The sequence below is a fragment of the Ollibium composti genome, from assembly GCF_004801285.1.
Classification (GTDB): domain Bacteria; phylum Pseudomonadota; class Alphaproteobacteria; order Rhizobiales; family Rhizobiaceae; genus Mesorhizobium; species Mesorhizobium composti.
In genome coordinates, this window is the sequence record NZ_SSNY01000016.1 from 1 (window position 1) to 82,840 (window position 82,840).

The window sequence follows — 82,840 nt, forward strand, 5'->3', positions numbered from 1 at the left end:
GCTCCCCTGCGGTTGTGGCCGGAGGGTGTACGGGCGACTTCGCCAAGCCTCGAACCGGATGGCCATCCGGTTCGAGGCTCAGTCGCTTTCCTCGCACAAATCCTGCCTGCGTGCAGATACAAGGGTGCCGCCCGAAGGGCGGTGGGAGGGGTCGTTGACCGTAGAGTGAGGGCTTTATAGCGATAAAGTCGGAGCGGTTGAGGTGACCCCTCCCGTCAGGCCTGTGGCCTGCCACCCTTCCCTCAAGGGGGAGGGATCAGCCGGCGCTACCGCCCTTCGCTGTCGCTCCGGGTGTTCGAAGCTCAAAAAGCCAAGCAATTGGCTTTTCATCCGATACGCGGACCGCTTCTCCCCCTCAAGGGGAAGTCGGCGCTACTCCGCCGCCACCTTGTCCTGCGTTCTGGTGTCGAAATCGGAAGCGTCGTGGCGCTCGCGAAGCTGGCTCGACGGATCACCGGAGGTGCGGTTGACCTTGCGGCCGCGCGTCACCGCAGGCCGGGCGAAGATCTGGTCGGCCCAGCGATTGACGTTCTTGTACTCGTGGGTGGATAGGAACGTCGCCGAATCGCCGTACTGCCAGCCCTTCACCAGGCCGCCGTACCAGGGCCAGATCGCCATGTCGGCGATGGTGTATTCGCTGCCGGCGATGAATTCGTTGTCGGCGAGGCGCCGGTCGAGCACGTCGAGCTGGCGCTTGGTCTCCATGGCGTAGCGGTCGATGGCGTATTTGATCTTCTCCGGCGCGTAGGCATAGAAATGGCCGAAGCCGCCGCCGAGGAAGGGGGCGGAGCCCATCTGCCAGAACAGCCACGACAGCGTCTCGGCGCGGGCCGGCTGCGAAGTCGGCAGGAAGGCGCCGAATTTTTCGGCCAGATGCATGAGGATCGCGCCGGATTCGAAGACGCGGATCGGCGTCGGCCCGCTGCGGTCGAGCAGCGCCGGGATCTTCGAGTTCGGGTTGACCTCGACGAAGCCGGAACCGAACTGGTCGCCGTCGCCGATCTGGATCAGCCAGGCGTCGTATTCCGCTTGCCTGTGGCCGGCCGCCAGCAGCTCCTCGAACATGATGGTGACCTTCTGGCCGTTCGGCGTGCCCAGCGAATAGAGCTGGAAGGGATGCTTGCCGACGGGCAGCACCTTCTCGTGCGTGGGGCCGGCGACCGGGCGGTTGATGTTGGCGAAGGTGCCGCCGTTGCCCTTTTCCCAGGTCCAGACTTTCGGCGGCATATAGGGGGTGTCGGTCATCGTGCGCTTTCTCCAGCGTGTGACGGAAGAAGTTCCACTGGGCAGATAGGTGGCGTCGGCGCTCTTCGCCACGTCGAGCGTTGCCAATCGACTGGTCCAGCGCGACCGCACCCGCGCGGTGTCGCCGGAGGCTCGGATCGCGAGAAAAAAACCTCGCACCCCCCCTGTCGCAGGCGGCCGGAGCGCTACCTTTCTATTGATCTCATACGAGAGGAGATTGCGATGAAACACCAGATCCCCGACGAGATCATCTCGACCGCCGAACTGATACCGATGATCGACAGGCCCGCGGCAAAGGATTTTGGCGCACGCCTGGACCTGTGGGCCGCCGCGCTTGAGCGCCATGCCGGCCCGCTGAGCGCGCTCTACCGGCTGGAATACCTGCAGCGCGCGGAGTTGCGGGCCTATCGCCGCGACAACACCCCGCTCGCCGTCGCCTTCGCCGACGAGTCCCTGCGCCGGGCCGGCCTTGCCGGCGACAGCCTCGGCGACATCATGGATTTCTTCGGCCTGAGCGAGGGCGCCGCGCACCGCCTGCTCTGTGACTGCCACTACAACGGCGCGATGACGGGAGCGCGGCTAGCCGCAAGCCTGCGGCGGCGGGCGTGGTGGTCACGGCGCCGCGCCGCCTTCGTCAGTGGTTTCCGAGGGCTGCTCGCCCGCGCGGCCTGAGGGGAGCGAACCGGCCGGCGACTTGCGGAAGGCGGATTACTCGGCGTCGGCCATGATCGAACCGCCGCCGCGCCAGGCGCGCCATTGGGATTCCGTGCCGTTGAAGACGTTGAGGTCGATGCGGCCGCTCACCCCATGCGACAGGCCGGAGCCGGAATACTGCCAGAACAGCCAGTCGCGGCCGGGATAGACCTTGGAAGGATGCCGGGCCACCGAGCGCAGCCAGAACGGATGGTTCGGGAAGGCGCCCCTCAGGTTGTCGGCATAGAAGTCCGGCGAGGTGTAGATGACCGGGCGCTGGCCGTAGTGGGCCTCGAGCTTGTCCATGAAGACCTGCATCTTCTCTAGCACCGTGGCGCGCGAGGGCCTGCGCTTGCAGGAGGACTGGTGGTTCCATTCCACGTCGATGACCGGCGGCAGCGCGCCGCGCACCCTCGGCACGTTGCGGATGAACCAGTCGGCCTGCTCGCCCGCCGTGCGGCACCAGTAGAAGAAATGATAGGCGCCGCGCGCAAGGCCCGCCTCGCCGGCGCCCTTCCAGTTGCGGCGGAACATCGGGTCGATGTGGTCGCCGCCGTCGGTCGCCTTGATATAGGCGAAGTTCGCGCCCTGCTCGCGCAGCTTCGACCAATCGATGTCGCCCTGCCAGCGCGAGACGTCGACGCCGTGGACGGCCAGCTTCTTCGGCGAATGGCGGCCGAAGTTGATCGGCTTGGCGTCACGGAAGCGGCGCTCGCGGATGCGGTGGTCCACGGCCGGTTTCGCCCGGTCGGCGGCGCGCACGGCCGGCTTGGGCGCGGGCATGACGGCGGCAAGGCTCACCGGCTGGGGAGTGTCGCCGACCAGCGCGTCGGGCTCCACGTCGGCGCCCATCTGAGGCATCGAGAAGGCAGCGTCAGCAACGGTCCGGCTTTCGACCGAGGCGACCTCGGCCTTCGGCTCGACCGCCCGCACGGGTGCGGCCGGACGCGAGATCGCGCTGGTGGTCTCCATCGACGGACCCGGCACGATATCCTCGATGCCGCGGCTGGACGTGCAACCGGCGGCAAGGCAAGCGAAAAGGACGGCAGCGAAGCCCGGCAGACGCATATCGAACCTGTACGCACAACAAAACAGATCGAACGACACCCATTCGCGGGCGGCGCCAAGGCAATTGCTAACGAGAAATTACCAACAAACCATAAATGCCTGAAAAATTGTCCGCGATGCCGGCCAGCCACAACCGGGAGGCGCGAGGCGGCACGCGGCCGTCACGCCGGCAAGGCGTGCCGCATCGCAGGTCTGAGGGGTATAGGAAAGCCGGCAAACGCCGGCAGCCGCATGGAAGCGGCGGTTCGTCCCGGCCGATCACAAGGCCGGGAGCCTGCGCGCTAGAGGCACAGACGTTGCATCAGGCAGGTCTTGATGACATGCGCCGGCGGGATGATCTCGCGCTCGGCGGCACGGTCGCGCGCCTGTTCCAGCAGGAGCCGGACGTCGTCCGCCTGCCAGCCATCGCGCGCCATTACAAGCTGGATCGTCGGATCGTCCAGCAACTCGTCCAGGGTTCTTGCGCCCTCGGTCATGAATAGACTCCTCGTCGGCCCGCCTCGACCCTTAGATAGGAAGACCATCGTGACACGCCAATGATCGTTTGGCGGCTATCTTGCGGCAAAGACAAGAAAAATGTGCTGCACCGCAGCACTGCGAACCCTCGTGGCCGCGCTTTTTTGCAGCCGCGAAGGGACGCAAAACGCTCAGGACAGGCTTTTCGCAAGCGTCTCCAGTTGCTCGGCGCAGATGCCCCAGCCCTCGTAGAAACCCATCTTCTCGTGCTGCTCGCGATCCTCGACCGTCCAGTGCCGAACGGTCGCGACATAGCGCGTGCGCCCCTCGCCCGCATCCTCGAGGGTGACGATGCCGACCATGAACGGCTTGCCGGACGGCTGCCAGGCCGACGTGAACGCATCGGTGAAAACGAGTTTCTCGTTCGACACGACGTCCAGATAGACACCGGGATTGGGGTACTCGTTGCCATTTGGGTCGGCCATGACGATCAGCGAAGAGCCGCCGGGGCGCACGTCCATCTCGGCACGCGGCACGCTCCAGGGTTTCGGCACGAACCATTGGGTAACGAGTTCAGGCTCCGTCCAGCAGCGCCAGATATTGGCGCGCGGCGCATCGATGATGCGAGCGAGCACCAGTTCACGGTCGGAGGAAGGGGCGATATCGATCGTGGCGGTCATCACAAGTCCTCGTGTTCGGTTTGGGCGTCTTAACCGCCTCAAGGACGGCCGCTCCTGGACGAAACCGACAGCAGCCCGTGAAATTCTTCGCGCCGAGGAAATTTCGCCGGGATGCCAGCGTCTTGGGGCAAGCTGCTCCGAAACCGATTCAATGCCGCCGGGCGTGGACCAGATAGGCGTCTATCGCCTCCTCGCCCAGCCATTTCATCGCCTCCAGCCGGTGCTGTCCTTCGACGAGAACAAAGCGCTTGCCGTCCTCGCGGACCTGGATCGGCGTCTTCAGGCCGTTTTCCACTATGTCTTCGGCGAGAGCGCGCACCGTTTCCGGATGCAGCAGCTTGCGGCGCGCCGTCGGCACGTAGATGTCGGCTATTCTGACCTTCTGGATCCGCAGCATCGTGCCTCCCTCGCAGCGTGGCCGTTACATATAGCGGCTTGCCATGGTTCGGCCAACCGAAGCCCGCGCGCTGGCCCGATGGGTTCGCTTGACGCCCGGCCCGCGCTTGGCCGAAATGACGGCGCATCGTTTCAGGATCACCATGACCGGCCTGCCGACAGAATTTCCGGATTTCGGGTTGACGCACGAGCAGCGCAGGCTCGCCGTACGCAGCCACTATTACGAGCGACCGGGCATGGACGGGACGCGCGGCGAGATCTGGTGCTACAGCGACCGCTTCTCCTACCGCCCCGGCGAGACGGTGCGGTTGCAGGTGAGTTCGACCGCGTCGCGATTCACGCTCGATATCGTGCGCGACAGCGGCAACGAATCGACCGTCTTGACGCAATCGGACATCGCGGCGCGCTGGCAGGACACGCCGGACGATTGCTCCGTCGAAGGCTGCGGCTGGGAGACGAGTTTCGAGTTTCACATCGGCGGAGACTGGCCGTCCGGCGGCTATCGGCTGACGCTGACGGCACAAGGCCGCGACGGTGAGCCGATCCGCTGCCACCATATCCTGATCGTGCTGCCGAAGCCGGGCCGCAAGCAGGGCCGTATCCTGCAAGTCGCGGCAACCGGCACATGGCTCGCCTACAACACCTGGGGCGGCTCGAACCATTACGAGGGCATCACCGGGCCGGAGCGCAATCAATATTCGCCGGTCGTGTCGACGCAGCGCCCATGGTGCCGCGGCTTTGTCGTAAAGCCAACCGACGCGCCGCGCGTGCCGCTGGAGGTGGCGATGCCGCCAGGCACCGTGCCGCGCTATCCGCATATGGAATGGGCCTACGCCACCGGCCATTCCAAGAAATACGCTTCGGCGGGCTGGGCCAGCTACGACAGCCATTTCTTCCGCTTCGCCGAACGCGCCGGCTATAAGGTCGATCTCGTCAGCCAGCACGACCTTCACTTCACCCCGGAAATCCTGCTCGACTACGACTGCGCCGTCTTCGTCGGCCATGACGAATACTGGACCTGGGAGATGCGCGACGCGGTCGACGCCTTTGTAGAGCAGGGCGGGCATGCGGCGCGCTTTGCCGGCAACTTCATGTGGCAGACGCGGCTGGAGGACGAGGGGCGAAAACAGGTCTGCTATAAATATCGTGCGCGCGCCGAAGACCCCGCCTATCGCGGCGGCGACGTGACGCGCGCCACGAACTCCTGGGAAGCGCCGGAAATCGGCCGTGCCGGCTGCAAGACGTTCGGCCTCAATGCCTCGAACGGCATCTACGCCGGCTGGGGCGGCTGCGCGCCGCGCGGCACGCGCGGCTTCCCCGTCTACCGGCCGCAGCACTGGGCCTTCGCCGGCACCGGGCTCTACTACGGCGACATACTGGGCGCCGAAAGCCACGTCTTCGGCTACGAGGTGGACGGGCTGGACTATGAAATCCGCCACGGCCTGCCCTACCCCAGCGCCACCAGCGGCGCGCCGGACGGGCTGGAGATATTGGCGCTCGGCATGGCCTGCCAAGTCGAGGAAAGTCCCGACGTGCCGCTGGAAGACCAGTTCTTCGGCGACGAGGACGGCCGCTTCGTCGCCGAGACGCTGCACGGCGAAGCGAGCGACGAAAACCTTGAGAAAGTGCGCTACTCCAACGGCATGATCGTCAATTTCAAGCGCGGCAAGGGCGAGGTCTTCCACGCCGGCACCTGCGAATGGGTGGCGGGGTTGTTGCGGCGTGACGCCATGGTGGAACAGGTGACGAAGAACGTGCTCGACCGTTATCTCGGCCGTTCGTGAACGAGGATCGAATGAACGTCCAGACCAAGCCCAACCTTTTCCATTTCACCCGCGCGCCGCGCCCGCTGATCGACCGGGCCGACGGCATCTACATGTGGGACGCTACCGGCAAGCGTTACATCGACGGCTCGTCGGGCGCGGTGAACGTCAATATCGGCCACGGCAACCGCACCGTCATCGACGCCATGAAGCGGCAAATGGATCGCGTCTCCTTCGCCTATACCATCCATTTCGAGAACCAGCCGGCGCTCGATCTGGCGCGCGACCTCGCCGCGCGCCTGCCCGGCCTCGACCGCATCTATTTCGTCTCCGGCGGCTCTGAGGCGGTGGAAGCCTGCCTGAAGTTGGCGCGGCAATGGGCGATCGCCACCGGCCAGCCCAACCGCTGGAAGATCATCGGGCGGATGCCGTCCTATCACGGCATCACCATCGGCTCGCTCGGCGTCACCGGCGACGCGGTTCTGACCCCCGCTTTCGAGCAAATGGGCCACGCCATGCCGCTGATCCCCGCGCCCGTCGTCCACCGCGACCGCGACAACCTATCGCTGGAACAGCGCGGCACACGCTACGCCGACATGCTGGAGGAAAAAATCCTCGCCGAAGGGCCGGAAAGCGTGCTGGCTTTCATCATGGAGCCGATCGGGGGTGCCGCGACCGCCGCTCTCGTGCCGCCGGACAGCTACTTCTCCCGCATTCGGGAAATCTGCGACAAGTACGGCATCCTGCTCATCCACGACGAGGTGATGACCGGAATCGGCCGCACCGGCGCCTTCCTCGGCGGCGACCATTGGGGTTGCAAACCGGATATCGTCTCGCTGTCGAAGGGCCTTTCCTCGGGCTACGCCCCACTCGGCGCGCTGGCGGCATCCGAACGCATCGTCGGCCCGGTGCTCGCCATGGGCGGTTTCCTGCACGGCCACACCTATGGCGCCAATCCTGTTGCCTGCGCGGCCGGCGGCGCTGTGCTGGCCGAAACCGACCGGCTTGGCCTGATCGACAACGCCGCGGCCATGGGCGAAGTCCTGAAAGCCGAACTGGAAGGCCTGTCGGCCCGCTTCCCCTTCGTCGCCGACATACGCGGCAAGGGCCTGCTCACCGGCGCTGAACTGTATGCCGATCCGGTCGCCAAGGTGCCGTTGCCGCGCGAGTTGAACGCCAATGTGCGCCTGATCGACCTCGCCTTCGAGCGCGGGCTGATCGTCTATTCGCGCCGCGTGAAGGGCGGGCCGGAAAGCGACAACTTCATGGTCGCCCCGCCGCTGATCGTGACACGCGAGCAGATCGGCGAGATCATGGGCCTGCTCGGCGACACGCTTGAGGCGCTGGCGGCCGAACTCGACCTTCCGGTCAATCACTGACCAAGGCAACCGCTGAGGGACAAATGGCGTCAGCACCGCGCAAAGTCATCATCACCTGCGCCGTCACAGGTTCAGTGCACACGCCGACCATGTCGCCGCACCTGCCGGTGACTCCGGACCAGATCGCATCGGACGCCATAGCGGCCGCCGAGGCCGGCGCCTCGATCCTGCACCTGCACGCCCGCGACCCGGAAAACGGCCGGCCGACCGCCGACCCCGCCGTGTTCATGCAGTTTTTGCCGCGCATCAAGCAGGCGACCGACGCGGTGGTGAACATAACCACCGGCGGCTCCTCGCTGATGACGCTGGAGGAGCGGCTGGCCGCACCCTTGCAGGCACAGCCGGAAATGTGCTCGCTCAACATGGGCTCGATGAATTTCGGCCTGTTTCCCATGCTCGACCGGCCGCGCGAGTGGCAGCACGAGTGGGAACCGAAGCTGCTTGAGGCCACGCGCCACACCATCTTCAAGAACACTTTTGCCGACATGGAGACGATCCTGGACAAACTCGGCAAAGGCTGCGGCACGCGCTTCGAGTTCGAGTGCTACGACGTCGGCCACCTCTATTCGCTGGCGCATTTCCGCGACCGCAAGCTGGTCGAGGGGCCGCTGTTCATCCAGTTCGTGCTGGGCATCCTCGGCGGCATCGGCGCCGATCCGGAAAACCTCATGCACATGAAGCGCATCGCCGACAAACTGTTCGGCGCCGACTACCGCTTCTCGGTGCTGGCCGCCGGTAGGGCGCAGATGCCGCTGATTTCGATGGCCGCAGCCATGGGCGGCAACGTGCGCGTCGGGCTGGAGGATTCGCTCTACAACGGCCGGGGACTGGCGAAGTCCAATGCCGACCAGGTCAAACGCATCCGCGGCATAATCGAAGGCCTGTCGCTGGAGGTCGCGACGCCGACCGAAGCGCGGGAGATGCTGGCGCTGAAGGGCGGCGACCGGGTGGCGTTTTGACCGGCCTCATCATCCGCCCTGCCCGACTGGACGACGCAGACGACATCCATGCCGCTCTCGTCGGTATCGCCGAGACGGTCGGCGAACTGCACAAAATGACGAGCACGCCGGACGACATCCGTCGCGACGGCTTCGGCCGGCATGCCCGTTTCCACACGTTGATCGCGGAAATCGATTCAAGTTTTGCCGGCATGTGCCTGTATTTCCCCATCTATTCCACATGGAGGGGGCAGCCGGGCGCCTACGTGCAGGACCTTTTCGTCAACAAGGACTTTCGCGGCTTGCGGATCGGCGAACGGCTGCTCAGGCATCTGGCGCGCGCGGTTCGCGACCAAGGGGGCGGCTACATCGAATTGCAGGTGGATGCCGGTAACGTTAGGGCGCAACGCTTCTACCAGCGCATCGGCATGGAGCGGGACGCCGACCATGTCTACCAGTTCATGGGCGAGTCGCTGACGGTCTTTGCCGGCAACCAGGATGACGAGGAGACCACATGAAAGCCTTCTACGCCGCCGAGCAGAAACGGCACGACCCGAAGATGTTCCTGTCCAGCGGCGCACAGCAGCCGAATCCGGAGCAGCCGGAACGCGTCGAGCGGCTGCTTTCCGGCGCCAAGGCGGCCGGCTGCACGGTCGAGCGGCCGCGCAATCATGGGCTTGGTCCAGTGGCGGCGGTGCATACGCCGGAATATCTCGATTTCCTCGAGCACATCTTCGTCCGCTGGCAGCGCATCGAGGGTGCATCCCAGGAGGTCATCCCCAATATCCATCCGCTGGCGCGCGACGGCGCCTATCCGGCCTCGGCGGTCGGCCAGGCCGGCTACCACATGGCCGACACCGCCTGCCCGATATCGGCCGAGACCTGGGACAGCGTACTGTGGAGCGCCTGGAGCGCCGTGGAAGCCGCCGAAGCCGTGATGGGTGGCGCGCCTTCCGCCTATGCGCTGTGCCGTCCGCCCGGCCACCATGCCTTCGCCGACCTCGCAGGCGGCTTCTGCTTCGTCAACAATTCGGCGGTCGCGGCGCAGGCGCTGCGCAAACAAGCGGCGCGGGTAGCGATCCTCGACGTCGACCTGCATCACGGCAACGGCACGCAGGGCATCTTCTATGCGCGGGGCGACGTGCTGACAGTGTCGCTCCACGCCGATCCGGTGCGTTTTTACCCCTTCTTCTGGGGCCACGCCGACGAGCGTGGCGAAGGACCGGGCCTCGGCTACAACCTCAACCTGCCGCTGGCGCGGAAATCCGGCGACGCTGCCTTCCTCGAAGCGCTCGAACCCGCCTTCCGACGCATCAGGGCCTTCGCACCGGAGGCGCTGGTGGTGGCGCTGGGGCTGGATGCCTTCGAGGGCGATCCGTTCGGCGGCCTGTCCGTCTCGACACCGGGCTTTTCGCGCATCGGCGAGGCTATCGCCGGCCTCGGCCTGCCGACGGTGATCGTGCAGGAAGGCGGCTATCTGTGCGACGAACTCGGCGACAACCTGACGGCGTTCCTGACGGGGTTCGGCGGGAAGCACCGGGTGGGGTGACGCTTTCCTTTCATCCATCAGCGCCGCCCCTCACCTGCCTGCCGGCATCCTCTCCCCGTAAACGGGGCGAGGAGGGATGGCTGCGCCCTTGCCGCTCGTTCTCCATCGTTGAAAATTGGCGGAAGCGGCGGTGACAGCGCGCCTCTCCCCGTTTACGGGGAGAGGATGCCGGCAGGCAGATGAGGGGCGGCGTAGACGTTGGGAAAGCGAGCGCTAGTACCGATCACCGTTGCTTCACGGACAGGGATTTCCCACCCTTTGGTGCACGGCGTCCACCGCCGTCTGCATCTCGTCGGTCCACTTGACGTCGATGGCCGACAGCGCGGTTTCCAGCTGGCCGAGCGTGGTCGCGCCGACGATGCTTGAGGTCAGGAACGGCCGGTTGAGCACGAAGGCGGCGGCGAAGGAGGCCGGATCGAGCCCGAAAGACCGCGCCAGCGTGTTGTATTCGAGCTGCACCTCGGCGGCATTGGGCGTCTCGTAGCGCTGGCCGCGATTGAAGAGCTGCGTGCGCGACCCTTGCGGGCGGGCGCCATGATCGTACTTGCCGGTGAGATAGCCCTGCCCCAGCGGCGAATAGACCAGCAGCGACACATCCTCGCGCTCGCACACTTCCGCCAGGTTCACCTCGAAGGTGCGGTTCAGGAGATTGTAGGCGTTCTGGATCGAGGCGACACGCGGGCCGACGCCCTTCTCGGCTTCGAACAGGAAGCGCATGACGCCCCATGAGCTTTCGTTCGACAGGCCGAAATGCCGGATCTTGCCCGCCTTCACCAGTTCGTCGAAGACGGCCAGCGTCTCGGCCACGGGCGTTTCCGGATCCGGCACCGCCGCCGCGTCCGCCCGGCGCGGAGCGCCGACGCGGGTCGGATTGGAGCCCCAGGGAATATCGCGATCCGGCCAGTGGATCTGGTAGAGGTCGAGATGGTCGGTCTGCAGCTTCGCCAGCGACTTTTCCACGGCGTCGACAATATCGGCGCGCACCAGCTTTGAAGGACGATCGCCGCGGAACCATTCGTTGGCGGTGCGGCCGACGACCTTGGAGGCCAGCACCACCTTGTCGCGGTTGCCCTTGGCCTTCATCCAGGTGCCGATGATTTTCTCGGTGCGCCCCTGAGTCTCCGCCTTCGGAGGAATGGGATAGAGTTCGGCCGTATCGATGAAGTTGACGCCACGCTCGAAGGCCATGTCCATCTGGGCGTGGCCCTCGGCCTCGGTGTTCTGCTGGCCCCAGGTCATCGAACCCAGGCAGATGCGCGACACAAGAAGGTTCGTGCGGCCGAGACGGCGTTTTTCCATGTCGGGACTCCAATGAAGGGGTCGCACCGATTCAGGCGCGGGAGAGCCCGGCAAAATAGGCAAGAACGCCGCGATCTCCAAGCCCTGCATGCCGCCGGGCCTGCCTGTCAGCGCCCGGTGCCCGTCTTGCGCTGTGCATCGTCGATCAGCATGTTCGCCACCTGCATGCGGATCATCGCCCGCTGGCGCAGATGCGGCGCCACCCGGTCGGGATGGTTGGCGAAGGCGAAGCTGCGGCGCAGTCGCGAAAGGTCGAGCTCGGTAGCCGGCCGGTCGAGGCCCAATTCTGCGGCGATCGCGTCGGGGTCGATGGGCGGCAGCACCTCCTGCGGCAAAGGCTGCTCGTCGGCCAAAGCCGCCCTCGCCTGCTCGAGCAAGGCAGCGAACTCGGCCGCCATGTCGGCGCCTGTCTCGCGATACTCCGCCGCGACGGCCTCGCCGGCAACCCGGATGCGGCCGGAATGCAGTTCATCGGCCACCGCCAGATAATCGAAGGGAATAGACGGCTTGGCGCCCGCCTCCTCGGCCGCGTCGGACGCGGCGAAAAGGTCGTCGAGCAGCGAGGCGAAATCCCGCTTGGCTCCGATAGCGATGGCGACCTCCCCGAAAAGATACGCGAACTTGCCGGCAGCATAGCGGCGGCTCGTTAAAAATGATTGCCCCCGATCGACGGCAATTTAGCCGATATCGGGCTTCGGGCGAGGGGCCGCACAAGGCGACGGGAAAAATTGCCGCACATGGCGATAATGCGAATGCTGCACTGCACAAATCACCATGAATCACCTATATGCGTCTCGGGAGGACCAACTGGAGAGCCTGACCATGGGGTTCTTGACCGAGATGTTCTCCCGCCCGCGCCCGACGGAGCAGTCGCGCTATCGTGCAGCGCTCGCCATTGCTGATACAATCAACAATTCCGACCGCATCGGGACGGCTGCCAAGCCGATCGACTTCCGGCGCATCGCCTGCGAAATGGCGATGCGCTGAGGTTTGGGGCACCTTGCCCTGGCGGCTCGCTCAATGTCCGCGAATGAACAGCACCTTGCCGAGCGGCACGCCGTTGTGGCGCAGGATGTCGTAGGCGGTGGTGACGTGGAAATAGAAGTTCGGCGTGGCGTAGTTGAACAGGTATTGCAGACCGGGCATGGCCATGTCGCGGCCGCCGACCTTCAGGTTGATTGTCCGTTCCTCCGACCCTTGCAGATCCGCCGCCGAGAAGGTCGCCAGATGGTCGAGCGTCTTTGCGATACGGGCCTGGAGGTCGGCAAAGCTCGCCTCGCTGTCCTCGAATTTCGGCACCTCGCGGCCGGCCAGCCGTGACGGCGCGCCTTTGGCGTGGTCGGTGGCGATCTGTACCTGCCGCGTCAGCGTGAACATATCCGGCGCCAGCCGCGCGTTCAGGAACACCGACGGATCGATCTTGCGTTCGGTCGCGTTCTGCTCACCCGCCGCCAGAACTCCGCCCAGCGCCTTCAGCCGCGCCTGGAACACCGCCACGGACGCATCGTACATCGAGATAGGCACGTCATTTCTCCTTGCTGTTGTCGTGACGAACTAACGCCGCGCCCGGCGATTCCACAAGCGCCACGGCAGCGCCGCATTCGGTGCTAGCATTCGTCCAGACAAGGGGAGATTCGTCATGAAGAACGCCCTGATCGCGGCGGCCCTCACCGTCGCCTGCTGCGGCCAGGCCGCAATGGCTGCGGACGGCCCTTATCTGGACGACCGTTCCAGCCCGGAAGCGGTGGTGCGCTCGCTCTACAACGCCATCGACCGGCACGACTATGCCCGCGCCTGGAGCTATTTCGGCGAGGTCAAGCCGGCCAAGGATTTCGACAGCTTCGCCAAGGGCTACGAGAACACCGACAGTATCGAACTCAGGGTCGGCAGCATCTCGGAGGAAGGGGCCGCGGGCTCCATCTACTACGGCGTCCCCGTCGCCATCCTCGCGACGGACAAGAAGGGCGAGCAAAGGGTCTTTGCCGGCTGTTACACGCTGAGACAGGTCAACGCCGATCAGGAACCCCCGTTCAATCCCATCCATATCGACAAGGGTGAATTGAAACCTTCAACGGCCGCACTGGACGAGGCCGTGCCGGAAAGCTGCGGCGACGGCCCGCCACCGCCGAAGAAGGACGCTGTGCTCGAACAGGCCAAGAAGGCATTCCTCACCGCCTATGGCGACCAGTGCGACAAGGAAACGCCGGAGCACAAGCCGATCAGCGAGCCGGCAGCCTATTCCATCCACTACAAGGACAAGGACGCGGCGGAGGGAGAGCCGGACCGCGAGGCGCGGCTGTTCCGCTTCTATTGCCACATGGCAGCCTACAACGAGAGCGCCGTCTACTACGTGGCCGACGCCGTCACAGGGGTGCGGCAATTGCAGTTCGCCGTGCCGGAACTCGACATCCGCTACGAGAACGACGACCACGAGGGCAAGGTGGACTCGATCACCGTCACCGGCTTCCAGACCGAGGACACGGCGATCAATTCCGCCTACGACGAGGCGACCCGGACCATCTCGACGCATGCCCTGTGGCGCGGCGTGGGCGATGCCTCGTCCGCCGGCACCTACCTGTTCCGCAACGGCCGGTTCGCACTGGTGCAATACGACGTGGACGCCTCCTACGACGGCGAGGCCAACCCCGAGACGGTGGTGGACTACAACACGCCGCCTTGAGCGCAGCCTATTTGGCCAGCGACAGCATCCAGTTCAGCGTCTCGCGCCAGTCGGTCATGCGGATCGGCGTGCCGTGCGTGCCCGTCTCGAAGCGTACGAAGCGCGTGGGATAACCCGGCGCCTTCGCCAGGATCGAGCGGAAGAAGGCTTCCTGATTCTGGATTGGAAAGACCGGGTCCTTGCTGCCCTGACCGAAGAAGACCGGGATGCAGCGCTTGAAGGCGGGGCTTGAGAAAAAACTCTCGTCCCACAACGAACCGAGCAGCAGCAGGCCGTTCACGCGCGCGCCGGTGTCCTTGCGGCCGGCCAGCTTCCAGCACAGCGCCCCGCCCATCGAGCCGCAGGCAACGTAGATTTTGGCCTGCGGCGACTGCTCGGCATAGTGCCCGATCAGCGCCGCCACCTGCGCGGCGCCGGTATCGCCGAAATCGGAAAAATCCGGCGACAGGTAAAGCCCGCCATTCGCCGCCATCAGGTTCTTGATGCGGTTGAAGTTGCCGCCGAAGGTGAAATCGTCGACGCCCTGCCGGCGCGAACCGCCCTGCCCGTGCAGGTAAAGCACGATGATCGAAGCCCCTTCGGTCTTGCCGACGGCGAAATGGCGGATCGATCCGGCATCGGTCTTCAGCACGAGATCGCGCTGGATCGAGCGGACGCCGAGCGAGACGTACTGGGAGTGAACGCGCTTTTCCGGCACCTCGTCGCGGCCGTTGATGTCGCGCATCTCGCGGTAGTCGATCACGCGGTAGAGATCGCCCTTTTCGGACGCGAGCTGCGCCGGATAGGCGAACAGATCGTCCTTGTAAGGTTTCAGGGCCTGGGCCGAGGCGGGCGCAACGAGGGCGAACAGCGCGAACGCAGCCAGAAGGGTTTTGGGGAGCGAAAACGGCGAAACCATCCTGCAGGCTTGCTTGCTTCGCCGCGGCCTTGTCAACAGCCGGCGATCAATCCTGAAGCACGCCGCCGGCGATTTCCAACGCCTCGCGCGTATCGACGTCGATGGCGGCACCGGCACCGATGTCGATATCCAGCACCTCCACACCGCCATTCTCGACGAGATGGCGGGCGCCCGTGTCGCCTTCTAGATGTGTCACCGCCTCGAACAACGTCTTCGGCAGAAGCACGGGATTGCCGCGCTTACCCTCATGGGCGGCACGCACGACGGCCCGGTCGCCGGACTTGTGGAACGCCTCGATCAGCCGGTCGAGATCGGCGGCGGATATGCCCGGCATGTCGCCCAGCACCACCAGCGCGCCGGCCGCGGAGGCCGGCAACGCTCCGATGCCGGCCTTCAGCGAGGTGGACAGGCCCTCGGCGAAGGCCGGATTATCGGCAAAGGCGACGGGCAAACCGTCCAGCGCCGCCTTCACCCGCTCGCTTTGGTGGCCGGTTACGACGATGACGCTTTTCGCCTTGGAGGCCAGCGCGCGCTCGACCGTGCGGCGTACCAGCGGCTTGCCGTCGAACAGCGCCATCAGCTTGTTTGGCCCGCCCATGCGGCTGGAGCGGCCGGCGGCCAGAACGACAGCGGTTACCGTACCGGCGGCTGGGGCCGGCGCGGGTTCGCGCGGCTGCGGCCGGGTGGGGATTTCCATCAGGAGACCGCCGACGCCCATGCCGGCGATATCCTCCTTGGTCACGCCGATGCCGGAGACGATGCGGTCCAGCACCCAGTCGAAGCCGTTCAGTCGCGCGCTACGGGCACAGCCCGGCGCGCCGAGCACCGGCTTGCCGTTGCGCTCGCCGAGCACGAACAGGTTGCCCGGGTCGACCGGCATACCGGAGCGGAAGACGGTGCCGCCGGAAGACTGGATCGCCGCCGGGATGACGTCCTCGTCGGGATCGCTCATCGCCGAGGCGCCGAACACCAGCACCATGTCGCTGTCGTCGGCGAGGTCGCGGATCGCCTGCGCCACCTCCGGCGCGGCGTGCGAGGTGCGGATCTCGCCGGACACGGTGCTGCCGGTGCGGCTCAGGCGCTCCTCGGTGACGCGCAGTGTCTTGTCGAGCACGCTCGCCTTGATCGAGGGCAGAACCGTCTGCACCACGCCCACCCGCATCGGCCGGTAGGCGTGCATGGCGAACGCCTCGCGCGTGGCGGCCAGCGCCAGCACTTTTTGCAGCGTCGCTTCCGGCACCGCGAAGGGAATGATCTTGATCGTTGCCACCATCTGGCCCTCGACCATCGGCGCGAAGGCCGGCATGGTGGCCAGCGTGATGTCAGGATCGACAAGGTTGATGGCATCGACCAGCGGCTTGTCCACGGCGAAGATGCCGGTTCGTGTCGCGTGTAAATTCACCCGGCCGGTCGCCGCCGGTCGCGCCTCGATGCCGGAAAAGCGGAGCGCCGCCGCGATGCGGGTGGCCGCCTCGTTTTCCTCGACGTCGTCGGGTGCCAGCGTGGCGACGATGATCTCGTTGAACCCGGCATTGCGCAGGGTTGCCACATCCTCGACGGAAAGCAGCCGCGCCTTCCTGAAGCGCGCCGGCCCGGCGACGGTCGAATGCGCAAGGATCGCGCCCTCGGCTTCCTCCAGCGGAACAGGACCGAATTTCACGCCGCTGCGTCCTTCGCTTCAAGGCCGCGGGTGCGGAAGGCGCGGATGATCTGGGCGAGCACCGCAACGGCGATCTCGGCGGGGCTGGCGGCGCCGATGTCGATACCGATCGGCGCGTGGATACGGCCGATCTCGTCGGCGCTGGCACCCAGCGCCAGCAGGCGCTCGACGCGCTTGGCATGCGTCTTTCGGCTGCCCAGCGCGCCGACATAGAAGCAACCGGCGTCCAGTGCCGCCTTCAGCGCGAAATCGTCGATCTTGGGATCATGGGTGACGGCGGCGAGCGCCGTATAGCTGTCCAGCGGGCGGCGGGCGAGCACGTCCTGCGGCCATTCCGCATCCAGCGCGATGTCCGGGAACCGCTCGGCAGTGGCGAAGGCGGTGCGCGGGTCGATGACCTCGACTGGGAAGCCGGCGACCTTCGCCATCGGCGCCAGCGCCTGACTGATATGGACGGCGCCAATCACCACCAGACGCGGGCTGGGCAGATGCACATTGAGGAAGAGCTTTTTCCCGTCCGCCTCGACGGAGTCGGACCTGCCGGTCCGGAACACCTGACGCACGGCGTCGGCCAGTTCGCCGCCGACCGTATCGTTTTCATGGAGCAAACGGCTGGAGCCGTCATCGAGATCGGTGACCAGCACGGCGGCACGGCGGGCACGGCGGTCGGCATTCAGCTCCCTGAGCGCGGAAAGGTCCATGGGTCAGGCCAGGCGCTCGACATAGACCTTGATGCGGCCGCCACAGGAAAGACCGACGCGCCAGGCGGTCTCGTCGGCGACGCCGAATTCCAGCATGCGAGGCTTTCGGCTCTCCAGCACGTCCATCGCCTCGGTCACCACCGCGCCTTCGACGCAGCCGCCGGAAACGGACCCATGGAAATTGCCTTCGGCGTCGATGACCAGATGGGAGCCTACAGGGCGCGGCGCCGAGCCCCATGTCTCGACCACCGTGGCGAGCGCAACGTCCCTGCCCTCGCCGACCCAATTTTCCGCGATCTGCAACGGGTCGCGGATTTCATCGATTTGCGCTGGGTTGTCCATGACGGAACCTCCTTGCATGCTCGATGGCGGGCATCCCTCGCATCGGGGCATCGTTATATATGGCTACGCAACACGACCGCTTGCAACCCCCGACTTTTGTGCCAGATGCCCCAGCCAGCGGCGCGGATCGACATGGGCGGCGGTGCGGCTGTCGAGCGACGCGACGAGGTCGGCCAGCGCGTCGAGATTGTGCACGGGGCGGAACTCGTCGACATGCGGCAGCATGGCCCTGACCCCCCTGGCGCGCGCCTCGAAACCGTCGAACCGCAGCAGCGGATTCAGCCAGATCAGCCGGCGGCAGGATTTGTGCAGCCGCTCCATCTCCTCGGCGAGGTTGCCGATGTCGTCGCGCTCCAGCCCGTCGGTGATGAGCAGCACGACGGCACCCTGCCCGAGCACGCGGCGCGACCACAGCCGGTTGAACTCGCCGAGCGCCTCGCCGATCCGGGTGCCGCCGGACCAGTCCTGGACGGCGGCCGAGCAGTCGGCCAGCGCCTGATCGGGGTCGCGATGGCGCATCTGGCGCGTCAGGTTGGTCAGCCGCGTGCCGAAGACGAAGGCGTGGACGCGGCGGCGCTTTTCGCTGAGCGCGTGCAGGAAATGCAGGAAGATGCGCGTGTACTGGCTCATCGAGCCGGAAATGTCGGCCAGCACGACCAATGGCGGATGCACTTCGCGCCGGGAGCGGAATTTCGGCAGGATCAGCCCGCCACCGGTGCGGCTCGCCACCCGCATCATGGCGCGCGGATCGATGCGGCTGCCTTGGCGGTCAGGCCGGAAGCGGCGCGTCTCCACGCGGTCGAACGGCAGCTTCAGCTCGGTGATGGCGCGGCGTGCGTCCATCAGCTCCTCGGCGCTCATCTGGGCGAAATCCTTGCCGCGCAGCATCTCGTTGCCGGAGACGGTGAACCGCGCGTCGATCTCGATCTCGGGCACTTCGCTAAGCGGCTGGCTCTTGTCGTGGCCCTCGAACAGCGCCCGGCTGACGCGATGCTCCGCCGCGCGCGGCTTCGCTTTCTCGCGGTTGTCGGGCGCGACCGGCGAGAACATCGCCAGCATCTTCTCGATCAGCTCGCGCGACTTCCAGAACAGCCGGAACGCCTCGTCGAAGGTGGCGTGGTCCTCGCGGCGCGAGACGAGCACCGAATGCAGCGTCCAGTAGAAATCGTCGCGGCTGCCGATGCCGGCCGCCAGCACCGCCTCGATGGCGTCCTTGACCGAAGCCGGACCGACCCGCAAACCCGCCTTGCGCAAGGCACGGGCGAAATAGACGATGTTGTCGGCCATGCGGCCTTCGGAGGTCGCCTGCTTGGGATTTTCGGCCATCGTTGCGGGCTTCATACCCCCCCTAACTCCTCCCCGCAAGGAGGAGGGGAAGCTGCCGCATACCCGCTCCCCCTCCTCCTTGCGGGGAGGGGTTAGGGGTGGGGGTCTTTTCAAGCAAAGCCGGCACGCACCGCCCCTACTCCGCGGCCGCCAGTTCGGCCTTCACCTCGTCGAGGATACGCTTGCCTTCGCCCTGGCCGATGCGGGCGATGTCGTCCTGGTATTTCAACAACACGCCGATGGTGTCCGACACCGTCTCGGGGTCCAGCGCCACCTTGTCCAGCTCGGTCAGCGCACCGGCCCAGTCGATCGTCTCGGCGACGCCCGGCGCCTTGAATAGTTCGATCTGCCTCAGCCGCTGCACGAAGGCCACAACTTCGGCCGACAACCGCCGGTTGGCGCCCGGCACCTTGCGGCCGACGATCTCCAGTTCGCGCTCAGCGTCCGGATAATCCACCCAGTGGTAGAGGCAGCGGCGCTTCAGCGCGTCGTGGATCTCGCGCGTCCGGTTGGTGGTGATGATGACGATGGGCGGCTCTTCCGCCTTGATGGTGCCCAGCTCCGGCACGGTGACCTGGAAATCGGACAGGATTTCCAAAAGATACGCCTCGAACGCCTCGTCGGTACGGTCGAGTTCGTCGATGAGGAAGACGGGCGCGGCACCGGTCTTGCCGGTCAGCGCATCGAGCACCGGGCGACGGATCAGGTATTTTTCGGAAAAGACGTTCTTCTCCATGGCCGAGCGCTCGACCTTGCCCGCCGCTTCCTCCATGCGGATCTCGATCATCTGGGCGGCGTAGTTCCACTCGTAGACGGCCGACGAGACGTCCAGCCCCTCGTAGCATTGCAGGCGGATGAGCCGGCGCCCCAGCGCCGAAGCCAGCACCTTGGCGATCTCGGTCTTGCCGACGCCGGCCTCGCCTTCGAGGAACAGCGGCCGCTGCATGCGCAACGACAGGAACAGCACCGTCGCCAGCGCGCGGTCGGCGACGTAGTCGGCCCCGGTCAGCAGGTCGAGCGTTTCATCGATCGTCCCCGGCAAGGGACGCGGGACAGGTGAAGTCAATTTGTGCTCCGTGCCTGCGGCCGGGCACGTCACAGGATATGATAGCCGCGGTCGTGATAGATCAGCGGATGCAGGTTATCGCCGAGGCGCAGGCCTGTCACCTTGCCAAAAAGCACACGATGCGTGGCCATGTCCTTGGCCTCGACCAGTTCGCAGTCGAAGACGGCCAGCGCATCCTTCAGCGCCGGTGCGCCGGTGGAGATGACGTCCCACTCGGCCAGCGCGAAACGCTCTTCGGGCGACAGGCCGGTCTGGCCGGAAAAGCCGGCCGCCAGATCGTGGTGATGCGAGGCCAGCGTGTTGAGCGCAAAGCGGCCGTTGGCGGCGAAAGGCTCGTTGCGCGGGTTCTCGCGGTTGAGGCAGGCCAGCACCATGGGCGGCGAATCCGACACCGAACAGGCAGCGATCACGGTCGTGCCGCGCCGGCCGGCGGGGCCGTCGGTGGTGATGACGTGCACATGGCCGGCAAAATGGCTCATGGCATCGCGATAGGCCTGAGGCCCTATGTCGTTCATCTTCAGCACGATTGAATTCCGTCGCCTGTTCCCGCCACGCTGACCCCGGATGGCATGGCCTATTCCGCATGTATGAGTGAACACCATAGGCTGCAAGGAAGCGTTAAGGCGGCTTGTGGCCTTTTCGCGAGTTGCGAAGCCAGGGGCAGGCCTATACGACTGGCGCGGAAAACCGGCCTCAGCCGGCGAAGGGAATCTTTTCTGACAGGTATGCGCATAATCGCCGCCAGCCTTGCCGTCGCTGCCGCTCTCGCCTGGAGCGGTCCTGCGGGCGCGCAGGAACTTGCCATCGGCGTGGCAGCGCCCTTGTCGGGACCCTCCGCTCCGTTGGGCCGCCAGGTCGAGGCCGGCGCCGCTGTCGTCGCCAGGGCGCTGGGGGTGCAGGTCAGCACCGCCGACGACGCCTGCACGGCGGAAGGCGGAGCGGCGGCGGCCAAGCAGTTCGCGGCCGAAAAGGTTGCCGCCGTCGTCGGCTTCCTGTGCACGGAATCGATCGAGGCCGCCCTGCCCGTCCTCAAGGACGCCGGCATTCCGGTCATCACCGTCGGTGTACGCACCGAAAGCCTCACCGACCGGCGCGAAAAGACCGGTTGGTCGGTGTTCCGGCTGGCGCCGCGCGGCGACGACGAGCGCAACGCGGCCGCCACGATCCTGACGAGACTCTGGCGCGCGCAGCCCTTCGCCATCGTCGACGACGGCACCATCTACGGCCGCGAACTGGCCGAGACGGTGCGCAACGCGGCCGAGCAGGCGGCGCTGAAACCCGTCTTCATCGACACCTACCGACCCGACATGGACAACCAGATCGGCCTTGCCGGCCGGCTGAAGAAGGCGGGGGCCGAACAGGTTTTCGTCGGCGGCGACGGCGACGACGTTGCGATCCTCGGGCGCGACGCGGCCAAGCTGGACGCCGGCATCACCGTCGCCGGGGGCGAGGCGCTGCGCGCCGCCCCGTCCGACGTGCCCTATGTAGACGGCACGCTGATGATCGCCGAGCCCGAATGGGCCGATATTGCCGATGGTGATACGCTCGCGGCCTTCAGCGCCGCCGGCGTCATCCCGGAAGGCTATGCCCTGCCCGTCTATGCCACCGTGCAGATCGTCAAGGCGGCGGCGGCGCAGGCTGCCGGACGCCCCTTGGCCGATGTGCTCGGCGGCCAGGATTTCGCCACCGCCATCGGGTCGATCCGTTTCGACGCCAAGGGCGACCTGACGCAGAACCCCTACCGCGCCTTTCGCTTCGAAGGCGGGGCTTTTGTGCCGTTGCCGCAACCGGAAAATCAGTAATGTTCCGCACCGGGCCGAAGAACCTCATCACCGACGTCGCGGGCCTCAAGGTCGGCAACGCCGAGGACGCCAGGCTGAAATCCGGTGTCACCGCCGTTCTGTGCGAGACGACGGCCGTCGCTTCCGTGCAGGTTCTCGGCGGCGCGCCGGGCACGCGCGAAACCGACCTTCTGGAGCCGCACAACACGGTGGAAGCCGTCAACGCCGTGGTGCTTTCGGGTGGGTCTGCGTTCGGCCTCGACGCCGCCTCCGGCGTGCAGGCGGCCTTGCGGGAAAAGGGCATAGGCTTCGAGGTCGGCGGCCACCACATCCCCATCGTGCCGGCGGCGATCCTGTTCGACCTCATCAACGGCGGCGACAAGGACTGGGGCCGCTACCCGCCCTATCGCGAACTCGGCTATGCGGCCGTGCAAGCCGCCGCTGCCGACTTTTCGCTGGGCAGCGCCGGCGCCGGGACCGGCGCGCTGGTGGCCGGCCTGAAAGGCGGCCTCGGCTCGGCCTCGACGGCGTTGGCCAGCGGCATAACCCTCGGCGCGCTGGTCGCCGTCAACGCGGTCGGTTCGGCAACGGTCGGATCGAGCCGGCACTTCTGGGCAGCGCCCTTCGAGATCGGCACGGAGTTCGGCGGGCTTGGCCTGCCGGCGGCGCAGCCGGAAGACGCCACGGCGATCCGGCTGAAAATCCGCCAGGAGATGGCCAACACCACCATCGCGGTCATCGCCACCGACGCGGTGCTGACCAAGGCGGCCGCCAAGCGGCTGGCGATTTCGGCGCATGACGGCTTCGCGCGGGCGCTGTGGCCGGCGCACACGCCGATGGACGGCGACCTCGTCTTTGCGTTGGCGACGGGGGCCAGCGGCATCGCCCCCTCGCCCGACCAAGCGATCGACCTCTATGCCGCCGCCGGCGCAACCATGGCGAGGGCCATCGCACGCGGCGTCTTCGCCGCCACGCCGGCTTCCGGCGACCTCACGCCGACGTGGTCGCAGCGCCACGGCTGACCGCCGTTCGGCGTCAGGACCTCACGTAGGGTCGCCCTCTTCCTCCTCGAACTCGTCCACGGCAACATCGGCGTTCGCCGACAGGCGCACCCTGTCGCCCTCGACGCCGGCCACGAGGCTCGCCGGAATGTAATGGTGATGCCCCTTGTGCGAGCCCATGCCGCTATCGGCCTTGGTCAGCTTGATGCGGTCGCCCTCCATCCTGTCGACGGTGCCGATATGCACGCCGTCGGCGCCGATCACTTCCATATGTTCGCGGATATTGCTGTTCATGGCGATTCTCCGTTTGGGCAGGAACGCAAAACGGCCGACCGGCCGTTTGGATGCTTCGCCGCAGCGATATTTCTGGTGCACAGGCGCCCGCCTCCTGCCATCATGAAGGCAAAGCGAGGGATTCCATGGAAATACGACCCGCCCTGTTCGCCGCCGCGCTGGCCGCGCTATCGGCAGCCCCTGCCCTTGCCGGCGATGCCGCGCAGCTGGAAATCCTCGGTTTCTCCAAGGACGGCGGCGTCTTCGCTTTCGAGGAATACGGCGTGCAGGACGGGTCCGGCTTTCCCTATGCCAGCCGCTATTACATCGATACGGCGACCGACACCTTCGTGAAGGGTACGCCGGTCAAGGTGCGGCTGGACGACGAAAGCGCCTCGATGGCCGACGCCCGCAAAGAGGTGCGCGCCAAGGGCGAAGCGATCGTCAAGGAAGACGAACTCGTAGCCAATCGCGGCTTCACGGCCGGGTTCAACGCGATCACCGAACTTTCGGCCGATCCGCACCGCATGGTCGTCAACCCGCGACCGGTCTTTCCCGCCATCGACCCGCCGCTGGAATTCCGACTTGAGGAAATTGCCCTCAACAACCTGCCCGGCATGGAGACCTGCAACAGCCAGGGCGAGATCAACGGCTTCCGACTGCTCAAGATCGATGCCAGCGACGGCGGCCGCACGAAAGTCCTGCACGAGGACAAGACGATCCCGCAAAGCCGTGGTTGTCCGAACGGCTACCGCATCGGCGGCGTGCAGACGTTCTCGAAAGACAAGCTCAGCGCCTACGCCGTCCTGATCTCGGTACGGCAATACGGCTTCGAGGGCCCAGACCATCGCTGGATCGCCGTGACCGGCCGCCTGTGACGATCCTTTCCTCCCAAAACGCACCGCATCCGGGAGTGCGGCTTGTCGCCCGTTTCGCGCTGGCCCTGCCGCCTTGGCGGGTAGCGCTTGCCGGCGCGCTGCTGTGGGGGCTCGCCATGGGCGCCAGCGCGCTTGCGGCCCTCCTCATCGACCGTTGGGAAACGCCGGCGTCGATCCGCACCGTCGTTGTCCTGTTCGCAGGCGGCGGAGCGGTCGGCTTTCCGGTCGCGCTCTATGTCGCCCGGCTGCTCGCCATCGGCGCGCGGGCGGAGCCCGCCTTCGCCGCCGCCTTCGTCTCGCTGGCGGTGGCGACGATCGGCTTCACCGCCCTGTTCTTCGCGCTGTACTATCGCAGCTACTACGCGCAATGGCATGCCGAGACACTAACCCGGTTCTGGGCGATCCAGTTCGTCCATACGGCAGCGGGCGCGGTGTACCAGTTCGCAGTGCTCGGTCTGCGGCTTTATTTCCCCTTCGGCTTCGCCGCCCTGTTCGTCGGCGCGCTGATGAGCCTGCGCTTTGTCCGCCATGCGCGTTGAGGAATCCGCCCGGCTCTGTTAGGAGGCGGCGACAATTCCCACACACGGCAGGACCGCCCGATGATCCCACGCTATTCCCGGCCGGAAATGGTCGCCATCTGGTCGCCGGAGACGCGCTTCCGCATCTGGTTTGAGATCGAGGCGCATGCCTGCGACGCGCTGGCCGAACTCGGCGTCATCCCGAAGGAAGCGGCCAAAACCATCTGGGAAAAGGGCGGCGCTGCGACCTTCGACGTCGAGCGCATCGACGAGATCGAGCGCGTCACCAAGCACGACGTCATCGCCTTCCTCACCCATCTGGCCGAATTCGTCGGGCCGGACGCGCGTTTCATCCATCAGGGCATGACCTCGTCGGACGTGCTGGACACCTGCCTTGCCGTGCAATTGACCCGCGCCAGCGACCTCCTGCTCGCCGACATCGACGGCCTGCTGGCGGCGCTGAAGCGGCGCGCCTTCGAGCACAAGGACACGATCACCATCGGCCGCAGCCACGGCATCCATGCCGAGCCGACCACCTTCGGCGTCAAGCTGGCGGAAGCCTATGCGGAATTTTCCCGCGCCCGCGAGCGGCTGGTGCATGCGCGCGAGGACATCGCCACCTGCGCCATTTCCGGCGCCATCGGCACCTTCGCCAATATCGATCCCTATGTGGAAGAGCATGTAGCGAAAAAGCTCGGCCTGAAGCCGGAGCCGGTCTCGACGCAGGTCATCCCGCGCGACCGCCACGCCATGTTCTTCGCCACGCTCGGCGTCATCGCCTCGTCCATCGAGCGGCTGGCCATCGAGATCCGCCATCTGCAGCGCACCGAGGTGCTGGAAGCGGAGGAATATTTCTCGCCCGGCCAGAAGGGCTCGTCGGCCATGCCGCACAAGCGCAACCCGGTACTGACCGAGAACCTGACCGGCCTTGCCCGCATGGTGCGCTCCTACGCCATGCCGGCGATGGAGAACGTCGCGCTATGGCACGAGCGCGATATCTCGCACTCGTCGGTCGAGCGCATGATCGGCCCGGACGCGACGGTGACGCTGGATTTCGCGCTTGTGCGGCTCACCAGCGTCGTCGACAAGCTGCTGGTCTATCCGGACAATATGCTGAAGAATTTGAATCGCTTCCGCGGGCTTGTTCACTCGCAGCGCGTGCTTCTGGCGCTGACGCAGACCGGCGTGTCGCGCGAGGACGCCTACCGGCTCGTCCAGCGCAACGCCATGAAGGTGTGGGAACAGGGCAAGGACTTCCTGGAAGAACTGCTGGCCGACAAGGACGTCACCGCAGCGCTGCCCGAGGCCGAAATCCGCGAGAAATTCGACCTTGGCTACCACACCAAGCATGTGGATACGATCTTCAGGCGGGTGTTCGGAGAAGCTTGAGGCGGAACCGCCAGCTTCGCATCGGCGTTTAATGGCGAATTTTCGCTGGAGCGCCCATGCCGAAGACGGTGCGAATGCCCGAACCTGAAGAAGTGCCGATCCATACGCAGGAGCCTTCCGGCTGGCACGGCCATATCGGCTGGTTCCTGCGCGGCTTCGTGGCGGCGGCGCTGCTGTTTGGCGCCTTCCTCGTCTATCAGGACTATTCCAGCAGCGCTGTCGCCAGCCATGACGACACGCGCACGATCATCGTCGGGAAATAGACGGCACGGCCGCTCTCAGGCAGCCGTCGCCACGGCCTTGTCCGGCACCAGCCGGATGAGCGTGCCCCATGGGTCCTGCTTCTCGCTTGCCGCCGACGCCTGCGAAGACCGCAACTCGACCCACGACAAGCCGCTGCGGGACGGATCGCGGCGACCGGCGCCGGGGCTCTGCCAGGTGTTGCCGGCGATGTGGTGGTGGTAGCCGCCCGACGACATGAAGGCCGCCTGCGTGCCGTAGCGCGCCACCGTGTCGAAGCCATACGCCTCGTTCCAGAAGCTTTCGGCGGCTCGCGGGTCGCCGACGCGCAGGTGGACATGGCCGACGACAGTGTTTTCCGGCATACCCTGCCAGGGGGCGTCGCCTTCCGGCACCGAGCCGACAACGCCGGGAATATCCATGCGCGCGGTCGCCATCTTGACCATGCCGTTTTCCCACGCCCAGCCTTCATGCGGCCGGTCGGCATAGATCTCGATGCCGTTGCCTTCCGGATCGGTCAGGTAGAGCGCCTCGGAAACGATGTGGTCGGAGGCGCCGTCGATCTGGATACGATCGGCGATGGCATGGTTGATCCAGCGGCCTAGGTCGGCGCGGCTGGGCAAAAGGAAGGCGGTATGGAAAAGACCGGCGGCACGCGGATCGTCCGGCTTGGCGGCGGCATCGCGCTCCAGCACAAGCAGCGGGCGGCCGGGCGAGCCCAGTGTGATCGTCTCGCCGTCGCGCGACAGTTCCTGAAGGCCGACGACGGAACGATAGAAGTCGGCCAGCTTGTCGGCCTCGCGGGCCTTCAGGCCGACGCGGGCGACGCTGATTGGCGTGGTGGCGGCAAAGGGCAGTTCGCTCATCATGAACTCCTTGGGCGGCGCACGTCGCCGCGCTTGTGTGGTGCGCCGCATCCAGATGTGGCGCTTCCTTGCCCTACAGATCGTCCATCGCCATCGTTCACACAAGATAGATAAATGCGAACATCGTGTTCACATTTTTGACTACGTTCCATCGACCGACGCGGTTGCGCGCCACGGTGCGGCTCGCTACATGCCGGCCATGAAAGTCAAGGACGCAGATATCCTCATCGTGCCGGGCTACACCAATTCCGGCCCCGACCACTGGCAAAGCCGCTGGGAGGCGAAGCTCTCCACCGCCCGCCGAGTCGAGCAGGCGGAGTGGTCGAAGCCGGTGCGCGAAGACTGGACGGCGACAGTGGCAAAGGCCGTCAACGAAGCGGAAAAGCCGGTGGTGATCGTGGCGCATTCGCTCGGCGTGCCGAGCGTCGTGCAGGCGTTGCCGCACTTCCGCAACAAGATAGCCGGCGCCTTCTTCGTCGCGCCGCCCGACGTCGCCAATCCCGAGGTCAGGCCGCGCCACCTGATGACGTTCGGGCCCTACCCGCGCGATCCGCTGCCCTTTCCGTCGATCACCATCGCCAGCCGCAACGATCCCTACTGCGCCTTCGAGGTCGCCGAGGATATCGCCTCGGCTTGGGGCTCGCTGTTCATCGACGCTGGCGAGGCCGGCCACCTCAACAGCGAATCCGGCCACGGACCATGGCCGGAAGGCTCGATGACCTTCGCGCAGTTCATGAGCAAGCTGTGAATGGTGAATGGTGAATGGTGAATGGTGAAGTCGGGGTTGAGAATCCTCGACCCGTCAACCTAACACATTCTGTCCATTTACTATTTTACCATTCACCGCTCTACTTCCCGATCGCTTCCCTGATGTTGCCGATCAGGGTCTTGGCGCCGAGCGCGATCAGCGCGTGCTCGGAACATCCGGCCAGCAACCGATAGCCCATCTTGACGGCGCGGCCGGCCATCTTCGGGTCGATGATGTAGATGGCACAGTGCTTGCCGGCCGCGCGCGCCCGGGTCGCTACGGCGCCGACCGTCTCCATCATGTCCTCGAGCGTCGAATCCACCTTGGCGCCCTTCGTCCAGGCAATGGAGAAGTCCGACGGGCCGAGGAAGATGCCGTCGATGCCGGGCGTGGCCAAAATGCCGTCCAGCGCGTCGAGCGCGGCGCGCGTCTCGATCATGGCGAAGGCCAGCGTGCGCTGGTTGCTGGTCGCGAGCCACTCGGCGTGATCGCCCTTGCCGTGCCGCGGAAAGGCGTAGGTAGGCCCCCAGGAGCGCCCGCCCAGCGGAGGATACTTCATCGATTCGGCGAAAGCCTTGGCGTCGGCGACCGAATTGATCATCGGGGCGATGACCGCCTCGGCGCCGAAATCCAGCGCTCGGCTGGCCATGTCGAAGCGGCCGACCGGGATGCGTACGATCGCCGGCTTGTCCGCTGCCAGGACCGGGGCGATGGAGCGCAGCACGCTGTCCTCGTTATGGCCGCCGTGCTGCATGTCGAGCGTGACGCAGTCGAAGCCCTGCCTGGCGACGATCTCCACCGTCAGCGCGTCCGGCACGCCGGACCAAGCGGAAATCAGGGTTTCGTCAGCCTCCAGGCGCGTTCTCAGCGACATCCGTCCATCCTCATTGGCTGAATCCAGTTTCAGCCGGAAATGCCTCGAAAGGCAAAGAAAAACCGCCCGGAAAGCCGGGCGGTCGATTGGTCCACGAGAAGCGTCCGATCAATCGGCGTTCTTCACCTGCTCGGCCGCGGCCGCCATCAACTCGTCCATGGTGCGGCGGATCTGGTGGTCCGACTGGTCGACGCCGGCGGCGTCGAAATCCTTGCGGATCTTGCGGAAAACGTCGTGGTCGCCGGCTTCCTCGAAATCGGAATTGACCACTTCCTTGGCATAGGCGTCGGCGTCGGTGCCGGTCTTGCCGAGTTTTTCCGCAGCCCACAGGCCGAGCGCCTTGTTGCGGCGGGCCACTGCCCGGAATTTCTGTTCCTCATCGAGCGCGAACTTGCGCTCGAAGCCTTCCTGGCGGTCTTTCATGCTGGTCATGGCATTCCCTCCGGTGGAAAAGCGAGTCATCGCCGGTGAATATGTCGTCGCCGAGCACAAACCAAATGGGCGCGGATCGGTCAATATGCAAGCTCCCATGCTGCACCGCGACATTCCGGTTTCAAATCGGTTGATTGGCCGTATTGCTCATTGAGCAAAGGCTGCGATTGAGGTAGGACCGCGATTGAAACCTCCCACGCCGCATCGTGCGCGCAAGAAAGGGACCAGTCGCTTGACGCCTGCCCTTCCAGCCAGAGAAAACACCCCATGAAGTCACGCCGCCGCATCTACGAAGGCAAGGCCAAGATCCTTTACGAAGGACCGGAGCCGGGAACGCTGATCCAGTTCTTCAAGGACGACGCCACCGCCTTCAACAAGAAGAAACACGAAGTGGTGGACGGCAAGGGCGTGCTCAACAACCGCATTTCCGAGCACATCTTCAACCATCTCAACCGCATGGGCATCCCGACCCATTTCATCCGCCGCCTCAACATGCGCGAGCAGTTGATCAAGGAAGTCGAGATCATCCCGCTGGAAGTGGTGGTGCGCAACGTCGCCGCCGGCTCGCTGGCCAAGCGCCTCGGCATGGAGGAAGGCACGGTGCTGCCGCGCTCGATCATCGAATTCTATTACAAGGCCGACGCGCTCGACGACCCGATGGTGTCGGAAGAGCATATCACCGCCTTCGGCTGGGCGAGCCCGCAGGAAATCGACGACATCATGGCGCTGGCCATCCGCGTCAACGACTTCCTCTCCGGCCTGTTCCTCGGCGTCGGCATCCAGCTCGTCGACTTCAAGATCGAATGCGGCCGTCTGTTCGAGGGCGACATGATGCGCATCGTCGTCGCCGACGAGATTTCCCCGGATTCCTGCCGGCTGTGGGACGTCGCCACGCAGGACAAGCTCGACAAGGACCGTTTCCGCCGCGACATGGGCGGGCTGGTCGAAGCCTATCAGGAAGTGGCCCGCCGCCTCGGCATCATGAACGAGAACGAGCCGCCGCGCCCGACCGGCCCGGTGCTGGTCTCCTCCAGCGACCCCAAGACCACCAAGCACTGAGGACCCGCCGCGTGATCAAGGCCCGCGTTACCGTAACCCTCAAGACCGGCGTCCTCGACCCGCAGGGCAAGGCGATCGAGCACGCGCTGACCGGCCTCGGCTTCGGCGGCGTCGGCGCCGTCAGGCAAGGCAAGGTGTTCGACATCGAGATCGACGGCGCCGACAAGGCACAAGCCGAAGCCGACCTCAAGGCCATGTGCGACAAGCTGCTGGCGAATACGGTGATTGAGAACTATAGTGTAGCCATTACCTGAGGTTGTACCGGAGGGTAGGATGGCGGAAGTCGATGGCGATCTGATCTACGAAATCCTCAAAAGCATTCAGGGCAGACTCGACAAGATCGATGCCGGCATCGGTGAGATCCGACATGAAATCGTTTCGCTGCGGCTCAACCAGATGGGCATGCAGAACGATATTCATAACATCTACGGCGTCCTTGCCCGCCACGACGAACGCCTCGAACGCATAGAACATCGCCTCGACCTGCGCGAACTGGCCGAGAAATCCCAGACCCCATACGAGCCGCCCAAATGAAATCCGCCGTCGTCCTCCTTCCCGGCCTCAACCGCGACCGCGACATGATCGCGGCGCTGACCAAGATTTCCGGCGCCGCACCCGCGACCGTGTGGCAGACCGACACGGAAATCCCCGACGTCGACCTGATCGCCATTCCCGGCGGTTTCTCCTTCGGCGACTACCTGCGCTGCGGGGCGATCGCGGCGCGCTCGCCGGTCATGCGCGCGGTGGCGGAGAAGGCGGCCAAGGGCGTCATGGTCGTCGGCGTGTGCAACGGCTTCCAGATCCTCGTCGAGGCCGGCCTGCTGCCCGGCGCGTTGATGCGCAACGCCTCGCTGAAATTCGTCTGCCGTGAAGTGAAGCTTCAGGTCGCCAACGCCAACACGGCGTTCACCCGCGGCTACCGGCAGCATCAGGTCATCCGCTGTCCTGTGGCGCATCACGACGGCAACTATTTCGCCGACGAGGAAACGCTGGCGCGCATCGAGGGTGAAGGCCAGGTGGTGTTCCGCTATGCCGAGGGGACCAACCCGAACGGCTCGGTCAACGACATCGCCGGCATCGTCTCGGCCAAGGGCAACGTGCTCGGCCTGATGCCGCACCCGGAAAACCTGATCGAGGCGGCACACGGCGGCAGCGACGGGCGCGCGCTGTTCGAGGGCGCGCTGGGGCTGGCGGCCTGACACCGCTTCCGAGCCGCTGGCGCGGCGCGGAAAAGTCTGAAATCCTGCTGCAAGCTGAACCCGAATCGACGGATGAGAGCATGACGATCCGCTTTGCCGCCACCTGCGCCCTCATCGCCCTGTCCGGCCTCGCGCTGGGCGCCTGCCAGTCCAAGTCCTACAACGGCGCGTCCGGCGGCGGCGGCAAGAGCGCGTCGCTCAAAGCCATGGAGCAGGTGGCGATCGCCGCGCACAAATGCTGGATCGCCTCGAAGGACCCGGCCTTCAAGCCCTACCAGATGGCCAACGAACTGAACAATTTCGGCGGCACGCCGCGCTTCCTGCTGGTGCCGGCCAAGCACTATGGCGGCAAGCCGCTGCTGGTGGTGCAGGCGAGCGGCAATTCCAGCCGCGTCGACGTTTATGGCCCGCTGATGGACGGCGCGCTCGGCAGCCGCATCGGCGCCGACATCGCCCGCTGGCAGACCGGCTCCAGCGACTGCGGCACTGCCGCCTGAAGCGCGCCGCGATCAATCATTCCCAGGGAGGGCGAATACCCTCGCGATAGGCGTCGGCGCGGGAAATGCCGATGTCCTTGAGCTGTTCGTCGGTCATTTCGAGCAGCGCCAGGCGGCTGCGCCGGCGATCCGCCAGGTAGTCGAGCCAAGTGTAGAGCGAACGAATGACAACCGTGATGCGCCTGACGAAAGAGGCGCGCGGCGGCAGGAACCGCAAACCATCAGAATCCGTGATGATTGTATCGATTGTCTTCATGATTGCACCTGAACGGATCATGCTATCGGGATGCAATCTCTATGAATTGACTTTCAAAACGGTGCAATGTAGAAAATTGTCACCATGACAAATTGGTTTTCCGACCTTTCCGGTCCCGGCCCGCTCTACCAGCGGCTCGCGGATCGCATCGAATCCGGCATCGACCGGGGCACGATGCCGGCCGGCTTCAAGCTGCCGCCGCAGCGCGACCTCGCCTATGACATCGGCGCGACGGTCGGCACGGTAGGGCGCGCCTACCAGTTGCTGCGCGAGCGAGGGCTGGTCAGCGGCGAGGTCGGCCGCGGCACCTATGTCCTGAAGCGGCACGACGACGCTCAGCCCGACATCGAGACGGCGCCCCTGTCCTATGAAGGCACGCGCGGTTTCGAGGCGCCACCCGACAAGCTGCGCTTCGACAGCACGGCCGCGCCGGACATCGGCCAGGGCGTCGCCGTCGGTGAACTGCTGGCACGCATCGCAGCCGACCATCCTTCCGAGATTTCCAGCTATACGCGCGACTTCCCCGAACGCTGGTTCGAGGCCGGCAGCCGCTGGCTGGCGCGCAACGATTTCCGCCCTGCCCCGGATACGATCGTGCCGACGCTCGGCACCCATGCCGGCGTCATTTCCGCTATCTCGGCGCTGACCGCACCCGGCGACACCATCGCCTTCGAGCACCTGACCTATTCGCAGATCGCCCGCAGCGCCGGACTGATCGGTCGCCGGGTAGCGCTGGTCGCGGCCGACGGCGAAGGCCTCGACCCCGAGGATTTCGCGCATGTCTGCGCGCAGAAGCATCCGAAGATGATCTTCCTGATGCCGACGATGCAGAACCCGACGCTCGCCACGCTTTCGGCCGCGCGGCGGCAGGAGATCGCCCACATCGCGCGCGAGCACAACGTGCTTCTGATCGAGGACGATCTCTACGGCGCGATGACAGGCGATACGACGCCGCTTCTGGCCGAATATGCGCCCGAACGCACCATCGTCGCCGGCGGCCTATCGAAGTCGGTGGCGGCGGGCGTGCGCGGCGGCTGGCTGTCGTGCCCGCCCGCCTACCGGCACCGCATCCGCGTCGCCCACAAGATGCTGACCGGCGGTCTGCCCTTCCTGTCGGCGGAACTGTGCTCCCGGCTGGTGCTGTCAGGCCGCGCCGCCGAAATCCGCACGCAGATCCTCGCCGAGATCGAGGCGCGCACGGCGATGGTGCGCGACAGGCTCGCCGGCTTCAGGTTCAACAGCCACGCGCGGGTTCCCTTCGTCTGGCTGACACTGCCCGAGCCCTGGCTTTCCGGCACGTTCAAGAACGCGGCCCGGCAGAACGGCGTGCTCATCGACGACGAGGACGAGTTCAAAGCCGGCCGCTCGGAAAAGGTCTTCCACCGCATCCGCTTCGGCATCTCGCAGCCGCACCGGCGCGAGCAGGTCGAAGCCGGCATCGGCGTGATCCGCCGCCTGCTCGACGAAGGCCGCGCCGGCTACGAGAGCTTCGGCTGACGGAACCGCCGCGCCTGTGATTTTCGGCCGATTCCCCGGCTTTCATGGGGTGTAAGATCGCGGCGCATCGGCTATAGCGACCTCGACACGCGCTTTCGGAGCCGCCGCCACCGATGACCACTTCCAACACCGTCACGATCACGCCCGAACTGATTGCCGCGCACGGGCTGAAGCCAGACGAATACCAGCGCATCCTCGACCTGATCGGCCGCGAACCGAGCTTCACCGAACTCGGCATCTTCTCGGCCATGTGGAACGAGCATTGTTCCTACAAGTCCTCGAAGAAATGGCTGCGCACGCTGCCGACCAAGGGCGAGGTCGTAATTCAGGGGCCGGGCGAGAACGCCGGCGTGGTCGACATCGGCGACGGCGAGGCCGTCATCTTCAAGATGGAGAGCCACAACCACCCCTCCTACATCGAACCCTACCAGGGGGCAGCGACCGGCGTCGGCGGCATCCTGCGCGACGTCTTCACCATGGGCGCGCGGCCCGTGGCGGCGATGAACGCACTGCGTTTCGGCGATCCGGGCCATCCCAAGACCCGGCATCTGGTTGCCGGCGTGGTGTCCGGCGTCGGCGGCTACGGCAATTCCTTCGGCGTGCCGACGGTCGGCGGCGAAGTGAATTTCGACGCCCGCTACAACGGCAACATTCTCGTCAACGCCTTCGCCGCGGGCATCGCGAAGACCGACGCCATCTTCTATTCCAAGGCGGAAGGCGTCGGCTTGCCGGTCGTCTATCTCGGCGCCAAGACCGGCCGCGACGGCGTCGGCGGCGCCACCATGGCTTCGGCGGAATTCGACGATTCGATCGAGGAAAAGCGCCCGACCGTACAGGTGGGCGACCCCTTTACCGAAAAGTGCCTGCTGGAAGCCTGCCTCGAACTGATGGCCTCGGGCGCCGTCATCGCCATTCAGGACATGGGCGCTGCGGGGCTGACCTGCTCGGCGGTGGAGATGGGCGCGAAGGGCGACCTCGGCATCGAACTCGACCTCGACAGGGTACCGGTGCGCGAAGAGCGCATGTCCGCCTACGAGATGATGCTGTCGGAGAGCCAGGAGCGCATGCTCATGGTGCTGCGCCCGGAAAAGGAAAAGGAAGCCGAGGCGATCTTCACCAAATGGGGGCTGGACTTCGCCATCGTCGGCCGCACCACGGACGACCTGCGCTTCCGCGTCCTGCATCAAGGCGAAGAAGTCGCCGACCTGCCGATCAAGGACCTCGGCGACCAGGCGCCGGAATACGACCGGCCATGGGTCGAGCCGAAGAAGCCGGCAGCGCTGAAGGCCGGCGACGTGCCGCATGCGGACGTGGCGGACGCCCTGCTGAAGCTGCTTTCCAGCCACGACCTTTCCTCGCGCCGCTGGGTTTGGGAACAGTACGACACCCTCATCCAGGGCAATTCGCTGCAACGGCCGGGCGGCGATGCCGGCGTGGTGCGCGTCGACGGCCACGCCACCAAGGCGCTGGCCTTTTCCTCCGACGTGACACCGCGCTACTGCGAGGCCGATCCTTACGAAGGCGGCAAACAGGCGGTGGCCGAATGCTGGCGCAACCTGACGGCGACAGGCGCCTTGCCCTTGGCGGCCACCGACAACCTCAATTTCGGCAACCCCGAACGGCCCGAGAACATGGGCCAGTTCGTCAAGGCTATCGAAGGCATCGGCGAGGCCTGCCGGGCGCTCGACTTCCCGATCGTGTCGGGCAACGTCTCGCTCTACAACGAAACGAACGGGCAAGGAATCCTGCCCACCCCCACCATCGGCGGCGTCGGCCTGCTCGCCGACTGGGGCAAGATGGCCCGCATCGGCTTCGCCGCCGAAAACCAGCCGATCCTGCTCGTCGGCGCACCGGCAGAATGGGGCACGCATCTCGGCCAGTCCGTCTATCTGCGCGACATCCACGGCCGCGCCGAAGGCCCGCCGCCGCCGGTCGATCTGGCCCATGAGAAAAAGGTCGGCGATTTCGTGCGCAAGTTGATCGCCTCGGGCGTCGTCACCGCCTGCCACGACGTTTCCGACGGCGGACTGGCCGTCGCGCTGGCCGAGATGGCGATGGCATCCGGCATCGGCGCGACCGTCCCCGGCCTTGTCGATCTCGATCCTGTCCCGGTCTGGTTCGGCGAGGATCAGGGGCGCTATCTCGTCACGCTCGCCCTCGACCCGCATCAGGACGAGATCGACGACATCTGGAACGAAGCCAAGGCGCTCGGCATCTTCGCACCGTGGATCGGCTCCACCGGCGGGCGCGATTTGAAACTCGGCGAGGCGCGTGCCATATCTGTGGCTGAATTGACCACCGCGCACGAATCCTGGTTTCCTCGCTTCATGGGGACCTGAACGAGGACAGCACCATGGCCATGGACGCCCACGACATCGAACGGCTCATCAAGCAGGGCATCCCGGACGCACGGGTGACGATCCGCGACCTCGCCGGCGACGGCGACCACTATGCCGCCGAAGTAGTGGCCGAGAGCTTTCGCGGCAAAAGCCGCGTGCAGCAGCACCAGATGGTCTACGACGCGCTGAAAGGCAATATGGGCGGTGTGCTGCACGCGCTGGCCTTGCAGACCAGCGTGCCGGAGTAGCGCCTTGCCCTCGCCCCGTTTACGGGGAGAGGGAAGCGAAGCGAGCTTGCGAGCGAAGCAGGGTGAGGGGCAGCGCCAACCTCGGCAAGCCGGCTCCGCCCCTCATCCGGCCCTTCGGGCCACCTTCTCCCCGTGAACGGGGAGAAGGAAGAAGTGTTTACCTCTTCCTGACCGCCAATATCGGTCCGACTGGATCCTTGCCGCCGACCAGGATGCGGTCGCCGTCTGACAGGGTCGAAATCGCGCCGTCGAGGAACAGGGCGTTCGGGCAGGCAAGCTCATCCTTGAACAGCCGCGCGAAGGAGCCGAGGCTGACCGGCTGGCGCGAGATGGCCAGTACCACGGTGCCGTCGCCGCGCACACCCGCCCCGTTGCGAATGAAACGTGAGGTGCCGTCCGGCTCGAAGCGCGGGTGGATCTTGCCGTCGATCACCAGCATCGGCCCGGATTGCGTGGCGTAGGCGATGTCAGGGTCGCCCTCGGGATGCGCGGCCTCATAGGCGGCTGTTTCCATCACGCCGGCGCTGCCGTCCTTGCGCACGAAAAATACGCCGTTCGGCTCGAGGAAGAAATTCCCCTCCCCGTCCGCCTGATTGAGCGGCGTTTCCTGCCGGCCGGCCTCGACGAACAGGCCGACCGGCCCGAGCCCCTCGTGATACATGCCGGCGTTCATGGCGAGTTGCACCGGCGCTCCCTTCGCGGCAACCGCCTTGTCGAACGCCTGGATCGAGCCATAGGGCTTGCCACGCGCATCGGCGCGGGCGACGAAAACCGCGTAGCCCTTCGGATCGACTTCGCACACCGCATGGACGACCCCCTCGAAGCTCAGGTCGTGGCAGAACGGCGGCAGTTCGCCGACCACCAGCGGCGGCTTCGGGGCCGGACGCGGCCGGACGAAGAAGGCCGTCGCCGCGACGGCGAGCAGGCCAACCACGATCGCAAGGACCACTCGTGGCCTCATGCGCATGCCGTCAAGGTCGTTCGTCCGATGCGCGAGACAAGTCGCATGATGCTGGTCCAATTCACGTCATTGTTTGCGCCATTTCAAAGGCATCCCGGCAAATGGCTTGTTTCGGGTCGACTGCGGGGCTATTTGACTGTCATGTTATGGCCTTGCTTGCGCAGGCGAAAGGATTCTCCATGACCGGCATCAACGACTACATCGACAGCGAAGTTAAGGGCAACGACGTGGTGCTCTTCATGAAGGGCACGCCCGGCTTCCCGCAGTGCGGTTTCTCCGGCCAGGTCGTCCAGATTCTCGACTATGTCGGCGTCGACTACAAAGGCATCAACGTGCTGACCTCGAACGAGTTGCGCCAGGGCATCAAGGACTATTCCAACTGGCCGACCATCCCCCAGCTTTACGTGAAGGGCGAGTTCGTCGGCGGCTGCGACATCATCCGCGAAATGTTCCAGGCCGGCGAATTGCAGGCCTTCCTCCAGGAAAAGGGCGTCAGTGCCAAGAGCACGGCCTGAGCGCACAGCCGGGCACGCCCCCTAACCCGGCAAACCCCGCCGGTCCCGGTTTTCGGGACCGACAAGAGCCAATGCGTCGGCCTGCCGACGCATTTTCATTTAGGGACTGGATTTGCCATGGACCAGCAGAAGCCGGCGCCGCACCCAGAGACGCTGCGAGGCGCGCTGCGCATTCCGCGCTGGGAGTTCATCGCGCTGTGCGCGGCGCTGATGGCGATCAATGCGCTCGCCGTCGACGTCATGCTGCCGGGCCTGCAGGAGATCGGCGCCTCGCTCGGCGTCGAGAACGAGAACCACAGGCAATACGTCATCCCCGCCTACATCTTCGGCTTCGGCGTGGCGCAACTGTTCTTCGGCCCGCTGTCGGACCGCTTCGGCCGACGCCCGCCGCTGGTCGCCGGGCTGATCGTCTACATCGTGGCCGCCGCTGCTGCGGCGGTTGCGCCGACCTTCGCGCTTCTCCTGGCCTGCCGCCTGGTGCAGGGCGTCGGCGCGGCAGCGACACGCGTGATCGCCGTTTCCATCGTACGCGACACCTTCGAGGGCCGGCGCATGGCGGAAGTCATGTCGCTGATCTTCATGGTGTTCATGGCGGTGCCCATCGTCGCGCCCAGCGTCGGCCAGTTCGTCATGCTGTTCGCCAGCTGGCATTTCATCTTCGTGGTCATGGCGGCGGGCGCATTGGCCGTGCTGGGCTGGATGTGGCTGCGCCTGCCCGAAACCCTCCATCCCGAATACCGTCGCCCGTTCACCCTCGATGCCGTCCTCAAGGGCTTCGCCATCGTGCTGACGAACCGTGTCGCGCTCTGCTACACGCTGGCCAGCACGTTCATCTTCGCGGCGATGTTCGGCTTCATCACCTCCTCGCAGCAGATCTATGTCGGGCTCTACGGGGTAGGCGAACTGTTTCCGCTGATCTTCGCCGGCATGGCGGGCGTGATCGCTGTGTCCAACTTCGCCAATTCGCGACTGGTCGGGCGCATCGGCATGCGCCGGCTCTCGCACAGCGCGCTGCTGGCGTTCCTCACCATCAGCCTGATCTGGCTGGCGCTTTCGCTGGCCGGGCCGATCCCGTTGTGGCTGTTCATCATCATCTACTGCTGTGCGATGGTTCCCTTCGCCATGCTGGGCTCCAACTTCAACGCCCTGGCCATGGAGCCGCTGGGTGCGATCGCCGGCACGGCCTCGTCGGTGCTCGGCTTCATGCAGACCTTCGTCGGCGGGGTATTCGGCACTGCCATCGGCCAGGCCTATGACGGCACCGTGATGCCGCTGGCAGCCAGCTTCTGCCTGGTCACGGCGGCGGCGCTGGCTGCCGTGCTGGTGGCCGAACGCGGCAAGCTGTTCCAGGCGCACAATCCCCCGGTCACGCCCGGCGGCTTCAGCGAATAGAAAGCCGGCGCGCGGTCAGGTCAGGTCCGGCTCCTTAGAGCGAAATGCCGTTTCCCTGAACCGGCATTTCACTCTAGCCCTTTGTTTTTGAAGCATGATGTTTTCCGAAAAGTCTGCAACTTTTCGGCATCATGCTTTAGCCAGCGCCGCGAAATCGAACAGCTTGCGGTCGAGCAGGTGCGAGGGCCGCACGTTGGTCAGCGCGCGAATCATGGTGTCCTTGCGGCCGGGCATCTTCTTTTCGATGTCGTCCAGCATCGCCTTCATGACGTTGCGCTGAAGGCCGTCCTGCGAGCCGCAAAGATCGCAGGGGATGATGGGAAAGCGCATGCCGGCCGCGAATTTTTCCAGATCCGCTTCCGCACAATAGGAAAGCGGCCTCAGCACCAGTACGTCGCCCTCGTCGTTGAGAAGCTTCGGCGGCATGGCGGCCAGCCGGCCTCCGTGGAACAGGTTCATGAAAAAGGTTTCGAGGATATCCTCGCGGTGGTGGCCGAGCACCAGCGCCGAACAGCCTTCCTCCCGCGCGATGCGGTAGAGATGGCCGCGCCTGAGCCGCGAGCACAGTGAGCAATAGGTGCTGTTGTCCGGCAACTTATCGGTGACGATCGAATAGGTGTCGCGATATTCGATGCGGTGGGCGATGCCGTTGGCCGTCAGGTAGTCCGGCAGGATATGTTTCGGAAAATTCGGCTGGCCCTGGTCGAGGTTGCAGGCGAGCAGGTCCACCGGCAGCAGGCCGCGCCATTTCAGCTCGAGCAGCAGCGCCAGAAGGCCGTAGGAATCCTTGCCGCCCGACAGCGCCACCAGCCAGCGCTGGCCCGGCTCGACCATGGCGAAATCCTCGATGGCCTGGCGCGCGTGGCGCAGCAGCCGCTTGCGCAGCTTGTTGAACTCGACCGAGGACGGCGCATCGCGAAAGAGCGGATGGCAACCACCGTCCGCCTCGGAAGGTTCGGTCACAGCGTCGGCGTGGATATTCATGGTCGTCGGCCCGGAAACAAGTGTGGGGACGGCTTAACCGAGCAGGCGCGCAAAGAAAAGGCCGCCCGGAGGCGGCCTTCGATATGTCTCGCTGCGGATAGGATCAGCGCGAGTAGAACTCGACCACCAGGTTCGGTTCCATCTGAACGGCGAACGGCACGTCGGCAAGGCCGGGAACGCGCTGGTAGGTGGCGACCATCTTGTTGTGATCGACCTCGATGTAGTCGGGCACGTCGCGCTCGGCGAGCTGGACCGATTCCAGCACGATGACGAGCTGCTTCGACTTCTCGCGCACCTCGATGACGTCGCCCGGCTTGCAGCGGTATGAGCCGATGTTGGTGCGGCGGCCGTTGACGTTGACATGGCCGTGATTGATGAACTGGCGCGCGGCGAAGATCGTCGGCACGAACTTGGCGCGGTAGACGACGGCGTCGAGACGCGATTCCAGCAGGCCGATCAGGTTCTCGGAGGTATCGCCCTTGCGGCGGTTGGCCTCTTCATAGGTCTTACGGAACTGCTTTTCCGAAACGTCGCCGTAGTGCCCCTTCAGCTTCTGCTTGGCGCGCAGCTGCAGGCCGAAGTCGGACATCTTGCCCTTGCGGCGCTGGCCGTGCTGGCCGGGGCCGTATTCACGCTTGTTGACCGGGGACTTCGGGCGGCCCCAGATGTTTTCGCCGAGACGGCGGTCGATCTTGTATTTCGCGGATTCGCGCTTGCTCATCGCATTCCCTTTCAAAACATTGCACCCGAAACCTCACGTTTCGGGTGAAGGAAACGCGCCCTCCTCTGGCCTCCGTTTTCGAAGCCTGACAGGACAACCCACGCACGCTTTGCGGAGATGTCCACGGGACACGTCAATTGAAACACCGGGCGTTGCGGCCCGGTGCGTTGCCGGTTCTCTAGAGGGATCGGCGTTTCATGTCAAGCGGCGGACACTAGACCATGATGCCGAAAAGTGTGAAGCGGTTTTTGGACGGCATCATGGTCTATCTATTTGATTTTGCCGCATGTATGCGACGCCAAGTGATTCCACTTGGCTGCAACATGCTCTAAGAGCCAGTAACGCGCGCTTTTACATATGGCTGACGATCGCCGGCGGGTGATCGTAGTCGTCCTCGCGTCCGTTCTCATATTGGATCGGGATCGCCGCCAATTCCTCATCGGACACGCCGTCCAGCGCCGCGACGTTGACTGCATGGAACCAGCCGTCGAACGGTTCCATCTCCAGATAGCCTTTGCTGAAGCCGCGAAAGCCGCAGTAACCGCAGAAGTAGTGGTGGACGTGCCCTTGCGGCCATTGCGACTCCGGCCCACGGTAGTCGCGCAGCATCTCCTGCCCGGAGACGACGCGAAAGGCATCGCCAAGCACGAACACCTTCCACAGCCGCGACTTGCCACAGAAGCGGCAATTGCAACGGCGCGTCCCTTGGGCGAGGTCAACCTCGCATTCAAAGCGGACCGAACCGCAGTGGCAGCTTCCCCTGTAGGTCTTAAGCATCCCAGTTCCCCTCCCTTGCCAGCCTCTCCGCATAAGTCCGCTCGCGCTCGAAGCATTCGCTCCAGCCACCGACATGGCCGTCTCGGGATTCGACGGAGAGAAATGGCGCCTGATGAAAGGATTGCACGGTCTTTCCCTGCTTTTCGGCGAAGGTCACGGTGACCAGCGTCTCGATGCCGGGCTGGTCGTCGCCGTCTTCCCAAAGGAAGGTGTAGACGATGCGGCTGTTCGGCTCGATCTCGCGGTATTCACCCCTCATCCAGTACGTGCCGTGGTCAGCGGAGGCGATGCAGGCGCGCCATTTGCCGCCCGGCCGAAAATCCATCTCCAGATGCGTGCAGGTGAAATCCTTAGGTCCGAGCCAGCGGATCATGTGATCCCTGACCTGCCAGACGCGGAAGACGAGTGCGACCGGGGCCTCGAAGGTGCGCACGATCAGCAGTTCGTCGTCGCGCAGGCGCCCGGGATCAGTTCGGCTCGCCATCAATACTGCCTTTCTGCAATGAAGCCAGATACAGGTCCATCCTGTCGAAACTATCCTCCCAGAAACGTCGGTAACGCTCCAGCCAGCCATCCACCGCCTTCAGTTGCCCAGGCTCCAGCCTGCAAGGGCGCCACTGCGCCTTGCGGCCGCGGGAAATCAGCCCTGCCGTTTCCAACACCTTCAGATGGCGCGAGATCGCCGGCAGGCTGATGTCGAAAGGCTCGGCCAGTTCGTTGACGGTCGCCTCGCCCGTGACAAGCCGGGCAAGGATGGCGCGGCGGGTCGGATCGGCGAGCGCCGAAAGCGTCCGGCTCAATGGATCTGTCATTTAGCCATTCCGTTAATTAACATATCAGCTAAGTAATAAGCGGCGCACGGTCTGTCAACTCCATGTCGTTATCTTGCGTTGGCGTTACCGCGGGCGGCGTCCGTCAAGCGGCGGCCGCGTCGAAGGCATTGCGGGCCGCCCGCATATGGTCGCGGTTCTCGGCGGCCCAGGCGCCGAGCGCGCCGATCGGCCCGGCGATGGAATGGCCGAGTTCGGTCAGCGCATATTCCACCTCCGGCGGCGTGGTGGGCCTGACCGTGCGCGCCACCAGCCCGTCGCGCTCCAGTGAGCGCAGCGTCACCGTCAGCATGCGCTGGGAAATACCCTCGATGGCACGGCGTAGCGCGTTGAAGCGCACCGGCCTCTCCTGCAGGTTGATGACGACGAGCAGGCTCCACGTATCGCCGACCCGGTCCAGCACCTCCCGCATCGGGCAATTACCCCGCCCGTCCGGCTCGAAGCCGGGCGCGGTGTGGAGGAGCGGCGTATTCGAGGCAGCCTGCGATTCCGCTCTGGCGTTCATGGCAGTTCCTTCCCTGTAACCTGGGCACGAAATCATGCCTTCTTTTCGCGCCGCGGCAAGGTGGCTATATGGTTACTTGTTGTAACCTGATTACGGATCATACCTACAATTTAGCCGCGAGGGAAGCGGCAGAAGGAGACAGTCATGAAGATCGCCCTCATCGGCGCGTCCGGCTTCGTCGGCAGCGCGCTGCTCAAGGAAGCCGTCGCGCGCGGTCATTCGGTCACCGCCATCGTGCGCAATCCCGGCAAGATTGCCGAGGCCAAGGGAGTGGCCGTCGTCCAGGCCGACGTCACCGACGCCGCGGCGCTCGCCGCCCTGCTGAAAGGCCACGACGTCGTCGTCTCGGCCTTCAACGGCGGCTGGGGCGATCCCGACATCTACGCCAAGCATATCGCCGGTTCGAAAGCCATCGCGGCGGCGGCAAGGGCGGCGGGTGTCAGGCTGATCGAAATCGGCGGCGCCGGCTCGCTCCATGCGCCGGACGGCAGCCAACTCGTCGATTCGCCCGAATTTCCGACCGCCTACAAGGACGGCGCCCGCGCGGCGCGCGATGCGCTGACGGCGCTGCAACAGGGCGACTGGAAGGACTGGACCCTCGTTTCGCCGGCCATCACGCTGGCGCCCGGCCAGCGCACCGGCCATTATCGCCTCGGTGCCGACAACCCGGTCTTCAACACCAAGGGCGAGAGCCATATCTCGGTGGAGGACTTCGCCGTCGCGGTCCTCGACGAGGCGGAGACGCCGAAGCATTCTGGCAAGCGCTTTACCGTGGGCTACTGAGCGTTTCGCTGGCGGTAACGCCCGTCTTCCTCGGGCCTCGCCCGAGGATCTGCCGGCAACAGGAAATAGCGGGGCACTTTGTTGCCGAGTGGAGAATTGCCCGAAATGGACCGGGCATGATGACGGCGGGCGCCGGACGTTTCCGCTCAATCCTTCGACTTATGCTCGGGCTTACCCTTGCGCTTGGTCGAGGCCATGTCCTCCAGCTCTTTTTCGCTCATCGATTCGTACATACCCTTCGATGCGCCTTTGAGCTCGCTCTTCTTGGTGTCGCCGCGCTTGGCCGAGAGTGCGGCACCGGCGGCCTTTTGCTGGGCCTTGGATGTAGCAGGCATGATCTTTCCTCCAGTTTCAGGAGAAAGGAACGCGACCACCTGCGCTATGTTCCGGCCGTTTCCGGCACGACGAGGCCGAACCCCTGCATCAGCCGGCGCGTGGCGAAGTCGGTCCGACCGGAGGTGAAGACGGCAAGGTCCGGCTCCTCGCCGCGCAGGCCAGCCCCCTCGCCGTCCACTGCCGTAAGCAGCGACAGCGCGCGACGCGCGATCGCCTCGGCCGGATCGATCCAGTCCACCGGCCAGGGCGCGGTCTTGCGCATGCGGTTGACCAGGAAGGGGTAGTGCGTGCAGGCCAGCACGACGATGTCGGTGAAGCGACCGTCCTGCTCGATGAAGCAGGGCGCGATCTCGGCCCGCACGGCCGCCTCGTCGACGAAGCCCTCGCGCATATAGGTTTCGGCAAGCGCCGCCAGCCGGTCCGAGCCGACCAGCCGCACATGGCATTTCTGCGCCCAGGTGCCGATCAGGTCGCGCGTATACTGCCGCTTGACGGTGCCCGGCGTCGCCAGAACCGAGACGAGGCCGGAACGCGTGCGCTCGGCCGCCGGCTTGATGGCAGGCACGGTGCCGACGAAGGGATGGCCCGGAAACGCTTCCCGCAGCGCCTCGATCACCAGCGTGGAAGCGGTGTTGCAGGCGATCACCGAAATCGCCGGGCGATAGCGCTGCAAAAGCGCAGCGAACAGCGACAGGATATGCGCCTTCAGTGCCGGTTCTTCCCATGCGCCGTAGGGAAAGGCGGCGTCGTCGGCGACATAGATGAAACGGCGGTCGGGCATCAGCACGCGCGCTTCGCGCAGCACGGTCAGCCCGCCGATGCCGGAATCGAACATCAGCACCGGCCGAGCTTCCGGCCTGGACACCACAGCCTCCAGCGCCGGCGTTTCAGTCATTGTCCATGCCTCGACCGCCGGCAGGCGGAAGCTCGCCGGCGTCGTTGTCGTCGTCCGCAGGTGCCGTATGTGCGGCTCGGTCGGCTTTCGCCTTGCGCTCGGGATAGCCGGCGCCGCGCGGCTCCTTCGGCGAGAAATAGTCGAGCGAGGCGACGACGCCGCGCAACACCTTCAGTTCCGGCTCGGCGAAACCGGCGCGCGTCAGCACGGCGCGCAAGTTTTCCACCATCTTCGGCTTCTTCGCCGCCGGGCGGAAATAACCGCGCGTCTCGAGCGCCGCCTCCAGATGATCGAACAGGCCCTGCAACTGCTGCTTGGTGGCGGGTGCCATGTCGGGGCCGGCGAAGTTCGTCTCCGTCTCGTTGGCGAGGCCGGACTTGCGCCACTCATAAGCCATCAAAAGCACCGCCTGGGCGATGTTGAGCGAGGCGAAGGTCGGATCGACCGGGAAGGTGACGATCTCGTCGGCCAGCCCGACCTCCTCGTTGTTGAGGCCGAAACGCTCGCGCCCGAACAGGATACCGGTGCGCTCGCCGCTTGCGGTGCGCGCGCGCAGCGCCCTGCCCGCCTCCACCGGCCCGCGCACCTCCTTGAAGCCGTCGCGCTGGCGCGCCGTGGTGGCGAAGACGAAGTTCAGGTCGGCGATGGCCGAGGGAAGGTCGTCGAAGACGCGCACGGCGTCGATGACGTGGTCGGCGCGGCTGGCGGCGGCACGCGCCTTCTCGCTCGGCCAGCCGTCGCGCGGATTGACCAGCCGAAGCTCGGTCAGGCCGAAATTCGCCATGGCGCGGGCGACCATGCCGATGTTCTCGCCAAGCTGCGGCTCGACCAGTACGATGGCGGGGCCGCCGGCGGCGGTGGTGTCTTCAGTGTCTTGCATGGCTGTTCGTTGGCGTTTTTTCCAACCTTCACTGGCACATCCGGCGCGGGAAATGAAGCGCCGCACTTTGTCCTCGATCCGTGTTACGGAAAAGCATGATCGATCACAGCGGCGAAATCCTCATCCTGACCGGGCCGCCCGGCTCCGGCAAGACCACCACGGCCCGCGCCCTTTCAGCGGAGCCCGGCGCACCGAAGGTGCATCTCCATACGGACGACTTCTGGCATTTCATCAAGAACGGCGCGATCGCACCCTACCTGCCCGAAGCCGACAGGCAGAACGGCGTGGTGATCGACGTGCTGACCAAGGCGGCGCAAGCCTATGCCGAGGGCGGCTATTTCGTCGTCCTCGACGGCATCGTCGGCCCATGGTTCCTGCCGCCGTTCAAGGCGCTGGCCGTACCGCTTCACTACGTCGTGCTTCGGCCGCCGCTCGAGGTGGCGATCGAACGCTGCCGGCAGCGCGGCGGCGACACGCTGAGCGATCCGGGACCGATCGGCGACCTGCACCGGCAATTCTCCGATCTCGGAGAGTTGGAGCCGCATGTGCTGCGAACGGACGGACAAAGCCGCGGCGACACGCTGGCCGCCGTTATAGCAGCCTTGGACAGCGACCGGTTCCGCCTGCCTTCCTAGCCGCCGGAGCTCGCGGCGGCGTTCGCACTTCGTCGCGTTTGCGCACGTCACATCGCTTTGATATAGGGGCCGCATCCTTTCAAGGCCGTGCCCGCGCGCGGCCCTATCCCCAGCAGCGAGGCATATTTTCCATGGCGAAGATCAAGGTGGCGAACCCGGTCGTCGAACTCGACGGCGACGAGATGACCCGCATCATCTGGCAGCTCATCAAGGACAAGCTGATCCACCCCTATCTCGACCTCAAGCTGGACTATTACGACCTCGGCATCGAGCACCGCGACGCCACCGGCGACCAGGTGACGATCGACGCCGCGCACGCCATTCAGAAGCACGGCGTCGGCGTCAAATGCGCCACCATCACGCCGGACGAGGCGCGCGTCGAGGAATTCAAGCTCAAGAAGATGTGGAAGAGCCCCAACGGCACGATCCGCAACATCCTCGGCGGCACCATCTTCCGCGAGCCGATCATCATGAAGAACGTGCCGCGCCTGGTGCCGGGCTGGACCAAGCCGATCATCGTCGGCCGCCATGCCTTCGGCGACCAGTACAAGGCGACCGACTTCCGCTTCCCCGGCAAGGGCAAGCTGACCATCAAGTTCGTCGGCGAGGACGGCAAGGTGATCGAGCACGACGTGTTCGACGCGCCCGGCGCCGGCGTGGCCATTGCCATGTACAACCTCGACGAATCGATCCGCGAATTCGCCCGCGCCTCGCTGAACTACGGCCTCTTGCGCAACTATCCGGTCTATCTCTCGACCAAGAACACCATCCTGAAAGCCTATGACGGCCGCTTCAAGGACATCTTCCAGGAGGTCTACGAGAAGGAATTCGAGGCCGAATTCAAGGAGCGCAAGCTCTGGTACGAACACCGGCTGATCGACGACATGGTGGCCTCCTCGCTAAAATGGTCGGGCGGCTATGTCTGGGCCTGCAAGAACTACGACGGCGACGTGCAGTCCGATACGGTGGCTCAGGGCTTCGGCTCGCTCGGCCTGATGACCTCGGTGCTGATGACGCCGGACGGCAAGACCGTCGAGGCGGAGGCCGCGCACGGCACCGTTACCCGCCACTACCGCCAGCACCAGAAGGGCGAGGAGACCTCGACCAACTCCATCGCCTCGATCTTCGCCTGGACGCGCGGCCTGGCGCACCGTGGCAAGCTGGACGACAACGCCGAACTGAAGAAATTCGCCGAGACGCTGGAGAAGGTCTGCATCCAGACCGTCGAGTCCGGCTTCATGACCAAGGACCTGTCGCTGCTGATCGGCCCCGACCAGCCGTGGCTCTCCACCACGGGCTTCCTCGACAAGGTAGACGAGAACCTGCAGAAGGCGATGGCCTAAGGCCTGATGAGCCGCCCCACCCTCTATGGTGCGGACTACAGCGTCTATGTGCGCATCGCGCGCATGGCGCTGGAGGAGAAGGGGATCGGCTATGACCTCGTGCCGGTGGACATCTTTGCCGAAGGCGGTCCGCCGGCATGGTATCTGGAGCGCCACCCGTTCGGGCGCATCCCGGCCTTCGAGCATGACGGGTTCCGACTGTTCGAGACGGGCGCCATCACCCGCTATGTCGACGAGGCGTTCGACGGCCCGCCCCTCCAGCCCGCCGATGCGCGCGGGCGCGCGGTGATGCACCAGATCGTCGGCCTGATCGATTCCTACGCCTATCGCGCTATGGTTTGGAACGTAGCGGTCGAGCGGCTGGAAGGCAATCCGCCGGACGAGGCACGCATCGCTGGCGGCCTGCGCATCGCCGAAACCGCCTTGAAGGCGCTGGCGACGTTGAAGAGACCCGGAGACTGGCTGCTCGGTAGCCAATTGACGCTGGCGGACCTGCACGTCGCGCCGGTGATCGGCTATTTCCTCAGGACGGAAGAAGGCCGCAGCTTGCTCAAGGCTTTTCCGTCCATCGAAGACTGGTGGAAGAAAATCAGCGCGCGGCCGAGCTTTGCCGCCACCGAAAAGGCCGACTGACGACAGCCGCAGGGCACGTCATGTTTTCGCCGCGCGGAGGCGGAACAAACGAATCCCCTCGCAGCTTCGATTCGGGATCGTCCATGCGCAAACGAATGAAAGTGCTGCTGGCGCTTGGTCTCGCGGCGGCCGCATTGTGGGCCGGCAACACCTCGCTGTTCTCGCATTCCGACGCCAGACCGCAGCTGATCGCGCATCGCGGCCTCGGCCAGACCTTTCATCGGGAAGGCCTGACCGGCGAGACCTGCACGGCGACACGCATCTTCGCCCCGGAGCATTCCTATCTCGAGAACACCATCGCGGGTTTCCGTGCCGCCTTCGATGCCGGCGCCGATGTCGTGGAGTTCGACATCCACCCCACGACGGACGGCCATTTCGTCGTTTTCCATGACTGGACGCTGGACTGCCGGACCGACGGCCACGGTGTCACGCGCGAGCACGACCTAGCGGCGCTCAAGGCGCTGGACATAGGCTACGGCTACACCGCCGACGGCGGCAAAACCTTCCCGTTCCGCGGCAAGGGCGTGGGATTGATGCCCTCGCTCGACGAGGTTTCGGCCACTTTTCCGGATCGACAGTTTCTCATCAACATCAAGAGCAACGACGACGAGGAAGGCAAACGGCTGGCCGAGGCGATCGGTGCGCTGCCGGCGGCGCAGCGAAAGCTGATAACCGTCTATGGCGGCGGCGGCGCGATGGCCGCCTATGCCGCGGCGCTGCCGGACGCGCCGGTGCTGGACACCGACGGCGTGAAGCGCTGCCTGCTGCGCTATTGGGTGCTGGGCTGGAGCGGGTATGTGCCGCAGAACTGCCGCGACACGCTGTTCATGCTGCCCGCCAACATCGCGCCGTTCGTCTGGGGTTATCCTGACAGGCTGGCGGCGCGGCTCAAGGCTGCAAACAGCACGCTGGTGCTGCTCGGCGCCTATGATGGCAGCGGCTTTTCATCCGGCGTCGACGATATCGAGGCCCTGGCCGATCTGCCTGCCCGGTTCGACGGCGCGATCTGGACGAACCGCATCGACAGGATCGGCCCGAAGGTCAAGCAATAGGCCGGCGACCCGGGGCCCGGCGCGATCTTTCAGGACGACCGGATTCCTGAGCCAAATCTGAACCGGTCACGCTTCGAACGACTCGCCTCAGGCTCCGGCCAGCGCTGTCTTGACCGCGTCGATGGCGGCCTGCGCTTTCGAGGCATCGGGGCCGCCGGCCTGCGCCATGTCGGGCCGGCCGCCGCCGCCCTGCCCGCCAAGTGCGGCCGAAGCCACCCGCACGAGGTCGACGGCGCTGAAGCGGCCGGTCAGGTCGTCGGTGACGCCGACCACGACGCTCGCCTTGTTGTCCTCACCGGCGCCGACGAAGACGACGACGCCCGAGCCCAGCGACTTCTTGGCGGCGTCGGCCAGCGGCTTCAGGTCCTTCGGCGACACGCCGGACACCGCCTTGCCAAGGAAGCCGACGCCGGCGATCGTCTCGTTCGCCGCCGGGGCGTCGGCCGAGGAATCGCCACCGAGCGCCAGCTTCCTGCGCGCTTCCGAAAGCTCCTTCTCCAGCTTGCGGCGTTCTTCCACCAGCGCCTCGACGCGTGCGGGAACGTCGGCGGGCGAAATCTTCAACGTCGCGGCAACCTGCTTCAGCAACCTGTCCTGATCGTCCAGGTGCCGGCGCGCGGCCTCGCCGGTCAGCGCCTCGATGCGGCGCACGCCGGCGGCGACGGGGCTGTCGGACAGGATGCGCACCAGTCCGATGTCGCCGGTGGCGCCGACATGCGTGCCGCCGCACAGTTCGATCGAATAGGGCCGGTTGGCTTTCTCGCCGTGCGTTGCCGTGCCCATCGACACGACGCGCACCTCGTCGCCGTATTTCTCGCCGAACAGCGCCATGGCGCCTTCGGCGCGCGCGTCGTCGACCGACATCAGCCGGGTCGTCACCGGTCCGTTCTGGACGACGATCTCGTTGGCCATCTGTTCGACCTGTTCGAGCTCGTCGTGCGAAATCGCCTTGTTGTGCGAGATGTCGAAGCGCAGGCGGTCGGGCGCTACAAGCGAGCCCTTCTGCGCGACATGCGTGCCCAGCACCTCGCGCAGCGCCTCGTGGATGAGGTGCGTGGCCGAATGGTTGGCGCGCAGCTTCGAGCGGCGGGCATGATCGACCGCGAGCTCGACCGCAGCGCCCGTCTTCACCGTGCCCCTGGCGACCTTGCCGAGATGGATGAACAGGCCGTCGGCCTTCTTCTGGGTGTCGGTGACATCGATGGAAAAACCGTCGCCGGCGATGGTGCCGGTGTCGCCCATCTGGCCGCCGGACTCGCCGTAGAACGGCGTCTGGTTGACGACGACAGCGACCGTTTCGCCGGCGGCTGCGCTTTCCGCTTCCTTGCCGCCCTGGACCAGCGCCTGCACGACGCCCTCTGCCTTTTCCGTGTCGTAGCCGAGGAATTCCGTCGCGCCGAGCTTTTCACGGAGGCCGAACCAGATCGTCTCTGTCGCCGCCTCACCCGAACCTGCCCAGTTGGCGCGCGCCTCGGCGCGCTGGCGCTGCATGGCGTCGTTGAAGCCGTCGAGATTGACGGAGATGGAGCGCTGGCGGAGCGCATCCTGCGTCAGGTCGAGCGGGAAACCATAGGTGTCGTAGAGCTTGAAGGCGGTCTCGCCGTCGAGCATGTCGCCGGCGGAAAGCCCGCCAGCCGCGTCTTCGAGCAGCGTCAGGCCGCGTGCCAACGTCTTGCGGAAGCGCGTTTCCTCCAGCTTCAACGTCTCGGTGATGAGGGCCTCGCCGCGCACGAGTTCCGGATAGGCCTGGCCCATCTCGCGCACCAGCGCCGGCACCAGCTTGAACATCAGCGGCTCGGCCGCGCCCAGCAGCTGGCCGTGGCGCATGGCGCGGCGCATAATGCGGCGCAGGACGTAGCCCCTGCCCTCGTTGGACGGCAGAACACCGTCGGCGATGAGGAAGGCCGACGATCGCAGGTGGTCGGCAATGACGCGGAATGAGGCGGTGTTGTCCTTATCCGGGCCGCGGCCGAGCGCCGAGGCGGTCGCCTCGATCAGGTGGCGGAACAGGTCGGTCTCGAAAACGCTTTCGACGCCCTGGAGGATGGAAGCCATGCGCTCCAACCCCATGCCGGTGTCGATGGACGGGCGCGGCAGGTCGGTGCGCTGGTCCTTCGTCACCTGCTCGTATTGCATGAAGACGAGGTTCCAGAATTCCAGGAAGCGGTCGCCGTCCTCCTCCGGGCTGCCGGGCGGACCGCCCCAGATGTGCTCGCCACGGTCGATGAAGATCTCCGAGCACGGGCCGCAAGGGCCGGTATCGCCCATCGCCCAGAAATTGTCGGAAGTGGGGATGCGGATGATGCGGTCTTCGGAAAAGCCGGCGATCTTCTTCCACAGCGAAGCCGCCTCGTCGTCGGTGTGGTAGACGGTGACGAGCAGCTTGTCCTTCGGCAGGCCGAAATCCCTGGTGATCAGGTTCCAGGCAAGCTCGATGGCGCGTTCCTTGAAATAGTCGCCGAAGGAGAAGTTGCCGAGCATCTCGAAATAGGTGAGATGGCGCGCGGTGTAGCCGACATTGTCGAGGTCGTTGTGCTTGCCGCCGGCGCGCACGCATTTCTGCGAGGTCGTCGCGCGCGAATAAGGACGCTTCTCCAGCCCGGTGAAGACGTTCTTGAACTGCACCATGCCGGCATTGGTGAACATCAGCGTCGGGTCGTTGCGCGGTACGAGCGGACTGGAGGCCACGACCTCGTGTCCGTTCTTCCTGAAATAATCGAGGAAGGTCGACCGGATATCGTTGACGCCACTCATTCGTCTGTCCTTGCAGGAAATGCCGGCCGGCCCGGCGAAACGCCCTCTCTTAACGGCGGCTCATGGCGCTGTCCAGAAAAGGCGGAGCCGGAAAACGGCAAAACCGCCGGCCCATGGCCGGCGGTCCAAGTTATCTTTAAATGGCAGCAGCCTCCTCTCCGTCTCGGGCTTCGCCCGAGCCACCTCTCCCCCACTTCGTGGGGGCGAGGAAAGGAGCCAAGCCTACATCTCGGCAGCTTCGTCGGGCAGATCGCCTTCGCCGCCGTTCTCGAGGAATTTTTCCGCGATCAGGCCGGCGTTCTGGCGCAGCGCCAGTTCGACCTCACGGGCAAGCTCGGGATTGTCGCGCAGGAACAGCTTGGCGTTCTCTCGGCCCTGGCCGAGGCGCTGGGAGTTGTAGGAGAACCAGGCGCCGGACTTCTCCACCACGCCGGCCTTGACGCCGAGGTCGATCAGTTCGCCTGTCTTCGACACGCCCTCGCCATACATGATGTCGAACTCGACAACCTTGAAGGGCGGCGCCAGCTTGTTCTTGACCACCTTGACGCGCGTCTGGTTGCCGACGACCTCGTCGCGGTCCTTGACCGAGCCGATGCGGCGGATGTCGAGACGCACCGAGGCGTAGAACTTCAGCGCGTTGCCGCCGGTGGTCGTCTCGGGCGAACCGAACATGACGCCGATCTTCATGCGGATCTGGTTGATGAAGATGACCATGGTGTTGGAGCGCGAGATGGAGGCGGTGAGCTTGCGCAGCGCCTGGCTCATCAGGCGAGCCTGCAGTCCGGGCAGCGCGTCGCCCATCTCGCCCTCGATTTCGGCGCGCGGCGTGAGCGCGGCAACGGAGTCCACCACCAGCACGTCGACGGCACCGGAACGCACCAGCGTATCGCAGATCTCCAGTGCTTGCTCGCCGGTGTCGGGCTGCGAGATCAGGAGGTTCTCCAGATCGACGCCGAGCTTGCGGGCATAGACGGGGTCGAGCGCGTGTTCGGCGTCGACGAAGGCGCAGATGCCGCCCTTCTTCTGCGCTTCGGCCACCGTATGCAGGGCCAGCGTCGTCTTGCCCGAGCTTTCCGGCCCGTAGATCTCGACGATACGCCCGCGCGGCAAGCCGCCGACGCCGAGCGCAATGTCCAGCCCCAGCGAACCGGTCGGCACCGTCTCGATCTCGACCGCCTGCTCGTTGGCGCCCAGGCGCATGATCGAGCCCTTGCCGAAGGCGCGCTCGATCTGCGAGAGAGCGGCGTCCAGCGCCTTTGATTTGTCCACCGATTTATCCTCTACAAGCCGCAAACTGTTCTGAGCCATGATACATCACCCCTTGGTCGTCAATGAAGGCCGGAGAGCCCGGTGGACCCTGCGAATATGTACCTCTTTTGTTCCGTTTTGGCAAGGGTCGTATATATTTGATAAAAAAGGATGATTCTATTTTGTTCTTTTTTTGTTTTACCTATTCTGCTTCGAATGTATCCATATGCCGCGCAGGGGGCGACGGCCGTTCCGGCCAGGGGCGATTCGGCTTTGGCGCCATGATCGCCGCTGGGCGGGACCGGTGCCCGGCATGACGCGCGCGCCGCATATCCTCGCCGTCGGCGGCGCGCATATCGACCGGCGCGGCCAGGTGAGCGGCGCCTATATAGCCGCCGCCTCCAACCCCGGCACGATGCGCGAGGATGTCGGCGGCGGCGTCTTCAACGCGCTGCGCACGGCGGTGCGGCGCGGCGCGTCCGCCTCGCTGGCGTCGCTGCGCGGCGGCGATGCGGCGGCCGAGACCGTGGCGCGCGCCATCGCGGCGGCCGGCATCGAGGACCTGTCGGCCGTCTTCCTCGACCGCACGACGCCGAGCTATACCGCCATCCTCGACGCCGAGGGCGAACTGGTCGTCGGCTTTGCCGACATGGGACTCTACGACCTCGCTTTCCCCAAGCAAGTGCGGCGCGCCAAGCTGCGCGAGGCGGCGACGACGGCGGACGCGCTGTTCCTCGACGCCAACCTGCCGGAGGCGGCGCTGCAGCGGCTGGTGCCGCCGGCCGGCGGCAAGCCGGTCTTCGCCATCGCCATCTCGCCGGCCAAGGCGGTGCGGCTGAAGCCGGTACTCGACAGGCTGGCGCTGCTGTTCATGAACCGCCGCGAGGCAGCAGCCCTGACCGGGTTGGAAAAGAACGCCCTGGCGGCGGACCTCGTAGCCGGATTGCACGCCGTCGGCCTGAAGGGCGGCGTCGTCAGCGCCGGCGACGGGCCGCTGATCGGCTTCGACGCGAAAGGCGCCTTCACCATTGTGCCGCCCGCCCCGCGCCATGTCGCCGACGTTACCGGCGCGGGCGATGCGCTGGCCGGCGCCACGGTCGCGGCCGTGCTACGTGGAGAGGCATTGCGGCAGGCGCTGTGCGAGGGCGCCGCAGCGGCGCTTCTGGCCATCGAAAGCCCGCATGCGGTGCCGGATTTCACGGCGGCGGACTTTGCCGCAGCGCTGGCCCTTGTGCCCGAACCGCAGGAAATGGCATGAGCCATGAAAGCCGGCGCGCCACGCCGGCGCCCGGAGATGACCATGATGCTTGAAAGCGCCCGCCCCTTCGTCGACATCCACCCGCCGGTGGCCGAGGCCCTTGCCGCCAAGCGTCCGGTGGTGGCGCTGGAATCGACCATCATCACCCATGGCATGCCCTACCCCGACAACGGCGCGATGGCGGCGGACGTGGAAAAGATAATCACCGAAGAGGGTGCCGTGCCGGCCACCATCGCCGTCGTCAACGGCCGCATCAAGATCGGCTTGTCGGACGGCGAGCGCGAATCGCTGGCCATGACGGTCGACGCCATGAAACTGTCGCGCGCCGACCTCGCCTTCGCGGTGGCCGAAGGGCGTACCGGCGGTACCACGGTCGCGGCCACCATGATTTGCGCCGCTCTTGCCGGCATCAAGGTGTTCGCCACCGGCGGCATCGGCGGCGTCCACAAGGGGGCGGAAAAGAGCTTCGACATCTCGGCCGATCTCGACGAACTGGCGCGCACGCCCGTCATCGTCGTCTCTGCCGGCGCCAAGGCGATCCTCGACATCGAAAAGACGCTGGAGGTGCTGGAGACGCGCGGCGTGCCGGTGATCGGCAACGGTTGCGAGGTGATGCCGGCCTTCTGGTCCCGGCAGTCGCCGTTCCGCGCGCCGCTGATGCTCGATTCGCCCGAAAAGATCGCCGAGTTATTCAATGTCCGCCGGGCGCTCGGGCTGGAAGGCGGCATGCTGGTCGCCAACCCGGTGCCGGAAGACCACGAAATCCCGGCCGCCGAAATGGCCGGCTATATCGAAGCGGCGCAGAAAGCGGCCGAGGCGCAGAAGATCGTCGGCAAGGCGGTGACGCCGTTCTTGCTGGGGAAAATCCTTGAGCTCACCGGCGGCCGCAGCCTGAAGACCAACATCGCGCTGGTGGAAAACAACGCGCGGGTCGCGGCACGGGTGGCGAAGGCGCTGTAAAGTTTGCCGTACGTCCTTCGAGGCTCGCTCCGCTCGCACCTCAGGATGAGGACCGTTTTGGCCCCACACTGGAGAACCGTCTCAGGCGAAACTCAGCGGCAGGGCCATACACCAACCTTTGCATGACGGCCATCGGACCACTTCCCTCATCCTGAGGTGTGAGCGGAGCGAGCCTCGAAGGACGTACGGCGGACCGGCCCTACTTCTCGCTCCGCAGTCCCGCCTGGTAGGCCCTGCGTGCCCATAGCGCCATCTCGTCGGGATCGTCCAACGCGCTTTCGGGCGCTGTCCAGTAGGGCATGGCGACCTCGCGGCCGTGGCGCTTGTTGAGGTAGGTCCAGTGCCGGCCGCCGGCCGCCTCGTATTCGGCGGCGATCTCGTCGTCGCCCTTCAGCATCAGCTCGCCGCGCAGGATCAGAGCGAAGATGACGCCGTTGTGGTAGATGCCCTTGCCGCTGAACATACGGCGGATGGTGACAGGCCCCAAGCCGTCGAAGAGTTCGCGGATGCGTTCGTCGTCCATGGGGCGATCATCTCACGCGGCTTGGCTGCTGTCATGCCGGCAACCGAAACGCTGCTGACAAGTTGAGAACGCACCGGTGCTATCGTGCGCCCGTCAATCGAGGAGAACCGCCCATGCCCATGCTGCTCAAAGGCTCCTGCCGCTGCGGCGCCGTGCGCTTTCAGGTCGAGAGCCACACGCCCGCGCCCTACCAGCTCTGCTATTGCTCGATCTGCCGCAAGCAGCAGGGCGGCGGCGGATACGCCATCAACCTCGGCGCCATCAACGACACGCTGGCGATCGAAGGCAGGGAAAATCTCGGCGTCTATCGTGCGGAAATCGAGGACGAGGAACATCCGGTCTGCGAAACCTCGACCGGCGAGCGCAATTTCTGCACCCGCTGCGGCACCGCGCTCTGGCTCTACGATCCGACATGGCCCGAGCTGGTGCATCCCTTCGCCTCGGCGGTCGATACCGACTTGCCGATACCGAAGGAGCGCACGCACCTGATGCTGAAATACAAGGCGAACTGGGTGGAGCCGGCTATCGCCGACGGCGACAAGGCGTTCGACGTCTATCCGCAGGAGTCGATCGCGGATTGGCACAAACGGACGGGCATGTGGATTGAATGAGTTTCGGTGCGTCCTTCGAGGCTCGCTGCGCTCGCACCTCAGGATGAGGGAAGTGGTGCGATGGCCGTCAGACAAGGGTTGGTGTACGGCCTTGCCGCTGAGTTTCGCCTGAGAGCCTTTTTGAAAAACAGTCAGGCCGTGGCGAAAACGGCGGCTGGCGAGCACCGGAGCGGAGCGTACATCAAGTACGTGAGCACCGGAGCACAGCCGGACGCTGTTTGCAGCCCGGCCTCACGGAATTTTCAAAAGGGCTCTAAGACGGTTCTCCAGTGAGAATTGGCTGAAACGCTCCTCATCCTGAGGTGCGAGCGCAGCGAGCCTCGAAGGACGCACTACGCGGCGCTGGCCCGCGCTTCGGCGAGCGCCTTGAGGTCGGCCGGCTTCAGTTCCACCGATTCGCCGCAGCCGCAGGCGGAAGACTGGTTCGGGTTGCGGAAGGTGAAGCCGGTGCGCAGCGTCGTCACCTCGAAATCCATCTCGGTGCCGAGCAGGAACAGGGCCGCTTCCGGCGCGACATAGACATGCGCGCCGTCGCGTTCGATGTGGTCGTCCTTGAGACTGGGCTCGGTCACCAAATCGACCGTGTATTCCATGCCGGCGCAGCCGCCCTTCTTGATGCCAAGGCGGATGCCGTGAGCCCGGACACCATTCACATCGTCGCGGCTGGCGACGATTTCGCGCACGCGATCCGCGGCCTTCTCGGTCATGCTGATGACGGCGAAGCGTCCCATGCTCAATTCTCCATCCTGTGCAGGTTCAAGGCCTGCCGGACCAATCCTTGCCTAAAATGGTGAAGTTTGTGCCACGTCGCAAGGGCTATTCCTTTTGGTGATCGTCCGTAACACTTTTCACTTTTGCGGAACCGCCTCCCTTCCCCGGCATTGGGTTCGGGTCATATCAATGGAGGCTAAAATGCTGATCCGGAATTTTCTTATCGCGGGTGCCCTGCTCGCCACCACCGCTTCGGCCGCCTTTGCCCAAACGGTCGTCCTTCAGCCGGAAGAAAGAACCGTCGTGCGCGAATACATCATCAAGCAACCGCCCGCTCCGGTCGTGCTGCCGGACGACTTCAACCTCGCCGTCGGCACCGTCGTCCCCGACAGCGTGATGGTCAGCCCGCTTGACGCGCCGGGCCTTGAAAAACGCTACGACTACATGGTCGTCGACGGCCATGACGTGCTCGTCGACCCTGAAACGCGCGAGATCGTCGAGATTCTCAACTGACGGCAGACACAGAGCAGCGCCGGCAGCGATGTCGGCGCTGTTTGCCTGTCCTCAGTACCAACCCACCGCGATCTGCGCTTCTTCCGACATGCGGTCGGGCGTCCACGGCGGATCGAACACCATCGAAACCTCGACGCCGGACACGCCTTCCACGGCGCCGACGGCATTTTCCACCCAGCCGGGCATCTCGCCGGCGACCGGGCAGCCGGGCGCCGTGAGCGTCATGTCGATCTTGACGGAGCGGTCGTCCTCGATGTCGATCTTGTAAACGAGGCCGAGTTCGTAAATGTCGGCGGGAATTTCCGGGTCGTAGACCGTCTTCAGCGCCGAAACGATGTCGTCGGTCAGCCGCGCCAGTTCGTCGGCGGGAATGGTCGAAGTCGTGACCGGAACATTGGCCGGCGTCTGCTCGGAAAGGGTCGTCTCATCCATGGTCGTCATCCGAAGAACTTTCGCGCCTTTTCCAGCGCATCGGCAAGGGCATCGACCTCGGCGCGGGTGTTGTACATGCCGAACGACGCCCTGCATGTTGAGGTGACGCCGAAGCGTTTCAACAGCGGCTGGGCGCAATGGGTGCCCGCCCGCACTGCCACGCCCTGCCTGTCGATGACCATCGACACGTCGTGCGCGTGGATGCCTTGCAACTCGAAGGAGACGATGGCGCCCTTGCCCGGCGCGTCGCCGAAGATTTTTAGTGAATTGATCGAGCGGAGCCGCTCGTGGGCGTATTTTTTCAGGTCGGCCTCGTGCGCGGCGATGCGCTCGCGGCCGACGCTTTCCATATAGTCCAGCGCAACGCCGAGCCCGATCGCCTGCACGATGGGCGGCGTGCCGGCCTCGAAGCGATGCGGCGGGTCGTTGTAGGTGACGACATCCTGCGTCACTTCCTCGATCATCTCGCCGCCGCCCATGAAGGGGCGCATGGCCTCCAGCCGCTCCCTCTTGCCGTAGAGCACACCAATACCGGACGGGCCGTAGACCTTGTGGCCGGTGAAGACGAACCAGTCGCAGTCGAGGTCCTGTACGTCGATGGGCATATGGACGGCGCTCTGCGAGCCGTCGACCAACACCGGAATGCCGCGCTCGTGCGCAATCCGGCAGATTTCCTTGATAGGCGTCACCGTGCCCAGCGCGTTCGACATATGGGTAATCGCGACGAGTTTTGTCCGGTCCGTCAGGCTTTTCTCGAAATCCTCGACATGCAGCGCGCCGAGGTCGTCCACCGGCACCCACACCAGCTTCGCGCCCTGCCGCTCGCGGATGAAATGCCACGGCACGATGTTGGAGTGGTGTTCGAGGATCGACACGACGATCTCGTCCCCGGCGCCGATGTTCGGCATGCCCCAGCCGTAGGCCACCGTGTTGATGGCCGAGGTCGAATTGGAGGTGAAGACGATATTGTCCGGGCTCGGCGCATTGAGGAAGCGGCGCACCGATTCGCGCGCCTTCTCATAGGCGTCGGTGGCGGCGTTGGAGAGGAAATGCAGGCCGCGATGGACGTTGGCGTATTCTTCTCGATAGGCGTGCTGGACGGCGTCCAGCACCACCTGCGGCTTCTGCGCGGAAGCGCCGTTGTCGAGATAGACGAGCGGCTTGCCGTACACCTCGCGCGCGAGAATCGGGAAATCGCGGCGGATCGCCTCGACGTCGTAAGGAAGGGTTTCGACCGCCTTATCCATGGTAGCTTATGAACTCCATGAGCGATCCGTCCGGATCGCGGAAATAGACGCTGGTGCCTTTGCCCTGCCCACCGAGGCGCGGCACCGGACCGAGTTCGACCGGGATGCCGTTGGCGCGCAGATGCTCAACCGCGTCCTCGATCGAACCGCTCCAGCAAAAACAGAGATCGCTGTTTCCGGGCTGGACCGGGATGCGCGCCAGCGGCTCGGCTTTCACGCCCGGCCCATGACAGTTCAACTGCTGGCTTCCCAGCCGGAAAACGTAGGCACCGCCTTCGCGCGCAATCGCTTCGGCGCCGATGACCTTGGTATAGAACGCCTTCGCCCGATCCCAGTCGGAAACGTGGATCACACTGTGATCGAGCGATACCGGCAGCTCAGCCATGTTCCGCGAACCACCCGTCGAGCCTGGCTTCCAGCGCCTCGACGAGCGCCTCGTCCTCCAGTTCTTCGATCACCTCGGCAACAAAGGCCTTCACCAGAAGGCCGCGCGCGGTCTTCTCGTCGATACCGCGCGCCATCAGGTAGAACAGATGCGCGTGGTCGATCTCGGTGACGGTGGCGCCGTGGCCGCAGGCGACGTCGTCGGCGAAGATCTCCAGTTCCGGCTTGGTCGAGAATTCGCCGTCGTCGGAGAGCAACAGCGTGTTGCAGGCCATCTTGGCGTCGGTCTTCTGCGCCACCTGATGCACGTTGATGCGGCCCTGGAAGACGCCGCGCGCCTTGCCGGTGACGACGTTGCGGATGATCTCGCGCGAACCCGTGTTCGGCACGGCGTGGTCCAGCACCATGGTGACGTCGGTGTGCGTGTCGCCATGCAACAGGTCTACGCCGCGCAGCTGGAAGTCTGAGCCCTCGCCCTTGGTGACGACGCGGATTTCCTGCCGCACCAGCTTGCCGCCGGCGTTCATGACGAACAGGGTGAACTTGGCGTCCTTGCCGATCCAGGCGTTGAACTGGCCGAAATGCGTCGCCGTATCCGGCTGCTCCTGCACGATCAGCCAGGTCACCTCGGAGCCGTCGCCGATGACGACGTTGTCGACCGACGAGACCAGCGCGTCGCCGCTGCCGGTCTGCCGCTCGACGATGGTGGCGGTCACGCCATTGCCGATTTTCGCCGCGAAACGGGTGTGGACCTGTCCGCCGGCCTGCACGTTCTGCACTTCGACCGGCTTTTCGAGCACGGTGCCGTCGGCGATCTCGAGCAGCCAGCCGTCGGCGACGAAGGCGCTGTTCAGTGCGCCGATGGCATCGTCCGCGCCCTGGGCTCCGAGTGCCGGCGCATAGGTGCCGTCGCCGAGCTTTTCGGCCACCGGGGTCGCGGTAACGCCTTCGATCGCCACAGGCTTGCCGGCAACGCCGTTGAGCACGGTCAGCACCGGCGAACCTTCGATGAGCGGCGCGACGGGCTTCGCCTCAAGGCCGGCGTCGAAGGCCGGAACCTTCGTCAGCAGGCGGCGCAGATCGGTGTAGTGCCAGGATTCGATGCGACGCGTCGGCAGGCCGGCCTTGATCGCCTCGATCGCCGCGTCACGCTTCAGCATGACCTCGCCATCGCCCGGCAGCAGCGCCAGCCGCTCGCCGAAGGCGTCGATCAGCGCCAGCTCCGCCGGCGTGTTCTTGATGGGCGTCTGGATGTTCATGGCCTTACGCAGCCTCTCCGATCACGCCGGCATAGCCGTTGGCCTCGAGGTCGAGCGCCAGCGACTTGTCGCCGGACTTGATGATCTGGCCCTTGTAGAGAACGTGCACGCTGTCGGGCACGATGTGCTCCAGCAGGCGCTGGTAGTGCGTGATGACGACGATGGCGCGGTCCGGCGAGCGCAGCGCGTTGACGCCGTCGGAGACGATCTTCAGCGCATCGATGTCGAGGCCCGAATCCGTTTCGTCCATGACGCACAGCTTCGGCTCCAGGAGCTTCATCTGCAGAATCTCGGCACGCTTCTTCTCGCCGCCTGAGAAGCCGACATTGAGCGGGCGCTTCAGCATGCCCATGTCCATCTGCAGCGTGCCGGCAGCGTCCTTCACCTTCTTCAGCAGTTCCGGAACCTTCAGCGGCTCCTCGCCGCGCGCCTTGCGCTGGGCGTTCATCGCCACCTTGAGGAATTCCATCGTCGCAACGCCCGGTATCTCCATCGGATACTGGAAGGCGAGGAAGATGCCGCTCGCCGCGCGCTCGGCCGGATCCATCTCCAGAATGGATTCGCCGTTGAACAGGATGTCGCCCTCGGTGACCTCGTAGTCCTCGCGGCCGGCGAGGATGTAGGACAGCGTCGACTTGCCGGAGCCGTTCGGGCCCATGATGGCGGCGACCTCGCCCTTGGCGACGGTCAGGTTCAGGCCGCGGATGATCTCGGTGCCCTCGTCTGCGATGCGGGCGTGCAGGTTCTTGATCTCAAGCATTTGTTCTTCCTGAAAATTCGTTGGTCAGCCGACGGAGCCTTCGAGCGAGATGCCGATGAGCTTCTGCGCCTCGACGGCGAACTCCATCGGCAACTCCTGGATGACGTCCTTGACGAAGCCGTTGACGATAAGCGCGATGGCTTCCTCTTCGGGAATGCCGCGCTGCATGACGTAGAACTTCTGGTCCTCGGAAATCTTCGAGGTGGTGGCCTCGTGCTCGAACTGGGCGGTCGAGTTCTTGGCCTCCATATAGGGCACGGTATGCGCCCCGCAGTTGTCGCCGATCAGCAGCGAGTCGCAGTTGGTGAAGTTGCGCGCATTCGTCGCCTTGCGGTGGGCCGAAACCTGGCCGCGATAGGTGTTCTGGCTGAAACCGGCGGCGATGCCCTTGGAGATGATGCGGCTCTTGGTGTTCTTGCCGAGGTGCAGCATCTTGGTGCCGGAATCGATCTGCTGATAGCCGTTCGAGACGGCGATCGAGTAGAAATTGCCCTGGCTGTCGTCGCCGCGCAGGATGCAGGACGGATACTTCCAGGTGATCGCCGAACCGGTCTCCACCTGCGTCCACGAGATCGTCGAGCGGTCGCCGCGGCAATCGCCGCGCTTGGTGACGAAGTTGTAGACGCCGCCCTTGCCCTCGGCATCGCCCGGATACCAGTTCTGCACCGTCGAATACTTGATCTCGGCATCGTCTAGCGCGATCAGCTCGACCACGGCGGCGTGAAGCTGGTTCTCGTCGCGCTGCGGCGCCGTGCAGCCTTCCAGATAGGAGACGTAAGCCCCCTCTTCCGCGATGATCAGGGTGCGCTCGAACTGGCCGGTGCCCTTCTCGTTGATGCGGAAATAGGTGGAAAGCTCCATCGGGCAACGTACACCCTTCGGCACGAACACGAAGGAGCCGTCGGTGAAGACCGCCGAATTCAGCGTGGCGTAGAAGTTGTCGGACACAGGAACGACCGAGCCGAGATACTTCTTCACCAGTTCCGGATGCTCGCGGATGGCTTCCGAGATCGAGCAGAAGATGACGCCGGCCTTGGCCAGCTCCTTCTTGAAGGTGGTGACGACCGAGACGGAATCGAACACGGCGTCCACCGCCACGCGGCCGGACTTGTAGACGTTGTCGTTGGCCGCATCCGCGTCCTCGTCGTCCACGCTTTCTGCCGGAGCCGCCTTCTTCACGCCGGCGAGGATTTCCTGCTCCTTGAGCGGAATGCCGAGCTTCTCATAGGTCCTGAGCAGTTCGGGATCGACCTCGTCGAGCGACTTCGGCCCGGACTGGTTCTTCGGCGCGGCGTAATAGAAAATGTCCTGGAAATCGATCTTGGGGTACTCGACGCGCGCCCAGGTCGGTTCTTCCATGGTCAGCCAGCGGCGATAGGCGTCGAGGCGCCATTCCAGCATCCAGTCCGGCTCGTTCTTCTTGGCCGAGATGAAGCGGATGATATCCTCCGACAGGCCCTTGGGCGCCTTGTCGACGGCAATCTCGGTCTCAAATCCATATTTATACTGATCGACATCGATCTGGCGGACCTGATCGATCGTCTCCTGCACAGCAGGCATCGGCGTTCTCCATCCATGCCGGGTTCAAGGCCCGGCCGTTTTTGAACTCTGGCACCGCCAGCCAAACTGACGGAGTAAGTTCGATATAGTGCGTCCGCACCGGAAATTCACCCGGCCAATTCGACACGCACCGCTCTGCCAGGCGAAACCCGGCTTTTTCCTCCCTGGACGCGGCCCGGAGGCCGCCGCCCGACGGCTTACGCCGCCTTTTCCGTTCCCGCCCGGCGCGCGGCAATGCCTGCCAGCGCCGTGCGAAACAATTCGATATCCTCGTCGGTCGTCGCCGGGCCGATCGACACGCGCAGCGCGCCCTGCCCGTCACTGATGCCCATCGCCTTCAGCACATGGCTCGGCCCGACCTTGCCCGACGAGCAGGCCGATCCGGCCGACAGCGCCACGCCTGCGAGGTCGAAGGCGATCTGCGCCGTCTCGGCCTTCATGCCGGGGATGGCGAAGAAACTCGTATTGGCGAGACGCGGCGCACTGGCGCCGAAGAAAACGGCGTCCGGCACCAGTTCGGAAACGAGGCTTTCCACGGCATCGCGGCGGGCACGCACCGCCTCGATCGCATCCAGCGCGGCGAGCGCTTGTCTCGCCGCCGCGCCGAAGCCGGCGATGGCAGGCAGGTTTTCCGTGCCGGCGCGATGGCCCTTCTCCTGCCCGCCGCCGACGACCAACGGCTTCGGCATCATCAGGTCGGCGGCGGCGACGATAGCGCCGGCGCCCTTCGGCCCACCGATCTTGTGCGAGGAGAGAATCAGGTAATCGACGGAACCGGCTGAAATATCGAGCGGAATGCGCCCTGCCGCCTGCACGGCATCGAGCATCAGGACACCGCCGGCCGCCTTGACAATCCTGCCGATTTCCTCGACCGGCTGGATCACGCCCGTCTCGTTGTTGGCTGCGTGGACCGCCACCAGCGGCAGGCCGTCCGCCTTGTCATGCGCGGCAAGTGCTGCCTCAAGGGCTGCAAGATCGAGAATGCCGTCGCCGTCGACGCCGATCCGCGTCACCTGCCCGGCCGGAACGCGGCCGCCGGAGAGCAGGCAGGGATGGTCGGCCTCGCAGACGTAAAGACGACCCATGCGAAGCGCTGCGCGGCCCATCTGCCAATCAGGCGTCAAAAGCGTCGTGGCGGCCTCGGTGGCGCCGGAAGTGAAGACGACGTGCTCGGGCCTGCCGTTGACGAGGGCCGCCACGGCGCGGCGCGCATCCTCGACGATGCGGCGGGCGGCGCGGCCTTCGCTGTGCACCGACGAGGGGTTGGCTGCCCCGAGCGCCGCGACCACGGCCACCCGCGCCGCGTCGCTGAGCGGCGCGGAGGCGTTATGGTCGAGGTAGGCGCGTGCGGCCATCGGGCATCCTGTCATGTCGCAACGTCAGGACAGCGCGTTATTTCCTTGAAATTCCAAGGCGAGCCGTCCTATCTACGCGTTCGCGGCACTGGTGGACAGTCCACCAAAGTTTTGAACAATTCTAAACTAGCTTCTAAGAAGGCGCTGGCCCTGCGTCAAGAACCGATCTGACGCAGATCGGAATTGTCCAGGGGCGGAATTGTTGAAGGCGCCGCCGCCAGTGTATGCCAAGTGGAGTATTCGATGCCAGAGGTCATTTTCGCCGGACCGGCCGGACGCCTGGAAGGCCGCTACCAGCCTTCGACGGAAAAGAGCGCGCCCATCGCCATCGTCCTGCATCCGCACCCGCAGTTCGGCGGGACGATGAACAACAAGATCGTCTACGACCTCTTCTATATGTTCCAGAAGCGCAATTTCACCACGCTGCGCTTCAATTTCCGCGGCATCGGCCGCAGCCAGGGCGAATTCGACCACGGTACCGGCGAGTTGTCGGACGCCGCCGCCGCGCTCGATTGGGTGCAGTCGCTGCATCCCGATTCCAAGAGCTGCTGGGTGGCCGGCTATTCGTTCGGCTCGTGGATCGGCATGCAGCTTCTGATGCGCCGGCCGGAGATCGAAGGCTTCATCTCGATCTCGCCGCAGCCCAACATCTACGACTTCTCCTTCCTGGCGCCCTGCCCGTCGTCCGGCCTCATCATCCATGGCGACGCCGACAAGGTGGCGCCGGCCAAGGACGTGCAGGGGCTGGTGGACAAGCTGCACACGCAAAAGGGCATCACCATCACGCAGAAGACCATTCCCGGCGCCAACCACTTCTTCTCCAACGATTCGGCGCTGCTTCTGGACGAGTGCGCCGACTATCTCGACCGGCGGCTCAACGGCGAGCTCGCCGACCCGCGGCCGAAGCGGCTGCGCTAGGATAGCGGCGGCAGCCATCTGGCTCAAGAAATTGGCACAGCAGAGACTATGGTGCAGGCCTTCCTTTGAAGGCCTACACTGGAGGCTTACTTGTACCAGCCGCCGCTTTTCCGCGAGACGCGCCCCGACATCCTGCATGCGCTGATCCGCGCCCATCCGCTCGGGCTGATGATCTCGGTCGCGCCTGACGGACCAATGGCCGATCCGGTGCCGTTCCTGCTCGACGCCGACGCCGGCCCGCACGGGCGGCTCAACGCCCATGTCGCCCGCGCCAATCCGCATTGGCGCCAGATCGCGGACAATCCGGCGCTGCCGGTGCTGGTCGTGTTCCAGGGCGTCAACACCTACATCACGCCGTCCTGGTACGAGACCAAGCGCGAGACCGGCAAGGTGGTTCCGACGTGGAACTACGCCATGGTGCAGGTGCGCGGCACGGCGCGCGTTATCGAGGACGCTGACTGGCTGGCCGGACAGATCCACGCGCTGACCACGCGCCACGAGAGCGGCCGCGCCGAGCCATGGGCGGTCTCCGATGCGCCGGACGCCTTCATCGCCTCGCAGATCAAGGGCATCGTCGGCATCGAGATCGACATCACGGCCATCGACGGCAAGTGGAAGGTCAGCCAGAATCGCCCCGTCGCCGACCGAGCCGGCGTGGCGGCCGGGCTGGAGGCCGAGCAGGACAATGTTTCGGCGCATGAGATGGCGGGACTGGTGCGGGCGTTTGGCGGATTGGACGGGGCGTGAAGCGGGGCGACGCATTACGCATGCTTAGACAAAATACAGAGCGCAGCGCTGTCACCCCCACTCCGTCTCGGCTTCGCCGAGCCACCTCTCCCCTCAAAAGGGAGAGGAAAGGCGCCAAGCTGGCGGCCGGCGTTTCCTCTCCCCCGTCGAATGGGGGAGAGGTGGCTTGCGAAGCAAGACGGAGTGGGGGTCGATCTAACGGCCAAGTCAAGCCGATCGACCCGGCAGCCCGTCCGCTCTCGCAATCACCCCGCCGCTGACCGCCTCGCGACATCCGGTCGTCGCCGGGAAGGTCAGCGGCAGGCCTTTCAGCGCCCTGACCGCCAGATAGGCCCAGGCCTCTGCCTCGGTGGCGTCACCGTCGAGGCCGGCATCTTCGGCCAGCATCACCTCGGCGCCCAGCCGCGCAGCGCCTTCCCGCAAGTCGCCGACGATGTGCGGGTTCTTGCGGCCGCCGCCGCAGACGATCCACAGCTTCGGCGATTGCGGTAGGTGTTTTACCGATTTCAGGATCGCCTCGGCGGAGACGGCGGCCAGCGTGCGGGCGCCGTCGGCCAGTGCCAGGTCTTCGGCCTCGGCCAACGTGAAATCGTTGCGGTCGAGTGATTTCGGCCCGGGCAGCTTGAAGAACGATTTTTCCAGATAGCGTTCCACCACCGGGCGCGACACGCCGCCTTCGCTGGCGATCGCCCCGCCGGCGTCGAAGGGCACGCCGCCTTCGCGCTGCACCCACCGGTCGATCAGCGCGTTGCCGGGACCGGTGTCGAAGGCGACCGGATCCCCCTTTTCCGGTACGAAGGTGATGTTGGAGATGCCGCCGATGTTGACGAATACCACTGGAAACGACGCCACCGCCGGCAACGCGCGCGCCAGCGCCGCATGATAGGCTGGCACCAGCGGCGCCCCCTGCCCGCCATGAACCATGTCGTTGGCGCGCATGTCGTAGACCACCGGCAGGCCGGTTTTTCCGGCCAGCAGCGGCCCGTCGCCCAGTTGCACGGTCAGGCCGACATGGGGACGATGAAGCACGGTCTGGCCGTGGAAGCCGATCAGGTCCGACCGACCCCAGCGGGCATCGTCACGCAGTTTCGCCCGGAACGTCGCTACAGCTTCGGCATGGCGCAGCGTGATGTTGCGCTCGAGCGCCGCCAGATCACCCGGCCGTTCATCACGCTTATCGATCCGTTTGGCGTCCTCCAGCCCTGCCTCGATGCGGCGGCGGAAGGCCGCCTCGTAGGGAACGAAGAAGGACGGGCCGCGCTCGACCGCGTTTTCGCCGTCGGTGCGCAGCACGGCGAGATCGATGCCGTCCATGGATGTGCCGCTCATCAGGCCGATGGCGCAGAGTTCGCTCATCTTTCCACCGTTCTTGTGATTCCTTGCCGCAGGATGCTAAACGCGCGCCATCGTTGCTGTCACCGCCGCATGCGGCCGGTCCGTCCCGAAAGTAGAAGCCATGCCCGCCTTCAAGTCCGATTTCCTGCGCATCCTGTCCGAGCGCGGCTTCATCCACCAGATTTCGGATGAAACCGGCCTCGACGACCTCCTCGCAAAGGAAACCGTGACGGCCTATATCGGTTTCGATCCGACGGCGCCCAGCCTGCACGCCGGCGGCCTGATCCAGATCATGATGCTGCACTGGCTGCAGCAGACCGGCCACCGGCCGATCTCGCTTATGGGCGGCGGTACCGGCATGGTCGGCGACCCGTCCTTCAAGGACGAGGCGCGGCAACTGATGACCGTCGAGACCATCGCGGCCAACATCGCCGGCATCAGACGAGTCTTCTCCAACTACCTGACCTATGGCGACGGGCCAAAGGACGCCCTGATGATCAACAACGCCGACTGGCTGACGTCAATCAACTACCTGGAGTTCCTGCGCGACGTCGGCCGTCACTTCTCGGTCAACCGCATGCTCTCCTTCGACAGCGTGAAGATGCGGCTGGAGCGCGAGCAATCGCTGTCCTTCCTCGAATTCAACTACATGATCCTGCAGGCCTACGACTTCGTCGAACTGAACAAGCGCACCGACTGCCGCCTGCAGATGGGCGGCTCGGACCAGTGGGGCAACATCGTCAACGGCATCGACCTCGGCCATCGCATGGGCACGCCGCAGCTTTTCGCGCTGACCTCGCCGCTGCTCACCACCGCCTCCGGCGCCAAGATGGGCAAGTCGCTCAGCGGCGCGATCTGGCTCAACCCGGACATGCTGTCGGCCTACGATTTCTGGCAATACTGGCGCAACACCGAGGACGCCGACGTCGGCCGCTTCCTGAAACTCTACACGACCCTGCCGCTTGATGAGGTAGCGCGGCTGGCGGCGCTCGGCGGCGCCGAGATCAACGAGGCCAAGAAGGTGCTGGCGACCGAGATCACCGCCATGCTGCATGGAAGGCAGGCCGCGGAGCAGGCCGCGGAGACGGCGCGCAAGACCTTCGAGGACGGCGTGACCGCCGACAGCCTGCCCTCGGTCGAGGTGCCACGCGCCGAACTGGAGGCCGGCATCGGCATCCTTGCCTTGTTCGTGAAGGCCGGGCTCGCCGGCTCGAACGGCGAGGCGCGCCGGCATGTGCAGGGCGGCGCGGTGCGGCTAAACGACGAGCCGGTTTCGGACGACCGGCGCGCCGTGACGCTTCAGGACCTGAGTCCGGAAGGCGCGCTAAAGCTCTCATTAGGCAAGAAAAAACACATTCTGGTCAGGGTGGTGTAGGAGCTGCTCTCCTCTCCCCGTTCACGGGGAGAGGATGCCGGCAGGCAGGTGAGGGGCGGCGCCTGCCTCGCGAAGGTTTACGCCGCCCCTCATCCGTCACTTCGTGACACCTTCTCCCCGTAAACGGGGAGAAGGAAGCCTGGCCCCTCACCTAAACTCGAAAATCGACCGGAAGATGCCGGGGGCGATGACGGACAGCGGGTTGACGTCGAGCACCGGCCTGTTGGCGTTGCCGCGCAGCCGGAAGGTGACGCCGATCAGGCCGCGGTCGCGGCCATTGCCGAGCAGCGCGCCGACCAGCGGCAATTCGCCGAAGATGCGGTTCAGGCCATAGATCGGCATGAAGGTGCCGGTCATATCCATGTCGTTGTTCTGATCGTAGAGCGTGCCCTGGAAGGTGGTGCCGATGGTCGGCCCGCGCAGCAGGCCGTTCTTCAGCTTCAGGTAGCCGGCGCCCTTCTCGACCTCCGAATAGCCACGCTCGAAGCTGACGCGCGAGGTATCGATATTGCCCTTGACGGCCTGGTTGAGGCTGCGGGTATCGTTGGCCGGCCTGGTCGACACGATGGAGGCGAGCTTCGGCTCATTCACGACGAGGAAATCGCGGGCGTCGATCGTTCCCGTCAACGGTCCCTTGCCGCTGCCGGACAAGGCCAGCGCGATCGCCCCGCCCTGCATGTGCTCATAGATGTCGAGGAAACGCAGCACCGCGCCCGCATCGGCCGACTTCATCGACAGCGACCGGCCCTGCCCGCCCGTATCGCTGACGGTGAACGCGGCTCCCGCGCTCGTCGTCGCATTCGCCTGCAGGCCGGCCGCCTTGCCGGCGGCGGTGCTGTAGCTCAGCGTCAGGTTGGACAGCTTCTCGTCGTGGAAGCCGGTCAGCGAACCGACATTGGCGCTCACGGTAATGGGGTCCGAGCCGGCGCCGGTGCTCGCGGTGCCGCTGTCGGACATGAACTGCTTGATCAGCGGGCGCGCATCCAGCGCATCGCCGTCGATGCTGACCGCATAGCCCTTGGCCGAATGCTTGACCGAAACGGCGACGTCGTCGCCGCGGTTGAGCCGCACGCGGTCGAAATCGGCCGAGACGAGGTGACCGCCGCTAAGCACGACCTTGCCGTCCAACTGGAAGGATTTGCCGGACAGGTCGAAGTCCGACAGCGTGGTGGTGGCGCCGGTGTCCTTCATCGTGAAGGTCACGTCGGCGGGCACGGACGCGCCCTTGCTCCAGCCGGCCCAGGGAATCATCAGTTTGGCGGCCGTCAGGTCGGCCGAGACGGCCTGGCTGCCGTCGTCGTTCTTGTCCAGCGCGACCTTCACCGTGCCGGAAAGCAGCGTGGAAAGGCCGGGCATGACGGCGTTGCGGGTCTTGTCGTCGATCACCAGCAGGACCTTGCGGCTGCGCGGCGGCCCACTGTCTTCCAGTGGCTCGGTGATGTCGATCTCGGCCGGGATGCCGTTCAGCTTCGCATCGGCCTCGACCAGCGCCTTGTCGGGATCGACGACGATGGTGCCGTCGGCTTCCGTCACCATCTGGCCGTCCACGGGCTTGGCCAGCGCGAGGTCCCGATAGTCGAGCGACACCAGGAAGCCCAACTTGCTGGTGTCGACGCCGTGCTGCAGGGGGATATCGGCCTTGACGTTGCCCTTGACCGTGCCGGACAGGTCCTCCGGCATCATGCCGACATGGCGCATGGCGTTGATCGGCTCGTAGGAGGCGAGTTCGGCGATGGCCGGCGCATCGCCCTCGACGTCGATGTCGAGCGCGCCGACGACGGGCGGCTCGTTGGCGTTGCGCACCTTGAGGATGCCGTTGGAGGCGGCGACGACACGGCCGCTCGGCATGTAGACGCTGCCCGAATCCAGTGTGATGTCGACGCTGTTGCCATGGAACTCGACCGCGCCGACGGCATCGCGCACGGGCGGGATCGTGCCGGCGGTGTCGAAGCGGGAGCCGTCGATGCGAAAACGCCCGAACACCTCGTCGGGTCCGAGCGGCACGCCATTGCCGGCGCGGCCCGGCGCGACGTGATATTGCACGTTGCCGTCGACCACCCGGCCGCCGAACAGGTTCTGCAGCACCCAGGTGCGGGCACCATGGGCGGAGAACCATGGCCAGAGCTGCTTGACGTGCGAGACCGGCATGTCGTGCACGCTGAGATCCAGCGACACGCCGGGCGCCTCGCCGGCGACGAAGGCGACGGCGGCATCGCCGCGCACTTCGCCGACCGGGCCGGAGCGCAGCGCGATGGTGTCGGCGACCAGCTTGCGGCTTTCGATCCGGTACTCGCCGGCGACGCGGGCAAGGAAAGCGAGCGCCGGTTCGGGCGAATCCTCCGGCGCCAAAGTCGAGCCGTCGCTGGTGAAATCGTAGCGGTAGGACGGCTCTTCCCCGCCGGTCGCGGTATCCCTCGGCTTAGGTCCGATCGAGCCAACGAAATTGTATGTCGAGCGCCAGGTCTTCACCAGCAAACGGTCGATCGAGATCTTGTTGGTGCCCGATATCAGGCTGCCGTCGAGCGAGATGTCGCCGTCGATCACGCCGTGCTTGCCCAGGTCCAGCGCGCCGTCGGCGAGCGACAGCGAGGCCGCCAGACGGGAATCGGCGTCATCGCTGCCTTCTGAACCGGTCAGGTGCAGGGCAAGCTCGCCCAGCCTGCCGCCGGACATGGCCTTGTCCTGCGTGCGGCCTGCCGGCGGCGCCAAGGTGACGTCCAGGCTCAGGTCGTCGATATGGGACGTGGCCGGATCGCGCATGGCGGCGGCCTTGAGGGCAAGCGCACGGCCGTCGACGGCCGCTTCGGCGACGACGTTCATCTTGCCCGGCCCGCTCTGGGAGACGATAGCGGAGGCGACATGGACGGTCTGCACGCCCGCCCCGGCCGGCAAGGCGAACTCGACATCAGTCAGCCCGATCTCGCGCAGGGAGTCCCGGCGAACGGCGCCGAGCGCTTCGCGCACCGCGTCGAACACGGCGGCCGACACCTTGTCCGGATCGAGCAACCCGTCGGCATTGCGCAAATGCGCGGCCCAGTCGCCATCGCCCGCAGGCATGGCGTCGAGCGAGATATGCGCGTCGGCTATGCGTGCACTGGTCAGGTGCACCTCCCCCGACAGCAGGGGAAGGAAGCGGACGCCGAAGCGCATGGAAGCGGCGTCGACCATCGGCTTCCCATCGGCAGTCTTCAGGCTGACGTCGCCGACCTCGAGCGCCAGGAAGCTGGAACCGTCCAGCGTGATGCGCGCAGGCCCAAGCGCCATGTTCACGTCGATGCCGGCAAGGTCCTCGATGGCTTTCTCAGCCGTCGCGCGCAATCGCTCGGAGCCGATGCCTGAGGCGCCGATAACGTAGACGGCGAGCGCCACGACGACGGCCAGCATGACCGCGCCGAAGGCGATCCTGGCCAGGATGCGGAACCCACGGCCTATCGCCGCCTGCCCGAGCGGAGGCACCATGCATGCCGACGGCATGGCGCCAAGGTCGGTTATCTCATGGCGCCGGAACCTGATCTTTTCGTGCCGTGGCAGCTCCTGATCCACGCAATCTTCCGTTTTGCGAACTCGATCGTGGACGAATCCCCGTTCGACACTATATCGGTGGCGCCATGCCCCGTAACCTTAAAGTCCAGTAACCTCAAACAAGGCTCCCGGCATGGCTGATCTCGACGTGGGCGACATGGCGCCCGATTTCGATCTTCCGCGCGACGGCGGTGGCTCGCTGCGGCTTTCCGGCTTCCGCGGCAGGCCCGTCGTCCTCTACTTCTACCCGCAGGACGACACGACAAGCTGCACCGCCGAATCGATCGACTTTTCGCGGCTCAGGCCGGAATTCGAGAAGGCCGGCGCGGCGGTCATCGGCCTCTCCCCCGACAGCACCAAGAAACATGACAAATTCAAGGCCAAGCACGGCCTCGGCGTTGATCTGGTGGCCGACGAGGAGCGAAAAGTCATCGAAGCCTACGGCCTGTGGGTCGAAAAGCAGATGTACGGCCGCCGCTACATGGGCGTCGAACGCACAACCTTCCTGATCGGGAAGGACGGCCGCATCGCCCGGGTCTGGCGAAAGGTGCGGGTGAAGGGCCATGCGGAAGCCGTCCTGGAAGCGGTGAGAAGCCTGCTCTCCTGAGCCGGCAGGACCGACACCGGCGCGGCCACCTTCGACGGCCATGCGGAAAAGCTTTGTTAACCCTAACAATGTTTAAATCGGGCTCGTCGTCGGCATAGCAACAAGAGCCTGCTCCCGTGAACGCAACCGGTCAGTCCGCAGTCTTCGGCAAGCGCAAGGAACCGCACACCGTCATCATCGCTCATGGCGATGAGATCCGTCACTTCACGGTGCGGCCGTGGATGGCGGCCGTGATCGGCTCGGCCTTCGCCGCCGTCGCGATCGGCTACCTGCTGGCCACCAGCTACCTCGTACTGCGCGACGACCTGATCGGCGCGGCCACCGCGCGCCAGGCACGCATGCAGCAGGCCTATGAGGATCGCATCTCGGCGTTGCGCTCGCAGGTCGACCGCATCACCAGCCGTCAGTTGCTCGACCAGCAGCTGATGGAAACGAAAGTCAGCGAGTTGCTGGAGCGCCAGACGCAACTCAGCCAGCGCCATGGACGGCTGGATTCGGTGATCGAACGGGCCGAGAAGGAAGTCGGCGCCAAACTACCCGACGCGGCCCCGGCCCCGCAGCAGAAGCCGGACGTGCGCGCCGAGATCGGCGCCCCCGCCGATGGTGGGGCCGCCACCGTCTCGCTGGCCAGCCTCGGCGCGGCCGACACGAAACCGTTCTCGTTGTGGTCGACCCGCACCGACATCAAGGCCGACGATTCCTCGGCCGACCGGGCCGACAAACTCTTCGTCGCCATCAACCAGTCGCTGCGCAGCATCGAGAACGAGCAACTGGATCGCGTAAGCCGGCTGGCCGACACCGCCTACGAGAACGCCGACGCCATCAAGGATGCGCTCGCCAGCGCCGGCCTGCCGGTGGACAGCAACTTCGGCAAGGACGAGACCGACGTCGGCGGGCCGCTGATCCCGCTCGACAAGGCCGCGATCTTCGACAGCAAGGTCAAGGAACTGGACGAGGCGCTGGATGCGCTGGACCACCTCAAGTCCGAAGCGCGGCGCCTGCCGCTGGCCAATCCGGCGCCGGGGCATGTGGTGACCAGCCCGTTCGGCGTGCGCACCGATCCGATCCTCGGCACGGCGGCGCTGCATTCGGGCATGGACTTTCGCGCCCCGAGGGGCATGCCGGCGCGCACGACGGCTGCAGGCGTGGTGACGCGCGCCGGCTGGGCCGGCGGCTATGGCCGCATGGTCGAGATCGACCACGGCAACGGCTTCGCCACACGCTACGGGCATCTCAGCAAGATCCTTGTGGCGGTCGGGCAGAAGCTCAAGGCCGGCGACGAGGTCGGCGAGACAGGGTCGAGCGGCCGCTCCACCGGCCCGCACCTGCACTACGAGGTGCGCCACAACGGCGAGGCGGTCAATCCGCTGCGCTTCCTCGCCGTCGGCAAGAAGGTGCAGAAGTACCTCTGATTTCGTCTGCGGTCGGCACGACTTGCAGAACGCACCGCCGGTCGCCGACATCGACACGAATCGGCTTCAGGAACTTTGAAACCTGCCGACGAAAAGGTCTGAATTGACGGGATGCGGCTTACGCTAAGCCTTTGAAAGAATGGCGCGAGTGACGGGGCTCGAACCCGCGACCTCCGGCGTGACAGGCCGAATGGAAAGCGTTTCCTCTCAAGCACTTCAAAGTTTTCCACCGGATTTGATAGGGTGTGGACAAACCGGGAAACTTTGAACCCATGCGCACCCGCCGCGATGCCCGCTTCATCCTCTGGTGCTGTGTATTTTGGGCAGTGGTGATGCTGGCGGCGCTGCCGTTTGGTGCGATTGCGAGATGGATGGGCTGGCTATAATCCGCTTGCGAACGAAATAGGAACATGCTTGCCTATCCCGCCTGGGGCGACCTTTCAACGGAGGCCGCTATGGCAAGACACAAACGCATGAAGCAGATCACCGACATGGAGCGGTTTGCCAAAGACGCCCATGCCATCAGCATTATCTATAGCCAATACGGCTTTGAATTGCAGACGAACGGCTCGCATTACAAGGCCGTACGAAAGGCTGAGAATGCGCTATGGGATCTTGTGCGCGAAGTGACCGGCAAGGATGAAATGCCTTGGGCGCGCGGGCCGCTGTACATTTCGCCTACTGGCGAGCCGCAGCCGTTCTAACGCACGATGGGTAAGGCGATCCACGCCAACCAGGCCGCGCGCTAGCTGGTTGCAGCGCCGTTCTCTCGAACGAACACTCCATCTTCCTTTGCCGCAGCAATGAACGCGTCTCGCGCGGCGTCGGATGCTTTGCGCTGCTTCAGCACGGCCATGATGGCCTGTAGCGCTTCCCGATGCTTCGCACCACGCTTTTCAGGTCATTTGTGGAGGAGGAAATCGGCGGCCTGTCCGATGCGCGTCATGGTCAGGAAATGACCGGGGGCATCGGTCTCGACCGTCAGAGGCACGTCAAACTGAACATCGCGCATAGGCGTACTCGCTACTGAGGCGACTCGAACGGCGGTAGAGGAGATTCGTTCCAAACGAAAAGGCTCGCCCAAGGTGTCCGGAGGGCGAGCCTTGCTCCAATGCTGCGAAGGGGAGGCTGGCACGGGAGCAAGCCAACAACCACCAGATCGAAGATTTGTTCCTGAAACGCAAAAAGCCCGCCCCGGCGAACCGGAGCGGGCGAACCTGTGCAGAAATTGCACGAGTTAGGTTAGGGCGCAAAGCCACCCTTGATCATGAAGCCGACGACGGCGACGACGATCCCCGTTACGACCATCCACATGATGCGCGACAGGCCTTCGGAGATTTTGTCGACCTTCTTGCCAACAGCGTCGATCTTGTCGTCCATTCGCTTCCACCGTTCATCATGACGCGCTGAATCGATATCGCGCTGCGTTCGCCACGCCTCCAGCGTCGTAAGCCGCTGGCCGTTTGCCGCGATGCCTTGCTCAAGGGCAACCACGCGCCCGCGCAGATCGGTTTCCATGTCCGCTGCCTTTTCCAATCGTCCAGCCCCTGTCCTAATGCTGCATGCTGATGGTTGCCACTATTTCCAGCATCCGGCATTTCTGCCGTGCCGGTTGTGAGAGGCGATGTCCTGCCCGGCCGACACGTCATTGCCCGCCAGGTAGACCGCCGTCGTGGGTTTGACCGTGATCCTCTGCCAGCCGGCGCAGCTCGGCGGCGCAGTCGTCTGGCATCCCGCCAAGCTCAACGCACAGAGCGCCAGGATTGAGAGCTTCGACAGCCTCGTTTTCATCGGTTCGATCCTTGTAGGCTTGGGTGACAGCTTCCAGCGCGGCCACAGCGGCTTGCTGGCGGCCGGCGTGAGCGCCGTAGAGATAGGCAGGGCCAGAGGCGACAAGCGCGCCCAGTGCCGCCCCTGCCCCGACCTTGAGCCAGTCCAGAAGGCCGAACATCAGCACGACCTCCAGACGCCATCGGTGAGCCAGCCGTGCCAGTGGCCGACATGATGAACGGATGGCGTCAGGGTCGGCTTGTCATGCGATCCGTTCCACTGCCACGATGGACTATCGGACGGCTTAAAGCCGTTGCCGACGAGCAGATTGGATTGGTGGCCGCAACCGCACGGGCAGACATACGACATGTATTGCTCGCCATCCTCGTCTGGGAACGGCGAGAAACTGACACTGCCGGGAATCTTGCGCTCCACCAATTCCTTCCAGCCGTCGAGATGAACGGCGGCGACCGGCTGCGTCTTGACCTCGCCCACCGCCTCAGCCCTCCACCGCGCCGCGTATATCCTGCACGGCGGCGATGATCTGCCGGCGCAGCAGGATCACGACGACGAGGCCGCCCAGCGACAGCCCGCCAATGGCAAGGATGGTCTGCCAGTCGGCACCGAGCAGGCCGGCCAGCCCCGCCCCGCCCGCGCCAAGGAACGACGTGATGCCGCCCCACAGGTTGGTCTTCTTCTTGACCTCACTCTCGATCCGCTCTGGCACAACCGGAGTGTCGACCGGCACCGGCACCTGCACCTCGATCCTCGGCTGGCCCTCAGCATGGCGCTTGGCAACCTCGGCCAGCGCCGCCTTCACCTGAGACACGGAAACGCCTGCGTTCTGGCCGGCGTAATGGCCCTTGCCGTCGGGCTTCGGGATCGAGGCCCATTCCTGCGCCAGGTTGCGGATGAGCGTGTCGAGCGACAGGCGGCCGGCCAGCCATTTGTCGATCCCGCGCTGGCCGAGCAGGTAACAGGTGTCCTCATCCTGCCCGGCCGCGTCGAACAGTTCCTTGCCGGTTCGGCCAAGGTCTTCATCGATCGCTCGCCGAGTGGTGCGGATTTCCTGAAATCGTCCGACTGCCGAGCTGCGCAGCTTGCGATTGTCAGGATCCTTGAGCATTCGGCTCTGGAGCTTATCGACCTGTTCGCGCGTCATTGAAACGAGGTCGACGGTCGGCCCTTTGCCCTTGGTCACACGGCCGTCGAGCATCATGCCGTAGCCCAGCGTCTCGTTGTAGCCGCGACCCTTGTCGGTTCCTTCGCTCTTGCCGATCAGGTCGAGCATGGGGCGGTAAACATAGTATTTGTCGCGCGCAGCAGCAGTCGCCGCGCCGGTGGGCACGTTCGTCATGGTGGTGGTCCTTTTGGTTAAATTGTCGGGATTGCAGCAACCGGCCGTTGATGGCCGGATGCTACTGAGTTGCCATGGTGGACAACGTCTACAAGTTCCGTCGTATCAAGCACGGCGCGCCGGCTAGGATGCGGACCCTTCCTCAGAGCTCCGGGCGTCGAGGTGCCGGGAGGCTGATTATTCCCGTCGTACTTCTTGCCGCTGGCGGTTTTGGCTACTTCGGCGATGACATTCTGCATGCAGCGCCGTCGCCCTCGAAACTGTTCGGCGTAGGCTGCGACATCAAAGGCAACATTTCGATCGATACCGGCGAGCACATCTACCATGTGCCTGGCCAAGAGCACTACGACGATACGCGCATTCGACGGGAATACGGCGAGCGGTGGTTTTGCTCCGAGGCCGATGCTCGCGCAGCGGGATGGCGCAAGGCGAAGCGGTAGGATTGTCAGTTCGGCAAATCGCGGCCTATCGTGATGGCGCCGGGGTCGGGAGTGGCATGCAATGCGGAACTGGAGAAACGATCAGACCCTTATCGCCTTTGTCATAGCGGTGATCGGTTTAGCTTTTTGGGCTCGGTTCTACGTCCACTAGAGCCGCTTCGGCCTTGGCGTCCGGCAAGGGCCGGCGTATGGTCGGGGTCGCTAGAACCCCAAAGCCTCTGGCATCCCTCGCCCGGCCACGAGCCCCCTCTATGGCCGGGCCTTTTCTTTGTCGATTCTAAGTGAAGCAGGTAACAATACTTATGCTTGCAAAATATCGATTTGCGCGCTAACTAATTTGTCGGTCGTTGGGGTGCGATTGATGTCAAATGCATTATTCCCAGCTTTGCTGGGCATTATGGCGGGTGTTGGTTTCTTGCTCGTAGAATTAGATGGCGGTTGGCTCGGCTGGTCAATCTACGCCGTAGGCTTGGGAAGCACTCTTTACTCGGTGGCCACGTCCTGACCGAAATGGAACCTCGTTTTCGCGATGGCTACAATCGCCATGACCGTGATCGGGATGAGAACCGCGAATGATCCATGTGGGGATGCTCCGATTTTCAGGTTTTCAGGCTGGGGCCACCCGGCGAGGTGGGTTGAGTTTTTCAGGCGATGGCGCGAAAGGGACGCGCTGGCTCAACCATAGGGGCACCACATGATAGTGCGAGATCCGTTGCGGCTATGGATAGCGAAAAATATTCACCTGTTGATGTTTTTAGGTATCTATTTCGCGACAGTAGTTGCGGGGAATCTCCTGTATGCCAGTCCTTGGGGCCACGCTATTCTAGACCGCATCAATTATCCGACAGAATTCCTTGCGTTCGATTACGTATTCACGGCGGGATTTTGGCTACTTTTGCTCTGCCCCTTCGCGATTGCTCCTCTTGTCGTGACACTAGTGAAGAGGTTCGCGGAGCGTCCGATGGCCGCGATTTCCTCCGCCCTGCCCGAGTTCCGCCGCATCGATTACCTTGTCATTGCAGGCGCCTTATTCGTCTACCTCGCATATTCGTTTTACACGGCGGACGCAATTTCACTTATGATGAGAGGGACCGATGATGCTAGCGCCGTCAATGCGCGCTTCGAACTGCGCAGTCGCATCGGATTCCCTGCGCTGGCAATTCTTCAGTCCCTTTTGGTCTATCTGTCAATTTATGCACTCGTCCGCGCGCTGCGTTCCGGTGAATGGTTCTGGCGAGGCGCAAGTGTCGTCAGCATCGGAGGGGTGGCCACCTTCTTGCTACTGCTCAACATGAAGTGGCCCATTGTTCTATTCTTTGGATCGCTGGTCCTTGCGTTCTTCATATACGGACGAAAAACAAGGATCGTTTATGTCGTCTTTGCGATGGGGACGGCTGGTGTCGTCTTGGCCTACCTAGTGGTGTCGATGTTCATTTTCCGCACAGGCTTGGTTTCGGATGGAGAGACGCGAGCTAGTTATTTCATGAGAATTGCACAAACCTCACTGCAGTTTGCCCCCGATCTCGCGCTCGCGGCAGTGAACCGAATGGCAGTGTCATATCCCTATTATTACGAGACCTTTACTGAAGACGGGCAGGTCTGTGGGGGATTACTAGAGCAGGCTAGACGCGGTCCCGTCTGCCGACCCAGCACATACATTTACACGCGAATCTTTGGCGATGATGGATGGCGCGGAACAGGGACATCCCCTGCCGCCGTTCATATCTCTGGATACGCAATCGGCGGCTGGCCCCTTGCATTTGTCGGTATCGTTCTTGCGTCCGTTGTGCTCGGGCTATTTGCCAGTCTGCCGATCGATAAAAGCGCAACAGTCGGGGCGACCGTGATCGTCGGAGCCTTGGCCGGATACCACTTTTCGCAGATACCCGGCGAAGGCGTTTTCATCTACGATCACGGACTGCTGTGGGCTTTCCTGATGGTTGTCGCGTATGCCTTGTGGCGATGGTCGCAGAGCAAAATCAGGTTGCCCGCATAACATCGTTGCGGTTGTTGCCAACTACCGCGACCATCGGAACCGAAAGCAGCACGCCTGATGTTGTGCCGCCGATGCACTTGAATGAAAGCGTCAAAGTAGTCGCGCCGTCATCGACCCGAAGCAGAACGCTCTTGGTCTTCCACACATCGGATGCTGTGATGTCTTCCGTGATCGATCCGTCGTGATCGTTATGGGTCGTCACACCATCGCTGATGTTTAACTGGATCCCAGCGGCCACTTCCAGCACCTGATAGTTGAAGCCGAACCAGACATAGCGGGCCTTTTCTTTGACCCAAATTGAGGATGCGCGACGTCTGGCGGCGTGCTACAACTTCCCCGGGTTTGGGTGAGGTGAAAATGTTGTTCAGCATCTGGAAAGCAGCGCACTATCTGCTGTTATTTTTAATGTTCGGTTATCTGGCATTCGGCATAGGTAAACTCATCGCCCCGCTGTTCTGGCGCTAGGGAGTCAACCACGGATTGCAGCGCATCGGCGGCCGGGTGTTTTTGGTGGCGGTCATATTGTCGGACCGGGTGTCAGCTTGTAGGTTGCGCGCACAGGAGCGCGTTTGGGTGGCTGCACTGTGACGATTCAGGATATCTTGGACGCGGCGCCCATCGTTTTGGTGGTCGTGGTGGTTGTTTTGCTTACGGTCTTGTTAGTGAGAAACTCACCGATTGATTTATGCATCGATAGCGCCGACTATATTTCCTACTGCTATCGCTGACGTGGATATTCACAATGTTTCAGAGAACGATTGGCGTCTCTGCTCATACCCGTTCATCCACCAGATCAGCTGACGCCAGGATGCTTTTGCTTCCTGTTAGCGCAGCGGCCCTGACAATCCCGCTCGCCCTGTTTCAGGTGATGGGGTACGATATCAACCCGGCCTTCCTTCTCGCTCCCATCATCCCGTGGGCCTATCTAGCCAGTTACGAGACCCGAACGAATTTACCGTTCGCCGTGTCATGTGCGCTGGGGGTCGCATCCATACTAATCGCGAATTCCATTGAACCGGATGATCGTTTGGTTCGAAACCTGCTATCGCTGATCCTGCTTTTGTTCCCGGCCAGTTTCTTTTTTCTAGGGCGCTACCTTGTCCAAGATATAAAGAAGGGAGTCTTTTGGTTGGCGGTGTTCTCGGCTATTTTTGTTATACCGCTCGCGCTACGCCTCATAATAGTTGGTCAAGCAGTTCGTGCTGTGACGGTTGAAGGCTACGCATTCCTCAACGTTCAGTTTTTCGGCCTCCCTGTATTCGCGGCCTTTGGCGTCAACGCCCTAGCTCATCTGCTTTGTATTCAGACGACCATCTTATCCGGCGCGCTTTTTTCGCCAGACACCGCACGACCGTTCCGCGCGCTATTTTTCGTGGCCATGGCATCTGCCCTCTTCCTTGTCATCGGTAGCGACGCTAGGAGCGCGGTGCTTTATCTGATCGCAATGTTCATCGGCATGGCGGCCTACGCCATCTGGAAACGACAGCACGCCAAAGCCATTTTTTTGCCTGTCGCAGCTCTCGCGGTTGCCATTCTTGCGCACGAGATGAACGACCCATCGAACACCCGCGTTGTTCAATTCTTATCAACGATATTCGACATGGTAAAAGGTAAAGGCTCTACCCCGGAAAAGCAGCGTATAGATGACATTTCCACCGGCAGACTCACTCTATGGACAGAGGCAACATCAGAAATCGTGGAAAGCCCAATTGTCGGAACTGGTTTCTCGCAATGGGGACGCTATTCTCCAGCGCCGATCGAGGTGACGCCCAATAGCGGAACGCACATCTATTACCTAACCTACCTTTGGAAGGGCGGCCTTCTGTTCGCCATTCCGTTTACGATATTCCTCGCGGCGGCGGCGTGGAACTCCTTCCGAATAAGGCGCTGGGCTTCTTCACCAGAAGGAGCGTTTACCGGACTTGCGGTCCTTCTCTCCTTCTGCTGGCTGGCTATAACCTATGACACGCCGAACGTTCCGAGCGCTGGAGCCCTAGCGTTCTTTTTACTTGGTGCGCTTAATCCCATAGCAAATCAGTTCCCCGTCAACTCTCTGCGTTCTAGCCACGCGGCTCCGTAGCGCCAGCCAGCAAGAGTGTACTTGCTACCAGCGGTGCCTACTTCGGATCCGTCAGAGCACCAGGCGATCTGGCCGAATGACGGAGAAGGCCAGCGAGAACCCAATGTGGCCTGCTGCCGGTTTCGTGGACACCGAGATAAGGTGTTTAACGGAACTGGAGAGTTGGAATGCAGAGAAGGAAGTTCAGCCGCGAGTTCAAGCTCGAGGCGGTGAGACTGGTGAAGGATCGG

The 82,840-nt window shown here is 64.7% G+C and carries 94 protein-coding genes and 1 pseudogene; 46 read left to right on the plus strand and 49 right to left on the minus strand.

Features of this window, described 5'->3' with window-relative positions:
* Window positions 1-372: 372 nt before the first annotated feature.
* Window positions 373-1,245, minus strand: a complete 873-nt coding sequence (gene yghU, locus E6C48_RS20580) for a glutathione-dependent disulfide-bond oxidoreductase (protein WP_136360152.1) — start codon at window positions 1,243-1,245, stop codon at window positions 373-375.
* Window positions 1,246-1,467: 222 nt separating this feature from the next.
* Between yghU and E6C48_RS20585 the strand changes: the two genes are divergently transcribed.
* Window positions 1,468-1,917 (plus strand): hypothetical protein, encoded by a 450-nt coding sequence (locus tag E6C48_RS20585; RefSeq protein ID WP_136360069.1) that lies wholly within the window; start codon window positions 1,468-1,470, stop codon window positions 1,915-1,917.
* A 36-nt stretch (window positions 1,918-1,953) separates the two neighbouring features.
* On the opposite strand, the gene E6C48_RS20590 is transcribed toward E6C48_RS20585, so the two are convergent.
* The 4 genes from E6C48_RS20590 to E6C48_RS20605 form a co-directional block, all read right to left on the minus strand.
* Complete coding sequence (locus E6C48_RS20590) at window positions 1,954-3,006, minus strand: glycoside hydrolase family 25 protein (protein WP_136360070.1); 1,053 nt, start codon at window positions 3,004-3,006, stop codon at window positions 1,954-1,956.
* Window positions 3,007-3,287: 281 nt separating this feature from the next.
* Window positions 3,288-3,482, minus strand: coding sequence for a hypothetical protein (locus E6C48_RS20595; RefSeq protein ID WP_136360071.1), 195 nt, complete (start codon window positions 3,480-3,482; stop codon window positions 3,288-3,290).
* 171 nt (window positions 3,483-3,653) lie between these two features.
* The gene (locus E6C48_RS20600; protein WP_136360072.1) at window positions 3,654-4,142 is read right to left on the minus strand and encodes an SRPBCC family protein; all 489 of its coding nucleotides are present in this window, start codon (window positions 4,140-4,142) and stop codon (window positions 3,654-3,656) included.
* A gap of 148 nt (window positions 4,143-4,290) precedes the next feature.
* Window positions 4,291-4,539: a ParB N-terminal domain-containing protein gene (locus tag E6C48_RS20605; RefSeq protein ID WP_136360073.1), complete on the minus strand. Its 249-nt coding sequence runs from the start codon at window positions 4,537-4,539 to the stop codon at window positions 4,291-4,293.
* Window positions 4,540-4,681: 142 nt separating this feature from the next.
* Here E6C48_RS20605 and E6C48_RS20610 point away from each other — a divergent pair, with 142 nt between their 5' ends.
* The 5 genes from E6C48_RS20610 to E6C48_RS20630 are packed head-to-tail and all read left to right on the plus strand — an operon-like array spanning window position 4,682 to window position 10,167.
* Complete coding sequence (locus tag E6C48_RS20610; protein ID WP_136360074.1) at window positions 4,682-6,322, plus strand: N,N-dimethylformamidase beta subunit family domain-containing protein; 1,641 nt, start codon at window positions 4,682-4,684, stop codon at window positions 6,320-6,322.
* An 11-nt stretch (window positions 6,323-6,333) separates the two neighbouring features.
* Entirely contained in the window at window positions 6,334-7,680 is a 1,347-nt protein-coding gene (locus tag E6C48_RS20615; RefSeq protein ID WP_136360075.1) for an aminotransferase family protein, read from the plus strand.
* 23 nt (window positions 7,681-7,703) lie between these two features.
* Window positions 7,704-8,639, plus strand: a complete 936-nt coding sequence (locus tag E6C48_RS20620; RefSeq protein ID WP_136360076.1) for a BKACE family enzyme — start codon at window positions 7,704-7,706, stop codon at window positions 8,637-8,639.
* A complete protein-coding gene (locus E6C48_RS20625) occupies window positions 8,636-9,136 on the plus strand; it encodes a GNAT family N-acetyltransferase (protein ID WP_168734605.1) in 501 nt (166 codons plus the stop codon). Before E6C48_RS20620 ends, E6C48_RS20625 begins: the two co-directional genes overlap by 4 nt.
* Window positions 9,133-10,167 (plus strand): histone deacetylase family protein, encoded by a 1,035-nt coding sequence (locus E6C48_RS20630; protein ID WP_136360077.1) that lies wholly within the window; start codon window positions 9,133-9,135, stop codon window positions 10,165-10,167. The genes E6C48_RS20625 and E6C48_RS20630 overlap by 4 nt, the downstream gene beginning before the upstream one ends.
* 234 nt (window positions 10,168-10,401) lie before the next feature.
* On the opposite strand, the gene E6C48_RS20635 is transcribed toward E6C48_RS20630, so the two are convergent.
* Both E6C48_RS20635 and E6C48_RS20640 read right to left on the minus strand, forming a co-directional pair.
* On the minus strand, window positions 10,402-11,466 hold the full coding sequence (locus E6C48_RS20635; RefSeq protein ID WP_136360078.1) for an aldo/keto reductase: 1,065 nt from the start codon (window positions 11,464-11,466) through the stop codon (window positions 10,402-10,404).
* 107 nt (window positions 11,467-11,573) lie between these two features.
* Complete coding sequence (locus E6C48_RS20640; RefSeq protein ID WP_330998651.1) at window positions 11,574-11,945, minus strand: hypothetical protein; 372 nt, start codon at window positions 11,943-11,945, stop codon at window positions 11,574-11,576.
* Here E6C48_RS20640 and E6C48_RS22920 point away from each other — a divergent pair.
* Window positions 11,928-12,116: a hypothetical protein gene (locus tag E6C48_RS22920; protein ID WP_230978891.1), complete on the plus strand. Its 189-nt coding sequence runs from the start codon at window positions 11,928-11,930 to the stop codon at window positions 12,114-12,116. The two genes, E6C48_RS20640 and E6C48_RS22920, sit on opposite strands and share 18 nt — an antisense overlap.
* 172 nt (window positions 12,117-12,288) lie before the next feature.
* Complete coding sequence (locus E6C48_RS22660; protein WP_168734606.1) at window positions 12,289-12,453, plus strand: hypothetical protein; 165 nt, start codon at window positions 12,289-12,291, stop codon at window positions 12,451-12,453.
* Between the two features lie 30 nt (window positions 12,454-12,483).
* On the opposite strand, the gene E6C48_RS20645 is transcribed toward E6C48_RS22660, so the two are convergent.
* On the minus strand, window positions 12,484-12,990 hold the full coding sequence (locus E6C48_RS20645) for a DUF1993 domain-containing protein (RefSeq protein WP_136360080.1): 507 nt from the start codon (window positions 12,988-12,990) through the stop codon (window positions 12,484-12,486).
* 115 nt (window positions 12,991-13,105) lie between these two features.
* Between E6C48_RS20645 and E6C48_RS20650 the strand changes: the two genes are divergently transcribed.
* The gene (locus tag E6C48_RS20650) at window positions 13,106-14,146 is read left to right on the plus strand and encodes a DUF1176 domain-containing protein (RefSeq protein ID WP_136360081.1); all 1,041 of its coding nucleotides are present in this window, start codon (window positions 13,106-13,108) and stop codon (window positions 14,144-14,146) included.
* 7 nt (window positions 14,147-14,153) lie between these two features.
* Here the strand turns inward: E6C48_RS20650 and E6C48_RS20655 are convergent, their stop codons facing one another.
* The 7 genes from E6C48_RS20655 to E6C48_RS20685 form a co-directional block, all read right to left on the minus strand.
* A complete protein-coding gene (locus E6C48_RS20655; protein WP_136360082.1) occupies window positions 14,154-15,044 on the minus strand; it encodes an alpha/beta hydrolase in 891 nt (296 codons plus the stop codon).
* A gap of 46 nt (window positions 15,045-15,090) precedes the next feature.
* On the minus strand, window positions 15,091-16,704 hold the full coding sequence (locus E6C48_RS20660; RefSeq protein ID WP_136360083.1) for an NTP transferase domain-containing protein: 1,614 nt from the start codon (window positions 16,702-16,704) through the stop codon (window positions 15,091-15,093).
* Complete coding sequence (locus E6C48_RS20665) at window positions 16,701-17,405, minus strand: XdhC family protein (protein WP_136360084.1); 705 nt, start codon at window positions 17,403-17,405, stop codon at window positions 16,701-16,703. The genes E6C48_RS20660 and E6C48_RS20665 overlap by 4 nt, the downstream gene beginning before the upstream one ends.
* Window positions 17,406-17,408: 3 nt before the next feature.
* Window positions 17,409-17,747 (minus strand): XdhC family protein, encoded by a 339-nt coding sequence (locus E6C48_RS20670; protein ID WP_136360085.1) that lies wholly within the window; start codon window positions 17,745-17,747, stop codon window positions 17,409-17,411.
* 63 nt (window positions 17,748-17,810) lie between these two features.
* Entirely contained in the window at window positions 17,811-19,088 is a 1,278-nt protein-coding gene (locus E6C48_RS20675; RefSeq protein ID WP_230978892.1) for a vWA domain-containing protein, read from the minus strand.
* A 121-nt stretch (window positions 19,089-19,209) separates the two neighbouring features.
* Window positions 19,210-20,139, minus strand: a complete 930-nt coding sequence (locus tag E6C48_RS20680; protein ID WP_136360086.1) for an AAA family ATPase — start codon at window positions 20,137-20,139, stop codon at window positions 19,210-19,212.
* 29 nt (window positions 20,140-20,168) lie between these two features.
* The gene (locus E6C48_RS20685; RefSeq protein WP_136360087.1) at window positions 20,169-20,663 is read right to left on the minus strand and encodes a flavin reductase; all 495 of its coding nucleotides are present in this window, start codon (window positions 20,661-20,663) and stop codon (window positions 20,169-20,171) included.
* Window positions 20,664-20,864: 201 nt separating this feature from the next.
* Between E6C48_RS20685 and E6C48_RS20690 the strand changes: the two genes are divergently transcribed.
* Both E6C48_RS20690 and E6C48_RS20695 read left to right on the plus strand, forming a co-directional pair.
* Window positions 20,865-21,941 (plus strand): branched-chain amino acid ABC transporter substrate-binding protein, encoded by a 1,077-nt coding sequence (locus E6C48_RS20690; protein ID WP_136360088.1) that lies wholly within the window; start codon window positions 20,865-20,867, stop codon window positions 21,939-21,941.
* Window positions 21,941-22,942, plus strand: a complete 1,002-nt coding sequence (locus E6C48_RS20695) for a P1 family peptidase (RefSeq protein ID WP_136360089.1) — start codon at window positions 21,941-21,943, stop codon at window positions 22,940-22,942. Before E6C48_RS20690 ends, E6C48_RS20695 begins: the two co-directional genes overlap by 1 nt.
* 21 nt (window positions 22,943-22,963) lie before the next feature.
* On the opposite strand, the gene E6C48_RS20700 is transcribed toward E6C48_RS20695, so the two are convergent.
* Window positions 22,964-23,215, minus strand: coding sequence for a DUF2171 domain-containing protein (locus E6C48_RS20700; RefSeq protein WP_136360090.1), 252 nt, complete (start codon window positions 23,213-23,215; stop codon window positions 22,964-22,966).
* 125 nt (window positions 23,216-23,340) lie between these two features.
* Here E6C48_RS20700 and E6C48_RS20705 point away from each other — a divergent pair, with 125 nt between their 5' ends.
* The 4 genes from E6C48_RS20705 (at window position 23,341) to E6C48_RS20720 (ending at window position 26,242) form a co-directional block, all read left to right on the plus strand.
* Window positions 23,341-24,072: a DUF2259 domain-containing protein gene (locus tag E6C48_RS20705; RefSeq protein WP_136360091.1), complete on the plus strand. Its 732-nt coding sequence runs from the start codon at window positions 23,341-23,343 to the stop codon at window positions 24,070-24,072.
* Window positions 24,073-24,107: 35 nt separating this feature from the next.
* Window positions 24,108-24,611 (plus strand): hypothetical protein, encoded by a 504-nt coding sequence (locus tag E6C48_RS20710; RefSeq protein ID WP_330998652.1) that lies wholly within the window; start codon window positions 24,108-24,110, stop codon window positions 24,609-24,611.
* A 60-nt stretch (window positions 24,612-24,671) separates the two neighbouring features.
* Window positions 24,672-25,979 carry an adenylosuccinate lyase gene (gene purB, locus E6C48_RS20715; RefSeq protein WP_136360092.1) on the plus strand — a complete coding sequence of 436 codons (1,308 nt, stop codon included), beginning with the start codon at window positions 24,672-24,674 and terminating at the stop codon, window positions 25,977-25,979.
* A gap of 74 nt (window positions 25,980-26,053) precedes the next feature.
* On the plus strand, window positions 26,054-26,242 hold the full coding sequence (locus E6C48_RS20720) for a hypothetical protein (RefSeq protein WP_136360093.1): 189 nt from the start codon (window positions 26,054-26,056) through the stop codon (window positions 26,240-26,242).
* 15 nt (window positions 26,243-26,257) lie between these two features.
* Here the strand turns inward: E6C48_RS20720 and E6C48_RS20725 are convergent, their stop codons facing one another.
* Window positions 26,258-27,085: a VOC family protein gene (locus tag E6C48_RS20725; protein ID WP_136360094.1), complete on the minus strand. Its 828-nt coding sequence runs from the start codon at window positions 27,083-27,085 to the stop codon at window positions 26,258-26,260.
* Window positions 27,086-27,284: 199 nt separating this feature from the next.
* On the opposite strand from E6C48_RS20725, the gene E6C48_RS20730 reads away from it, so the two are divergent.
* Window positions 27,285-27,833, plus strand: a complete 549-nt coding sequence (locus tag E6C48_RS20730; protein WP_136360156.1) for an RBBP9/YdeN family alpha/beta hydrolase — start codon at window positions 27,285-27,287, stop codon at window positions 27,831-27,833.
* Between the two features lie 100 nt (window positions 27,834-27,933).
* On the opposite strand, the gene E6C48_RS20735 is transcribed toward E6C48_RS20730, so the two are convergent.
* Window positions 27,934-28,707, minus strand: a complete 774-nt coding sequence (locus E6C48_RS20735; RefSeq protein ID WP_136360095.1) for an HpcH/HpaI aldolase family protein — start codon at window positions 28,705-28,707, stop codon at window positions 27,934-27,936.
* 108 nt (window positions 28,708-28,815) lie between these two features.
* Window positions 28,816-29,139 carry a DUF1476 domain-containing protein gene (locus E6C48_RS20740; RefSeq protein WP_136360096.1) on the minus strand — a complete coding sequence of 108 codons (324 nt, stop codon included), beginning with the start codon at window positions 29,137-29,139 and terminating at the stop codon, window positions 28,816-28,818.
* On the opposite strand from E6C48_RS20740, the gene E6C48_RS22665 reads away from it, so the two are divergent.
* The 6 genes from E6C48_RS22665 to E6C48_RS20765 all read left to right on the plus strand — a co-directional run bounded on the left by E6C48_RS22665 (window position 29,129) and on the right by E6C48_RS20765 (window position 31,894).
* On the plus strand, window positions 29,129-29,293 hold the full coding sequence (locus E6C48_RS22665) for a hypothetical protein (protein ID WP_168734607.1): 165 nt from the start codon (window positions 29,129-29,131) through the stop codon (window positions 29,291-29,293). The genes E6C48_RS20740 and E6C48_RS22665 overlap by 11 nt on opposite strands.
* Window positions 29,294-29,406: 113 nt before the next feature.
* Window positions 29,407-30,198, plus strand: coding sequence for a phosphoribosylaminoimidazolesuccinocarboxamide synthase (purC, locus tag E6C48_RS20745; RefSeq protein WP_136360097.1), 792 nt, complete (start codon window positions 29,407-29,409; stop codon window positions 30,196-30,198).
* A gap of 11 nt (window positions 30,199-30,209) precedes the next feature.
* Window positions 30,210-30,452: a phosphoribosylformylglycinamidine synthase subunit PurS gene (gene purS / locus E6C48_RS20750; protein ID WP_136360098.1), complete on the plus strand. Its 243-nt coding sequence runs from the start codon at window positions 30,210-30,212 to the stop codon at window positions 30,450-30,452.
* Between the two features lie 19 nt (window positions 30,453-30,471).
* Window positions 30,472-30,732 carry a hypothetical protein gene (locus tag E6C48_RS20755; RefSeq protein ID WP_136360099.1) on the plus strand — a complete coding sequence of 87 codons (261 nt, stop codon included), beginning with the start codon at window positions 30,472-30,474 and terminating at the stop codon, window positions 30,730-30,732.
* Entirely contained in the window at window positions 30,729-31,397 is a 669-nt protein-coding gene (gene purQ, locus E6C48_RS20760; protein ID WP_136360100.1) for a phosphoribosylformylglycinamidine synthase subunit PurQ, read from the plus strand. Before E6C48_RS20755 ends, purQ begins: the two co-directional genes overlap by 4 nt.
* 80 nt (window positions 31,398-31,477) lie before the next feature.
* Entirely contained in the window at window positions 31,478-31,894 is a 417-nt protein-coding gene (locus tag E6C48_RS20765; protein ID WP_136360101.1) for a hypothetical protein, read from the plus strand.
* A gap of 16 nt (window positions 31,895-31,910) precedes the next feature.
* Here the strand turns inward: E6C48_RS20765 and E6C48_RS20770 are convergent, their stop codons facing one another.
* The gene (locus E6C48_RS20770; RefSeq protein ID WP_136360102.1) at window positions 31,911-32,150 is read right to left on the minus strand and encodes a DUF1127 domain-containing protein; all 240 of its coding nucleotides are present in this window, start codon (window positions 32,148-32,150) and stop codon (window positions 31,911-31,913) included.
* An 84-nt stretch (window positions 32,151-32,234) separates the two neighbouring features.
* Here E6C48_RS20770 and E6C48_RS20775 point away from each other — a divergent pair, with 84 nt between their 5' ends.
* The 3 genes from E6C48_RS20775 to E6C48_RS20785 all read left to right on the plus strand — a co-directional run bounded on the left by E6C48_RS20775 (window position 32,235) and on the right by E6C48_RS20785 (window position 36,234).
* The gene (locus tag E6C48_RS20775) at window positions 32,235-33,647 is read left to right on the plus strand and encodes an aminotransferase-like domain-containing protein (RefSeq protein WP_136360103.1); all 1,413 of its coding nucleotides are present in this window, start codon (window positions 32,235-32,237) and stop codon (window positions 33,645-33,647) included.
* Window positions 33,648-33,760: 113 nt separating this feature from the next.
* Window positions 33,761-35,986, plus strand: coding sequence for a phosphoribosylformylglycinamidine synthase subunit PurL (purL, locus tag E6C48_RS20780; protein ID WP_136360104.1), 2,226 nt, complete (start codon window positions 33,761-33,763; stop codon window positions 35,984-35,986).
* A 14-nt stretch (window positions 35,987-36,000) separates the two neighbouring features.
* The gene (locus E6C48_RS20785; RefSeq protein WP_136360105.1) at window positions 36,001-36,234 is read left to right on the plus strand and encodes a BolA/IbaG family iron-sulfur metabolism protein; all 234 of its coding nucleotides are present in this window, start codon (window positions 36,001-36,003) and stop codon (window positions 36,232-36,234) included.
* Between the two features lie 157 nt (window positions 36,235-36,391).
* On the opposite strand, the gene E6C48_RS20790 is transcribed toward E6C48_RS20785, so the two are convergent.
* Window positions 36,392-37,183, minus strand: coding sequence for a phosphodiester glycosidase family protein (locus E6C48_RS20790; RefSeq protein ID WP_230978893.1), 792 nt, complete (start codon window positions 37,181-37,183; stop codon window positions 36,392-36,394).
* Window positions 37,184-37,374: 191 nt separating this feature from the next.
* Here E6C48_RS20790 and grxD point away from each other — a divergent pair, with 191 nt between their 5' ends.
* Complete coding sequence (gene grxD / locus E6C48_RS20795; protein ID WP_136360107.1) at window positions 37,375-37,710, plus strand: Grx4 family monothiol glutaredoxin; 336 nt, start codon at window positions 37,375-37,377, stop codon at window positions 37,708-37,710.
* A 117-nt stretch (window positions 37,711-37,827) separates the two neighbouring features.
* Window positions 37,828-39,102, plus strand: coding sequence for a multidrug effflux MFS transporter (locus tag E6C48_RS20800; RefSeq protein WP_136360108.1), 1,275 nt, complete (start codon window positions 37,828-37,830; stop codon window positions 39,100-39,102).
* A gap of 129 nt (window positions 39,103-39,231) precedes the next feature.
* Here the strand turns inward: E6C48_RS20800 and ttcA are convergent, their stop codons facing one another.
* The 6 genes from ttcA to E6C48_RS20830 all read right to left on the minus strand — a co-directional run bounded on the left by ttcA (window position 39,232) and on the right by E6C48_RS20830 (window position 42,919).
* Window positions 39,232-40,086: a tRNA 2-thiocytidine(32) synthetase TtcA gene (gene ttcA / locus E6C48_RS20805; protein WP_136360109.1), complete on the minus strand. Its 855-nt coding sequence runs from the start codon at window positions 40,084-40,086 to the stop codon at window positions 39,232-39,234.
* A 103-nt stretch (window positions 40,087-40,189) separates the two neighbouring features.
* Window positions 40,190-40,807, minus strand: a complete 618-nt coding sequence (rpsD, locus tag E6C48_RS20810; RefSeq protein WP_136360110.1) for a 30S ribosomal protein S4 — start codon at window positions 40,805-40,807, stop codon at window positions 40,190-40,192.
* A gap of 351 nt (window positions 40,808-41,158) precedes the next feature.
* On the minus strand, window positions 41,159-41,659 hold the full coding sequence (locus E6C48_RS23235) for a GFA family protein (RefSeq protein ID WP_456238545.1): 501 nt from the start codon (window positions 41,657-41,659) through the stop codon (window positions 41,159-41,161).
* Window positions 41,577-42,068: an SRPBCC domain-containing protein gene (locus tag E6C48_RS20820; RefSeq protein WP_136360112.1), complete on the minus strand. Its 492-nt coding sequence runs from the start codon at window positions 42,066-42,068 to the stop codon at window positions 41,577-41,579. Before E6C48_RS20820 ends, E6C48_RS23235 begins: the two co-directional genes overlap by 83 nt.
* On the minus strand, window positions 42,052-42,396 hold the full coding sequence (locus tag E6C48_RS20825) for an ArsR/SmtB family transcription factor (protein ID WP_136360113.1): 345 nt from the start codon (window positions 42,394-42,396) through the stop codon (window positions 42,052-42,054). Before E6C48_RS20825 ends, E6C48_RS20820 begins: the two co-directional genes overlap by 17 nt.
* Window positions 42,397-42,499: 103 nt before the next feature.
* Window positions 42,500-42,919, minus strand: coding sequence for a winged helix-turn-helix transcriptional regulator (locus E6C48_RS20830; RefSeq protein ID WP_136360114.1), 420 nt, complete (start codon window positions 42,917-42,919; stop codon window positions 42,500-42,502).
* A 144-nt stretch (window positions 42,920-43,063) separates the two neighbouring features.
* Between E6C48_RS20830 and E6C48_RS20835 the strand changes: the two genes are divergently transcribed.
* Window positions 43,064-43,702, plus strand: a complete 639-nt coding sequence (locus E6C48_RS20835; protein ID WP_136360115.1) for an NAD(P)-dependent oxidoreductase — start codon at window positions 43,064-43,066, stop codon at window positions 43,700-43,702.
* Between the two features lie 146 nt (window positions 43,703-43,848).
* Here the strand turns inward: E6C48_RS20835 and E6C48_RS20840 are convergent, their stop codons facing one another.
* The 3 genes from E6C48_RS20840 to E6C48_RS20850 are packed head-to-tail and all read right to left on the minus strand — an operon-like array spanning window position 43,849 to window position 45,813.
* Window positions 43,849-44,037, minus strand: a complete 189-nt coding sequence (locus E6C48_RS20840) for a DUF3008 family protein (protein ID WP_136360116.1) — start codon at window positions 44,035-44,037, stop codon at window positions 43,849-43,851.
* A 44-nt stretch (window positions 44,038-44,081) separates the two neighbouring features.
* Entirely contained in the window at window positions 44,082-44,933 is an 852-nt protein-coding gene (gene murI, locus E6C48_RS20845; protein WP_136360117.1) for a glutamate racemase, read from the minus strand.
* Window positions 44,926-45,813: an RNA methyltransferase gene (locus tag E6C48_RS20850; protein ID WP_136360118.1), complete on the minus strand. Its 888-nt coding sequence runs from the start codon at window positions 45,811-45,813 to the stop codon at window positions 44,926-44,928. The genes murI and E6C48_RS20850 overlap by 8 nt, the downstream gene beginning before the upstream one ends.
* 98 nt (window positions 45,814-45,911) lie before the next feature.
* Here E6C48_RS20850 and E6C48_RS20855 point away from each other — a divergent pair, with 98 nt between their 5' ends.
* From E6C48_RS20855 to E6C48_RS20870, 4 genes are all read left to right on the plus strand, one after another.
* A complete protein-coding gene (locus tag E6C48_RS20855) occupies window positions 45,912-46,448 on the plus strand; it encodes an ATP-binding protein (protein ID WP_136360157.1) in 537 nt (178 codons plus the stop codon).
* Between the two features lie 131 nt (window positions 46,449-46,579).
* Window positions 46,580-47,791, plus strand: a complete 1,212-nt coding sequence (locus E6C48_RS20860; RefSeq protein ID WP_136360119.1) for an NADP-dependent isocitrate dehydrogenase — start codon at window positions 46,580-46,582, stop codon at window positions 47,789-47,791.
* Between the two features lie 6 nt (window positions 47,792-47,797).
* On the plus strand, window positions 47,798-48,424 hold the full coding sequence (locus E6C48_RS20865; protein ID WP_136360120.1) for a glutathione S-transferase family protein: 627 nt from the start codon (window positions 47,798-47,800) through the stop codon (window positions 48,422-48,424).
* Window positions 48,425-48,507: 83 nt separating this feature from the next.
* Window positions 48,508-49,476, plus strand: a complete 969-nt coding sequence (locus tag E6C48_RS20870; RefSeq protein ID WP_136360121.1) for a glycerophosphodiester phosphodiesterase family protein — start codon at window positions 48,508-48,510, stop codon at window positions 49,474-49,476.
* A gap of 87 nt (window positions 49,477-49,563) precedes the next feature.
* Here the strand turns inward: E6C48_RS20870 and alaS are convergent, their stop codons facing one another.
* Complete coding sequence (gene alaS / locus E6C48_RS20875) at window positions 49,564-52,230, minus strand: alanine--tRNA ligase (protein ID WP_136360122.1); 2,667 nt, start codon at window positions 52,228-52,230, stop codon at window positions 49,564-49,566.
* Window positions 52,231-52,452: 222 nt separating this feature from the next.
* On the minus strand, window positions 52,453-53,538 hold the full coding sequence (gene recA / locus E6C48_RS20880) for a recombinase RecA (RefSeq protein ID WP_136360123.1): 1,086 nt from the start codon (window positions 53,536-53,538) through the stop codon (window positions 52,453-52,455).
* 253 nt (window positions 53,539-53,791) lie between these two features.
* Between recA and E6C48_RS20885 the strand changes: the two genes are divergently transcribed.
* Window positions 53,792-54,736 (plus strand): carbohydrate kinase family protein, encoded by a 945-nt coding sequence (locus tag E6C48_RS20885; RefSeq protein ID WP_136360124.1) that lies wholly within the window; start codon window positions 53,792-53,794, stop codon window positions 54,734-54,736.
* Between the two features lie 42 nt (window positions 54,737-54,778).
* Window positions 54,779-55,696 (plus strand): pseudouridine-5'-phosphate glycosidase, encoded by a 918-nt coding sequence (locus E6C48_RS20890; protein ID WP_136360125.1) that lies wholly within the window; start codon window positions 54,779-54,781, stop codon window positions 55,694-55,696.
* A gap of 199 nt (window positions 55,697-55,895) precedes the next feature.
* On the opposite strand, the gene E6C48_RS20895 is transcribed toward E6C48_RS20890, so the two are convergent.
* Window positions 55,896-56,219 carry a TfoX/Sxy family protein gene (locus tag E6C48_RS20895; protein WP_136360126.1) on the minus strand — a complete coding sequence of 108 codons (324 nt, stop codon included), beginning with the start codon at window positions 56,217-56,219 and terminating at the stop codon, window positions 55,896-55,898.
* A gap of 113 nt (window positions 56,220-56,332) precedes the next feature.
* Here E6C48_RS20895 and E6C48_RS20900 point away from each other — a divergent pair, with 113 nt between their 5' ends.
* The gene (locus E6C48_RS20900) at window positions 56,333-56,830 is read left to right on the plus strand and encodes a GFA family protein (RefSeq protein WP_136360127.1); all 498 of its coding nucleotides are present in this window, start codon (window positions 56,333-56,335) and stop codon (window positions 56,828-56,830) included.
* Between the two features lie 332 nt (window positions 56,831-57,162).
* Here the strand turns inward: E6C48_RS20900 and sufA are convergent, their stop codons facing one another.
* Complete coding sequence (gene sufA, locus E6C48_RS20905) at window positions 57,163-57,561, minus strand: Fe-S cluster assembly scaffold SufA (protein ID WP_136360128.1); 399 nt, start codon at window positions 57,559-57,561, stop codon at window positions 57,163-57,165.
* 181 nt (window positions 57,562-57,742) lie between these two features.
* Between sufA and E6C48_RS20910 the strand changes: the two genes are divergently transcribed.
* A complete protein-coding gene (locus E6C48_RS20910; RefSeq protein ID WP_230978895.1) occupies window positions 57,743-58,054 on the plus strand; it encodes a DUF1236 domain-containing protein in 312 nt (103 codons plus the stop codon).
* Window positions 58,055-58,105: 51 nt separating this feature from the next.
* Here E6C48_RS20910 and E6C48_RS20915 read toward each other — a convergent pair whose 3' ends face one another.
* From E6C48_RS20915 to E6C48_RS20945, 7 genes are all read right to left on the minus strand, one after another.
* The gene (locus E6C48_RS20915; protein WP_407941034.1) at window positions 58,106-58,495 is read right to left on the minus strand and encodes an SUF system Fe-S cluster assembly protein; all 390 of its coding nucleotides are present in this window, start codon (window positions 58,493-58,495) and stop codon (window positions 58,106-58,108) included.
* Entirely contained in the window at window positions 58,492-59,733 is a 1,242-nt protein-coding gene (locus E6C48_RS20920) for a cysteine desulfurase (protein ID WP_136360131.1), read from the minus strand. Before E6C48_RS20920 ends, E6C48_RS20915 begins: the two co-directional genes overlap by 4 nt.
* Complete coding sequence (locus E6C48_RS20925; RefSeq protein WP_136360132.1) at window positions 59,726-60,118, minus strand: VOC family protein; 393 nt, start codon at window positions 60,116-60,118, stop codon at window positions 59,726-59,728. The genes E6C48_RS20920 and E6C48_RS20925 overlap by 8 nt, the downstream gene beginning before the upstream one ends.
* On the minus strand, window positions 60,111-61,376 hold the full coding sequence (gene sufD, locus E6C48_RS20930; RefSeq protein ID WP_136360133.1) for a Fe-S cluster assembly protein SufD: 1,266 nt from the start codon (window positions 61,374-61,376) through the stop codon (window positions 60,111-60,113). The genes E6C48_RS20925 and sufD overlap by 8 nt, the downstream gene beginning before the upstream one ends.
* A 4-nt stretch (window positions 61,377-61,380) precedes the next feature.
* Window positions 61,381-62,136 (minus strand): Fe-S cluster assembly ATPase SufC, encoded by a 756-nt coding sequence (gene sufC, locus E6C48_RS20935; RefSeq protein WP_136360134.1) that lies wholly within the window; start codon window positions 62,134-62,136, stop codon window positions 61,381-61,383.
* Between the two features lie 24 nt (window positions 62,137-62,160).
* Complete coding sequence (gene sufB, locus E6C48_RS20940; RefSeq protein WP_136360135.1) at window positions 62,161-63,696, minus strand: Fe-S cluster assembly protein SufB; 1,536 nt, start codon at window positions 63,694-63,696, stop codon at window positions 62,161-62,163.
* A 197-nt stretch (window positions 63,697-63,893) separates the two neighbouring features.
* On the minus strand, window positions 63,894-65,051 hold the full coding sequence (locus tag E6C48_RS20945; RefSeq protein ID WP_136360136.1) for a cysteine desulfurase family protein: 1,158 nt from the start codon (window positions 65,049-65,051) through the stop codon (window positions 63,894-63,896).
* Window positions 65,052-65,294: 243 nt separating this feature from the next.
* Here E6C48_RS20945 and E6C48_RS20950 point away from each other — a divergent pair, with 243 nt between their 5' ends.
* Both E6C48_RS20950 and E6C48_RS20955 read left to right on the plus strand, forming a co-directional pair.
* Window positions 65,295-65,969: an alpha/beta hydrolase gene (locus tag E6C48_RS20950; protein WP_136360137.1), complete on the plus strand. Its 675-nt coding sequence runs from the start codon at window positions 65,295-65,297 to the stop codon at window positions 65,967-65,969.
* Between the two features lie 90 nt (window positions 65,970-66,059).
* Entirely contained in the window at window positions 66,060-66,716 is a 657-nt protein-coding gene (locus tag E6C48_RS20955) for an FMN-binding negative transcriptional regulator (RefSeq protein WP_136360138.1), read from the plus strand.
* Window positions 66,717-66,923: 207 nt separating this feature from the next.
* Here the strand turns inward: E6C48_RS20955 and E6C48_RS20960 are convergent, their stop codons facing one another.
* Complete coding sequence (locus E6C48_RS20960) at window positions 66,924-68,072, minus strand: anhydro-N-acetylmuramic acid kinase (RefSeq protein WP_136360139.1); 1,149 nt, start codon at window positions 68,070-68,072, stop codon at window positions 66,924-66,926.
* A 100-nt stretch (window positions 68,073-68,172) separates the two neighbouring features.
* Between E6C48_RS20960 and tyrS the strand changes: the two genes are divergently transcribed.
* A complete protein-coding gene (tyrS, locus tag E6C48_RS20965; RefSeq protein WP_136360140.1) occupies window positions 68,173-69,426 on the plus strand; it encodes a tyrosine--tRNA ligase in 1,254 nt (417 codons plus the stop codon).
* 147 nt (window positions 69,427-69,573) lie between these two features.
* Here tyrS and E6C48_RS20970 read toward each other — a convergent pair whose 3' ends face one another.
* A complete protein-coding gene (locus tag E6C48_RS20970) occupies window positions 69,574-72,969 on the minus strand; it encodes a DUF3971 domain-containing protein (RefSeq protein ID WP_136360141.1) in 3,396 nt (1,131 codons plus the stop codon).
* A 112-nt stretch (window positions 72,970-73,081) separates the two neighbouring features.
* Between E6C48_RS20970 and E6C48_RS20975 the strand changes: the two genes are divergently transcribed.
* From E6C48_RS20975 to E6C48_RS20990, 3 genes are all read left to right on the plus strand, one after another.
* Window positions 73,082-73,555, plus strand: a complete 474-nt coding sequence (locus E6C48_RS20975) for a peroxiredoxin (RefSeq protein ID WP_136360142.1) — start codon at window positions 73,082-73,084, stop codon at window positions 73,553-73,555.
* 116 nt (window positions 73,556-73,671) lie between these two features.
* Window positions 73,672-74,967 carry a M23 family metallopeptidase gene (locus E6C48_RS20980; RefSeq protein ID WP_136360143.1) on the plus strand — a complete coding sequence of 432 codons (1,296 nt, stop codon included), beginning with the start codon at window positions 73,672-73,674 and terminating at the stop codon, window positions 74,965-74,967.
* A 410-nt stretch (window positions 74,968-75,377) separates the two neighbouring features.
* Window positions 75,378-75,671, plus strand: coding sequence for a hypothetical protein (locus E6C48_RS20990; RefSeq protein ID WP_136360144.1), 294 nt, complete (start codon window positions 75,378-75,380; stop codon window positions 75,669-75,671).
* Between the two features lie 41 nt (window positions 75,672-75,712).
* On the opposite strand, the pseudogene E6C48_RS23205 reads toward E6C48_RS20990, so the two are convergent.
* The 5 genes and pseudogenes from E6C48_RS23205 to E6C48_RS21015 form a co-directional block, all read right to left on the minus strand.
* Window positions 75,713-75,856, minus strand: a pseudogene (locus E6C48_RS23205) (DUF982 domain-containing protein); the annotation flags it as partial.
* A gap of 353 nt (window positions 75,857-76,209) precedes the next feature.
* Window positions 76,210-76,485 carry a hypothetical protein gene (locus tag E6C48_RS21000; protein WP_136360145.1) on the minus strand — a complete coding sequence of 92 codons (276 nt, stop codon included), beginning with the start codon at window positions 76,483-76,485 and terminating at the stop codon, window positions 76,210-76,212.
* 127 nt (window positions 76,486-76,612) lie between these two features.
* On the minus strand, window positions 76,613-76,918 hold the full coding sequence (locus tag E6C48_RS21005; RefSeq protein ID WP_136360146.1) for a hypothetical protein: 306 nt from the start codon (window positions 76,916-76,918) through the stop codon (window positions 76,613-76,615).
* Entirely contained in the window at window positions 76,918-77,232 is a 315-nt protein-coding gene (locus tag E6C48_RS21010; RefSeq protein ID WP_136360147.1) for a DUF6527 family protein, read from the minus strand. The genes E6C48_RS21005 and E6C48_RS21010 overlap by 1 nt, the downstream gene beginning before the upstream one ends.
* A 4-nt stretch (window positions 77,233-77,236) precedes the next feature.
* Complete coding sequence (locus tag E6C48_RS21015) at window positions 77,237-78,094, minus strand: lysozyme family protein (protein WP_136360148.1); 858 nt, start codon at window positions 78,092-78,094, stop codon at window positions 77,237-77,239.
* Window positions 78,095-78,168: 74 nt separating this feature from the next.
* Here E6C48_RS21015 and E6C48_RS21020 point away from each other — a divergent pair, with 74 nt between their 5' ends.
* Both E6C48_RS21020 and E6C48_RS21025 read left to right on the plus strand, forming a co-directional pair.
* Complete coding sequence (locus E6C48_RS21020) at window positions 78,169-78,534, plus strand: sunset domain-containing protein (protein WP_230978896.1); 366 nt, start codon at window positions 78,169-78,171, stop codon at window positions 78,532-78,534.
* Between the two features lie 694 nt (window positions 78,535-79,228).
* On the plus strand, window positions 79,229-80,530 hold the full coding sequence (locus tag E6C48_RS21025; protein ID WP_136360149.1) for a hypothetical protein: 1,302 nt from the start codon (window positions 79,229-79,231) through the stop codon (window positions 80,528-80,530).
* Here the strand turns inward: E6C48_RS21025 and E6C48_RS21030 are convergent.
* Entirely contained in the window at window positions 80,514-80,768 is a 255-nt protein-coding gene (locus E6C48_RS21030) for a hypothetical protein (protein ID WP_136360150.1), read from the minus strand. The genes E6C48_RS21025 and E6C48_RS21030 overlap by 17 nt on opposite strands.
* Window positions 80,769-80,833: 65 nt before the next feature.
* On the opposite strand from E6C48_RS21030, the gene E6C48_RS22670 reads away from it, so the two are divergent.
* A complete protein-coding gene (locus tag E6C48_RS22670; protein ID WP_168734609.1) occupies window positions 80,834-80,995 on the plus strand; it encodes a hypothetical protein in 162 nt (53 codons plus the stop codon).
* A gap of 277 nt (window positions 80,996-81,272) precedes the next feature.
* Window positions 81,273-82,610, plus strand: coding sequence for an O-antigen ligase family protein (locus E6C48_RS21035; protein ID WP_136360151.1), 1,338 nt, complete (start codon window positions 81,273-81,275; stop codon window positions 82,608-82,610).
* Window positions 82,611-82,840: the final 230 nt, after the last annotated feature.

Bases quoted from the DNA above. Each gene is read 5' to 3' on its own strand.
- E6C48_RS20755 (WP_136360099.1), top strand. From the start codon at position 30,472: ATGGCGGAAGTCGATGGCGATCTGATCTACGAAATCCTCAAAAGCATT.
- E6C48_RS20850 (WP_136360118.1), bottom strand. From the start codon at position 45,813: ATGCAAGACACTGAAGACACCACCGCCGCCGGCGGCCCCGCCATCGTA.
- E6C48_RS20990 (WP_136360144.1), top strand. From the start codon at position 75,378: ATGCTTGCCTATCCCGCCTGGGGCGACCTTTCAACGGAGGCCGCTATG.
- E6C48_RS20655 (WP_136360082.1), bottom strand. From the start codon at position 15,044: ATGGTTTCGCCGTTTTCGCTCCCCAAAACCCTTCTGGCTGCGTTCGCG.
- recA (WP_136360123.1), bottom strand. From the start codon at position 53,538: ATGGCTCAGAACAGTTTGCGGCTTGTAGAGGATAAATCGGTGGACAAA.
- E6C48_RS20740 (WP_136360096.1), bottom strand. From the start codon at position 29,139: ATGACCAGCATGAAAGACCGCCAGGAAGGCTTCGAGCGCAAGTTCGCG.
- E6C48_RS20600 (WP_136360072.1), bottom strand. From the start codon at position 4,142: ATGACCGCCACGATCGATATCGCCCCTTCCTCCGACCGTGAACTGGTG.
- E6C48_RS20835 (WP_136360115.1), top strand. From the start codon at position 43,064: ATGAAGATCGCCCTCATCGGCGCGTCCGGCTTCGTCGGCAGCGCGCTG.
- E6C48_RS20975 (WP_136360142.1), top strand. From the start codon at position 73,082: ATGGCTGATCTCGACGTGGGCGACATGGCGCCCGATTTCGATCTTCCG.
- sufA (WP_136360128.1), bottom strand. From the start codon at position 57,561: ATGGGACGCTTCGCCGTCATCAGCATGACCGAGAAGGCCGCGGATCGC.
- grxD (WP_136360107.1), top strand. From the start codon at position 37,375: ATGACCGGCATCAACGACTACATCGACAGCGAAGTTAAGGGCAACGAC.
- E6C48_RS20765 (WP_136360101.1), top strand. From the start codon at position 31,478: ATGACGATCCGCTTTGCCGCCACCTGCGCCCTCATCGCCCTGTCCGGC.
- E6C48_RS20800 (WP_136360108.1), top strand. From the start codon at position 37,828: ATGGACCAGCAGAAGCCGGCGCCGCACCCAGAGACGCTGCGAGGCGCG.
- ttcA (WP_136360109.1), bottom strand. From the start codon at position 40,086: ATGAATATCCACGCCGACGCTGTGACCGAACCTTCCGAGGCGGACGGT.
- E6C48_RS21015 (WP_136360148.1), bottom strand. From the start codon at position 78,094: ATGACGAACGTGCCCACCGGCGCGGCGACTGCTGCTGCGCGCGACAAA.
- E6C48_RS20590 (WP_136360070.1), bottom strand. From the start codon at position 3,006: ATGCGTCTGCCGGGCTTCGCTGCCGTCCTTTTCGCTTGCCTTGCCGCC.
- E6C48_RS20705 (WP_136360091.1), top strand. From the start codon at position 23,341: ATGGAAATACGACCCGCCCTGTTCGCCGCCGCGCTGGCCGCGCTATCG.
- E6C48_RS21000 (WP_136360145.1), bottom strand. From the start codon at position 76,485: ATGGAAACCGATCTGCGCGGGCGCGTGGTTGCCCTTGAGCAAGGCATC.
- sufC (WP_136360134.1), bottom strand. From the start codon at position 62,136: ATGCTTGAGATCAAGAACCTGCACGCCCGCATCGCAGACGAGGGCACC.
- purL (WP_136360104.1), top strand. From the start codon at position 33,761: ATGACCACTTCCAACACCGTCACGATCACGCCCGAACTGATTGCCGCG.
- E6C48_RS21035 (WP_136360151.1), top strand. From the start codon at position 81,273: ATGTTTCAGAGAACGATTGGCGTCTCTGCTCATACCCGTTCATCCACC.
- E6C48_RS23235 (WP_456238545.1), bottom strand. From the start codon at position 41,659: ATGTCGGTGGCTGGAGCGAATGCTTCGAGCGCGAGCGGACTTATGCGG.
- E6C48_RS20585 (WP_136360069.1), top strand. From the start codon at position 1,468: ATGAAACACCAGATCCCCGACGAGATCATCTCGACCGCCGAACTGATA.
- E6C48_RS20730 (WP_136360156.1), top strand. From the start codon at position 27,285: ATGAAAGTCAAGGACGCAGATATCCTCATCGTGCCGGGCTACACCAAT.
- E6C48_RS20700 (WP_136360090.1), bottom strand. From the start codon at position 23,215: ATGAACAGCAATATCCGCGAACATATGGAAGTGATCGGCGCCGACGGC.
- E6C48_RS20635 (WP_136360078.1), bottom strand. From the start codon at position 11,466: ATGGAAAAACGCCGTCTCGGCCGCACGAACCTTCTTGTGTCGCGCATC.
- E6C48_RS20900 (WP_136360127.1), top strand. From the start codon at position 56,333: ATGCCCATGCTGCTCAAAGGCTCCTGCCGCTGCGGCGCCGTGCGCTTT.
- E6C48_RS20895 (WP_136360126.1), bottom strand. From the start codon at position 56,219: ATGGACGACGAACGCATCCGCGAACTCTTCGACGGCTTGGGGCCTGTC.
- E6C48_RS20605 (WP_136360073.1), bottom strand. From the start codon at position 4,539: ATGCTGCGGATCCAGAAGGTCAGAATAGCCGACATCTACGTGCCGACG.
- murI (WP_136360117.1), bottom strand. From the start codon at position 44,933: ATGACTGAAACGCCGGCGCTGGAGGCTGTGGTGTCCAGGCCGGAAGCT.
- purQ (WP_136360100.1), top strand. From the start codon at position 30,729: ATGAAATCCGCCGTCGTCCTCCTTCCCGGCCTCAACCGCGACCGCGAC.
- E6C48_RS20670 (WP_136360085.1), bottom strand. From the start codon at position 17,747: ATGGACAACCCAGCGCAAATCGATGAAATCCGCGACCCGTTGCAGATC.
- E6C48_RS20945 (WP_136360136.1), bottom strand. From the start codon at position 65,051: ATGGCCGCACGCGCCTACCTCGACCATAACGCCTCCGCGCCGCTCAGC.
- E6C48_RS20775 (WP_136360103.1), top strand. From the start codon at position 32,235: ATGACAAATTGGTTTTCCGACCTTTCCGGTCCCGGCCCGCTCTACCAG.
- E6C48_RS22665 (WP_168734607.1), top strand. From the start codon at position 29,129: ATGCTGGTCATGGCATTCCCTCCGGTGGAAAAGCGAGTCATCGCCGGT.
- rpsD (WP_136360110.1), bottom strand. From the start codon at position 40,807: ATGAGCAAGCGCGAATCCGCGAAATACAAGATCGACCGCCGTCTCGGC.
- yghU (WP_136360152.1), bottom strand. From the start codon at position 1,245: ATGACCGACACCCCCTATATGCCGCCGAAAGTCTGGACCTGGGAAAAG.
- E6C48_RS20770 (WP_136360102.1), bottom strand. From the start codon at position 32,150: ATGAAGACAATCGATACAATCATCACGGATTCTGATGGTTTGCGGTTC.
- E6C48_RS20720 (WP_136360093.1), top strand. From the start codon at position 26,054: ATGCCCGAACCTGAAGAAGTGCCGATCCATACGCAGGAGCCTTCCGGC.
- E6C48_RS22920 (WP_230978891.1), top strand. From the start codon at position 11,928: ATGCAGTTCATCGGCCACCGCCAGATAATCGAAGGGAATAGACGGCTT.
- E6C48_RS20615 (WP_136360075.1), top strand. From the start codon at position 6,334: ATGAACGTCCAGACCAAGCCCAACCTTTTCCATTTCACCCGCGCGCCG.
- E6C48_RS20825 (WP_136360113.1), bottom strand. From the start codon at position 42,396: ATGACAGATCCATTGAGCCGGACGCTTTCGGCGCTCGCCGATCCGACC.
- E6C48_RS20675 (WP_230978892.1), bottom strand. From the start codon at position 19,088: ATGAAGCCCGCAACGATGGCCGAAAATCCCAAGCAGGCGACCTCCGAA.
- E6C48_RS20695 (WP_136360089.1), top strand. From the start codon at position 21,941: ATGTTCCGCACCGGGCCGAAGAACCTCATCACCGACGTCGCGGGCCTC.
- E6C48_RS20785 (WP_136360105.1), top strand. From the start codon at position 36,001: ATGGCCATGGACGCCCACGACATCGAACGGCTCATCAAGCAGGGCATC.
- E6C48_RS20925 (WP_136360132.1), bottom strand. From the start codon at position 60,118: ATGGCTGAGCTGCCGGTATCGCTCGATCACAGTGTGATCCACGTTTCC.
- E6C48_RS20690 (WP_136360088.1), top strand. From the start codon at position 20,865: ATGCGCATAATCGCCGCCAGCCTTGCCGTCGCTGCCGCTCTCGCCTGG.
- E6C48_RS20725 (WP_136360094.1), bottom strand. From the start codon at position 27,085: ATGAGCGAACTGCCCTTTGCCGCCACCACGCCAATCAGCGTCGCCCGC.
- E6C48_RS21005 (WP_136360146.1), bottom strand. From the start codon at position 76,918: ATGTTCGGCCTTCTGGACTGGCTCAAGGTCGGGGCAGGGGCGGCACTG.
- E6C48_RS20910 (WP_230978895.1), top strand. From the start codon at position 57,743: ATGCTGATCCGGAATTTTCTTATCGCGGGTGCCCTGCTCGCCACCACC.
- purB (WP_136360092.1), top strand. From the start codon at position 24,672: ATGATCCCACGCTATTCCCGGCCGGAAATGGTCGCCATCTGGTCGCCG.
- alaS (WP_136360122.1), bottom strand. From the start codon at position 52,230: ATGAGTGGCGTCAACGATATCCGGTCGACCTTCCTCGATTATTTCAGG.
- E6C48_RS20960 (WP_136360139.1), bottom strand. From the start codon at position 68,072: ATGAGCGAACTCTGCGCCATCGGCCTGATGAGCGGCACATCCATGGAC.
- sufB (WP_136360135.1), bottom strand. From the start codon at position 63,696: ATGCCTGCTGTGCAGGAGACGATCGATCAGGTCCGCCAGATCGATGTC.
- E6C48_RS20840 (WP_136360116.1), bottom strand. From the start codon at position 44,037: ATGCCTGCTACATCCAAGGCCCAGCAAAAGGCCGCCGGTGCCGCACTC.
- E6C48_RS20920 (WP_136360131.1), bottom strand. From the start codon at position 59,733: ATGGATAAGGCGGTCGAAACCCTTCCTTACGACGTCGAGGCGATCCGC.
- purC (WP_136360097.1), top strand. From the start codon at position 29,407: ATGAAGTCACGCCGCCGCATCTACGAAGGCAAGGCCAAGATCCTTTAC.
- E6C48_RS20860 (WP_136360119.1), top strand. From the start codon at position 46,580: ATGGCGAAGATCAAGGTGGCGAACCCGGTCGTCGAACTCGACGGCGAC.
- E6C48_RS20830 (WP_136360114.1), bottom strand. From the start codon at position 42,919: ATGAACGCCAGAGCGGAATCGCAGGCTGCCTCGAATACGCCGCTCCTC.
- E6C48_RS20650 (WP_136360081.1), top strand. From the start codon at position 13,106: ATGAAGAACGCCCTGATCGCGGCGGCCCTCACCGTCGCCTGCTGCGGC.
- E6C48_RS20950 (WP_136360137.1), top strand. From the start codon at position 65,295: ATGCCAGAGGTCATTTTCGCCGGACCGGCCGGACGCCTGGAAGGCCGC.
- E6C48_RS20610 (WP_136360074.1), top strand. From the start codon at position 4,682: ATGACCGGCCTGCCGACAGAATTTCCGGATTTCGGGTTGACGCACGAG.
- E6C48_RS20820 (WP_136360112.1), bottom strand. From the start codon at position 42,068: ATGGCGAGCCGAACTGATCCCGGGCGCCTGCGCGACGACGAACTGCTG.
- E6C48_RS21020 (WP_230978896.1), top strand. From the start codon at position 78,169: ATGGTGGACAACGTCTACAAGTTCCGTCGTATCAAGCACGGCGCGCCG.
- E6C48_RS20915 (WP_407941034.1), bottom strand. From the start codon at position 58,495: ATGACGACCATGGATGAGACGACCCTTTCCGAGCAGACGCCGGCCAAT.
- E6C48_RS20885 (WP_136360124.1), top strand. From the start codon at position 53,792: ATGACGCGCGCGCCGCATATCCTCGCCGTCGGCGGCGCGCATATCGAC.
- E6C48_RS20865 (WP_136360120.1), top strand. From the start codon at position 47,798: ATGAGCCGCCCCACCCTCTATGGTGCGGACTACAGCGTCTATGTGCGC.
- E6C48_RS20620 (WP_136360076.1), top strand. From the start codon at position 7,704: ATGGCGTCAGCACCGCGCAAAGTCATCATCACCTGCGCCGTCACAGGT.
- tyrS (WP_136360140.1), top strand. From the start codon at position 68,173: ATGCCCGCCTTCAAGTCCGATTTCCTGCGCATCCTGTCCGAGCGCGGC.
- E6C48_RS20630 (WP_136360077.1), top strand. From the start codon at position 9,133: ATGAAAGCCTTCTACGCCGCCGAGCAGAAACGGCACGACCCGAAGATG.
- E6C48_RS20595 (WP_136360071.1), bottom strand. From the start codon at position 3,482: ATGACCGAGGGCGCAAGAACCCTGGACGAGTTGCTGGACGATCCGACG.
- E6C48_RS22670 (WP_168734609.1), top strand. From the start codon at position 80,834: ATGCGCGACGTCTGGCGGCGTGCTACAACTTCCCCGGGTTTGGGTGAG.
- E6C48_RS20890 (WP_136360125.1), top strand. From the start codon at position 54,779: ATGATGCTTGAAAGCGCCCGCCCCTTCGTCGACATCCACCCGCCGGTG.
- E6C48_RS22660 (WP_168734606.1), top strand. From the start codon at position 12,289: ATGGGGTTCTTGACCGAGATGTTCTCCCGCCCGCGCCCGACGGAGCAG.
- E6C48_RS20870 (WP_136360121.1), top strand. From the start codon at position 48,508: ATGCGCAAACGAATGAAAGTGCTGCTGGCGCTTGGTCTCGCGGCGGCC.
- sufD (WP_136360133.1), bottom strand. From the start codon at position 61,376: ATGAACATCCAGACGCCCATCAAGAACACGCCGGCGGAGCTGGCGCTG.
- E6C48_RS20735 (WP_136360095.1), bottom strand. From the start codon at position 28,707: ATGTCGCTGAGAACGCGCCTGGAGGCTGACGAAACCCTGATTTCCGCT.
- E6C48_RS20665 (WP_136360084.1), bottom strand. From the start codon at position 17,405: ATGGACCTTTCCGCGCTCAGGGAGCTGAATGCCGACCGCCGTGCCCGC.
- E6C48_RS21025 (WP_136360149.1), top strand. From the start codon at position 79,229: ATGATAGTGCGAGATCCGTTGCGGCTATGGATAGCGAAAAATATTCAC.